This window comes from Streptacidiphilus alkalitolerans, from assembly GCF_042511045.1.
GTDB lineage: Bacteria > Actinomycetota > Actinomycetes > Streptomycetales > Streptomycetaceae > Streptacidiphilus > Streptacidiphilus alkalitolerans.
The window spans coordinates 168,622-283,622 of sequence record NZ_JBHEZX010000006.1 but is presented as its reverse complement, the minus strand read 5'-3'; the positions used below and the strand labels follow the sequence as shown (position 1 = coordinate 283,622).

Annotated in this window: 93 protein-coding genes, 3 tRNA genes, 1 other RNA gene and 2 pseudogenes (2 of these 99 only partly in view); 54 read left to right on the top strand and 45 right to left on the bottom strand. The window is 71.6% G+C overall.

The window, feature by feature from the left end; translation table 11 throughout:
* Window positions 1–480, top strand: the 3' portion of a protein-coding gene (locus ACEZDG_RS16360; protein WP_380509294.1) for a DUF6928 family protein. 276 nt of this gene lie to the left of the window's left edge; 480 of the gene's 756 nt are visible here — the last part of the coding sequence; its start codon lies beyond the left edge, outside the window; its stop codon occupies window positions 478–480.
* Window positions 481–1,324: 844 nt separating this feature from the next.
* Here the strand turns inward: ACEZDG_RS16360 and ACEZDG_RS16355 are convergent.
* Both ACEZDG_RS16355 and ACEZDG_RS16350 read right to left on the bottom strand, forming a co-directional pair.
* Window positions 1,325–3,571: an NACHT domain-containing protein gene (locus ACEZDG_RS16355; protein WP_380509291.1), complete on the bottom strand. Its 2,247-nt coding sequence runs from the start codon at window positions 3,569–3,571 to the stop codon at window positions 1,325–1,327.
* On the bottom strand, window positions 3,562–4,635 hold the full coding sequence (locus ACEZDG_RS16350; protein WP_380509288.1) for a hypothetical protein: 1,074 nt from the start codon (window positions 4,633–4,635) through the stop codon (window positions 3,562–3,564). The genes ACEZDG_RS16355 and ACEZDG_RS16350 overlap by 10 nt, the downstream gene beginning before the upstream one ends.
* Before the next feature lie 213 nt (window positions 4,636–4,848).
* On the opposite strand from ACEZDG_RS16350, the gene ACEZDG_RS16345 reads away from it, so the two are divergent.
* Entirely contained in the window at window positions 4,849–5,214 is a 366-nt protein-coding gene (locus ACEZDG_RS16345; protein WP_380509285.1) for a hypothetical protein, read from the top strand.
* A gap of 140 nt (window positions 5,215–5,354) precedes the next feature.
* Here ACEZDG_RS16345 and ACEZDG_RS16340 read toward each other — a convergent pair whose 3' ends face one another.
* On the bottom strand, window positions 5,355–7,244 hold the full coding sequence (locus tag ACEZDG_RS16340; RefSeq protein WP_380509282.1) for a DNA/RNA helicase domain-containing protein: 1,890 nt from the start codon (window positions 7,242–7,244) through the stop codon (window positions 5,355–5,357).
* Between the two features lie 125 nt (window positions 7,245–7,369).
* Between ACEZDG_RS16340 and ACEZDG_RS16335 the strand changes: the two genes are divergently transcribed.
* Window positions 7,370–9,148, top strand: a complete 1,779-nt coding sequence (locus ACEZDG_RS16335; RefSeq protein ID WP_380509279.1) for an HNH endonuclease — start codon at window positions 7,370–7,372, stop codon at window positions 9,146–9,148.
* A gap of 445 nt (window positions 9,149–9,593) precedes the next feature.
* Here ACEZDG_RS16335 and ACEZDG_RS16330 read toward each other — a convergent pair whose 3' ends face one another.
* The gene (locus ACEZDG_RS16330) at window positions 9,594–10,091 is read right to left on the bottom strand and encodes a hypothetical protein (protein WP_380509276.1); all 498 of its coding nucleotides are present in this window, start codon (window positions 10,089–10,091) and stop codon (window positions 9,594–9,596) included.
* 170 nt (window positions 10,092–10,261) lie between these two features.
* A tRNA-Ser gene (locus ACEZDG_RS16325) sits at window positions 10,262–10,346 on the bottom strand.
* A 131-nt stretch (window positions 10,347–10,477) separates the two neighbouring features.
* Here ACEZDG_RS16325 and ffs point away from each other — a divergent pair.
* The 9 genes from ffs (at window position 10,478) to ACEZDG_RS16280 (ending at window position 20,366) form a co-directional block, all read left to right on the top strand.
* Window positions 10,478–10,576, top strand: an RNA gene (ffs, locus tag ACEZDG_RS16320) — signal recognition particle sRNA small type.
* A gap of 46 nt (window positions 10,577–10,622) precedes the next feature.
* Window positions 10,623–12,905 (top strand): DNA polymerase III subunit gamma and tau, encoded by a 2,283-nt coding sequence (locus tag ACEZDG_RS16315; protein ID WP_380509273.1) that lies wholly within the window; start codon window positions 10,623–10,625, stop codon window positions 12,903–12,905.
* Window positions 12,906–13,559: 654 nt separating this feature from the next.
* A complete protein-coding gene (locus ACEZDG_RS16310; protein ID WP_380509270.1) occupies window positions 13,560–13,901 on the top strand; it encodes a YbaB/EbfC family nucleoid-associated protein in 342 nt (113 codons plus the stop codon).
* A gap of 354 nt (window positions 13,902–14,255) precedes the next feature.
* Window positions 14,256–14,855: a recombination mediator RecR gene (gene recR, locus ACEZDG_RS16305; protein ID WP_380509267.1), complete on the top strand. Its 600-nt coding sequence runs from the start codon at window positions 14,256–14,258 to the stop codon at window positions 14,853–14,855.
* Complete coding sequence (locus ACEZDG_RS16300) at window positions 14,848–15,540, top strand: DUF5063 domain-containing protein (RefSeq protein ID WP_380509264.1); 693 nt, start codon at window positions 14,848–14,850, stop codon at window positions 15,538–15,540. Before recR ends, ACEZDG_RS16300 begins: the two co-directional genes overlap by 8 nt.
* Window positions 15,541–15,810: 270 nt before the next feature.
* Complete coding sequence (locus ACEZDG_RS16295) at window positions 15,811–17,079, top strand: aspartate kinase (protein WP_380509261.1); 1,269 nt, start codon at window positions 15,811–15,813, stop codon at window positions 17,077–17,079.
* A 362-nt stretch (window positions 17,080–17,441) separates the two neighbouring features.
* Window positions 17,442–18,035 carry a SigE family RNA polymerase sigma factor gene (locus ACEZDG_RS16290; protein WP_380509259.1) on the top strand — a complete coding sequence of 198 codons (594 nt, stop codon included), beginning with the start codon at window positions 17,442–17,444 and terminating at the stop codon, window positions 18,033–18,035.
* Entirely contained in the window at window positions 18,032–19,468 is a 1,437-nt protein-coding gene (locus ACEZDG_RS16285; protein ID WP_380509256.1) for a hypothetical protein, read from the top strand. The genes ACEZDG_RS16290 and ACEZDG_RS16285 overlap by 4 nt, the downstream gene beginning before the upstream one ends.
* Window positions 19,469–19,586: 118 nt before the next feature.
* Window positions 19,587–20,366, top strand: a complete 780-nt coding sequence (locus tag ACEZDG_RS16280) for an SURF1 family protein (RefSeq protein WP_380509253.1) — start codon at window positions 19,587–19,589, stop codon at window positions 20,364–20,366.
* A gap of 58 nt (window positions 20,367–20,424) precedes the next feature.
* Here ACEZDG_RS16280 and ACEZDG_RS16275 read toward each other — a convergent pair whose 3' ends face one another.
* The 3 genes from ACEZDG_RS16275 to ACEZDG_RS16265 all read right to left on the bottom strand — a co-directional run bounded on the left by ACEZDG_RS16275 (window position 20,425) and on the right by ACEZDG_RS16265 (window position 24,594).
* A complete protein-coding gene (locus ACEZDG_RS16275; protein WP_380509250.1) occupies window positions 20,425–22,437 on the bottom strand; it encodes a S9 family peptidase in 2,013 nt (670 codons plus the stop codon).
* Window positions 22,438–22,514: 77 nt separating this feature from the next.
* Entirely contained in the window at window positions 22,515–24,008 is a 1,494-nt protein-coding gene (locus ACEZDG_RS16270) for an MFS transporter (RefSeq protein WP_380509247.1), read from the bottom strand.
* A gap of 130 nt (window positions 24,009–24,138) precedes the next feature.
* Window positions 24,139–24,594 carry a tellurite resistance TerB family protein gene (locus ACEZDG_RS16265; RefSeq protein WP_380509244.1) on the bottom strand — a complete coding sequence of 152 codons (456 nt, stop codon included), beginning with the start codon at window positions 24,592–24,594 and terminating at the stop codon, window positions 24,139–24,141.
* A gap of 159 nt (window positions 24,595–24,753) precedes the next feature.
* Here ACEZDG_RS16265 and ACEZDG_RS16260 point away from each other — a divergent pair, with 159 nt between their 5' ends.
* Both ACEZDG_RS16260 and ACEZDG_RS16255 read left to right on the top strand, forming a co-directional pair.
* Window positions 24,754–25,275: a hypothetical protein gene (locus tag ACEZDG_RS16260; RefSeq protein ID WP_380509241.1), complete on the top strand. Its 522-nt coding sequence runs from the start codon at window positions 24,754–24,756 to the stop codon at window positions 25,273–25,275.
* A 132-nt stretch (window positions 25,276–25,407) separates the two neighbouring features.
* A complete protein-coding gene (locus ACEZDG_RS16255; RefSeq protein WP_380509238.1) occupies window positions 25,408–28,452 on the top strand; it encodes an AfsR/SARP family transcriptional regulator in 3,045 nt (1,014 codons plus the stop codon).
* 425 nt (window positions 28,453–28,877) lie between these two features.
* On the opposite strand, the gene aspS is transcribed toward ACEZDG_RS16255, so the two are convergent.
* Together aspS and ACEZDG_RS16245 are read right to left on the bottom strand one after the other, a co-directional pair.
* Window positions 28,878–30,218, bottom strand: a complete 1,341-nt coding sequence (gene aspS / locus ACEZDG_RS16250) for an aspartate--tRNA(Asn) ligase (RefSeq protein ID WP_380509235.1) — start codon at window positions 30,216–30,218, stop codon at window positions 28,878–28,880.
* Window positions 30,219–30,798: 580 nt separating this feature from the next.
* Window positions 30,799–31,692 (bottom strand): ATP-grasp domain-containing protein, encoded by an 894-nt coding sequence (locus ACEZDG_RS16245; protein WP_380509232.1) that lies wholly within the window; start codon window positions 31,690–31,692, stop codon window positions 30,799–30,801.
* A 148-nt stretch (window positions 31,693–31,840) separates the two neighbouring features.
* On the opposite strand from ACEZDG_RS16245, the pseudogene ACEZDG_RS16240 reads away from it, so the two are divergent.
* Window positions 31,841–32,154, top strand: a pseudogene (locus tag ACEZDG_RS16240) (tyrosine-type recombinase/integrase); the annotation flags it as partial.
* A 59-nt stretch (window positions 32,155–32,213) separates the two neighbouring features.
* Here ACEZDG_RS16240 and ACEZDG_RS16235 read toward each other — a convergent pair.
* The 3 genes from ACEZDG_RS16235 to ACEZDG_RS16225 all read right to left on the bottom strand — a co-directional run bounded on the left by ACEZDG_RS16235 (window position 32,214) and on the right by ACEZDG_RS16225 (window position 33,843).
* Window positions 32,214–32,287, bottom strand: a tRNA-Pro gene (locus ACEZDG_RS16235).
* Window positions 32,288–32,365: 78 nt separating this feature from the next.
* Entirely contained in the window at window positions 32,366–33,349 is a 984-nt protein-coding gene (locus tag ACEZDG_RS16230; protein ID WP_380509226.1) for a zinc-binding dehydrogenase, read from the bottom strand.
* Window positions 33,350–33,432: 83 nt separating this feature from the next.
* A complete protein-coding gene (locus tag ACEZDG_RS16225; RefSeq protein WP_380509223.1) occupies window positions 33,433–33,843 on the bottom strand; it encodes a nuclear transport factor 2 family protein in 411 nt (136 codons plus the stop codon).
* A 175-nt stretch (window positions 33,844–34,018) separates the two neighbouring features.
* Between ACEZDG_RS16225 and ACEZDG_RS16220 the strand changes: the two genes are divergently transcribed.
* Window positions 34,019–34,933, top strand: coding sequence for a LysR family transcriptional regulator (locus tag ACEZDG_RS16220; protein WP_380509220.1), 915 nt, complete (start codon window positions 34,019–34,021; stop codon window positions 34,931–34,933).
* Between the two features lie 82 nt (window positions 34,934–35,015).
* On the opposite strand, the gene ACEZDG_RS16215 is transcribed toward ACEZDG_RS16220, so the two are convergent.
* Window positions 35,016–35,957 (bottom strand): metallophosphoesterase, encoded by a 942-nt coding sequence (locus tag ACEZDG_RS16215; RefSeq protein ID WP_380509217.1) that lies wholly within the window; start codon window positions 35,955–35,957, stop codon window positions 35,016–35,018.
* 299 nt (window positions 35,958–36,256) lie between these two features.
* Between ACEZDG_RS16215 and ACEZDG_RS16210 the strand changes: the two genes are divergently transcribed.
* On the top strand, window positions 36,257–36,724 hold the full coding sequence (locus tag ACEZDG_RS16210) for a GatB/YqeY domain-containing protein (RefSeq protein ID WP_380509214.1): 468 nt from the start codon (window positions 36,257–36,259) through the stop codon (window positions 36,722–36,724).
* A gap of 267 nt (window positions 36,725–36,991) precedes the next feature.
* Here ACEZDG_RS16210 and ACEZDG_RS16205 read toward each other — a convergent pair whose 3' ends face one another.
* A complete protein-coding gene (locus ACEZDG_RS16205; RefSeq protein ID WP_380509211.1) occupies window positions 36,992–39,199 on the bottom strand; it encodes a transglycosylase domain-containing protein in 2,208 nt (735 codons plus the stop codon).
* Window positions 39,200–39,647: 448 nt separating this feature from the next.
* Here ACEZDG_RS16205 and ACEZDG_RS16200 point away from each other — a divergent pair, with 448 nt between their 5' ends.
* On the top strand, window positions 39,648–39,983 hold the full coding sequence (locus tag ACEZDG_RS16200; protein WP_380509205.1) for a WhiB family transcriptional regulator: 336 nt from the start codon (window positions 39,648–39,650) through the stop codon (window positions 39,981–39,983).
* 155 nt (window positions 39,984–40,138) lie between these two features.
* Here ACEZDG_RS16200 and ACEZDG_RS16195 read toward each other — a convergent pair whose 3' ends face one another.
* Both ACEZDG_RS16195 and ACEZDG_RS16190 read right to left on the bottom strand, forming a co-directional pair.
* The gene (locus ACEZDG_RS16195; RefSeq protein WP_380509202.1) at window positions 40,139–41,329 is read right to left on the bottom strand and encodes an ArsA family ATPase; all 1,191 of its coding nucleotides are present in this window, start codon (window positions 41,327–41,329) and stop codon (window positions 40,139–40,141) included.
* Window positions 41,326–42,441 (bottom strand): ArsA-related P-loop ATPase, encoded by a 1,116-nt coding sequence (locus ACEZDG_RS16190; protein ID WP_380509199.1) that lies wholly within the window; start codon window positions 42,439–42,441, stop codon window positions 41,326–41,328. Before ACEZDG_RS16190 ends, ACEZDG_RS16195 begins: the two co-directional genes overlap by 4 nt.
* A gap of 187 nt (window positions 42,442–42,628) precedes the next feature.
* On the opposite strand from ACEZDG_RS16190, the gene ACEZDG_RS16185 reads away from it, so the two are divergent.
* The 4 genes from ACEZDG_RS16185 to ACEZDG_RS16170 all read left to right on the top strand — a co-directional run bounded on the left by ACEZDG_RS16185 (window position 42,629) and on the right by ACEZDG_RS16170 (window position 45,158).
* Window positions 42,629–42,787 (top strand): DUF4177 domain-containing protein, encoded by a 159-nt coding sequence (locus ACEZDG_RS16185; RefSeq protein ID WP_380509196.1) that lies wholly within the window; start codon window positions 42,629–42,631, stop codon window positions 42,785–42,787.
* Window positions 42,787–43,272 (top strand): RidA family protein, encoded by a 486-nt coding sequence (locus tag ACEZDG_RS16180; RefSeq protein ID WP_380509193.1) that lies wholly within the window; start codon window positions 42,787–42,789, stop codon window positions 43,270–43,272. The genes ACEZDG_RS16185 and ACEZDG_RS16180 overlap by 1 nt, the downstream gene beginning before the upstream one ends.
* Before the next feature lie 111 nt (window positions 43,273–43,383).
* Window positions 43,384–44,319, top strand: coding sequence for an NUDIX hydrolase (locus ACEZDG_RS16175; protein WP_380509191.1), 936 nt, complete (start codon window positions 43,384–43,386; stop codon window positions 44,317–44,319).
* A complete protein-coding gene (locus ACEZDG_RS16170) occupies window positions 44,316–45,158 on the top strand; it encodes an MBL fold metallo-hydrolase (RefSeq protein WP_380509188.1) in 843 nt (280 codons plus the stop codon). Before ACEZDG_RS16175 ends, ACEZDG_RS16170 begins: the two co-directional genes overlap by 4 nt.
* 87 nt (window positions 45,159–45,245) lie before the next feature.
* Here ACEZDG_RS16170 and ACEZDG_RS16165 read toward each other — a convergent pair whose 3' ends face one another.
* The 5 genes from ACEZDG_RS16165 to ACEZDG_RS16145 form a co-directional block, all read right to left on the bottom strand.
* Window positions 45,246–45,920 carry a Crp/Fnr family transcriptional regulator gene (locus tag ACEZDG_RS16165; RefSeq protein ID WP_380509185.1) on the bottom strand — a complete coding sequence of 225 codons (675 nt, stop codon included), beginning with the start codon at window positions 45,918–45,920 and terminating at the stop codon, window positions 45,246–45,248.
* A gap of 133 nt (window positions 45,921–46,053) precedes the next feature.
* Window positions 46,054–47,439 carry a glycoside hydrolase family 26 protein gene (locus ACEZDG_RS16160; RefSeq protein WP_380509182.1) on the bottom strand — a complete coding sequence of 462 codons (1,386 nt, stop codon included), beginning with the start codon at window positions 47,437–47,439 and terminating at the stop codon, window positions 46,054–46,056.
* Between the two features lie 63 nt (window positions 47,440–47,502).
* Entirely contained in the window at window positions 47,503–48,480 is a 978-nt protein-coding gene (locus ACEZDG_RS16155; protein WP_380509179.1) for a sigma-70 family RNA polymerase sigma factor, read from the bottom strand.
* Window positions 48,481–48,540: 60 nt separating this feature from the next.
* Window positions 48,541–49,653, bottom strand: coding sequence for an AI-2E family transporter (locus ACEZDG_RS16150; protein WP_380509176.1), 1,113 nt, complete (start codon window positions 49,651–49,653; stop codon window positions 48,541–48,543).
* Between the two features lie 26 nt (window positions 49,654–49,679).
* A complete protein-coding gene (locus ACEZDG_RS16145; RefSeq protein ID WP_380509173.1) occupies window positions 49,680–50,201 on the bottom strand; it encodes a DUF7144 family membrane protein in 522 nt (173 codons plus the stop codon).
* Window positions 50,202–50,631: 430 nt separating this feature from the next.
* On the opposite strand from ACEZDG_RS16145, the gene ACEZDG_RS16140 reads away from it, so the two are divergent.
* Window positions 50,632–51,771, top strand: coding sequence for an AI-2E family transporter (locus ACEZDG_RS16140; RefSeq protein ID WP_380509170.1), 1,140 nt, complete (start codon window positions 50,632–50,634; stop codon window positions 51,769–51,771).
* A gap of 149 nt (window positions 51,772–51,920) precedes the next feature.
* On the opposite strand, the gene ACEZDG_RS16135 is transcribed toward ACEZDG_RS16140, so the two are convergent.
* Both ACEZDG_RS16135 and ACEZDG_RS16130 read right to left on the bottom strand, forming a co-directional pair.
* Window positions 51,921–53,555 carry a hypothetical protein gene (locus ACEZDG_RS16135; protein ID WP_380509818.1) on the bottom strand — a complete coding sequence of 545 codons (1,635 nt, stop codon included), beginning with the start codon at window positions 53,553–53,555 and terminating at the stop codon, window positions 51,921–51,923.
* A gap of 231 nt (window positions 53,556–53,786) precedes the next feature.
* The gene (locus tag ACEZDG_RS16130; RefSeq protein ID WP_380509167.1) at window positions 53,787–56,621 is read right to left on the bottom strand and encodes an AAA family ATPase; all 2,835 of its coding nucleotides are present in this window, start codon (window positions 56,619–56,621) and stop codon (window positions 53,787–53,789) included.
* Between the two features lie 211 nt (window positions 56,622–56,832).
* On the opposite strand from ACEZDG_RS16130, the gene ACEZDG_RS16125 reads away from it, so the two are divergent.
* The 6 genes from ACEZDG_RS16125 (at window position 56,833) to ACEZDG_RS16100 (ending at window position 61,253) form a co-directional block, all read left to right on the top strand.
* Complete coding sequence (locus ACEZDG_RS16125) at window positions 56,833–57,015, top strand: hypothetical protein (protein WP_380509164.1); 183 nt, start codon at window positions 56,833–56,835, stop codon at window positions 57,013–57,015.
* Entirely contained in the window at window positions 57,009–57,146 is a 138-nt protein-coding gene (locus ACEZDG_RS16120; RefSeq protein WP_380509161.1) for a hypothetical protein, read from the top strand. Before ACEZDG_RS16125 ends, ACEZDG_RS16120 begins: the two co-directional genes overlap by 7 nt.
* A 285-nt stretch (window positions 57,147–57,431) precedes the next feature.
* Window positions 57,432–58,280, top strand: a complete 849-nt coding sequence (gene nth / locus ACEZDG_RS16115; RefSeq protein ID WP_380509158.1) for an endonuclease III — start codon at window positions 57,432–57,434, stop codon at window positions 58,278–58,280.
* A gap of 2 nt (window positions 58,281–58,282) precedes the next feature.
* Window positions 58,283–59,134 carry an NUDIX hydrolase gene (locus ACEZDG_RS16110; RefSeq protein WP_380509155.1) on the top strand — a complete coding sequence of 284 codons (852 nt, stop codon included), beginning with the start codon at window positions 58,283–58,285 and terminating at the stop codon, window positions 59,132–59,134.
* Between the two features lie 128 nt (window positions 59,135–59,262).
* On the top strand, window positions 59,263–60,441 hold the full coding sequence (locus tag ACEZDG_RS16105) for a MarP family serine protease (protein WP_380509151.1): 1,179 nt from the start codon (window positions 59,263–59,265) through the stop codon (window positions 60,439–60,441).
* A gap of 113 nt (window positions 60,442–60,554) precedes the next feature.
* Window positions 60,555–61,253, top strand: coding sequence for a metal-dependent hydrolase (locus tag ACEZDG_RS16100; RefSeq protein ID WP_380509148.1), 699 nt, complete (start codon window positions 60,555–60,557; stop codon window positions 61,251–61,253).
* Window positions 61,254–61,311: 58 nt separating this feature from the next.
* On the opposite strand, the gene ACEZDG_RS16095 is transcribed toward ACEZDG_RS16100, so the two are convergent.
* The 7 genes from ACEZDG_RS16095 to ACEZDG_RS16065 form a co-directional block, all read right to left on the bottom strand.
* Window positions 61,312–61,512, bottom strand: coding sequence for a hypothetical protein (locus ACEZDG_RS16095; RefSeq protein WP_380509145.1), 201 nt, complete (start codon window positions 61,510–61,512; stop codon window positions 61,312–61,314).
* 143 nt (window positions 61,513–61,655) lie between these two features.
* The gene (locus ACEZDG_RS16090; protein WP_380509142.1) at window positions 61,656–62,609 is read right to left on the bottom strand and encodes an alpha/beta fold hydrolase; all 954 of its coding nucleotides are present in this window, start codon (window positions 62,607–62,609) and stop codon (window positions 61,656–61,658) included.
* A 117-nt stretch (window positions 62,610–62,726) separates the two neighbouring features.
* Window positions 62,727–63,209 (bottom strand): phage holin family protein, encoded by a 483-nt coding sequence (locus tag ACEZDG_RS16085; RefSeq protein ID WP_380509139.1) that lies wholly within the window; start codon window positions 63,207–63,209, stop codon window positions 62,727–62,729.
* An 86-nt stretch (window positions 63,210–63,295) separates the two neighbouring features.
* Entirely contained in the window at window positions 63,296–64,543 is a 1,248-nt protein-coding gene (gene nhaA, locus ACEZDG_RS16080) for a Na+/H+ antiporter NhaA (protein WP_380509136.1), read from the bottom strand.
* 149 nt (window positions 64,544–64,692) lie between these two features.
* Window positions 64,693–66,678 carry an acetate--CoA ligase gene (gene acs / locus ACEZDG_RS16075; protein WP_380509133.1) on the bottom strand — a complete coding sequence of 662 codons (1,986 nt, stop codon included), beginning with the start codon at window positions 66,676–66,678 and terminating at the stop codon, window positions 64,693–64,695.
* A 143-nt stretch (window positions 66,679–66,821) separates the two neighbouring features.
* Complete coding sequence (locus ACEZDG_RS16070) at window positions 66,822–67,529, bottom strand: carbonic anhydrase (protein WP_380509130.1); 708 nt, start codon at window positions 67,527–67,529, stop codon at window positions 66,822–66,824.
* A 115-nt stretch (window positions 67,530–67,644) separates the two neighbouring features.
* On the bottom strand, window positions 67,645–68,655 hold the full coding sequence (locus ACEZDG_RS16065) for an ATP-binding protein (protein WP_380509127.1): 1,011 nt from the start codon (window positions 68,653–68,655) through the stop codon (window positions 67,645–67,647).
* Window positions 68,656–68,916: 261 nt separating this feature from the next.
* Between ACEZDG_RS16065 and ACEZDG_RS16060 the strand changes: the two genes are divergently transcribed.
* On the top strand, window positions 68,917–69,828 hold the full coding sequence (locus tag ACEZDG_RS16060) for an oxidoreductase (RefSeq protein WP_380509815.1): 912 nt from the start codon (window positions 68,917–68,919) through the stop codon (window positions 69,826–69,828).
* 374 nt (window positions 69,829–70,202) lie between these two features.
* Here ACEZDG_RS16060 and ACEZDG_RS16055 read toward each other — a convergent pair whose 3' ends face one another.
* On the bottom strand, window positions 70,203–71,003 hold the full coding sequence (locus tag ACEZDG_RS16055) for an HAD family hydrolase (RefSeq protein WP_380509124.1): 801 nt from the start codon (window positions 71,001–71,003) through the stop codon (window positions 70,203–70,205).
* Between the two features lie 601 nt (window positions 71,004–71,604).
* Here ACEZDG_RS16055 and ssd point away from each other — a divergent pair.
* From ssd to ACEZDG_RS16030, 5 genes are all read left to right on the top strand, one after another.
* A complete protein-coding gene (gene ssd / locus ACEZDG_RS16050) occupies window positions 71,605–72,678 on the top strand; it encodes a septum site-determining protein Ssd (protein WP_380509121.1) in 1,074 nt (357 codons plus the stop codon).
* 68 nt (window positions 72,679–72,746) lie between these two features.
* A complete protein-coding gene (locus ACEZDG_RS16045) occupies window positions 72,747–74,021 on the top strand; it encodes a TadA family conjugal transfer-associated ATPase (RefSeq protein ID WP_380509812.1) in 1,275 nt (424 codons plus the stop codon).
* Window positions 74,021–75,034 (top strand): type II secretion system F family protein, encoded by a 1,014-nt coding sequence (locus tag ACEZDG_RS16040; protein ID WP_380509118.1) that lies wholly within the window; start codon window positions 74,021–74,023, stop codon window positions 75,032–75,034. The genes ACEZDG_RS16045 and ACEZDG_RS16040 overlap by 1 nt, the downstream gene beginning before the upstream one ends.
* Before the next feature lie 70 nt (window positions 75,035–75,104).
* Window positions 75,105–75,947: a type II secretion system F family protein gene (locus tag ACEZDG_RS16035; RefSeq protein WP_380509115.1), complete on the top strand. Its 843-nt coding sequence runs from the start codon at window positions 75,105–75,107 to the stop codon at window positions 75,945–75,947.
* A gap of 960 nt (window positions 75,948–76,907) precedes the next feature.
* Entirely contained in the window at window positions 76,908–77,984 is a 1,077-nt protein-coding gene (locus ACEZDG_RS16030) for a hypothetical protein (RefSeq protein ID WP_380509112.1), read from the top strand.
* Window positions 77,985–78,013: 29 nt separating this feature from the next.
* On the opposite strand, the gene ACEZDG_RS16025 is transcribed toward ACEZDG_RS16030, so the two are convergent.
* From ACEZDG_RS16025 to ACEZDG_RS16000, 6 genes are all read right to left on the bottom strand, one after another.
* Window positions 78,014–78,931: a protein kinase domain-containing protein gene (locus ACEZDG_RS16025; RefSeq protein WP_380509110.1), complete on the bottom strand. Its 918-nt coding sequence runs from the start codon at window positions 78,929–78,931 to the stop codon at window positions 78,014–78,016.
* A gap of 23 nt (window positions 78,932–78,954) precedes the next feature.
* Window positions 78,955–79,701, bottom strand: coding sequence for a class I SAM-dependent DNA methyltransferase (locus tag ACEZDG_RS16020; protein WP_380509107.1), 747 nt, complete (start codon window positions 79,699–79,701; stop codon window positions 78,955–78,957).
* Window positions 79,702–79,793: 92 nt separating this feature from the next.
* Entirely contained in the window at window positions 79,794–80,210 is a 417-nt protein-coding gene (locus ACEZDG_RS16015) for a hypothetical protein (RefSeq protein WP_380509104.1), read from the bottom strand.
* Between the two features lie 134 nt (window positions 80,211–80,344).
* Window positions 80,345–80,533, bottom strand: coding sequence for a hypothetical protein (locus ACEZDG_RS16010; protein ID WP_380509101.1), 189 nt, complete (start codon window positions 80,531–80,533; stop codon window positions 80,345–80,347).
* On the bottom strand, window positions 80,530–80,724 hold the full coding sequence (locus tag ACEZDG_RS16005) for a hypothetical protein (RefSeq protein WP_380509098.1): 195 nt from the start codon (window positions 80,722–80,724) through the stop codon (window positions 80,530–80,532). Before ACEZDG_RS16005 ends, ACEZDG_RS16010 begins: the two co-directional genes overlap by 4 nt.
* Window positions 80,721–80,939 carry a hypothetical protein gene (locus ACEZDG_RS16000; RefSeq protein WP_380509095.1) on the bottom strand — a complete coding sequence of 73 codons (219 nt, stop codon included), beginning with the start codon at window positions 80,937–80,939 and terminating at the stop codon, window positions 80,721–80,723. Before ACEZDG_RS16000 ends, ACEZDG_RS16005 begins: the two co-directional genes overlap by 4 nt.
* Before the next feature lie 278 nt (window positions 80,940–81,217).
* On the opposite strand from ACEZDG_RS16000, the gene ACEZDG_RS15995 reads away from it, so the two are divergent.
* Window positions 81,218–82,096 carry a helix-turn-helix domain-containing protein gene (locus tag ACEZDG_RS15995; RefSeq protein WP_380509091.1) on the top strand — a complete coding sequence of 293 codons (879 nt, stop codon included), beginning with the start codon at window positions 81,218–81,220 and terminating at the stop codon, window positions 82,094–82,096.
* A complete protein-coding gene (locus ACEZDG_RS15990; protein WP_380509088.1) occupies window positions 82,093–82,320 on the top strand; it encodes a DUF397 domain-containing protein in 228 nt (75 codons plus the stop codon). Before ACEZDG_RS15995 ends, ACEZDG_RS15990 begins: the two co-directional genes overlap by 4 nt.
* A 98-nt stretch (window positions 82,321–82,418) precedes the next feature.
* Here ACEZDG_RS15990 and ACEZDG_RS15985 read toward each other — a convergent pair whose 3' ends face one another.
* Genes ACEZDG_RS15985 through ACEZDG_RS15970 form a run of 4 tightly spaced genes read right to left on the bottom strand, consistent with a single transcriptional unit; the run spans window position 82,419 to window position 88,303 of the window.
* Window positions 82,419–82,907, bottom strand: a complete 489-nt coding sequence (locus tag ACEZDG_RS15985; protein ID WP_380509085.1) for a hypothetical protein — start codon at window positions 82,905–82,907, stop codon at window positions 82,419–82,421.
* A gap of 1 nt (window position 82,908) precedes the next feature.
* Entirely contained in the window at window positions 82,909–85,107 is a 2,199-nt protein-coding gene (locus ACEZDG_RS15980) for a hypothetical protein (RefSeq protein ID WP_380509082.1), read from the bottom strand.
* Window positions 85,104–86,861 (bottom strand): hypothetical protein, encoded by a 1,758-nt coding sequence (locus ACEZDG_RS15975; RefSeq protein WP_380509079.1) that lies wholly within the window; start codon window positions 86,859–86,861, stop codon window positions 85,104–85,106. Before ACEZDG_RS15975 ends, ACEZDG_RS15980 begins: the two co-directional genes overlap by 4 nt.
* On the bottom strand, window positions 86,855–88,303 hold the full coding sequence (locus tag ACEZDG_RS15970) for a site-specific integrase (RefSeq protein ID WP_380509076.1): 1,449 nt from the start codon (window positions 88,301–88,303) through the stop codon (window positions 86,855–86,857). Before ACEZDG_RS15970 ends, ACEZDG_RS15975 begins: the two co-directional genes overlap by 7 nt.
* A 115-nt stretch (window positions 88,304–88,418) precedes the next feature.
* Here ACEZDG_RS15970 and ACEZDG_RS15965 point away from each other — a divergent pair, with 115 nt between their 5' ends.
* The 3 genes and pseudogenes from ACEZDG_RS15965 to ACEZDG_RS15955 all read left to right on the top strand — a co-directional run.
* Window positions 88,419–88,532: a DUF4244 domain-containing protein gene (locus ACEZDG_RS15965; RefSeq protein ID WP_380509073.1), complete on the top strand. Its 114-nt coding sequence runs from the start codon at window positions 88,419–88,421 to the stop codon at window positions 88,530–88,532.
* Window positions 88,533–88,596: 64 nt separating this feature from the next.
* Complete coding sequence (locus ACEZDG_RS15960; protein WP_380509071.1) at window positions 88,597–88,941, top strand: TadE family type IV pilus minor pilin; 345 nt, start codon at window positions 88,597–88,599, stop codon at window positions 88,939–88,941.
* Window positions 88,938–89,267: pseudogene (locus tag ACEZDG_RS15955) on the top strand (Rv3654c family TadE-like protein); the annotation flags it as partial. The gene ACEZDG_RS15960 and the pseudogene ACEZDG_RS15955, both read left to right, overlap by 4 nt.
* Window positions 89,268–89,329: 62 nt before the next feature.
* Here the strand turns inward: ACEZDG_RS15955 and ACEZDG_RS15950 are convergent.
* Window positions 89,330–91,759: a DEAD/DEAH box helicase gene (locus tag ACEZDG_RS15950; RefSeq protein WP_380509068.1), complete on the bottom strand. Its 2,430-nt coding sequence runs from the start codon at window positions 91,757–91,759 to the stop codon at window positions 89,330–89,332.
* Window positions 91,760–91,962: 203 nt separating this feature from the next.
* On the opposite strand from ACEZDG_RS15950, the gene bldG reads away from it, so the two are divergent.
* The 3 genes from bldG (at window position 91,963) to ACEZDG_RS15935 (ending at window position 95,707) form a co-directional block, all read left to right on the top strand.
* Window positions 91,963–92,304, top strand: coding sequence for an anti-sigma factor antagonist BldG (gene bldG, locus ACEZDG_RS15945; protein ID WP_030253930.1), 342 nt, complete (start codon window positions 91,963–91,965; stop codon window positions 92,302–92,304).
* A gap of 111 nt (window positions 92,305–92,415) precedes the next feature.
* Complete coding sequence (locus tag ACEZDG_RS15940; RefSeq protein ID WP_380509064.1) at window positions 92,416–92,838, top strand: ATP-binding protein; 423 nt, start codon at window positions 92,416–92,418, stop codon at window positions 92,836–92,838.
* Between the two features lie 310 nt (window positions 92,839–93,148).
* Complete coding sequence (locus ACEZDG_RS15935) at window positions 93,149–95,707, top strand: sodium-translocating pyrophosphatase (protein ID WP_380509061.1); 2,559 nt, start codon at window positions 93,149–93,151, stop codon at window positions 95,705–95,707.
* Between the two features lie 7 nt (window positions 95,708–95,714).
* Here ACEZDG_RS15935 and ACEZDG_RS15930 read toward each other — a convergent pair whose 3' ends face one another.
* A complete protein-coding gene (locus tag ACEZDG_RS15930) occupies window positions 95,715–96,599 on the bottom strand; it encodes an alpha/beta fold hydrolase (RefSeq protein ID WP_380509058.1) in 885 nt (294 codons plus the stop codon).
* 894 nt (window positions 96,600–97,493) lie between these two features.
* Between ACEZDG_RS15930 and ACEZDG_RS15925 the strand changes: the two genes are divergently transcribed.
* From ACEZDG_RS15925 to ACEZDG_RS15880, 10 genes are all read left to right on the top strand, one after another.
* Complete coding sequence (locus ACEZDG_RS15925) at window positions 97,494–98,225, top strand: small secreted protein (protein WP_380509055.1); 732 nt, start codon at window positions 97,494–97,496, stop codon at window positions 98,223–98,225.
* A 22-nt stretch (window positions 98,226–98,247) separates the two neighbouring features.
* Window positions 98,248–99,906, top strand: a complete 1,659-nt coding sequence (locus ACEZDG_RS15920; protein ID WP_449341732.1) for a DUF7059 domain-containing protein — start codon at window positions 98,248–98,250, stop codon at window positions 99,904–99,906.
* A 205-nt stretch (window positions 99,907–100,111) separates the two neighbouring features.
* Window positions 100,112–100,576 carry a DUF3592 domain-containing protein gene (locus ACEZDG_RS15915; protein WP_380509052.1) on the top strand — a complete coding sequence of 155 codons (465 nt, stop codon included), beginning with the start codon at window positions 100,112–100,114 and terminating at the stop codon, window positions 100,574–100,576.
* A gap of 323 nt (window positions 100,577–100,899) precedes the next feature.
* Window positions 100,900–103,749 carry a type I DNA topoisomerase gene (gene topA, locus ACEZDG_RS15910; protein WP_380509049.1) on the top strand — a complete coding sequence of 950 codons (2,850 nt, stop codon included), beginning with the start codon at window positions 100,900–100,902 and terminating at the stop codon, window positions 103,747–103,749.
* Window positions 103,750–103,908: 159 nt separating this feature from the next.
* The gene (tmk, locus tag ACEZDG_RS15905; protein ID WP_380509046.1) at window positions 103,909–107,514 is read left to right on the top strand and encodes a dTMP kinase; all 3,606 of its coding nucleotides are present in this window, start codon (window positions 103,909–103,911) and stop codon (window positions 107,512–107,514) included.
* A gap of 89 nt (window positions 107,515–107,603) precedes the next feature.
* Window positions 107,604–108,836: a DNA polymerase III subunit delta' gene (locus ACEZDG_RS15900; RefSeq protein WP_380509043.1), complete on the top strand. Its 1,233-nt coding sequence runs from the start codon at window positions 107,604–107,606 to the stop codon at window positions 108,834–108,836.
* Window positions 108,837–108,969: 133 nt separating this feature from the next.
* The gene (locus ACEZDG_RS15895; RefSeq protein WP_380509040.1) at window positions 108,970–110,031 is read left to right on the top strand and encodes a hypothetical protein; all 1,062 of its coding nucleotides are present in this window, start codon (window positions 108,970–108,972) and stop codon (window positions 110,029–110,031) included.
* Window positions 110,032–110,089: 58 nt separating this feature from the next.
* Complete coding sequence (locus ACEZDG_RS15890) at window positions 110,090–111,709, top strand: alpha/beta hydrolase (protein WP_380509037.1); 1,620 nt, start codon at window positions 110,090–110,092, stop codon at window positions 111,707–111,709.
* 91 nt (window positions 111,710–111,800) lie between these two features.
* Window positions 111,801–112,610: a leucine efflux protein gene (locus ACEZDG_RS15885; protein WP_380509034.1), complete on the top strand. Its 810-nt coding sequence runs from the start codon at window positions 111,801–111,803 to the stop codon at window positions 112,608–112,610.
* Window positions 112,611–112,679: 69 nt separating this feature from the next.
* Window positions 112,680–112,753 (top strand) — tRNA-Thr (locus ACEZDG_RS15880).
* 429 nt (window positions 112,754–113,182) lie between these two features.
* On the opposite strand, the gene ACEZDG_RS15875 is transcribed toward ACEZDG_RS15880, so the two are convergent.
* Window positions 113,183–113,608 carry a hypothetical protein gene (locus tag ACEZDG_RS15875; protein WP_380509031.1) on the bottom strand — a complete coding sequence of 142 codons (426 nt, stop codon included), beginning with the start codon at window positions 113,606–113,608 and terminating at the stop codon, window positions 113,183–113,185.
* A gap of 881 nt (window positions 113,609–114,489) precedes the next feature.
* Here ACEZDG_RS15875 and ACEZDG_RS15870 point away from each other — a divergent pair.
* Window positions 114,490–115,001, top strand: partial view of a hypothetical protein gene (locus tag ACEZDG_RS15870; protein WP_380509028.1) — the 5' portion only. Its footprint extends 373 nt past the window's final position; only the first 512 of its 885 coding nucleotides appear in the window; its start codon is at window positions 114,490–114,492; its stop codon lies beyond the right edge, outside the window.

The window sequence follows — 115,001 nt, the reverse complement described above, 5'->3', positions numbered from 1 at the left end:
GCAAGTGCCGGGCGCAGAATGGTCGTTCACTGGATGCACAGTGTGGTGGACTTCTTCGCCTTCGCTGTGTGGGAGGACGGCCGACTGGTCCGTTCCCTCAGCCTTTCGCCAGACAACGGGATCGTGGAGGACATCGGCGAGCGATTCCCGTTCGAAGCGCCCTACTGGGCGGGCGAGCACCCGGTGAAACGGATACCCGGCTGGCCGGTGCAGGGCCCGTACCCGTTGCCGTTCCATCCGCTCGAACTCGGTGAGGAGGCTCTGCGTACGTTCTTCGGGTTTGTCCTGGAGGGCCGGCCGGTGCCGGCTGACATCGACGCCTCTGCGGTGGAGCTCCGAGGTTTCCGTCTCAAGGACCCGCAGGGGCCGGATCCTGTGGTGCGGCAGGCGGCGATCGCTGCGGCCGTCGCTCGGATGGGGCCGCCGCGAAGGTTCGGATTCGCCCCGGACGGATCCATGGTTGAAATCGACTCCCGCTGACCCTCCGAAGTCGAAGCCCGCGGCCGGTAAGGGGATTCGACCCCCGCGGCCGGGTGGGCGGGATACCCGGCCGGGGCCTGCTGGGGTACGTTCGAGTGGTCGGCCTGGGAGGTCACGGCGTGAAGGACAGCCGAGCGGTGGACGGCGTGCTGCCGGAAGTGCCCATCCCGCGCTTCCCCATGCGGTGGTCCGAGCGGCTCCGCTACCGCCTGCTGGGTGTCGGCGGGGGCGAGTCGGCGCATGCGCGGACGGTGCACACCGTGGCGGTGACCGCCATCAGCGCGCTGGCCCTGCTGAGCGTTCTGGTCGGGCCGCCCTGGCGGCGGCCCCTGGCCGATGCGGTCGGCCTGCTGGCGGCGCTGCTGATGGTGCGGCTCGCCGGGAGGGCCTCCTATGCGCGGCGGCAGCAGCGGTTCGAGCCCGAGTGGTTGCGCGAACGCAGTTCCGCGCTCCGGCGGCAGGAGTTCGAGGTGCTGCGGTTCTCCGTCCAGGAGCCGGACGTCGTGGTGGGCGGTTGGCGCAGCTACGACCTGGGCCGGGCGCAGGACGTCCGAAGCCTGGTGACCCGGCAGCGCCGTGACCGGGACACCGGGGAGTTCTCCGGGACGAGGATCGAGTTCGCCTACTGGACCGACCAGGGCCGGGCCCCGGGGGTCGCCGAACTGCGGCGCGCCCTGGCCGAGTTGACCCTGATGCCGCGGTTGGACCCGGCGCCGGCGCGGATCCGCTTCCCGGACGCCCACTACCTGCGGCGTCCGCTCGACGGCGGACGTACGGCCAGGTCCGCGTACTGGCGGCTGGTCGGACCGGTGATGCTGACGGTGGTCGACGTACACGCCCCGGCCTACGGCGGCGGCGGTCCGGCGGAGGCCCCCGCCGCGCTCCCCGGTGTGCCGGGGGCGCCGGCTGCGCCAGGTGTACCGGTTGTGCCGGTGGTACCGGTGCTGCCGGCTGTGCCGGGAACGCCAGGTGCACCGGACAGGCCAGGGGCGCCGGACAGGCCGGGTGTGCCGGCCGGCCCCGGTACGCCGGGTGTGCCGCCGGTCAGGTGAAGCCGGAACAGCTCGTGCTTGAACTCGTAGTAGCCGTTCACCTGCCGCAGCACCCCGTGCTGATGCGCGTCCCTGAGGAAGGCCATCAGCCGCAGCGGTGTTGACCCGCGCAGGGCGAGCCAGATGCGGGCGGTGCAGAACCGCCCCCACGCGCTGGAGCCGACGGCCAGCAGGCCCAGGCCGACCGCGCTCAGCACCGCCCCGCCGGCCCCGCAGATCAGCGCCAGCTGACCGGCGGACAACTCCCTGAGGATCACCAGGTGGTCCAGCCGGGGCCGGTGGCCGGCCGGGAAGGACGCGCCGAGGTACGCGCCGGTGAGCCCGCCGGGGATCGCACCGGCCAGCAGCGAGTAGACGACGACGGCGCGGTCGGTGGCCAGCAGGCCCTCCGGGGTGATCGCCTGCATGGGGTCGCTCGGCTCGCTGGCGTACCGTGCGGCGGCGAAGGTGCAGCCGCTGAGCGCGGTGCCGATGACGGCGTAGTGGATCGGCCCGTACAGGAACCAGACCATCGCCCCGCAGGCCGCGCCGCCGAGCAGGCCGCTGCCGATGACCCGGCGCAGCGCGTAGGTCGAGCGGGCCCGTTGGCTGCGTAACCGGGGGCGGTCCCGGCGTGGTTCGTCCGGTGGCACCGAGGAGACGATCAGGGTGCCGATGATCCCTCCGGCCACGCCGATCCAGAAGCCGGTCCACGGGTGTTCGAACAGCAGGAAGTACCCGGCGCACACGGCCGAGCAGGCCACCACGGCGTTGAACATGGCGACGGACAGGTTCACCGATTGCGGCACCTGGGAGTGCAGCCGCCACCAGGCGAGGACGCCGGTCCCCGGGGTGACCTGCCTGGCGAGGAAGGTGAGGTAGCGCCGTGCGTCCGCGGCGGAGACCCGGCCGTCCTTGGCGGTGCGGGGATAGACGGTGCTGATCAGGTTGCCCAGCAGGTAGTGCTCGATCCGGCTGGCCGCACCCGGGTCGGTGGCGGTCAGCAGACTGCTCGGCAGCGGGTCGCTCTGGGCGACCGCCAGCGAGAGCACGAAGGGTGTCCGCAGCGCCGTGGCCGCCGCCCCGTCGGGCCGGGTCCGGAGCTCGTCGAGCAACGGGGCAAGGGCAGGGTCGCCCCCGATCGGCGCGGCGGCGGTGAGCACGCTCCGGATCTCGCCCGCCTCCAACGGCAGCAGCTGGACGATGGAGGTCTGACGCAGCGTCCGGCCGCTGTTGGCCTGCGCGAACGCCTGGATGCGCGAGCTGAGCACAAACGACCGGCCGCGCAGCTCCTCCTGGATCCGCTCGATCGCACCGGCGGGATCCTGCATCTCGTCCAGCCCGTCCAGGACCGGCAGCAGATGGTGCTCGACGAAGCGGTCGACGACCTTCGGGCCGAGCGCCTCGTCCCTCAAGGCCGGTACGGAGATCAGGAGTTGTTCGGCCAGCCAGTCGTTCAGCGGCTTGTGGGTGTCCCAGGCGGAAAGCGGGAACAGCATCGGGAGCACGGTGTCCTGCTCGGCCAGCGCCCGGTTCAGCAGGATGCACGCGGCGGTCTTGCCCGCTCCCCGCTCCCCGGTCACCACCAGTCGGCTGAGCCGCCCGCTGCGGGAGTTGTCCCGGAAGGTCTCGGTCAGGCGCTCAAGAGTCCCGCCGGCGATCAGGGCGGTGCTCAGCTGCGTGGTCCGGTCCGACTCCGGTGCCAGGGACCAGCGGATATTGATCAGCCGGCCCTCGTAGAGGTCACGGCTCTGGATCTCCCTCGCCCAGGTGTCGGCGTTCTTCAGCGCCAGCCCCCGCGCGTGGTCGAGCGCCGTCTGCTCGACCGTCGCCCGGTGGCCGCTGCTCTCGCGGAGCGGAGCGAGCACCAGGCCGACGATGCACAGGAACACAGGAATGGTGGCGACCCACAGGTCGAGCGGTTTGAGGCTGTGGGTCCGCAGACCCCACCAGGCGGCGATCGGGGTGGCCACGAGCAGGAGGCCCAGGATGCCGTAGATGGCGAGGAGCAGCAGCCGCCGCGGCCCCAGTCGTCGAACCGCCCCAAGCCCTACTCGCACGGCGTCTCCTCGTCCGTCTGCTCCGTCTGCTCTGTTTGCCTCGTTTGCTCCGCCTGCCCCGTCGCCGTCCGCTCCGGCGGGCGGGTGATGCGGTCACGGTCGGCGTGGGGCAGGGAGTTGTCTCCGCGGGTCAGGAAGGCCAGTGTGCTGGACCGCCCGGCGGCCCGGCCGAACTGGCGGCCGAGGGACGGCAGCCGACGGTGGGCCAGTGCCTGGAGCAGGAGGAAGAACAGCATCCCGCAGTAGAGCCGGGTTCCCCTGCGGCCGTACTGCGCCAGCATCCGCCGGCGCAGTACCCGGAACCGCAGCCCGATGTCGGCGAGGGTGACCAGGCTCAGTGAGGCCAGCGTGGTCACGCCGTTGCGGCGGTCCTCGTCGACGTCCACGTAGTCGTCGAGCATCTGGAAGGTCACGCCGAGGTCCATCACCAGTTCTCGCTCGACCAGCCCCAGGCGGGGGTTGACCAGGCGGCACAGCACGAGGTTGGCGTGCGCGCCCTTGCCCTGGGTGATCTGCTCCAGGACGGCGGGACTGATGTCCGCCTCCCGCTGCCGGCACGAGAGCCGCTGGAACTCGTGCAGCGACCGCAGGTCCGCGAACACGGCCGCGTCGTCCGACGCGGTGATCCGCCGGGCGATCTCCTGGACGATCCACACCAGCAGCCGCTCCCCGTCCAACTCGGGAGTCTCGGCCCGCCCGCCGAAGAGGCTGCCCAGCCGGTCGCCGATGCGGGGGTCCACGTCGCCGTCGATCAGGTCGTCGTAGAGGCGGGTCGCGGCGCCGGCCAGCACCACGATCTCCAGGGACGGTTCGCAGCGCGCGGTGTACGCGTAACTGAGCATCGCCAGACCGAACTTCGAGCTCATCGTGCGCAACGAGACGCCGATGCGCGCCCGTTCACCGGTATCGCTGATCACCCGGTTCAGACTGGGCGCCACCACCCGGTCGAAGGCCGCGTTGAGCCCCTCGATCCGCTGGTACGCGTGCCCGATCGCCGCAGGCAGCCCAAGGGCCAGTCGACCGCAGCGGAACAGTGCGGCGATCTCAGCGGACCCCTGACGCATGTCATGCTCCCCCCAGTGCGTCTGAGATTGACATACCATCATGGCCCAGTAAAGACGTGCCGCCTTCCCCCGGCCTCCCGCCTTCCGGGGCCCGCGCCCGCAACCGCCCCCTTCCCGGCGGCGGGTGAGTTCGGCGACGGTGTCGGCGACCTCGTCCACCTCGTCCTCGGTGTTGTGATCGCCCGCGGGCCAGTCATGCGGCGACTGCAGGAGATGCGAAGGGTCGAGGACTTCTTCATCACCAGACTCCTGCAGGAGGCCGCCATCGAGTTGGTCAGCACCCCGGCCTGGGACCGGCGCCTGCGCAGGCTGTCCGCGGCGCTGCGGGAACGCTGCGCGGTGCTGGTCGAGGCCCTGGCCCGCGAGGTCCCCGACTGGACGGTCACCTGGATGCCGGTCGGCGCCAGGGCACACGGCGTGGCCCTCAACTCCGGCAGCCGCTACTCCCCGACCGAACCGCCGACCACCCTCCTCCGGCTGGGCTTCGCAGCCGCCGCATCCCCGGTCGAACTCGCCGAAGGCGCCCTCCACCGCAGGTCAGCCACAACCGCTCCCAGCCGAGGCAACAGGCCCACGTGACCCCGGGGGCGGCTGGCCACACAACTCGCCGGGCGGGGTGACCCGGATCATCGAGAATGAATCCATCAACCATCAACTGACCCTTCTGCCTCCGTGCGTGACTGGCGGCCGCTGTTGCGAGTCCGGTCCTGACGAACTGTTCAGGAGGTGCTGCGGTCGGAGGGCGGTAGGAGACTTCGCAGGTACGCCTGAGTGGGGCCGTCCATCGAGTACAGACGGGTGGCGCGGCTGCCCCGCGTGGCCAGGACGCGATACACGTTCAGGGCGTAATGAAGGTAGTGGTCAGGGGATAGCCTATTCAGCTTGTCGTCATGGCTCAGATGGGGCTGACCGACCCACCGGTCCCCCCGTCTGACGACATCACGGCCCAGGATGACGGCGCTGTGCGTGTACTCCATTCCCTGGGCGGTGTAGATGCAGCCCACCTGTCCGTTTCCACCTGCGTCCGTCGCCCAGAAGGGACGGCCCGGCACGTCAGAGACACCCAAGGGTCCTTTGGTCCCCTTGAAGTTCCATGGGCGACACCACAACCTGGGCTGCCCGGAACTGTCGGCCCACGGGATCTCGACTTCGGGTAGCAGCGGCACGCGTTCGCCCGACTTCCAAGGCCAGCAGAAGCCCGCAGTGATGCGGGCAGTCTGCTCGGGTCGCGCGTCCTGGAGGTCGCACCACTGAGCGAGTTCCTCCGGGTTCTCCATGAGTCCGAGGTCGTATCCCGCACCCGACCAGGTCGGCACTGCGGGGTCGTCGGAGAAGAGCCGGTCGATCCAGCGCACGTATCCTGGTGACCCGTTGCAGCGGAACTGCGTGTCCAGGTTGACGGGGACGAGTTCGACGCTTTGCTCATCGGCGTAGGCACGCAACTGATCGAGAGTCACTCCTTCATCGGGGCGGACGACTTGGCGTTCGTCCAGGAAGAGGACTACGACTGCGACCTTTCGCAGCAAGTGATCAAGTGTCCTGGGGAACTGGGTCGTTGTCGCACCTCTGGAGCCGCCCCGGATGCGGTGCGCCTCGTCGACGAGGACCACACTGTCGGATGTGAGCCCGCCGGGCACCGCGTCGGTGAACGTCCGGACGAAGGAGCGGTACTTGTCACTGAGCCGGCGTTGGAGTTGGTGGCTGATCGTCCCCGAAGGAATGAACAACTTGGGATTGCCGACCCGGCGCTTGCACAGATCGCCCAGGACTCGGCAGGCAATGGCTGTTTTGCCCGTACCGGGGCCACCGGTCACGACGACGATGGTCTTCCGCCCGGACTGTGCCCGCCTTTCGGCGGCCTTGGCCGCGTACCAGATCTGTTGGCGGGCGGTGTCCTGCGCACCGATCAGGTTGAATGCGGGGTGGTCCTCGATGACGGCGCTTGCACGCGCCATGAGTTCCCTCGAGGGGCGGTGCGGCGCATCGAGCAACGCCTGAACCTGGCCTTCCAGGGGAGCCCGCAGATCCGCACAGCACAGTATCGCGGCCAACTCGTTTGCTTGGCGGGCGCGTGCGACATCCTCGTGGCCGACCATCGGATACTCGCCGCCGGACACTCGGGCGGCGGCCTGCCTGAGCATGTCCACCGTTGCCGGTGGCGCTTCGTGCAGATAGGCAACGCCACCCGTACGGAGTGGGGGCTCCAGCAGGTCGATCTCCTCGCGCAGGTAGCGAACGTAGCCGCCCACCTGTCGGGCCGGATTCGAAACTTCCCGTCCGCCCACTGTCACCAGGCCGGGCTTGTCCGGGTCGATTGCCACATGGCTCCACTGCTTGAGTTCGATCGCCAACGCGCCGAGGCCACCGGTGAGATGGTTCCCCAGGAGCAGGGCATCGACCCGCTCGCCCGTTGCCGGGAGCGAGTACTCCAGAAGGATGTACAGATCGTTCAGACCTGCGGCTTCAAGTGTGTTCAGCAGTATCGGCCAGCTATGGCGCCAGCTCTGTACCTCTTCGGGGCTGGGCTGGCAGCCGTATATGTGTTCGAATCTACTCGCGCATCGGGAGAAGAAGCCGCTCTTCCCGAGCGCCAGGGCCACCTCGGCCACGGGTCCTGCGTAGAGCTGCACGGTAAGGATCTAAGCAGTTCCTGCCGTTTCCTGGCTCAAAGGGGTACGCCTTGGACGGAAGATGTGAGCAAGTTCTGTCACAGGGGGCTATTAGGCTCCTCGCCATGGGGCTGAGTGATGTGACTCGAGCAGGCATTCAAGCGGCGATCGACCAGTACCGCGAGGCCGGGCGTGAGCTGGTCGGCATTCGGTACGGCTGGGAGGACCACGCCGCATACGACGTCGTCGTCGACGGACAGCGCTACAACGCGGCGACTGTGGCTGCTGCCGCACACCTGCTCAGCACGAACGCTCCGTTGCCTGAGACAGGGCTTGCCGCAGGCGATCCTTCGCTGGCGGAACACCTGCGTGGGTTGGGTCTCGATGTCCGAGCCGCAGAACCGGCCCCAGCAGTCCAGTTGGTTCTCCAACCGAGGGGCGGGTCTCGAGAACGCGGTCCGCAACACTTCGACAAGTCGGTCCGACGCGGGATTCCGCCGGCCCAGATCGAAGCTGTCCTCGGAAGCGAGGTCGCCGCCGGCATCCGTGCCTTGTGTCCGGACGGGGTTGTCCGCCTGTGGGGTTCCACGCCGACGGAGATGTCCAGCAACGAGAAGGCGAAGGCGCTGGCGGGCCGGCGTGCGGGCGATCATGTCCTCTTCTACGCGAAGGAGAGCTTCCTCGCTCGCGCCGTCATCCTGCGGCTCATCGAGAGTTCGATGCTCGCCAAGGCTGTGTGGGGTAGTGACGAGAAGGGCGCTACCTGGGAGCACATCATGGTGCTCGGGGAGGTGGAGGAGTTCGCCGTCCCCGTTCCCGCACTCGGCATACTGCGGATGTTGGACGTCCCGACTCCGTTGCGAAGCCTCACCCTTCGCTCGCCGGACGACTACGGGCGCGTCGCCCGGCTCCTGCCGACCAGGCGCTACGGGTCGGCCGCGGCGAGGGGCACTCAGGAGGCTCCCAGACCGCTGGGCAAGCGTGACTTGCTGAAGCGCCTCGAGACGAGCGACATCAGGAGCAGCACTCCCGAGGGACGGGCGTCCGCACAGTCTCACGATCTGGGCTTGCTCTGGGGGCTTGCCCGGCTCGTGAACGGCAGACCGGGCCAGGCCGCCTGGCCGACCTTCCGGGATGAAGTCGGGCCGCTGCTGGCGGAATTCACCCCCGCAGGCTCGCAGATCGCGCCCGATCACGTCTTCCGGGAACTGCAGGACAGCGGGCTGTGGACAGTCTATGAAATCGGCGAGCACAACAGTCCGCCCACGCTCGAAGCACCCGTCGAGGAGCAGCCGATCGCCGGTCTGGCTCCTGCTGTGGCAGAGCTGCTCCAAGACCCTCCCACCCGCCTCAAGGGGCTGGAGTTGCTGCTGGACCGTCTTCTCGGCGGCGCGGACCGCAACCCTCTGCTGTCCCGGCTCGGACTGTCCGGCTATCAGTCTGCTGACGGTCAGATCGACGATGATTGGACGGGGCTGATCGAGACGGAAGGGGGCAACGCGCCGACGGCGGGTCCCGTACCTCGCCGACAGCGCACGTCCTTGACCCTCCAGCGCGACACCAAGCTTTCGGCAAAGGTCAAGGGCTTCTACGCCAACAGCTGTCAGATCTGCGCAATTCGTCTCACCTTCAGGGGCAAGGCCTACAGCGAGGCAGCCCACATTCGGGGACTCGGCTCGCCGCACGATGGGCCGGACGAACTGCGCAACCTCCTGTGTCTGTGCCCGAACCACCATGTGCTCTTCGACGGCCTCGCGATCTTCATCGACGTGGACTACAAGGTCAGACATGTCGCTGACGGCGAGCAGATCGGCGTGCTCACGCGCCACCCCAAGCACTCGATCAATAAGGAGCACCTCGACTATCACCGGTCTCTCTGCCGTATCAGCAGACCATCCGCGTAGCACCCACCGTGACCGGGCACCGGGGGAAGGAGGCCAGGTCGTACGGCTCTCCCGGTCTGGACGGATCAATGGTGGAGATTGAATCCCTCTGAATCATCCACTCCCCGCGGACAGGCCTGCCGAGAGACCAGGCCTACCAGGTCCCGGGCCGGGCGCAGAAAGCCAGATGCTCGTCATGGTGATTCCGCGATGGCAGCGCCGGCCTGCGGGTCGTAGCCGACCAGCCCGTGTGCCAAGGCGAGACTGATGAAGTCCGCGATGCTGCCGCCTCGGCTTGTATGGAGGGTGACCAGCACAAATAGCGACAGATCCGCTTGTACATCCAGATCGGAACGACTGGACGCTCCCGCTGGACTCGAAACGCTCTGTGATGCCCTCGCCAGCATCGTCGTAGAGGTCTCCAATCACGGGCAGTCGTCGAGGCCGGCTCTACCGTCGCCGCTATTCAGAGCTGCTGGCTGATCCGGTGAGCCAACTCTTCGAAATACAGTTGGAGGCTGCCGGCGGCAAGGTCGAACTGATCGAACCACGAGGCGGTGGTGGACCTCCAGACCTGCCCTGAGCCCGCCAGCGCCAACAGATGGCCGCCACCGTCACTGGCGAACACCAGGGCAGGTTCTTCGCCTTCGATCTGGATGGCCCCGTACTCGCGGAAGTGGCTTGCGACCGTTGCGGCTGGGTGGACGAAGTAACCGCTGCCGATGTCGGGCAGGGAAACCTCGTCGATCACCCAGTACATCGTGGTCAGGTCGGAGGGTATCGGCGTCAGTTCCACGAGCGCGTCCGTGGCCTCGTGGCTCTCTTCTGTCGCGCGGGAGACCACGTTCTCGCCGGGCGGGAATCCGTGCCGTGCCTGAAACGACTGCACCAGTTCCGCGAGTGCCGCGTCCGCCTGGTCGCACCAGCCGCGAACCCACTCAGCATCAAGCCGTTCGCCAACCATGGTCGACCTCCCCAGCCCCAAGGGACTCGGCCTCCGCGAGTCCGGAAGAAACTACAGGAGCGCTCATGGGATTCCGCTACGTCCGAGGGAGGAGAGCGCTCCGATGCCGCGAGTTGAGAGGGGACACGCAGAAGCCCCGCACCGGTGAACCGGGCGGGGCTTCTGACCTGCGGAGGATACGAGATTCGAACTCGTGAGGGGTTGCCCCCAACACGCTTTCCAAGCGTGCGCCCTAGGCCACTAGGCGAATCCTCCGTGGGAGAGCTTACTAGACGTTTGGGGGTGCTCGTGAACACGTTTTGGTCGGGCTGACCTGGGGGGCGGTGGGGCGGGGTGATCGGGGTGGGGGTGGTCGTGGGGGGTGTCGGGGATCCGCTACGCTGTTTCCCAGCCCCTCGTGTGGCGCTATCTCGCTGAACTCCCCCAGGGCCGGAAGGCAGCAAGGGTAAGTGGGCTCTGGCGGGTGCACGGGGGGTCCTGTCGTTTTCCAGGGGCCCCCGCTTGTCAGTGGGGACCGTTAGGGTCAGTGACGTGTCGCTCGCTCTCTATCGCCGCTATCGCCCCGAGACCTACGCCGAGGTCATCGGTCAGGAGCACGTCACCGGACCGCTCCAGCAGGCGCTGCGGAACAACCGGGTCAATCACGCATACCTGTTCAGCGGCCCGCGCGGCTGCGGCAAGACGACCAGCGCCCGCATCCTCGCCCGCTGCCTCAACTGCGAGCAGGGGCCGACGCCGACGCCCTGCGGCGAGTGCCAGTCCTGCCGGGACCTGGCGCGTGGCGGCCCCGGCTCCATCGACGTCATCGAGATCGACGCCGCCTCGCACGGTGGTGTCGACGACACCCGTGACCTGCGGGAGAAGGCGTTCTTCGCGCCTGCCTCCAGCCGCTTCAAGATCTACATCATCGACGAGGCGCACATGGTCTCGACGGCGGGCTTCAACGCCCTGCTGAAGGTGGTGGAGGAACCGCCCGAGCACCTCAAGTTCATCTTCGCGACGACGGAGCCCGAGAAGGTCATCGGGACCATCCGCTCGCGCACCCACCACTACCCCTTCCGGCTGGTGCCGCCGGGAACGCTGCGGGACTACCTCGCGGACGTCTGCGGGCGGGAGGACATCAGGGTCGAGGACTCCGTCTATCCGCTGGTGGTCCGGGCCGGGGCCGGGTCCGTGCGTGACTCGATGTCGGTCATGGACCAACTGCTGGCCGGGGCCGACGAGGGCGGTGTGACGTATGCCATGGCGACGTCCCTGCTCGGGTACACCGACGCCGGGCTGCTGGACGAGGTCGTGGACGCGTTCGCGGCCCAGGACGGCGCGGTCGTCTTCGGCATCGTGGACCGGGTCATCGAAGGCGGCCACGACCCGCGCCGCTTTGTCGCGGACCTGCTGGAGCGGCTCCGTGACCTGGTCATTCTCTCGGCAGTACCGGACGCGGGGGAGAAGGGCATCATCGACGCCCCCGCCGACCGGATCGCGATCATGGAGCAGCAGGCGCGGGGCTTCGGACCGGCTGAGCTGAGCCGGGCCGCCGACATCGTCAACACCGGGCTGACCGAGATGCGGGGGGCGACCTCGCCCCGACTGCAGCTGGAACTGATCTGCGCGCGGGTGATGCTGCCCGGTGCGTACGACGACGAGCGATCGACACAGGCGCGGCTGGACCGGCTGGAGCGGCGGACCTCTTTCGAGGGAATCGGGGGAGGGGTGCCGGGGGTCGGCGTAGGCGCGGGTTCGGCGCAGGCCGCGGCTGTGTCGGGGCCTGTTCCTGCGGCGGTGGCAGGGCCGGGGAGCGGGATCATGCCGGTGATTGAGGCGGCGCCGGCGCAGTATCACCAGCCGGTGCAGTCGATGCAGCCGGTGCAGCCTGTGCAGTCGGTGCAGCAGCAGGCGCCCGTTGCCGTTCCCGCACCCGTGTCGGCGGCGGTTCAGCCGCCTGCGGCGCAGGCCGGGCCGCCGCGGGGGGCCTGGCCGGTGCCGCGCAGTTTCGCTCCGGGGGGTGGGCCGGGGAGCCCGGCTGGCCCGGGGGGTGGCGTTGCTGAGCAGCCTCGGCAGGCGGCAGCACCCGCCGAGGCCGCGCCGGCGCCAGCGCCGGCGCAGGGTGGTGGCGGGGTCGGGCAGGTGCGGCAGATGTGGCCGCAGGTGCTGGAGGCGGTGAAGGGCCGACGTCGGGTCACCTGGATGCTGGTGCAGCAGGCCCAGGTCGCCGGCTTCGACGGGAGCACGCTCCAACTGTCGTTCGAGCATGCGGGCAGCAGGGACGGCTTCGTCAACGGCGGCCATGAGGACGTTCTGAAGCAGGCGCTTCAGGACGCTTTCGGCGTGTCCTGGAGGATCGACTGCGTCATCGATCCCTCTGGGGGCGGAGGCGCGGGCGGGGGAGCAGGCGGAGGCGGCGGGGGACGAGCGGGCTTCCAGGGGCAGCCGCAACCACAAGGGCAGGCTCCGGGGCCGGGACAGATGCAGGGGCAGGGGCAGGGGCAGGTACAAGGGCCACCGCAGGGGCAGGGCGCGACTCAATTCGCGCCGCCGCCTGTGGTGCAGGCTTCTCCGCAGCCTCCGGCACAGCAGCAGGCGAGACCGCCGCAGCAGCAGTCCGCGCCTGGGCCGATGCCGAGCACGCCGCCTGTTCCACCGCAGGCGCAAGCGGCTCCGCCGACCGTTGCCGACCTGCCGCCGATGTCGCCCGACGACGAGACGATTCCGGAGGAGGAGGCCGGCGGATACGGCCAGGGAATGGTCTCCGGGCCTGAGTTGATCATGCGCGAGCTGGGCGCGACGGTGATCGAGGAGATCAACCACGAGCGTTGATGGCTGCGCGGGGGGGAGTGCGGCGGGTGACGCGCGGATGCGCGGAGGACTGGTAGCTGAGGGCTGGGTTGGGGCGCGCTGGAGTCCACGCGGGTACGTGCGCGGGCGCACGGATGCGCGGGGGTTGGGAGTCGGGGTCGGGGTCGAGCCGGGGCTCATGCGGACCGGGAACGGGGCGGGCCCAGGCGCGCGGAGATTGGTGATTGGGGCCGGGGCGAGTTGGGGTTCACGCGGGCGCGGGGTGGGCGCAGGCGGGGCGGCCGGGCGCGGTCGTGATGGTGGGCTCGGGCATCGGGCCTGGGGTGTCGCACGTTGTGGCGTCGCTGCTGGCCCCGTGGCCCCACCCCATCTCCAAGCAAATGCATCTCCAGGCAAATGCGCCCCTGACCGACCCGGGCGGCCCGGCGCCGAGCCGAGGCTGACCCCGTCCCCGTCCCCGTCCCCGTCCCGGCGCGTCGCAGTCACCTGTCTCCGCCCCGTCCCCTCGCCGACCCCGGCAACGATCGCCACACCGACACCGAACCCGACCCCGGCGCTGCTGTGGCGCATCGGCGGCGGGGTGTCGCTTTGACCACGTAGGCTCAGCGCGAAGCGTCCGTGCGTCGGCGAACGCGATCGCAGAACCGACGGCAGAACCTCAGACAGGAGCGAACCATGTTCCCCGGTGGTGGACAGCCCGACATGCAGGCCCTGCTGCAGCAGGCCCAGCAGATGCAGCAGCAGCTCGCCCGTACCCAGGCCGAGCTGGCTGAGACGACGGTGCAGGGCACGGCCGGCGGCGGCCTGGTGCAGGCGACGGTGAGCGGTACGGGCGAGCTCAAGGGCCTGGTCATCGACCCCAAGGCGGTCGACCCGGACGATACCGAGACCCTGGCCGACCTGGTCCTCGCCGCGGTACGGGACGCCAACGCCGCCGCGCAGAGGCTCGCGGCCGAGCGTCTCGGCCCGCTGGCGCAGGGCTTGGGCGGCGGCGGGATCCCCGGCCTGCCGTTCTGACGAGCGGATGGTCGGCTGGCCGGAAGGCACTGGCTGGAAGGCGCTGGAAGGCGATCGCCACCGGCTGACCGGCCTGACCGGCTCGACCGGCCGGGGTCGACGCCACCGGACGACCGGAGACCGGACGACCGGACGGACCGGATGGCCAGCCAGCCGGGATGACTGTAGGAAGACTCCTGCGCGCCCCCGGCGCATGGGAGCCGGGTGTGCCGCGAGACTGTGGCAGGGGCCGCGGCCAGAGGATGATGGCAACCGCGGTCTGATAACTGAGTAACCGCAGGGTTTTGAAGCAGTAGACATCCAGCGGTATCCAGCAGCAAGCAGTTCGAGCGACGGAAAGGCAGGGGCGGAAACGTGTACGAGGGCGTGGTTCAGGACCTCATCGACGAGTTGGGCAGGCTGCCCGGCGTCGGTCCCAAGAGCGCGCAGCGGATCGCCTTCCACATCCTGCAGTCGGACCCCGTGGACGTCCGCCGCCTGGCGAGCGCGCTGAACGAGGTCAAGGAGAAGGTCCGTTTCTGCGCGGTCTGCGGGAATGTCTCCGAGTCGGAGCGCTGCCGGGTCTGCCTGGACGCGCGCCGCGATCCGACGGTGATCTGCGTCGTCGAGGAGCCCAAGGACGTGGTGGCGGTCGAGCGGACCCGTGAGTTCCGCGGCCGGTACCACGTGCTCGGCGGGGCGATCAGCCCGATCGACGGTGTCGGTCCGGACGACCTGCGGATCAGGGAGCTGATGACCCGTCTCGCCGACGGTGTCGTCACCGAGCTGATCCTGGCCACCGACCCCAACCTGGAGGGAGAGGCGACCGCCACCTACCTGGCCCGGCTGCTGAAGCCGATGGGCCTGCGAGTGACCCGTCTGGCGAGTGGCCTGCCGGTCGGGGGAGATCTGGAGTACGCCGACGAGGTCACCCTCGGACGTGCCTTCGAAGGGAGACGACTTCTCGATGTCTGACACCACCACGAACACCACCATCACCACTGGCACCAAAGCCACCGGCACGGCGGGGCACCGTCCGGAGGAGCCGGACGACTTCGCGGTGCAGATCGCGGACTCGGTGAACAGCTTCGTGCTGTCCGTCCACGAGATCGCCAAGGGCGACGAGCCCGGCAGTGCGATCTCGCTTCTGCTGCTGGAGGTCTCGCAGCTGCTGCTGGCCGGCGGTCGGCTCGGTGCGATCGACGACGTGCTGCCGGAGGACCGCTACGAGCCGGACACCGGCCCGGACGCGGACGAGGACGACCTGCGCCAACGCCTCGCCGACCTGCTCGCGCCGATCGACGTCTACCACGAGGTCTTCGACCCGTACGGTCCGGCGGACAAGCCGGTGCCGTGCCGGATCTCGGACGACCTGTCGGGTGTGGTGACCGACCTGGAGCACGGCCTGGTGCACTACCGGGCGGGACGGGTCTCCGAGGCGCTGTGGTGGTGGCAGTTCTCCTACCTGGCCAACTGGGGCTCCACCACGACCGCGGTGCTGCGCGCACTGCACTCGCTGGTGGCGCATGTCCGCCTGGACAGCCCGATCGGCGCCCCGGCCGACGGCGCCGACACCGACGACGACGGGCTGACCGACGAGCAGCTGGGCCAGCAGGCGGGCGAGTTGATGGCCGCTGAGCTGGGCGTTCAGGGCCTCTAGCGAGCCAGGTCTCTAGCGGGCCATGGGGGTCTGCGGGCCGTAGGGCCCCTGGTGGTCTTCAGGGGTCGGGGTCGGGGTCGCCGGGGATCTCCAGGAGCCTCCGGTGGAGACTTTGGCAGCCGCCGGCGGCCGGGCGCCGCAAAATCGACGGTGATCTCGACTGGTGAGCATCAAATCCCACCATTCGGAAGAGCCGGGGGTCTTCCGGCCTGCTCGTTAGACTGGGCCGACCGCACCACCAGAACAGTCAGGACTGAACGAGGAGCGCACGTGGGCCTTGTCGTGCAGAAGTACGGCGGCTCCTCCGTCGCTGATGCCGAGGGCATCAAGCGCGTCGCCAGGCGAATCGTCGACACCAAGAAGGCCGGCCATGAGGTCGTCGTCGTGGTGTCCGCGATGGGTGACACGACGGACGAGCTCATCGATCTCGCGGAGCAGGTCTCGCCCTTCCCGGCGGGGCGCGAGCTCGACATGCTGCTGACCTCCGGAGAGCGGATCTCCATGGCCCTGTTGGCGATGGCGATCAAATCCCTGGGCCACGAGGCCCAGTCGTTCACCGGGAGCCAGGCCGGGGTGATCACCGACTCGGTCCACAACAAGGCCCGCATCATCGATGTGACGCCCGGCCGGATCCGTACTGCCCTGGACCAGGGCAATATCGCGATCGTGGCCGGCTTCCAGGGGGTGTCCCTGGACAGCAAGGACATCACCACCCTGGGCCGCGGCGGCTCCGACACCACGGCGGTCGCCCTGGCCGCCGCGCTGCACGCCGAGGTCTGCGAGATCTACACCGACGTGGACGGCGTGTTCACCGCCGACCCGCGGGTGGTGAAGAAGGCGCAGAAGATCGACGAGATCGGCTACGAGGACATGCTCGAACTGGCCTCGTCCGGTTCGAAGGTGCTGCTCGCCCGCTGCGTCGAGTACGCGCGGCGCTACAACATGCCCATCCATGTGCGGTCGTCCTTCTCCGGACACGTCGGGACCTGGGTCCGCAACAAGCCCGAAGGGGGCGAAATGGAGCACGCCATCATCTCCGGGGTCGCCCACGACACGTCGGAGGCCAAGGTCACCGTCGTCGGCGTCCCCGACAAGCCGGGCGAGGCGGCGCGGATCTTCCGGGCCATCGCCGACGCCGAGGTCAACATCGACATGGTGGTCCAGAACGTGTCCGCCGCGGCGACCGGTCTGACCGACATCTCCTTCACCGCCCCGAAGGCCGACGGCCGCAAGGCCATCGAGGCGCTGGAGCGGGCGCAGGGCGGGATCGGCTTCGAGTCGCTCCGCTACGACGACCAGATCGGCAAGATCTCGCTGGTCGGCGCCGGTATGCGGTCCAACCCCGGGGTCACCGCGACCTTCTTCGAGGCGTTGTCGGAGGCGGGTGTCAACATCGAGCTGATCTCCACCTCGGAGATCCGCATCTCGGTGGTGACCCGTGCCGACGACGTCAACGAGGCGGTCCGCGCGGTGCACACGGCCTTCGGCCTGGACAGCGCGACCGACGAAGCCGTGGTCTACGGCGGCACCGGCCGCTGACCCCGGCAGGAGCGACCGGGCCCCACAAGGCACAGGGCCGACAGAGGCCGACAGGGCCGACATGAGGTCGACAGCGGCCGACGGAGCCCACCCGCGCTGCCCGCGCGGGTGGGCTTTGTGGAAGTCCTAGGGATTCCGGTGACGCAGGTAGCGTCGCCCCTTACCTTGGGAGCGTCAACGGCTGCGCAGGGGAGGACAACACGGATGAGTAGGGGGCATGACAACTGCTCCGTCATTCCGTACAACCTTCGCCCTGGGTCGCTCGTCAAACCTCCGTGGCGACAGTTGTGGCAGAGCGGGCGGGACGTACGGCGGGGCTGCGGACAGCGGCACTTCGTGCGGCAGTGCTGGGGGGTGGTCCGATGACCGCGCCCTTCCCGAACGTGCGCCATGGCGTCGACCATGTGACCGACCGGGTCGCCGACCGTGTGGAGGCCGCCGCGTCGGCGAGCGCCGCGGCCGAGGGCACCAGCGTCGACCAGCTCACCGAGACCTACCAGGCCCACTACCGCTCGCTGCTCGGGCTGGCCGCGCTGCTCCTGGACGACACCGCCTCCTGCGAGGACGTGGTGCAGGAGGCGTTCATCCGGGTGCACGCGGCGCGGCGCCGGGTCCGCGACCCGGAGAAGACCCTCGCCTACCTGCGGCAGACCGTCGTGAATCTGTCCCGGTCCACCCTGCGCCGCCGGATCATGGGGCTGCGGCTGCTGCCCAAGCCGATGCCGGACATGGCCAGCGCCGAGGAAGGGGCGTACGACGCCCTGGAGCGGGACCATCTGCGGCGCTCGCTGCGCGGGCTGCAGCGGCGGCAGCGTGAGGTGCTGGTGCTGCGCTACCTGGCCGATATGACGGAGGCCCAGGTGGCGGACAGCCTCGGCATCTCGATCGGATCAGTGAAGGCATACGGTTCGCGGGGCCTCGCGGCGCTGCGGATCGCCATGGAGAGCACGTCATGAGCGGCGAGGACCTGTCCCGCGAACCACGCGAACCACGCGCCGCCGTCAGGGTCGTCCGTCCGGGCGGCAACGCCGGCAGGCACGGGTCCGTGCCGCAGGCTCCGCCGATGCCGATGGCCCCGCCGACCTCGTTGCCGCCCTGGCTCGACCGCGCGACGAGGGAACCCGAGGCCGAGGGCGGAGCTGGAACTGGGTCTGGGTCTGGAACTAGGTCTGATGCCGCGTCAGGGTCCGGGTCCGGGGCCGGGTCCGGACATGGGTCCGGCAGCGGAGCGGGAGGCTGGCCGGGTTCCGGCGGCGCCGGCTTCGGCGCGGGATCCGGCCCCGGCTCAGGCGCGGAGTCCGGGGCCGCGCTCGGGCCCGAGGCCGAGCTCACGCCCGAGCAGCGTGAGCTGCGCGACCTGCTGCACCGTGCGGTCGGCGAGCTCACCCCGATGCCGGGCGCCCTGGAGCAGCTCCGTCGCGCCGTCCCGCGCCGCCGTCGGCAGCGGCGGCGGATCGTCGGTACGGTCGCGGCCACCGTGGCCCTCTGCTCCCTCGGCACCCTGGCCCTGCACTCGGCCGGGGTCTCCATCAGCACCACCGACGGCCCGCAGAGCAGCCAGCACTACGGCGACACGGCGAACAACACCACCCACGGTCCGCACGCCACCGGCAGCCCCACTCTGGTCCCGGTCGGCCCGGGCCGGATGCTGCCCGGAGTCGGCAGTTCCTTCGCCGGTGGCACCAGCGCCGCGGGCCACAACTCAGCCTCGGTGCTGCCCGGTGCGTCCGGTGTGCTGCAGCCCGCTCCCTCCCTGACCAGACCCGCCGTCCCCGGGTCGGGCAGTTCGGCCGCCTCCGGTGGCTCGGCCGGATCGGTCGGCGGATCGTCGGCACCGGTGGCCGAGTGCACCCGGGCCCAGTTGGGCAACGGCGCCGACACGGTCGGCTCGCCGGACGCCGCCGGGGTGGTCTACGGCACCTTCCAGGTCAGCAATGTCTCCGCGGCCGCCTGCAAGGTCTCGACGCCGGGAGATGTCTCGGTACTCGCGGTGTCCGGTACGGACAGGTCCTGGATCTCGGTCGCCCCGCACACTGCGGGGGACCCGGCCGGAGGGCTTCCGCAGCCCGAGGCCACGCCCTCCCCGGTGCAGCTCGCGCCGGGCGCGTCGTACCTGGTCGAGTTCGCCTGGGTCCCGGCCACCGGGACGGGCGCGCCCAGCTGCACCGACTCCTCCGCGCCGGGCAGCACCGACTCGCCGGCCCCCGGTACGGACGGCTCCACCCAGACGTCGGGGGGCGACACCACCGCCCCGACCCAGGGCAGCGCGACGCCCACGATCACCCTCGCGCACACCCCCGGCGCGGGCGGGGCGGCGGCGGCCAGTGCCGTGATCACCAACGCCTGCGCCGGCACCGTCTACCGCACCGCCCAGCTCTCGGCCGGCTGAGCCGTCCGCGCCCGGCTGCGCCGTCCGTCCCCTGCGCCCCGTCCGCACCACGCGCCCCGTGCGCGGTGATCTCGGACCCCGGTGCCGAGGCGCAGGGGAGTCTGGCTACCGTGGTGGTGTGTACCGGTTCCTCCTCACCCCCCGTTGGCTCGGCATCAACCTGCTCGCCGTCCTGGCCGTGCCGGCGTGCCTCTGGTTGGGCGTCTGGCAGCTGAGCCGCTTCGAGCTGCACAGTCACGCGGGCAGCCACGCCGCCACCCAGGCCGCGGAGCTGAACCGGGCGGTGCCGCTGGCCCCGCTGCTGCGCGGGCCGGACGCGCAGACGGTGACGGCGGCCGACGTCGGCCGGGAGGTCACCTTCGCGGGCAGCTACGACACCGCGCACCAGCTGCTGGTCCCGCAGCGGACGGTGAACGGGAAGTCCGGCTACTACGTGCTCACTCCGCTGCGTCCGACCGGCGGCGGCCTCCCGATCTCCGTCGTCCGCGGCTGGACGGCCAAGCCGAGCAGCGTCCCGCCCGCGCCCGCCGGAACCGTCGAGCTGCGCGGACGGCTGCAGACCTCCGAGGACGCCAGCTCGCCCGAGGTCATCAGCAGCGGCGGGCTGCCCGCCGGGCAGGTCGGCATGATCAGCCCCGGCACCCTGGTGAACCTGCTGCCGTACTCCGTCTACAACGGCTGGGTGGCCCTGGACGGCCACGCCGGCACCGGGCTGACGCCGGTGCCCACCTACCAGCCGTCCGGCGGCGCGGGGCTGACCCTGCGGGCGTTCCAGAACCTCGGCTACACCCTGCAGTGGTTCGTCTTCGCGGGCTTCGTGGTCTTCATGTGGGCGCGTTTCGTCCGCCGCGAGGTGGAGCTGGTGCGGGACCGCGACCTCGGACTCACCACGTCCTGACCACGTCCTGGTCTCGCCCGACCGCGGTCCCGCACCCCCGGGCGTCAGTGCCCCGGATTCAGTTTTCCTGCTCCGAGCCCGAGCCCAGGCCCAGGTGCCGGGACACGAAGTCCAGCTCCAGCCGCAGTTGCTTGATCCGCTCCTGCACCACCAGTGAGCCGTGCCCGGCCTCGTAGCGGTACACCTCGTGCACCCGGCCGAGCTTCTCCAGCCGCGCCACATAGTTCTCGATCTGCGCGATCGGGCAGCGCGGGTCGTTCAGTCCGGCGCTGATGTAGACCGGCGCCCGCACCTGCTCCACATAGGTCAGCGGCGAGGACGCCGCGAACCGCTCGGGGACCTCCTCGGGGGTGCCGCCGAGGAGGGTGCGGTCCATCGCCTTCAGGCCCTCCATCTCGTCGTGATAGGCCGTCACATAGTCCGCGACCGGGACGATGGCCAGGCCCAGCGCCCAGTCGTCGGGCTGGGTGCCGAGGCCGAGCAGGGTCAGATAGCCGCCCCAGGAGCCGCCGGACAGCACCAGCCGGGACGGGTCGGCGAGCCCGGACTCGATCGCCCAGGTCCGCACCGCCGCGATGTCCTCCAGCTCGATCAGGCCGACCCGGTTCCGCAGCGCGTCCGTCCAGGCCTGTCCGTAGCCGGTCGAGCCGCGGTAGTTGACCCGGACCACGGCGAATCCGTGGTCGATCCAGACGGCCGCCCCCGGGGCGAAGGCGTCGCTGTCGTGCCAGGTCGGGCCGCCGTGGACCTGGAACAGCACCGGGAAGGGGCCCTCGCCGGACGGGCGCTGCACCAGCGCGTGGATCGGCCCGCCGGGCCCGTCCACCCACACGTCCTCGACCGGTACCGACGGCGGGGCCTGCGGCCCGGGCGCGGCCAGTACCACCGAGCCGTCCGTGGAGCGGACCACCGACGGCTCGGCCGCCGAGGACCAGAGGAACTCCACGCTGCCGTCCGGACGGGCGCTCGCGCCGGAGACTGTCCCCGGCGGGGTGTCCAGGCGGAGCAGCGCACCGGTCGCCAGCTCGTAGCGGTAGAGCTCGCTGCGGCCGTGCCGGGTGTGCTCGACCAGCAGTGCCGAGGCGTCCGGGTACCACTCGGCGGAGAGGTCGCCGGGCTCCTGGTACGGCAGTTCGATCGTGATCTCCTGGACCGAGCCGCTGACCGGGTCCCAGATCAGCGGCTCCCAGCGGCCCCGGCGCTGATGGGCCACCAGCATCCGGGTTTCGCCGGGCAGCGGGGCGAAGCCCTGGCAGGACAGGCCGAGCGGCTGCTCCCGCCCGGTCGCGTCGTCCAACTCGCCCACGGTGCTGTGGTCGGAGGTGCGGAGCACCCGCAGCGCCGAGTGCATGGCGTCGCCGTGCTCGGTGTGGTCGACGGCGAGCAGCGTCCCGTCGTGGGAGAGGTCGGCGACCGCCGCCGACTCGCGGTGCCGGTACACCTCGACCGGCTCCGCGCCGGGGCGGACCAGGTGCAGCGTGCTGCCGTCCTCGTCGGTGGAGCGGCCGACGACGACCAGGCCGTCCCGTCCCAGCGCGAGCCCGGCCGGGTAGGAGGCGGGGAGACCGGGGACGGCCTCCTCGTCCGTGGCGCCGCCCGGGGTTCCGGAGTCTTCGGCGAAGGGCTGGCGCCGCCAGATGCCGAACTCGTCGCCGTCGGTGTCGTCGAACCACCACAGCCACTCGCCGTCGGGGGTGAGTGCGGCGTCGGTGGTGCCGTTGGCGCGGTCGGTGGCCTGACGGGTCGTGCCGGTGGCCCGGTCCCACGCGTACACCTCGAAGGTGCCGGTGGCGTTGGAGACGAAGAGCGAGCGCGCGGGGGCGTCCTCGGCCCATTCGGGCAGGCTGACCCGCGCGGCGTGGAAGCGCTGCTCCCAGGCGGGGAGGCTGCTGAAGTCGACTGCGGAGGCTGCCGGATCTGCGGAGGCTGCCGGATCTGCGGTGGCTGCGGTGGCTGCGGGATCCGCGGCACTCGCGGAGGGTGCGGTGTCCACAGGCTGTGCGGTGTCCGCGGCGTTCGCGGTGTCCGCGGTGCGGTCGGATGTGGGCGGCTGCGGCGACTCGGAACTCATGCCCCCATCCTGCCGCGTCGCCCGGGACGGGGCGAGGCCCAGCGGCCGGTGTGCTCAACCGGGCCTCGGACCCGGCGTCAGCCGCCCGCGCCCGCCGGCTTCGGCAGCGTCGGCTTCCGGGGCGTCGGCTTCCACAGCGTCGTCAGCGTCGTCGCCAGGGCCAGCAGCGCGAAGGCCGCCAGCACGGCGACCGCGGTACGGGTCCCGGCCGCGCCGGGGACCAGGTGCAGGGTGAGGGTCACCGCCGCGACGCCCAGGGCCGTACCCATGCCCCGGCCCATGTTGACCATCCCGCCCCCGGTGCCCGCCGACGACGCCGGGACCGCCCGCATCACCAGGGTGTTGTTGGCCGGGGTGAACACCCCGAGGGCCAGCCCCAGCAGGCCCAGCGGCAGCGGCAGCACCGCGGAGGTGAACGGCAGCAGGGCCATCAGCAGCAGCGCCGCCACGCATCCGGCGGCTCCGATCCGGGCCCGGGCTCGGTCGTCCCACCGGGGCGGCAGCAGCCGGTCGCCGAGGGTCGCGGCCAGGGCGAAGCCGAGCGGCAGCGCGGTCAGCACCAGGCCCGCGAACAGCACCGACTCGCCGTCCCGGCCCAGGACGACCGGTACCAGCACCAGCGGGCCGAACAGCACCAGGTAGCCGCAGAGCCCGCCGAGCAGGCCGGATGCCGTCCCGCCGGAGCGCAGCAGGCCCAGGTCGACCAGCGGGTGCGCGCAGGTCGACTGCCGCCGGACGAAGGACCGGCCGATGCCGAGGGCGGCCACGAACAGCACCGCGGCGGTCCAGACCGGCAGGCCGAGACCCGAGCTGACGGACAGTCCGAGCAGTCCCGCGGTGCTCGCCCCGGCCAGCAGCAGCACCCCGTAGCCGTCCACCTTCCCGGCCCCGTCGCGCTGCCGGGTCCGGGTACGGGGCAGCAGGAAGTGCCCGGCGATCAGCGACACGATCCCGATCGGGACGTTGACCAGGAAGACCCAGTGCCAGCCGACGGTCGCCACCAGCGCGCCGCCGACGGTGGGACCGAGCGCCAGGCCGACGGCCTGCCCGGCCGCCTGCATCCCCAGCGCGCTGCGCATCCGGTCGGCCGGCGCGCTGGTGGTGACCAGGGCGACGCTGTTGGCCTGCATCAGCGCCGCGCCCAGCGCCTGCACCACCCGGAACGCGACCAGCGCCGCGAGCCCGGGTGCCAGCCCGCAGGCGGCGGAGGCGGCGGTGAACACCGCGAAGCCGTACAGGTACATCAGCTTGCGCCCGCGGGCGTCGGAGAAGCGCCCGGCCGGGACCAGCATCGCGACCAGTGTGAGCAGGTAGGAGAGCGACACCCATTCGACGGCTGCCGGACCCGCGTGGAACTCGTTCCCGAGGGACCGGTAGGTCAGGGTGACGATGCTGGCGTCCAACTGCCCCATGAACGCGCCGAAGCAGACGGTGGCGACGGCGAGGCGCCAGGCCCAGGGGCGGGTCCGTATCCGGTCCGGGCGCGGACGCTCCCGGGTGAGCCGGGCCCAGCCCCGGGGCGCCGTCCCGGGAGGGAAGGCGGGGAGCTGCGGGGGGCCGGCGGGGAGCATGGGCCCATCATATGTCGGTAGCAGACATAATCGGGGTGAGAGCTATTGCACATCGCAAAGAGAGGGCGGCCCCTGCCTGGGGGCCGCCCTCTGCCGTGCTGCCGGTTCCCGGGAATCCCGGTCCCCCGGTTCAGAGATCGAACTCCGAAGGAGCGATCCCCACCGCGTAGCAGGCCTCGCGGACGATGCCCTGCTCGGTCTTGTCGAAGTTGCCGTCGGCGCCGCCGATGACAATGCCGATCTGGATCACGGCGCGGGCCTCGACCGGCTTCTTGCCGGTCTTGCCGATCGTCTGCAGCACGCTGACCTTGCCGAAGTCGAAATCGGCGGTCAGCTTGCTGCAGTAGTCGTTGAAGCGGGTCTGCAGGTCGTCGGCGGCGAAGTTCTTCAGCACCTCGTTGGTCGCGATCAGCGAGGCGACGCGCTGCCGCTCGGATGGGTCGATGGAACCGTCGGCCGCGGCGACCAGTGCGCACATCGCCATGCTGGCGTCACGGAACGCACCGCTCTTGAGATCGTTCTTCTTGGCGTTGAGCTGCGTCTGCATCGTGTTAGCGGAGTCTTTGATGCGGTCCCACAGAGCCATCTGTTCTTCTCCTCGGTCGCGGATACTTCTGCCGCAGCGACAACGCACGGCCGCCCCGTGACGTGCCCGGCGAAGTGGCGTTCCGGAGGGGCGCTAGTCAAATTGCTTTGTTTTCAAGCTAGTTGCTGCTTCGGACTGGCCCGGCAGTAGCCTTGGGGCATGGCTGAGACGTCCGGGCAGTACGGCCCCGACTGGCAGATGCCGCCGCCCATGCTGGGTGCGCACGGCGCCGGTCCCGCTGTGATCATCAGATCGGAACGCGCCGTGGTCGCCACCCGCCAGGTGCTCGCGTTCCCGACCGGCATCGTCATCGAGGTGGAGGCACACGGCCGGGACACCTGGCAGGACCAGTACGGAATCGAGTACACCGACGGACTGCGGTTCGCGGTCCGGTTCGCCGACGGCCGGACGGTCCGGCAGAACGACAGCGCCGGCCTCCGGGACGGGCGCGGGCCGATGCTGCATGCCTTCTCGACCCAGAGCAGCGGGGGCGGCCGGAACAACAGCGAGGACATCCAGCTGAGCCTGTGGCTGTGGCCGCTGCCGCCGTCCGGTCCGGTCACGCTCAGCTGCTCCTGGCCCCGGGCCGGGATCACCGACGCCGGACTCGTTCTGGACGGGGACCGGCTCCGCGCCGCCGCCGCGCTGGCGGAACCGTTCTGGTCCTCGGACCAGGGGTGAGTCCGGTCCGGGGGTGAGTCCGGACCAGGGTGAGTCCGGACCCGGGGTGAGTCCGGGGCGGCAGCTGTGCGCGGGCTAGAATCCCCCGCGCAGGGTGGTCGAGCAAGAGCGAGTGAACCTGGAGAGCTGTCGATGCGGTTCGGAATCCTGGGTTCCCTCGAAGTCACGGTGGACGGCCGCCCCGTCGACCTGCCGAGCCCGCGGCTGCGCGCCGCGCTGGCGCTGCTCCTGCTGAACCGGGACCGCCCGGTCGGCATCCCCAGGTTCGTCGACGCGTTGTGGGGCGAAGAGCCACCCCGGACGGCCCGGGCCCAGGTGCACACCGCGATCTCCAAGCTGCGCCAGCTGCTGCCGGACGACGCGCTGCACGAGGCCGGCGAGGCCGCCGCTGACGGGATCGTCGCCGATGGGATCGTCGCTGACGGGGCGGCCGATGGCGCGCCGGCCGCGGGCGGCCCGGGGGAGCGGATCACCCTTGAACCGGGTGGCTACCGACTGCGGGCGGCGGCAGAGGACGTGGACGCCGACTGCTTCGCCGACCTGGTCGCCGCGGCCAGGGACCTGCAGCGGTCGGGCGACCGGCAGGCCGCGCTCGGCCCGCTGCGCAGCGGGCTCGCGCTCTGGCGCGGCGAGGCCCTGAGCGCGATCGAGGCGCCGTTCGCCGCCGCCTCCAGGACCAGGCTGCAGGAGGAGCGCCGCGCCGCGTACGAGCTCCTCGCCGATCTTGAACTGGCCGGCGGCAACTACCTCGCCGTCGTCCCCGAACTCACCGCACTGCTGGAGGAGCACCCGTACTGGGAGTCGATCGCCGAGCGGCTGGCGCTCGCGCTCTCCCACGGCGGTCGCCAGACCGACGCGCTGGCCGTGCTCCGGACGACCCGGGACCGGCTGGCCCAGGACTTCGGCCTGGACCCCGGGCCAGGACTGGCCGACCTGGAACGGCTCATCCTGCGCGGCGAACTGCCCCGCACCGGTGGCGGCCCCACGGGTGCGGTCGCCCAGGCGGCGGTAGCGACAGCGACAGCGACGACGGCAGCTGCGGCGACCGTACTGCCGAAGGCCCCGATACCGCCCACCGCCCAGGACCCGACGGCCGGGGCCGGGCCCATCCCTCCGTCCGCTGCCACCTCAACTTCCCCTGCTGCTAAAGATTCTGCCCCCGCTGCCGCGCAGCCGCCGCCGGCCTCCGGCCCCCGTCCCGCCCAGCTCCCGGCCCCCTCCTACGGCTTCGTCGGCCGGGAGAACGAGCTCGCGGCGCTCTCCGGGGTACGGGACGGCGCCGGCGGCGAGGCCAGGGTCGCGCTGGTCTCCGGACCGCCCGGCGTCGGCAAGACCTCGCTCGCCCTGCGCTGGGCGCAACAGCACGCCGCGGCGTTCCAGGACGGGCAGCTCTTCGTCGACCTGCACGGCTACGACCAGTACGAACGCGAGTCGGCCCAACGTGTGCTGGAACGTTTTCTGCTGGCCCTAGGGGTGCCGGGCTATCAGATCCCCGCCGACCAGCCGGCCCGGGAGGACCTGTACCGCTCCACCGTCGCCGGCCGCCGCCTGCTGATCGTCCTGGACAACGCGTCCGACGACGAGCAGGTGCGTCCGCTGCTTCCGGGCACCGCGGACGGGATGGTGCTGGTCACCAGCCGCGGCAGGCTGGGCGGCCTGGCCGCGGACACCGGTGCCCGGGTGATCGACCTGGGCATGCTGACCCGGCGGGAGGCCGTCGAGGCACTGGGCCGGATCGTCGGCGCGGAGCGGGTCGAGGCCGCCCCGGAGGCGGCCGACGCGCTCGCGCAACTGTGCGGCGGACTGCCGCTGGCCCTGCGGATCTCCGCTGTGCGGCTGAACCAGGAGCCGGGGGTGGCCCTCGCGGAACTCGCGGCCGAACTCTCCCCGGAGGAGGACCGCCTCGCCGGACTCAGTATTCCGGGCAGCAGCACCCACGCCGTCTCCCGCACCCTGGACCACAGCTACCGTCTGCTCGGGGAGGTGGACGCCCGCTGCTTCCGCCTGCTCTGCGGCTTCCCCGGCCCCGCGCTGAACGTCCCGGCCGCCGCCGCCCTGCTCGGCGTCGAGCGCGGCGCCCAGGCGCAGCCGCCGCTGCGCGCGCTGCTCGCGGCCCACCTGGTGGAGCGCCCGGCTTCGGACCGCTACGTGCTGCACGACCTGGTCCGGCTGTACGGCAGGGAGCTGGCCGCCGAGTTCCCGCAGGAACAGGACCAGGCCCTGGCCCGGCTCTGCGACTGGTACATCACAGCCGTGGACGCGGCCCAACAGCTGCTGTACCCGGTGGCGTTCGCGATCCCCACCGACCTGCGCCACCCGTGGACCGGCCCGCTGCCCTTCACCGACCGCGACGCCGCCGTCGAGTGGTTCGGGTCGGAGGACGACAACCTGCTCGCGCTGATCAGGCACGGCGCCGCGCAGGGCGAACACCGGGTGGTCTGGCAGCTCGCCCTCGGCCACGCCGCCTACCTGTTGCACCGTCACCAACTGGGCCTGCTGGTCGAGATCTCGGAACTGGGGGAGCGATCGGCACTCGCGGCCGGGCTCGACATGCCGGCCGGCAAACTGGCCAACTACGCCGGTATCGCCTACTCGATGCTGCGCGACCTGCGGGCCCGCGACGCCTACGGGCGAGCCATGTCGGCTGCCCTGCGCGAGGGGGACGAGCTGCGGGCGACCCGGATCCGGTCCAACCTCGGCAACCTCCACTACGAACTGGAGCAGTTCGCGGAGGCCGCCGTACAGCAGGCCGAGGCACTCGCCGCCGCGCGCAGGCTCGACGACCAGCAACTGGTGTCGGCGCTGCTGGCCAACCTGGCGCTGACCCAGCTCGAACTGGGCAGGCTGGAGGAGGCCCAGGAACTGGTGTCGGAGGCGATCCTGGCGTCGGAGAAACTGGAGAACCACGAGGCGGCGGCGGTCTACCGCGGGCAGCTCGGCTTCGTCCAACTGCGCCGGGGGCGGCTCGACGAGGCACTGACCCTGAGCGAGGCAGCCTTGGCGGCGGCGGAGCGGTTCGACAACCCGCTGCTCCGAGGCCGGATGTTCGACCAGGTCGGACAGGTCCTGGCGGCCCTGGACCAGCACGAGCGGGCCCGCGAGTCCTGGCAGCGGGCCCTGGTCCTGCTGGAGGAGATCGACAGCCCCGAGGCGGACATCGTCCGCGCGAGGCTCTGAGCGATCGCGTGCCACGCTGACCAGATTCTTCCGGTACCTCCGCCGAGGCACCGGAAGAATCAGTCAGTGGTGTGCCCGGTCCACTCCGCTCCGCGTGGACCGCGGCCGCGTGCGGCGACGGCTCTCCCCGAGCCCGGCTCCCCCACAGGAGTCGGGCCGCCGTCACCACACCATGGCGCGCAGTCTCCACGGGCTGGAGACCAGGCGCCGAGGCCGCCTTGGGCCCCGGCGGGCCCGGTTTCCCGTGCCCAGAACCAAGATTCCAAACCCGGCTCTTCGTTCCCTCTTCACCGGCTCTTCCCAGCCCGCAACCGCTCGGTGAGCACCGGTTCGGAGCACTGGTCACAAACAAGAGCAGTGCTCACGCACACCGTGACCGTGATCACCCGTTGCGGTCACGGTCACGGTCACGGTCACGGTCATGGTCACGGCGTGAGGCGGTTGGGCCCGCGGAACAGGAACGTGGCTTCGCGGATCGAGTCCAGTCCGAGCATCACCATCAGCACCCGGCCCAGCCCCATCCCCAGACCACCGTGCGGCGGGCAGCCGTAGCGGAAGCAGTTGAGGTAGTCCTGCAACGCCTGCAGTGACTCGACACCCATGCCCTTCTCCCCGGCCTGCTTGACCAGCACGTCGTACCGGTGCTCGCGCTGGGCCCCGGTGGTGATCTCCAGGCCCTTCCACAGCAGGTCGAAGCTCAGCGTCAGGTCCGGCTGCTCGGTCGAACGCATGTGGTAGAAGGGCCGGATGCCGGCTGGGTAGTGGGTCACGAACACGAACTCGTGCCCGGTCTGCTCCTTGATGTGCGCGGCCAGCGCCCGCTCGCCCTCGGGGTCCAGGTCCGTCTTGGCCTGCTCGGGGTCCCAGCCTTCCGCCCGCAGGACGCATTGGGCCTCGGCCATGGTGATCCGCGGGAACGGCAGCGCCGGGACCACGACCTCCACGCCGAAGTGGCGCAGGATCGCCGCCCCGTGCACCTCGGCCACCCGGGCCAGCGCGTGGGCGAGCAGACGCTCCTCGAAGGACATCACGTCCTCGACACCGTCGATCCAGGCCAGTTCCAGGTCCACGCCGGTGAATTCGGTGGCGTGGCGCGAGGTGAACGAGGGCTCGGCCCGGAAGACCGGCCCGACCTCGAAGACCCGGTCGATGCCGGCGGCGATCGCCATCTGCTTGTAGAACTGCGGCGACTGGGCGAGGTACGCGCTGCGGTCGAAATAGCCCAGCTTGAACACCTCGGCCCCCGACTCCGAGGCGGTGCCCATCAGCTTGGGCGTGTGCATCTCGGTGCAGCCCTCGCGGTAGGCGAACTCCCGCATCGCCTGTTCGGCGGTGGTCTGCACCGCGAACAGCAACTGGGCGGCAGGACGCTTGCGCACGTCCAGGAAACGCCAGTCCAGCCGGTGCTCCAACCCGGTGTGCTCGTCGATGGGCAGCGGCGCCTCGGCCCGGTTGAGGACCTCGACGGACTCCGGGACGATCTCCAGTCCGTCCAGGTTGACCACGGGGTTGTCGACGACGCGGCCGGTGACCCGCACGGCGGACTCGGCGGTGAGTTCCTCGAACTGCTGCTCCAACTCGTCGCCGGAGCCACCGCGCCTGTGGGTGACCTGCGTCAGGCCGGTGTGGTCGCGGACCAGGACGAACTGCATGGTGCGCTGCAGACGGAGGGTGTTGACCCAGCCGCAGACGGAAACGGTTTCTCCCACGTGCTCGCGCAGGTCGGCGACCAGTACGCGCGGTGCGGGGTGGATCTTCTGGATCATCGCAGTCCTCCAACGGACGTCGGCTGATCCCTTGGAAGTGCGGGCGAGAAGGGCAACTCGCGGTGCCACCGCACTTTCGCTGCCGCCCCCGGCGAACCCTTGGCGAGCCAACGGCCAGCCAGCGGCCGGCCAACGGCGGCAGCCTCATTCGGGCCCGATGACGGGGGCAGGCCGGCGGGGCATTTCCTCCCCGCGCTCAGGAGTGTCTTCGCCGCAGGATGCGAGGCCGCCTTTCCAGCTACCGGCAGCTCTCTCCACTCGCACGACCCGCAGCTACTCGTCTCCTTCGTCGCGTTGCCCCGAGGATAGAGCGGCCCGCCGAACACCCGCAACGAGGTATGCGGCGGGTCGCCCAAAGAGCCCCCGACCGGCGGCTGGCCCGCCCGCGGTGGACCACCCGCAGGCCGCCGGGCGCTCTCGACCCCGCGACCCGTCCCCACCCGAACACCCAGCCAGGTTCACCGACACCGGCACCAGCGCGAAGACGCTGCAGCAGTACGCCACAACCCGTGAACTCCCCGCATCGCAGCCAGCCATGCAGCGCGAACAATGCCCCACATCCTGCCTGGTGTCACTTCCCTCAGGTCTGGTTGACCAGGAGCAGCGGTCCAAGCAGCGCGGCCGGGTCGGCGCTACTCGGGAGGTCGCTGACCTGCCCATCACCGACTTCGATGACCCGCCAGGTGCCATCGGTGCGTTGCGCCAGGTCGGTGGTGACGAACCGACACCCCAGCTTCCCCACCAGCGGCCGAATGCGGTCAAGGACGGACCAGGGCTCGCCCCCGACCGCCATCTGCACGTCAGGGGTGTCCGGGTGAGCAGTAGTCAGCACCGCCTCGCCGTCGAGCCACCAAACCCGGGCCTCGCCCACATCCCGCTGCAGTTCCTCGAATGCACGCAGAACGATTCCGCCCGCCAACGCATCGTCCTGGAGCTCAACGAACCGTGACACCACCCGATGGACGGCCGAGATATCGGCGAGGTCGGGCAGGTAGCAGGCCTGGTCCCACTCATGCTTGCGGGATTTGACGAAGTCCTTGACGATCCCCGCCCCAACTGGGAGCTCCGACACAGCCCGTGCCAGCACGTCCGCCCCCGGCGCCTGCAGCGGACGGCAGGTCATCCACACGCTCGCCGGCGTTTCCCCGGCGAAGACGCCGTACCAGCCGGGGAGTTCATGTGCTGCCCGATACTGATCCGGCGCGGTGAGCAGCCGAACGCCACGTTCGGCCAGGGCGGCGTCCAACTCCGCGTAGGCGGTGGCGGGGATCATCCAGCCGCGGTACCAGACCGCCCCAAGACCCCGTGGAACACGTCGCACCGCCTCGTCGCCACGTCCCGCCAGCAGGGCGTCATGGTCCAGCAACACCACCCGCGCCCCGGCCTGACGCGCAGCGTCCGCCTGCGCGGCGAAGTACGGATCGCAGCGAGCCGGCCGCAGAGGATCGCCGCACAGCAGCAGGGAACTGTTCACCGTCCCACCGTAGGCGCTGACCAACTGTCGGAGCCGAGATTATCCGCGCCGCAGGAGAACAGCCTCCCAGCCGCCGAGCCAGTCCAGGTACCAGGTCAGGAAACCAGGAGCCGCGTGGCTGATGCCGCCGTCCGAGCCACGCTCGTCGAACCAGACCTGGCCACGGCAGGCCCACAATCTCGTCTTCCACTCCGACGTCGGCACCGAGTTGGACCCCTCCCACGTACGGCGGGCGTTTCGCGCGGCCCTTGCGAGGGCGGAGGGCGTGACGGCTGCCGAATGGATTCCGCGGGAGCTCCGCCACAGCTTCGTGTCGCTGCTGTCGGATCAGGGGGTGCCGCTGGAGGAGATCTCGCGGTTGGTCGGGCCACGGAGGAGGTCTACCGGAAGCAGATCCGGCCGGTGATCCAGACCGGGGCGGTCGTGATGGACGAGCTCTTCAAGAGCGATCCAAAACCGTAGTCACGCAGATAAACACTCAGGGCCCCTGTCGATGATCTCGACAGGGGCCCTGACCTGGGTCGGGGTGGCGGGATTTGAACCCACGGCCTCTTCGTCCCGAACGAAGCGCGCTACCAAGCTGCGCCACACCCCGGTGCAACGAGGATTACTCTAGCGGACGCTGGCCGTGGGACGAAATCCGGTTTTGCGACGGGGTCGGCGGCGGTGCAGGTCAGGAGGTGATCAGGACGGCGTTGCCGCGGATGCGGCGGGCGCGGAGGTCGGTGATGGCTTCGGCGGTGCGGGACCAGTCGTGGCGGATGCCGATCTCCGGGTGGAGCCGGCCGGTGGCGACGAGGCGGACCAGGACGGCGAGGTCGTCGCCGTAGCCGCAGCCGATGCGGTTGCCGCGGTTGCCGAGGTCGGCGCTGCTGCCGCGGTCGCTGCCGTGGCTGGGGGCACTGCGGGTGTAGTCGAAGTGGCGGATGGAGCCGCCGACGCCGGCCTTGAAGAAGTCGAAGAAGTTGAGGGTGACCGGGGCCCGGCTGGCCTGGCCGAACCAGATCAGCAGGCCCTCGGGGGCGAGGCGGGCCAGGGCCGCGGGCAGTGAGGTCCCGCCGACGGATTCCAGGACGAGGTCGAAGGGGCCTTCTGCCTTCTCCACGTCCGGGACGACCTCGGTCGCGCCCAGGTCGAGGAGGCGGCGTCCGCGTTCCTCGCCGGCGCTCACGGCTGTGATCCGGGCACCGATGCCGGAGGCCAGTTCGGTGAAGTAGTGCCCGACGCCGCCGCTGGCCCCGGTCAGCAGGATCCTGCGGCCGGCGATGGGCCCGGCCGCGCGGAGCAGGCGCAGGGCGGTGAGGCCGGCCAGCGGGAGGGCGGCGGCGGTGGTGGTGTCGACGCGGTCGGGCAGGACCGCCAGGTCCCGGGTGGGGACGGCGGCCCGCTGGGCCCAGCCGCGGGCCGGCGGGTGGCCGACCACGCGGGTGCCCCGGGCGGGGCCGCTGCCGTCGGCGGCGGGTCGCAGGACCGTACCGGCCACGTCCTTGCCCGGCAGCCAGCGGCGCAGCGGGTCTTCGAGGCGGAAGGTTTCGCCGCGGTTCACCGAGTACGCCTCGACTGTGATCACCGCCTCGTCCTCGCGCGGTTCCGGTTCCTCGGCTTCGCCGAATTCGACGGCGCGGGAAATGTCGCCGGTGGGAAGCATGGCCTTCATGGTGAATTCCTCCGGGAGGTGCCGTATCGGAGTGCTGAGTGCACGGGGAACAGGGAATGGGGAACGGAGAATGGGGAATCCGGTCAGGCGGCGGTGAAGAGCGTCCGGCGGGCGTGCTCGGTGTCGAAGTACTCGCGGACCGCGGTGATCAGGCCGTCGCGGACGGTGAAGACGGCTAGGCAGTGCTGGTCGTACACGCCGCCGCCGTGCACCTCGGCCTTGGAGGTCCACTCCAGGGTGATCTTCTCCCCCTCGCCGAACAGGTCGAGTACGGCCAGGTCCAGGGTGTCCGTGCGGAGTCGGCTGAACGCCAGCCCGAGGAAGTCCTCGAAGATCCCCTTGTGTCCGTGCCAGGTCCCCGACATGGGGAGGTCGCCGATGAGGGTCCAGGTCGCGTCCTCGGCGAAGAAGCTGCCGAGCGGTGCCCCGTCCTTCGCGGTGAGGGCGGCCACATAGTTCCTGACAACGTCCTTGCTGGTTTCCGTGGAATTCATTTTCAGCCTCCTGGGTGATGCCGCGATTTGTCCCGGGTTTCGCCCGGGTTTCGCCTGGCGTTTCGTTCTGCGGTTCATCTGGATAAAACGTACCGAGCGCACCGGGGCGAAGGGAAAGACTTGTTTTCCATCGGTCCATGCCGACACGGCATGACCGCGCGCCTAGGATGGGGCCATGTCCGAACTGCGTCGCTTGCGTTACTTCCTCGCCGTGGCCGAGGAGCGGAACTTCACCCGCGCCGCCGAGCGCCTGCATATCGCGCAGCCTGCGCTCAGCCGCCAAGTGCGGGAGCTGGAGCGTGAGTTGGGGGTGGAGCTGCTCAGCCGCACCACCCACAAGGTGGAGCCCACCGAGGCGGGCCGAATGCTGCTCGAACGCGGTCCCGGCCTGCTGGACGCGGCGGAGAGCCTGTGGCGCGGGGTGCGGGCCTTCGCGGACGGGCGGCTCGGCAGCGTCAACCTCGGCTACGGCATGAGCGCCGGCTACGACACCGCCCCGCAGCTGCTGCTGGCGATGAGCGAGGAGGCGCCCGGCATCGAGGTGTCCGCACGGGTGATGGTCTTCGCCGACATCGTGGACGGGGTCGCCGCGGGCACGCTGGACGTCGGCCTGGTGCGCTGCGCGCCGCCGCAGCCGGACCTGGTGCTGACCCTGCTGCGGCTCGAACGGCAGGGCGTCGTCGTCGGCCGGGACCACCCACTGGCGGCGGACGGCGCGGAGTCGGTCGACCCCGCCGACCTGCACGGCGTGAAGCTGCTGCTGCATGCCCGCACCCACAACCCGGGGCACTACGACCAGGTGATGGAGATCTGCGACCAGGCCGGGGCGAAGCCCGAGGTGCTGGTCCGCGGCCTGGACTTCGACGCCTCGTACACCCCGGTCGCCTCCGGTGCGGCGGTGACCATAGTCGGTGAGTCGGGCCGGGTCGGCCTTCCGGCCGGTCTGGTCTGGCTGCCGCTCGACCCCGCCTCCGCGGTGGAGATCCAGCTGGTCACCCGCGGCCAGAACCGGTCACCGGTGGTCGAGCGGCTGCTGAAGGTCGCCGGCGAGACCTCGCGGCAGCAGGGGTGGCTCAGGCCGCCGGGGTAGCCGGAGGCCCGCCCGGGCACCGGGCATCAGGTGACACACCGGGCATCAGGTGACAGGTGACAGGGGCGTCGGGAGGCGGGGCTCAGACCGCCGGGGTGAGGGTGAGCAGGGTGGCCTCGGGGGGGCAGGCGAAGCGGACCGGGGTGTAGCGGTTGGTGCCGCAGCCTGCCGAGACGTGCAGGTACGAGTGGTTGCCGCCCGCGGCGTGGCGTGACAGCCCCCGGCAGCGCTTGCGGTCCAGGTCGCAGTTGGTCACCAGTGCGCCGTAGAGCGGCACCCGCAGCTGGCCGCCGTGGGTGTGCCCGGCGAGGGTCAGCGGGTAGCCGTCGGCGGTGAACTCGTCCAGCGCCCGCAGGTACGGGGCGTGCACGACGCCGATGGAGAGGTCGGCCTCGGCGGACGGCCCCCCGGCGACCTGGGCGTAGCGGTCGCGCCGGATGTGCGGGTCGTCCAGGCCGGTGAACTCCAGGTCCAGACCCTCGACCTTGAGCCGCCCCCTGGTATTGGTGAGGTTCAGCCAGCCCGCCCGGTCGAAGCCGTCCCGCAGGTCCTCCCACGGATTGTGTATGGCGCCGACCACCCCGCGCCGGGGGGTGCCGTCCGCGCTGTTCAGTCCGTGGTTGCCGGAGAACATCGCGCCCAGGTAGCGGGTCGGGCTCTTCGGCACCGGGCCGTAGTAGTCGTTGGAGCCGAAGACGTACACGCCCGGGAACTCCATCAGCGGGCCCAGGGCGTCCAGAACGGCGGGGATGGCCTCCGGGTCGGAGAGGTTGTCGCCGGTGTTGACGACGAAGTCGGGCTTGAGCCCGGCCAGGTCGCGCAGCCAGCGCTGCTTCTTGCCCTGGCCGTTGACCATATGAATGTCCGACAGCTGCAGCACTCGCAGCGGGCTCGCTCCGGCGGGCAGCACCGGCACGGTCACTCGGCGCAGTCGAAAGGACCGCACCTCGTATCCGGCCGAGTAGGCCACGCAGGCGGCTCCGGTGGCGGCGATTCCCAGGGGTACGGCGTAGAGCGGTCGCATCCCCCCATGGTGGCAGAACGGGTGTCCGGTGGTTGAACCGGGAGTTGATCGGGAGCGAAGTCGAAGCCGGGGGAGGAGCCGATGTCGGCCCTGTGGCGGCCCTGCGCCGGCCCTGCGCCGGCCCTGCGCCGGCCCTGCGCCGGCCCTGCGGCGGCCCTGCGGCGGTCCCAGGGCGGTCCGGTGGCGCCCAGGTGTCGCTGCGGTGCTGGCTCGACTGCCGGCTCGACGGCGCTCCGGCTGGAAGCTGACCGGTGGTTAATGGGCGGCGACCGTCTGTCCGGGGTGCGAGACTTGGACCCATGACCACGACGCTCAAGAAGCAGCTGCAGGAGGACCTGACGGCCTCGATCAGGGCCAGGGACGAGCTGCGGTCCGGCACGATCCGGCTCACCCTCTCCGCCATCACCAACGAGGAGGTGGCCGGCAAGGTGGCCCGTGAGCTCTCCGACGAGGAGGTGCTCAAGGTGATCACCCGGGAGGCGAAGAAGCGCCGCGAGGCCGCCGAGGCGTTCGAGGCCGGCGGTCGGGCGGAGTCGGCGGCGCGGGAGCGGGCCGAGGGTGAACTGCTGGCTGCGTACCTGCCGAAGCAGCTGACGGACGACGAGCTGACGGCGATCGTCGCCGATGCCGTCGCCGAGGCGAAGGCATCCGGGGCCGAGGGGCCGCGGGCGATGGGCGCGGTGATGAAGCTGGTGAACCCGAAGGTGAATGGGCTCGCCGAGGGCGGCCGGGTCGCGGCGGCGGTGAAGCAGGCCCTGGCCGGCTGATCGGCGGGCGGCGGCAGCCGCTGAGCGCCCTGCCGCGCGGTACGGCGGCGGTCCGGACCTCCTGGTCCAGCCCACAGCCCAGCCCGGCCCAGCTCAGCGCTGTGCGGCTGTGCACAGCGGCCCGGCAATCACGTAGCACCACGCGGTACCGCGCAACACCAAGCTGCGGTATGGCGAGAATGCCCGAGGGGCGCCCGGAGTGGATCCGGGCGCCCCTCGGGCGTTGCCCTTGCTTGTGTGCCGCTGTTCTGTTGTCGCGGACGGGCGCTAGTGGCCGCCGGGCTGGACGCCCCCGGCCCCGCCCCCGATCAGGCCGCCTATGACACCGCCGTTCCCACCCGTGTTTCCGCCGGTCGTGGCGCCTGCGACGGTGCCGCCGTTGTTGCCGGCCGTCGTCCCCGCCGTGGTGCCGCCGTTCTTGCCCTTGTCCTTGCCCTTGTCCGCGCTGGTCTGGACCGGTGCGGGCAGCGGGACGAGGTTGAAGTTGGCGAAGGGCACGCCCTTGAGCGCGGCGTTCATCGCGTCGTGCCAGATCGGACCGGCCGTTCCACCGCCGGAGGCGTAGCCGGTGTAGACACCGCCGATGGTCCGGTTGGAGAGGTTGATGTCGCCCGCGGTACCGGAGACCACCGTGGCACCGGCCATCTGCGGGGTGAACCCGACGAACCAGACCTGGTAGTGGTTGTCGGTGGTACCGGTCTTGCCGGCGCTGGGACGGCCGTTGGCGAACGCGGCCGGTGCGCCGGTGCCGTCCTGGACCACGCCGTTCAGCATGGTGGTGATGGAGTCGGCGGTGGTCTGCGACATCACCGAGTGGCAGTTCGCGGAGGGGACCGGCAGGCTCTTGTTGTCCGCCGTGGTGACCGAGGTGACCGCGGTGGGCGAGCAGTAGGTGCCGCGGGCCGCGAAGGTGGCGTAGACGTTCGCCATCTGCAGCGGGGTGAGGTTGTTGACCCCGAGGGTGAGCGACTGCACCTGGTGGAGCGGCTCGAGCTTGGTGGTGCTGCCCGCAACGAGGCGGGCCGTGGAGCCGAGGCCGAGCTTGCCCGCCATCTTGACCACGTTGCAGAGGCCGACCTTCGCCTCCAGCGGGACGAAGTAGGTGTTCACCGACTGGGCCATGGCCTTCGGCATGCTGAACGGGCCGACCAGTGAGTGCGAGTCGTTGGTGTCCGGCGGATCGCTCGACTCTGCGTGGTACTTGTCCTGGCAGTCCGTCATCGCGGGGTAGGGCTCGGAGTACTTCGACGGGAACACCGTGTCCATGCCGTAGCCGTTCTCCAGCGCGGCTGCCGCTGTGACCGGCTTGAACGTCGAGCCGGTCGGGAATCCGCCGCCGCCGCCCATGGACTGGTCCACGTTGTAGTTCAGCGTGGTCACACTCGCCGAGGCGCCGGTGCCGTAGTTGCGGCTCTGGCCCATGGCGAGGATCTTGCCGGTGCCGGGCTGGATGATGGTCATCGCCGTGGCGGCCTTGTCCGAGCTGTACACGTGCTTGTGGACCGACTTCTCCACGGCGGTCTGCGCCTTGGGGTCGATCGTGGTGTGGATCTGCAGGCCGCCCTTGTCCCACAGGGCCTTCCGCGCCTGCGCGGTCGCCCCGAAGGCCGGGTTGTTGAGGAAGATGTGCTGCACGTAGTCGCAGAAGAACTGCTGCCCGTTGCCCGCGGTGATGCAGCCCTCATTGGGCTTGCTCACCTTCAGGCCGAGCGGGGTGGCCTTGGCCGCGGTGGCCTGGGCCTGGGTGATCGCGCCGTAGGTGGCCATCGCCGTCAGCACCTCGTCGCGGCGGGTCTTGGCCGCGACCGGGTGCTCGGTGGGGTCGTAGCGGGTCGGCGACTGGACCAGGCCGGCCAGCAGCGCCGCCTGGGTGACGCTCAGCTGGCTCGCGTGGACGCTGAAGTAGCGCTCGGCGGCGGCCTCGACCCCGTAGGCCTGCTGGCCGAAGAAGGTGATGTTGAGGTAGTCCGCGAGTATCTGCTGCTTGCTGAGGGTTTCCTCGAGCTTGATCGCGACCTTCAGCTCCTGGATCTTGCGACCCACGGTCTGCGCCTGGGCCTGCCGCACCGCGCTGATGTTGTCGCCGGCCAGTTCGACGTTCTCGTTCTTGACCAGCTGCTGGGTCAGCGTGGATCCGCCCTGGGAGGAGCCGTCGCTGGCATTGCTGGTCAGCGCACGCAAGGTGCCCTTGAGGTCGATCGCACCGTGCTGGTAGAAGCGGTTGTCCTCGATGTCGATCAGCGCGCTCTGCATGATCGGGGCGATCTTGCTCAGCGGGACGACGGTGCGGTTGCGCGAGTAGACCTTCGCGATGATGCCGCCGTTGGCGTCGTAGATGGTCGACGCCTGCGAGAGCACGGGCGCGGTGAAGTCGTCCGTGACGCCGTTGAAGGAGTCGGTCGCCGACTTCGCGCTGAATCCCAGCGCGCCGACGGCCGGGAGCGCGAGTCCGGCGACGAGGGTGCCGGCCAGCACACTCGCACCGATCAGGCGGGCACCAAGGCCGACTTTGTGAAGGGGGGATCCAGAGCGGTTCACTGCCATGGGCAGAACCTTACGTGGCGGTTAGCCGGACAGGCGGGCATCTGTTCGCCTACTCTTGTCACAAGCTTGCGACAAGTTGCTGTGCACGCTCCGACGTCACTCTTGTGGGTGATGAGATCTGTCCGGATCGTGGTCATATGCCAGGAACTAAAGCCAGTGGGAAGGATTGCACAGGTTCCCGAAGCCTGTCAGGCCTTCTTACCTGCGATCACTCCAGTGGGTGATCTACCCCGCACGCATAGTCCAAATGGGTCATACAGGATTGGGCCGCAAGGGGCTGTTGCAACCTTCTCTTCTTCCGTAACGTCCTCAACTGGCAACAGCGAATATGCCGTTGCCGCCGTGGGGGAGCCTCGATTCGGGAGAGGACGGCACCAGCATGGGCTGGGTTGACGACTGGAGCGCGCAGGCAGCCTGCCGCACCAGTGATCCGGACGAACTGTTCGTTCAGGGGGCGGCGCAGAACCGCGCCAAGGCGGTGTGCACCGGTTGCCCGGTGCGGACGGAATGCCTGGCGGACGCCCTCGACAATCGCGTCGAGTTCGGCGTGTGGGGGGGAATGACGGAGCGCGAGCGCAGGGCGCTGCTGCGCCGACGACCGACGGTGATCTCCTGGCGGAAGCTGCTGGAGACCGCTCGTACCGAGTACGAGCAGACCTTCTCGATCGGTGACATCGGTGACATCGGCGATGCGGACTATGCCGAGGCCGGCTGACGGTCGGTCCTGCGTGCGTGCGCCAAGCCGCGCACGCACTCGTGCACATGTTTGTCTCGCGAGATCCGGCCGCCGGTGGGTCAGCCACGGCCGGACCCGCGGGTCGCCTTCAGCCTGCCCTCTCCCACACCCCAACCCCTACGCGTGCCCGCGTGTCAGCCTGCGGCGAGCCGCTCGCCGATCTCCCGTAGCCCCTCCAGGTCGTGCACGTCCCCGGCCAGGGCGGCGACCTCCACCACCGGTACGTCCGGATAGACCGAGACGAACCGGTCCCGCATCCGGCGCTCATGCGTGATCGTCCGCACCCGGTCCGCGTGCAGCCGCAGCAGTCCGGCGGCCAGGACCTCGGTCTCGGGCGGCAGTACGACCTCGCTGCCCTCGGGGGCGTCGCTGTCGAGGCCCTCCAGGGTCTCCGCCGCTGCCAGCGCCCGCTCCGCGGTCAGCTGTGGCGCGCCGGTACGGTGCACCCGGTTCAGTACCAGGCCGGCCAGCGGCATCCGGTCGGTCTCCAGCCGGTCGACGAAGTACGCCGCCTCCCGCAGCGCGTCCCGTTCCGGCGCGGCCACCACCAGGAACGCCGTCCCCTCCGCCTGCAGCAACTGGTACGTACGGTCCGCGCGCTCGCGGAAGCCGCCGAACATGGAGTCCATCGCGGCCACGAAGGTCGACACGTCCTGCAGCACATTGGCGCCCAGCACCTTGCCGAGCACCCCGGTGAACATGTTCATCCCCACATTGAGGAACTTCATCGCGCTGCGTCCGCCGACCTTGGCGGGGGCCATCAGTATCCGGATCAGCTTGCCGTCCAGGAAGGAGCCGAGCCGGTTCGGGGCGTCCAGGAAGTCCAGCGCGGAGCGGCTCGGCGGGGTGTCCACGATGATCAGGTCCCAGGTCCCGGCGGCCTGGAGCTGGCCCAGCTTCTCCATCGCCATGTACTCCTGGGTGCCGGCGAAACCGGAGGAGAGTGACTGGTAGAAGGGGTTCTCCATGATCTGCCGGGCCCGCTCGGGGTCCGCGTGGGCGAGCACGACCTCGTCGAAGGTCCGCTTCATGTCCAGCATCATCGCCTGGAGTTCTCCGGGGCCGCCGACGCCCTTGACCACCCGGGGGGTGTTGTCCAGCTCGGTCAGGCCCATCGACTGGGCCAGCCGCCGGGCCGGGTCGATGGTCAGCACGACGACCTTGCGGCCCCGCTCCGCAGCCCGCAGGCCCAGCGCCGCGGCGGTGGTGGTCTTGCCCACGCCGCCGGAGCCGCAGCAGACCACGATCGCGGTCGCCGGGTCGTCGATCAGCGCGTCCACATCCAGACGCAGGCCCGCCAGCGGGTCCTTCGACGCGGTGTTCATGCCGCCCCCTCCTCCTTCAGCGCTGCCGCGAGGCGGTAGAGGCCGCCCAGGTCAACCCCACCGCTCAGCAGCGGCAGCTCGTACGTCGGAAGCTTCAGGGCCTGGACGTCCGCGCGCTGGGCGCGCTCCAGTTGGACCCGGGCCGCGTGCTCCCGCCCCTGCGCCAGCAGCGGTTCGACCAGCTTCCTGGTCGCGGCCGGCACCGCGGCCCTGCCCGAGCCGGAGCCGGAGCCCGAGCCGGAGCCGGAGCCCGAGCCGGAACCCGACCCCGTCCTGGCGGCGCCGCCGCGGGCCCGGGCGCCGACACCGGCGTCGGCCAGGGCCGCCGCCAGCTCGTCCCGGTGGTCACCGTCGGCGGCGAGTATCGCGGCCTCGTCCAGCAGCGGCGGCCGGACCATGTTGACGATCACTCCGCCGACCGGCAGCCCGGCCTTGCGCAGTTCGGCCACGCCGTCCACGGTCTCCTGGACCGGCATCTCCTCCAGCAGGGTCACCAGGTGCACGGCGGTCTCCGGGGACCGGATCACCCGCATCACCGCCTGCGACTGGGTGAAGACCGGGCCGAACCTGGCCAGCCCGGCGACCTCGGTGTTGATGTTGAGGAAGCGGCTCACCCGGCCGGTCGGCGGCGCGTCCATCACCACCGCGTCGTACACCCGCCGCCCGTCCGGGCCCTTGCGGCGGACGGCCTCGCAGGCCTTGCCGGTGAGCAGCACATCGCGCAGACCGGGGGCGATGGTGGTGGCGAAGTCGATGAAGCCGACCTTGCGCAGGGCCTTTCCGGCGCGCCCGAGCTTGTAGAACATCTCCAGGTACTCCAGCAGGGCCTGCTCGATGTCGATGGCCAGGGCGAAGACCTCACCCTCGGCTGCCCCCTTGCCGCCCCGGCGGCCCAGGGCACCCGGGCCCACGCTGGCGACCTTGCGCTCCTCGTAGGGCAGCGCGGAGATGCCGAAGAGCTCGGCGATGCCCTGCCGCTCCTCGACCTCGATCAGCAGCGTCCTCCGGCCCTCGGCGGCCAGGGCCATCGCCAGCGCGGCGGCCACGGTGGTCTTCCCGGTACCGCCCTTGCCGCTGACGACATGCAGTCGCACGCCCTCCCAGTCCGGCATTGCGTCGTCTCCGTCCCATGGCTTGGAGTACTCCTACCCGGCCACTACCGACTGTGCCCTTGCGGCGAGCGTAACCAGGACCCGTGCCCGCCGTCGGGAGTCGCCTTGCCGGGGTGAGCGGTTTGCACCTCTTTGTGTCACAGATCACAGGTGGGTCGGCATCCCGACGAACCGTTAGAGTCCCCTCATGACCAAGTGGGAATACGTGACGGTGCCGCTGCTGGTGCACGCGACGAAGCAGATTCTGGACAACTGGGGCGAGGACGGCTGGGAGCTTGTCCAGGTTGTTCCCGGACCGAACAATCCGGAGCAGCTTGTCGCCTACATGAAGCGGGCGAAGTCCTGATGGGTGATTCGAACGGCCTCGGCGCGGTGGAGTCCAAGCTCGCGGAAATGGGTCTGACCCTGCCCGAGGTGGTGCCGCCGCTGGCGAGCTATGTCCCGGCCGTGCGCACCGGGGAGTACGTCTTCACCTCCGGCCAGCTGCCGATGGTCGGCGGGAAGCTGGCGCTGACCGGCAAGGTCGGCGCCGAGGTCACCGCCGAGGAGGCCAAGGAGCAGGCGCGGATCTGCGCGCTGAACGCCCTGGCCGCGGTGAAGTCCGTGATCGGCGACCTGGACCGGATCGAGCAGGTCGTCAAGGTGGTCGGCTTTGTCGCTTCCGCCTCCGACTTCACCGGTCAGCCCGGTGTGGTCAACGGCGCCAGCGAGCTGCTGGGCGAGGTCCTCGGCGCGGCCGGGGTGCACGCCCGCAGCGCGGTCGGCGTCGCGGTGCTGCCGCTGGACGCGCCGGTCGAGGTGGAGATCCAGGTCCGGGTCGCCGCCGAGTAGTGCCGACAGCGCCTATCGGCCGAGCGATCGGCCGGGCGAAGGGACGGGTCGGCCGCTGTTCCGCGGCAGTGACCCGTCCCATTGTCGTTTCCGTCCCCGTACGATCCGCTCATGACTCTCCCTCCGTCCTGGGCCGAGCGCATTGCCGCGCTGGGTCGCGGCGAGCTGACACCGCCCCCGCCCCGGCTGGCCGCGACGGTGGTCCTGCTGCGGGAAGCCCCGCCGTCCGAGGTGCCGGTCGCGCCGACCGAGGCGTATCTGCTGCGGCGCCGGGCCTCGATGGCCTTCGCCGGCGGGATGTACGCGTTCCCCGGCGGCGGGGTGGACCCGCGCGACGGCACGGCCGCCATCGGCTGGGCCGGCCCCAGCGCGGAGGAGTGGGCGGAACGGCTCGGCTGTCCGCCGGAGACGGCACGGGCCGTGGTCTGCGCGGCGGTCCGGGAGACCTTCGAGGAGTCCGGGGTGCTGCTGGCCGGCGCCGACGCGGACTCGGTGGTCGCCGACGTCAGCGGTGAGCAGTGGCGCGCGGACCGGGCGGCCCTGGAGGCGCACGAGCTGTCCTTCGCCGAGTTCCTGACCCGGCGCGGTCTGCTGCTGCGCAGCGACCTGCTGGGAGGCTGGGCCCGCTGGATCACCCCGGAGTTCGAGGACCGCCGCTACGACACCTGGTTCTTCGTCGCGGCCGTGCCGCAGGGCCAGCGGACGGCTGAGGTGCCGGGGGAGGCCGACCGGGTGGAGTGGCTGGCCCCGGCCGAGGCGGTGGCCCGGGCCGAGGCGGGCGAGTACCTGATGCTGCCGCCGACCGTGACGACCCTGCGCGAACTGGCCCGCTGCATCGGCGCGGACGGCGCGGACGAGGCTGTCAGCGCCGACGACGGCAGGGGTGACAGCAAGGGCGACGGCGCGGGGCCGGCGCGGGTGCTGGCGGCGGCCGGCGGGCGTTCGCTCGGACCGATCATGGCCCGGGCCGAGACCCGGGCCGACGGCAGGGTCTCGGTCAGCTGGGACGGTTATCCGGAACTGACCATGGGGAGCACCGAACGATGAGTGACATCGCAGGCCAGGCCACCGAGCGGGCGTTCTGCGTGCTCGCCCCCAACGCCTCGCCGATGACCCTGGACGGAACCAACACCTGGATCCTGGCCGAGCCGGGCTCCGACCTCGCCGTCGTGGTCGACCCGGGTCCGTTGGACGAGGGCCATCTCCGGGCCGTGCTCGACCAGGTCGAGCGCACCGGCCGCCGGGTCGCCGCGACCCTGCTGACCCACGGCCACCCGGACCACGCCGAGGGCGCGGCCCGTTTCGCCGAGCTGACCGGCACCGGGGTACGCGCGCTCGACCCGGCGCTGCGGCTGGGCGACGAGGGGCTGCGGGACGGGCAGGTGCTGGAGATCGGCGGCCTGGAGCTGCGGGTCATCGGCACCCCGGGCCACACCAGCGACTCGCTGTGCTTCCAGCTGACCGCCGACGCCGCGCTGCTGACCGGCGACACGGTGCTGGGTCGCGGCACCACCGTGGTCGCCCACCCGGACGGACGGCTCGGCGACTACCTGGACTCGCTGCGCCGGCTGCGCACCCTCGCCGCACTGGAGGCCCAGCAGGCACAGCAGACCCAGCAGGCGCAGCACCTGGCCGAGCACGGAGTCAGGACCGTGCTGCCGGGGCACGGCCCGGTGCTGGACGACGCGCTGGGGACGATCGAGTTCTACCTGGCGCACCGGGCCAACCGGCTGGCCCAGGTGGAGACGGCGGTGGAGAACGGGTTCCGCACCTCGGCCGAGGTGGTGGCCCGGGTCTACGCGGACGTGGACCCGGCGCTGTGGCCTGCGGCGGAGTGGTCGGTACGGGCCCAGCTCGAATACCTGCGCGAGCACGGACTCATCTGATCATCCCCATCAACACCAAAGGGTGAGGGGTACGGCCGTCCGGCCGTACCCCTCACCCTCTTGTTCCGGTCACCACCGCGGCGCGGGTCAGCGCGAGCGCCGGGCCAGCCGTTCGACGTCCAGCAGGATCACCGCGCGGGCTTCGAGACGGAGCCAGCCGCGTCCGGCGAAGTCCGCGAGCGCCTTGTTGACGGTCTCCCGGGAGGCGCCGACCAGTTGCGCCAGTTCCTCCTGGGTGAGGTCGTGGACCACGTGGATGCCCTCGTCCGAGGGCACGCCGAAGCGCCGGGACAGGTCGAGCAGGGCCTTGGCGACCCGCCCGGGGACGTCCGAGAAGACCAGGTCCGACATCACGTCATTGGTCCGGCGCAGGCGCCGGGCGATGGCCCGGAGCAGCGCGATGGCCACCTCGGGGCGGGTCTGCAGCCAGGGCTGCAGGTCGCCGTGGCCCAGGCCCAGCAGCTTGACCTCGGTCAGCGCCGAGGCCGTGGCCGTGCGCGGTCCGGGGTCGAACAGCGACAGCTCGCCGATCATCTCGCTGGGGCCGACCACCGCCAGCATGTTCTCCCGGCCGTCGGCAGAGGTGCGATGCAGCTTCACCTTGCCCTCGACGATGACGTACAGCCGGTCGCCCGGGTCGCCCTCGTGGAACAGGGACTCCCCGCGTGCGAGCGTGGTCTCCGTCATCGAGGCGCGCAGTTCGGCGGCCTGCTCGTCGTCCAGGGCAGTGAAGAGCGGGGCGCGCCGCAGAACGTCGTCCACTCGGTCCTCCTTGTCGGCCGTGCAGGCTTGAGGTGCGATCCCCATCATGCCCGACCGGGAAACAGTGCGATCAATCACAAACTAGTGTGGCTCATGGAACGTGATGATTTGCACCGGGGTGCTGCCCAACCTTTCAGGACTTCCCCGTGACCTTGCTGTGCAGCGGGTACGGGAGCGGCGGACCGGGCGCCGGAGCCGGTACCGGCTGCGGCGGAGCGCCGGGGGTGCAGACCAGGATGCCGCGCCGGGGCCGGTGGCAGCTGGGGGTGGGGCTGGGCTCGGGCGCCGGGGCGGGCGCCGTGCTCACGCCGGCCGTGGGGGTGGCCGCCGGCGTGGTCGGTGCGGCTGTCGGCACCGGCGGGAGCGTCGGGGACGGGCTCGGCGTCGGCGTGTCCGTCGGCGTCGGGCCGGTCGTCGGACTCGGGGTCGGGGTCGGGGTCGGCGTGGGGGTCGGCGTCTGGGTGGCCAGTTCCGCCATCGCCTGCTGGTACAGCGCGCTGGACCGGGGGTTCTGCTTGCAGCCCCAGACGCCGTGCGGGCAGTAGTCGGTGATGGTCTGGTACAGCGTGTCGTGGGTGCTGATCCAGTTCAGCATCTGCCGGACGTAGTCGGGGTCGTCCCCGTACTGGTACAGCCCCCACTCCGGGTAGGACACCGGCTTGTGGTGCGCCGCGGCGAACTCCACCTGCTGCTGCAGTCCGTACGGCTGGTTCACGAAGTCGTCGAAGCTGCGGCCGGGGCCCAGGTCGTAGCTGTCCATGCCGATCACGTCGGTGACGTCGTCACCGGGGTAGCACTCGGTCCAGGGGTTGTCGTCGGTGCCCCTGGTCGGGTCGAAGTCGAAGCGGAACGCCTGGCCGGGGACCTTGCGCATGGTGGTGACGATCTGCCGCCAGTACGCCTTCCAGTCGGTCGGGTCGGGGTGGCAGCGGCTGCTGTAGGTGGTGCCGTTCATCTCCCAGCCGAGGGTGATCACGGTGTCGGTCGCGCCGAGGGCGACCAGCCGGCGGGCCAGCTCCCGGAAGTGGTTGTTGTAGGCGCCGCTCGCTCCCTGCACCAGCAGCGAGCGCACCTGGCCGTCGCTCAGGTTGTTCTCGTTGGCCTGCTGCATCGGGACGGCGAGGACGAGCATCCGGTCGGGCGCGGCCAGCCGCCAGGCGGCCCAGGGCGCCAGCAGGTCGATGCTGCCCTCGATGTCGTTCCAGTTGTAGCCGGGGAGGTAGGTGTGGCCGACCTGGAGCGGGGCGGTGCCCAGCCAGGTGGAGAACTGCTTCATCCGGGTGTCGGACTGGTCCGAGCCCAGGAACGCCCCGAACGGCACGGCGTGGGCGGGCAGCACGGTCGGGTCCGGCGGCGCGGCGGGGACGGTCTCGTCCCGCTGCACCGCGTCGTTGTGCGGCGGGCGTGCCGGGGCACCGGGCGTGCTGGGGGCGTGCGCCATCCAGGTGGCCATCGAGGCAGCCAGGACCAGCATCGCGATCCCGAGGCAGGCCCGGGGTGCAGGTCGGCGCTGGAGCATAAGCAGAGCCTATGGTGTGACGATTTGTCAGCATATGCGCCGCGCCGTTGTCGCTCGCACTAGCTACGCGGGCAGCCCTGCGGGCAGGCCGAACAGCGGGAACAGCGCGTCGGTGTCCAGGAAGAAGTTCAGCCCGGTGATCCGGCCCCCGGTCAGCTCCAGCACATGCAGCGCCCACGGCGTGTACCCGCCGTCCGGGCCGGGCTTGTACTGGCCGTAGGCGGGGCAGCCGTTGGCCGTGGTCGCTATCAGCTGCGAATCGCGGCACTCGGCCCCGGGGCCGAGCATCCAGTCCCGGACGTCCTGGTGGCCCCGCAGCCACAGCTCGTACGGCGGCATCGACATCACCACCTCCTCGTGCAGCAGCGCGGTCAGGCCGTCCATGTCATAGCGCTCAAACGCCCGCACGTAGCGGGTCAGCAGGGCGGCCTGCTCCTGGTCCAGCGGACGGAGCGGCTCGGTCGCGGCGACCTCCTGGACGGCGAGGGTCGCCCGGGCCCGCTGCAGCGCGCTGTTGACCGAGGCGACCGTGCTGTCCAGCAGGTCGGCCACCTCGCTCGCCCGCCAGCCGAGCACTTCCCGCAGGATCAGCACGGCCCGCTGCCGCGGTGCGAGCCGCTGCAGGGCGGAGATCAGCGCCAGCCGCACGGACTCCCGCTGGGCCGCCAGTTCGGCCGGATCCCCCGCCTCGGACACCACCCGCGCGTCCGGCACCGGGCCGATCCAGGTCACCTCGGGCAGCACCGTGAGCGAGGCCGTGGCCACCGTGGAAGGACCGCCGAGGTCCATCGGCCGGGCCCGGGTCTTCCGGCTGCGCAGCGCGTCCAGGCAGACATTGGTGGCGATCCGGTACAGCCAGGACCGCAGCGCCGCCCGCCCCTCGAAGCCGTGCCGGCCGCGCCAGGCCTTGATCATGGCGTCCTGCACCGCGTCCTCGGCCTCCGCCGCGGACCCGAGCATCCGGTAGCAGTACCCGGTCAGCTCGCGCCGGTACTGCTCCAGCTGGAGCTCCAACGGCTCCTCGACCTCAGCGTCAGCCATCGCCAACCTCCTTTCCCCGAAACTAGCGGAGACCACCGACAACCCACCGTGCCCGCTCGGTCAGTCGCCGCGCAGTTCGGTGACGATCGCGACGGCGGCGGCGGTGAACGGGACGGCGAGCAGCGCGCCCAGGATGCCGGCGACGCTGCCGCCCGCGGTGACCGCGACCATCACCACGGCCGGGTGCATGGAGACGGTGCGGCTCTGGATGATCGGCTGCAGAAAGGCGCCCTCGACGAACTGGACCGCCAGGATCACCGCGAGGGTGCCCAGGGCGACCACGAACCCCCGGTCGCCCAGCGCGACCAGCACCGCGACCAGGCCGGACAGGAAGGCGCCGACGAAGGGCACATAGGCGCCGACGAACACCAGGGCCGCCAGCCCCAGGGCGTCCGGCACCCGCAGCAGGAGCAGACCGACCAGGATCAGCCCGGCGTCGATCAGCGCGATCAGGGTGGTGCCGCGCATGTAGCCGGACATCGCCCGGTAGGCGAGGCGGGTCAGCCGGACCGCCTGCTCGGCGTGCGCGGCGGGGACCCAGCCGCGGATCAGGCCGGGGATCCGGTCGGCGTCGCGGAGCAGGAAGAAGGTGAGTGCCAGGCACAGCACCGCGGCCGTGACCAGCTGCGCGGCCAGTCCCACGCCCTTGACCACCCCGGACAGCAGGGTCGACGCCAGCTGCGAGCCCAGCTCGGAGACGCCGGAGGCGGCGTTCTGGCCCAGCGAGCCGAGGTCGCCGGCCCCGAGCCGGTCGCCGACCTGGGCCAGGGCCGCGCCGATCGAGGGGGCGGCGTCGATCAGGGCCTTGGCCACCATCCAGATGGTCCCGTCGATCACCACGATCAGCACCAGGCAGGCCAGGGCGGCTCCGAACGCACGGGACCGCCCGCCGCGTACCGCGCGGCGGGCGACGGGTTCGAGCAGCGCCGTGGCCAGGACCGCGATCAGCGCGGGGACCGCGGCGGCCCGGAAGGACCAGCACAGCAGCAGCACCACGGCCAGTGCCCCGGCCGAGGTCAGCGCGGCGGCGCTCCAGGCGGTGGCCGCGCGCACCGGCTCGGGGAGCCGGCCGAGCAGGCCCGGCGAAGCGGCCTCCGCCGGGCGCGCCGGCTCCGGCGGCCCGGCCGACCGCGGTTCCGCCGCCTCCGGCGGAGGCGCTGCGTCCGGAGGCACTGCGTCCGGCACCTTCCCGCTGCCTGTCAGTAGGCCCGGTCGGAGGACCGGTAGACGCACAGGGCCCAGACGACGGCGATGTCGAGGGCGACGGCGATCAGCGACCACAGCGGGTAGTAGGGCATGGAGAGCAGATTGGAGATCGCGCTGAGCGAGGCGATGAAGATACCGGCGAACCGGCCCCAGGCCGCTCCCTTGAGGACGCCGTAGGCCACGATCAGCAGCACCACGCCGATGATCAGCTGGATCCAGCCCCAGCTGGTCAGGCTGAAGTGGAACGCGTAGTTCGGGGTGGTCACGAAGATGTTGTTCTTGGCGATGCCCATGATCCCGCGCAGGACCGCGAACACCCCGTCCACCAGCATCACCACCCCGCCGAAGAGCACCAGGCCGCTGACCCAGCCGTCCTGCCCGGACGGGGACGGCGCCCGTCCGCGGCCGTGGGCGGCGGTGGCCGTCGCGGCCGTGGCGGCGGACGCGGTCGGGGTGGAGGCCGCCGGATCGGGGTTCCACAGCGGCTGCTCGGCTGGTGTGTTCGGATCGGCCATGAGTTCCTCCAGGGGCTCCGGACCTGCACGTTCGTGCTGGCTTCTGAGCCTGCGTCACCCCGCACCGCCGGGCCACGCGGCTGCGCCGAACGGGTGAGGGGGCGGGTTGCACGTCCACGACACAGATCCGCAGCATGCGCTTAACACGGGTGAGGCAGGGTGGCATTCAGCCCGCAAGGCTGCTGTCGTCCCGCCCTGACCTCCCTTAGTCGGGTTGGCCGGGGGCGGCAGTCACTGCGGCACCGCTCCGCGTTCCCGGGTGGGGGACACTGCGGAGGCGGCAGGGCCGGTCCTTCGCGGACCGGCCCTGCTCGTTGTCCCCTGCTCGTTGCCCCCCTGCCACCTGCTCGTGGCCCGGCTTGCTTATTGGCCGGAGCGGCCCGGGGTCGAACAACTATGCTCGGGCCCACCGACCGTCAGGAGTGCCCCGGTGACCGTGCACGAGACCAGCAGCCCGGACGCCGTCCCGGTGCAGGCCCCCAGAACTGACAACAAACCCGCGACCGTCGACAAGCCCGGGCCCATGGTGAAGCCGCGGAGCGGGCCGGACCCGAACCGCTCCTGGTTCTCGATCGGCTTCCGGGTCAGCCTGGGCGCGCTGCTGGCGTACTGGCTGGTGCAGGCGATCCAGCACATCCAGAGCATTCTGATGCTGACCCTGCTCTCGCTGGTGATAGCGGTCAGCGCGGACCCGATCGTTCGGGTGCTGACCCGGCGCGGGCTGCGCCGACCGGTGGCGGCGACCGTGGTCATCATCGGCCTGTTCCTGGTCCTGGGCGGGCTGTCCACGCTGTTCATTGCACCGATCACAAACGAGATCACTGCTCTCGTCCGCAATATCCCGATCTGGCTCCAGCAACTGCACGACCACCACTCCGTCCTCGGCCAGCTGGAGGACCGCTACCACCTCACCGCCAAGGCCAAGGCACAGCTGGGCACGGACGGCGGCAGCCTGGTCGGCGGGCTGATGGGGGCCGGACAACTGCTGGCCACCACCCTGACCGGGCTGTTCACCGTGATCATCCTGACCATGTACTTCCTGGCCGGCCTGCCCACCCTGAAGAGCTTCGGGCTGCGCTTCGTCGCCGGGAGCCGGCGCGAGCGCGCCGAGAAGCTGACGGACGAGATCCTGCTGCGCACCGGCCGCTACATGCTCGCCAATGTCGCCACCTCGGTCATCGCGGGTGTTGCCACCTTCGTCTGGCTGGAGATCTGGAGCGTGCCCTACCCCGCCGCGCTGGGGGTGTTCGTCGCGGTGATGGACCTGATCCCGCTGGTGGGCTCCACCATCGGCGGCATCGTGGTCTCGCTGGTGGCGCTGGTGGTCTCCTGGCCGGTGGCGATCGCCACCGCGGTCTTCTACATCGTCTTCCGGATCGCCGAGGACTACCTGATCATGCCCAGGGCGATGAAGTTCGCGGTCGAGGTGCACCCGCTGGTGACCATCCTGGCGGTGCTGGTCGGCGGCAGCCTGCTGGGCATCATCGGCGCGCTGCTGGCGATCCCGATCGCGGTGGCCATCGGCCTGATCCTGGACGACGCAGTCTTCCCCGGCATCGCCCGCCGCTGACGCCGCGCCGGTGCCCCGCGCAGGGACGGGTGCGGGGACGAGTGCGGGGCCGCGACACCCTCACGTCGCGGCCCCGGGTCCGACGGGCCACCGGTCCGTTTACGGCGGCCCGCCGGGGTCGGTGCGCCCTTGACGGGCCGTCATCGGGCTCAGCAGGCGCCCTGGTCGGTCCAGACCGCCCAGGAGGCGGGCGCGCCCGGGGTGGCGCCGGTGGAGTACCAGGCGGAGAGCCACTGGTGGCTGTTGTAGGAGACGCGGTCGCCCGGGACGTAGGAACTGGTGGCGCTCCAGGCGCTCAGCCCGGCGCAGCCGGTGCCACCGCCCCCGCCGCCACTGCTGCTGATGGTCCAGCTGAAGGCGGTGCTCCCGCTGGCGGTGCCGGAACTGGCGCTGACGGTGACCGTGGAGGTCCCGGCGGCGCTGGGGGTGCCGGTGATCAGGCCGCTGCTGCTGATGGCCAGTCCGGCCGGCAGCCCGGTGGCGCTGTACGTCAGCGGCTTGGACGCCGAGTCGGTGCCGGAGATCTGCAGCGAGACCGCTGTGCCCACGGTTCCGGTGCGGCTGCCCGGGTTGGTGACCGTCACGGTCTCCGAGCCGCCGGTGGAACCGGAGCCGAAGCCGCTGGTGCCGTTCGGGCTGCCCCAGCCGGTCGGTCCGTCATATCCCGGGCCGGCGTTGCAGAAGTAGGACACCGAGCAGGATCCGTTGCTGCCCGAGGTGACGTCGTTGAAGCTGCCGGTGTGGTTGTACGGGTACTGGGCCGCCCGGTCGCCCGCGTTCGGGGCGCCCGCGAGCGCCCACACCGAGGCGACGATCGGGGAGGCCGCGCTGGTCCCGCCGTAGACGGCCCAGCCGCTGCCGCCGTAGGTCTGGTAGACCGAGACCCCGGTGGCGGGGTCGGCCACCGCGGCGACGTCCGCCTCCATCCGGCGTGAGCAGCCGGTGTCGTGCTGCCAGGACGGCTTGGTGATGTACGCCGAGCAGCCGGAGCCGCCGCCCTCGGTCGAGTTGGTCCGCCACACGGTCTCGTTCCAGCCCCGGGCACTGGACGAGCGGGTGAGCGAGGTGCCGCCGACGGCGGTGACGTACTGCGAGGTCGCCGGGTACTCCGCGCCGGTGTTCGAGTCGCCGGTGCTCACGGTGATCGCCACGCCGGGGTGGTTGAAGTACGCGGCGTCGGACGAGGCGACCGAGGAGTCCTCACTGCCGCCGTAGCTGTTGGAGACGAACTTGGCGCCCTGGGCGACGGCCTGGTTCACCGCGGTGCCGAGGTTGGCGTCGCTGGCCGAGGTGGCCTCCACCAGCAGGATGTGGCAGTTCGGGCAGACCGCGCTGACCATGTCGACGTCCAGTGAGATCTCCCCGGCCCAGCCGGAGTCCGGCGAGGGGTAGCTCGTCCCGCCGTTCTGGTTGATCTTGCGGAAGCAGCCGTTGGCGGTGGTGCAGGCGGGCAGGCCGTAGGTGGAGCGGTAGGTGGCGAGATCGGACTCGGCGTTGGGGTCGTCCTGGGCGTCGACGATCGCCACGGTCTGCCCGGAGCCGCCGGACGGCAGGTTGTAGGCACTGGCCAGGTCGCTCGGCCCGTAGCCCGAGGGGAGCGCGGGGGATATCAGCGCGCCCTCGTGCACATCGGTGCGCTTGAGCGCCAGACAGGCCAGCTCGCCCGGACGGGTCGGTGCGGCGCAGGCCCGGGCCACGGTGATCCCGCCGGATCCGGTGCCGGTGCCGGTGGCCGCCTGGGCGGGGAGGGCCGCCGCCCCGGCCGCGAAGGCGCCCGAGATCATCGCGACGACCAGTGCCAGCAGGGGGAGGCGGGTGAGTAGTGCGGACAGTCCACGGCGTTCCGAACGGTGCTTGTCCACGCGGACTCCATTTCTGATGTCGCCCCGGGTCAGGGGCAGGCTCGAAGGGTCGAGCGGAAACGTAGCCCGATGGCAGGTATCGGTCAATGAATCAAAGGCGAACTGCCACCCTTGACCTTCTCTTGCAAAGTCGAGGGGGTACCCTTGCGCCGCTCAGCCGGCCGTCCGGAGCAGGGTGAGCTGGGTCCGGTCGTGCACCCCGAACCGGCGGAACAGCCGGGTCAGGCTGCCCTCCACCGACTTCACCGAGATGTGCAGCGCGGCGGCGATCTGCCGGTTGGTGGACCCGTTCTGCACCAGCTCCACGATCTGCCGCTCCAGGTCGCTCAGCGGTGCCGCGGGTCCGTCCAGCCGGGCCAGCTGCTCCCTGGCGTAGTCGAGCCAGGGGAGGCAGTGGGCGGCGGCGAAGGCCCGGGTGGCGGCGTGCAGGTCGGCCCGGGCCGCCGCCCGGCGCCGGGCCCGGCGTTCGAGGTCGCCGAGGGTGAGCCTGGCCCTGGCGGCCTCCAGCGGATAGGGGTGCACCGGCGGTAGCGCCGCGCGCAGCCGGTCGGCCGCGCCGTGCGGATCGCCGTCGAGGCCGACCAGCACCGCGCGGGCCCGGGCCAGCCCGAGCCGCAGCACCTGCCGGTCCAGCCGGGCCGCCTCGCGGGTCGCCTCGTCCAGGACCCGCCGGGCCTCCTCGGTGGCCCCCGACCTGGCCAGCGCCTCGACCAGGTCGGCGTCCACCAGGAACAGCGCCGGGTCGGTGAAGCCCAGGCCGCGCAGCAGCGTCCGGCAGCGGCGCAGGTGCTCGGCCGCCTGCGCGACCCGATGGCCGAGCAGGTCGGCCCGGCCGTACAGGCCCAGCGCATAGGCGGACCACTCGGTGTCCCCGGCCAGCTCCCCGGCGCGGAGCGCGGCGGCGGCCAGTTCTCCGGCGCGCTGGACCGTGCCGCCGTTGAGCTCGGCGGCGGCGCTCAGCACCAGCCCGGGACCGGGGGTGGGGCCCAGCTCCGCCCGCATCCGGCCGCCGAGCACGGCCGCCCGGTACGCCTCGGCGCAGAGGCCGGCGCGTTCGTGCACCGAGGCCACCATGTGCAGCACATCGCCCAGGTCCTTCACCCGGCCGGCGTTCTCCACGTCGGCGCGGAGCAGGTTCACCGCGTCGACGGCCTCGGCGACGTCCCCGCTGCGCAGCAGCCAGACCACCAGGCAGCAGCGGACCTGGATCGAGGCCGCCGTCATCGCCGCGGCCGGACGGCCCGCTGTCAGCGCGGCGGCGTGCCGCAGCGAGGGCAGTACCCGGTCGCGGTGGAACTGCATCTCGATCGGCGCCCGTAACGCGACCACCTCGATCTGCTGGTCGAGGTCGCCGCTGCGTTCGGCCTGGCGTTCGGCCTCGGCCAGTTCGGCCAGGCCGAAGCCGGTCTGCCCGATGCTGATCGCGTGCTCGGCCCGGTGCAGCTGCACCGCGGCGCGCAGCCGCGGGTCGTCGCCCGCGTCGGCCCGCGCGGCGTCGAGCAGCGCAGGGACCCCGGAGCGGTCGCCCCCGGCCAGCTCGACCAGCAGCAGCCGCGCACCGACCCTGGCCGCGTTGCCCGCAGTGCTTTGGCCTGTGCTGCGGAGCACGGTGTCGCAGGCCTGCCTGGCCTGGTCCAGCAGCCCGGCGTCGTAGGCGTGCCGGGCGCAGTCGAGCATCCGCTCGGCGGCGAGGCCCGGATCGTCGGGAGTGCGCTCGGCGGCCAGCCGGGAGAGTTCGGCGGCGAGGGCGGGGGCGCCCCTGGTGACCGCGATCCCAGCCGCGTCCGCCAGTTCCCGGGCGAGTTCGGGGTTGGGTCGGCCACCGGCCAGCGCCCTGTGCCGGGCCCGTTCGAGCGGGTCGTCCAGCAGTCGGGCCAGGGCGGCGTGGCACTCCTGTCGCTGGGCGGTGGTCGCGTCGGCGTAGATGATCTCGCGCAGCAGCGGGTGGGTGAACCGCAGTTCCCGCCCCGGCCCGGGACCGCAGGCGACGACCCCGGCCGCCAGGGCCGCCGCCATGGCCCGGTCGTCCTCGGCCGGAGCCCACCGCTGCGGCCTGGCCGCCGCCGCGATCAGCAGCAGCGCGTCGACCGCCTCGCGCGGCAGCGCGGCGAGCCGGTCGGCGAGCAGCGCGCGCAGCCGCTCCGGGACCGGCAGCGGATCGTCGGTACGGACCGGGCGGTCCGAGCGCAGTGCGGCCCGGGCCAGTTCCAGGGCATAGAACGGATTGCCGCCGCCCGCCGCCTGGATCCGCGCGGAGAGCCGGTCCGTCGGCGCCAGCCCGAGCCGGGTCCGCAGCAGTTCGCCGATCAGCGGGTCGGCCAGCGTGCTGACGGCCAGTTCGGTACGGGGCTCGGGCAGCAGGTCCAGGCAGCCGGGCTCGCGCCCCTCGCCGACCCGCTCCGCGGCGGCCACCCTGACCCGCCGTCCGTCGAGTCTGCGGGCCGCGAAGCGGAGCACCTCGGCGCTGGCCGGGTCCAGGCAGTGCGCGTCGTCCAGCACCAGTAGCACCGGGCGGTCCGCGGCCAGCGACCGCAGCAGTTCCAGCACCGCGATCCGGATGGCCAGCTGTCCGGCGGACACTCCGTCAAAAAACCTTCCACCAAAGGGAGTTCTGTCAGAAGGTTTTCCGTCGGGCGGCCTTCCCTCGACGGGCGGCCCGTCGGTCGGGGCCCCGGGGCCCGGCGCTCGCAGCAGGGCGACATCGAGCACCGAGCCGAGGTGCGGGGCGATCAGCCCGTCGTGCTCGGCGATCTGACGCGCGAACAGGTCGTAGAGCGCGAGGTGCGGCAGCGAGGCCTCGGTCGCCGTGGAGTTGCTGCGCAGCACCAGCAGGCCCGCTTCGGTCGCCTCGGTCTCCAGGGCGTCCAGGACCGCGGACTTGCCGATGCCGGCCGGACCGGTCAGCAGTACTCCGCCGCCGTCCGCGAGGGCCGCCTGGCAGCGGTCCAGCAGTTCGTCGCGACCCAGCAGGACCGTCGCGTCGCTCATGGCGAAGAGTCTCCACCGGTTGCCCCAAGTGGTCTAGTCCTTAGACCGGTTGGACGGTCCTGCCCGGCCCCGCCCCGGGCGCACGGCAGACCGCGCGGGGCCGGGCGGGCCTGGTCGCGGAGCCAGCCGTGGGCGCGGTCGCTGCCGCGGCGCTGACGCCAGGTCAGATACAGCGGGACGGCGGCCATCTCGCTCGAAGGGGAACGGCGGCGTGCGCAGGCCGAGGTCGCCGAGCATGGCGCGGCTGACCGGCCCGGGCACCGCCACCAGCAGGTCGCTGTCGCGGACCAGGCGCAGGGCCGCGGCGGGCGATGGGGACGGCGACGATGACCCGGCGCTGCTGCCCGCGGGCGGCGAGGGCCTCGTCGAGACGATGAGGTGCGAGGCGTGCTGACCATCGTCCACCTGCTGCTGACCGGCGACACCTACCCCGCGCCGGCCAGACGCGGCGCCCGGCGGAACGGGACGCCGCTACGCCCCTCGGCGAAGACGGACCTGGCGGCGGCGCCGGTCGGCACCGGGTAGGCCAGGCCAGGCGAGGACGCGGCGACCCACCGGCGGATCGGCGAGTCGGCGAGTCGGTCACCGCGATGCTGGCCGGCGCCCTGGTCGTCCGGGTCTCGGTTCCGGCCACCCGGCCGCCGTTACCGTCTCCGTGTTCGACCGACGCCGGTAGTTCCGAACCGAGGCCGACCCTCCGTGCCCGCAGTTCCCTGCCCGCGCCGCGTCCGCGCCCGGCCCGCAGGGCACCCCCGCCGCGCCCGCGCGATTCGCCGCCCGGTGTCGGTGGCGGCCCGTAGGCTGATCCGCATGGTGACGAGTGGCACGTCCGAGGCCGCAGGCCGACCGGCGTTCAAGAAGGCAAAGGTCCCGACCACGCATACCGGCCTGGTCCGGCAGGCACGGAAGATCAATCGGGCGCTGGCCGACGTGTATCCGTACGCGCATCCCGAGTTGGACTTCACCAATCCGTTCGAGCTGCTGGTGGCGACGGTGCTGTCGGCGCAGACGACCGACCTGCGGGTGAACCAGACCACGCCCGCGCTGTTCGCCAAGTACCCCACACCGGGGGCGCTGGCCGAGGCGAACCCGGAGGAGCTGGAGGAGATCATCCGGCCGACCGGGTTCTTCCGGGCCAAGGCCAAGTCGCTGCTGGGCCTGTCGGCGGCGCTGCGGGACCGGTTCGACGGCGAGGTGCCGCCGCGTCTTGAGGATCTGGTGACGCTTCCCGGCGTGGGCCGGAAGACCGCCAATGTGGTGCTCGGGAATGTTTTCGGCGTGCCCGGGATTACCGTCGACACGCACTTCGGGCGGCTCGCCCGGCGGTTCGGGTGGACCGACTCGGACGATCCGGTGAAGGTCGAGCATGAGGTCGGCGAGCTGATCCCGAAGAGCGAGTGGACCATGCTGTCCCACCGGGTGGTGTTCCACGGGCGGCGGATCTGCCACGCGCGGCGCCCGGCCTGCGGGGCCTGCCCGATCGCCGAACTGTGTCCCTCGTACGGCGAGGGGGAGACCGATCCGGTGGCGGCGGAGAAGCTGTTGAAGTACGAGAAGGGCGGCCAGCCGGGGCAGCGGCTGAGCCCGCCGCCGGACTACCCCGGCAAGCCGGCGCCCCCGGCGTCGGCGGCGGCGGTACCGACGGCGGGAGAGGGCTGAGGATGACGGCAGCGGCGGAGCAGGGCACGGGCAGCAGCGGCACCATCGGTGGCTCGGGCTCGGGCGGCTTCGGCAGGGGCAGCGCGGAGATCGTCCGCGAGGGCCTGCCGGACTGGCTGCTGCCCGTCAGGGACGCCGCCGAGCGGCTCGAGCCGCGGCAGCTCAGCCGGTTCCTGCCGCCCGCCGAGGGCGGGCGCCGCTCCGCCGTGCTGGTGCTGTTCGGCGAGAGCCCGGCCGCCAAGGGCGGGGATCCGGTCCCCGACCTGCTGCTGATCGAGCGGGCCCGCTCGCTCCGCTCGCACGCCGGCCAGCCCTCCTTCCCCGGCGGCGCGCTGGACGAGGAGGACGGCGACCCGGCCGGTCCCGGCCCGGTGAACGCGGCCCTGCGCGAGGCATGGGAGGAGACCGGCCTCGACCCGACCGGGGTGCAGGTCTTCGGGGTGCTGCCCGACCTCTACATCCCGGTCAGCAACTTCGTGGTCACCCCGGTGCTGGGCTGGTGGCGGGACCAGACACCGGTCGCGCCGGTGGACCCGGCCGAGGTCGCCGCGGTGTTCCGGGTGCCGATCGACGAGCTGGCCGCGCCGGAGCGGCGGGCCCGGCTGAAGCATCCCAGCGGGTTCCGCGGCCCGGCCTTCCTGGTCGAGGGCCGGCTGGTCTGGGGCTTCACCGCCGGGGTGATCGACCGGATCCTGCACCACGCGGGTCTGGAGCAGCCCTGGGACACCAGCCGGGAGATCGAGCTGTCCGAGGACGCGGTGGTGGTGGCGACGGCCGAGCGCGACCGGGCCAGGGAGCGGAACGGAACGGCCGCGGGGGCGGCGGGGGAACCGTCGGGCCCGGCCCGCACGTGACATGACCTGAGAGCCGCGCCGACCAGCCGGACAGACCCCGATCCCGCGATCTTTCGGGGGCGCCGTCCACAGGATCCACCGCCGTGGGAAGGTTGACCGTTGCTGCCCGACCCGCCCAGGAAGCCACTGTGAACGTCCTCGACATCCTGCTCATCGCCGCCGCCGTCGGATTCGCCGTCTCCGGCTACCGCCAGGGCTTCGTCGTGGGCGTCCTCTCCCTGGTCGGCTTCCTCGGCGGCGGCCTGATCGCCGTGCAGCTGCTGCCGTTCCTGCTGGAGCACCTCTCCGCCGGGACGGTCTCCTCGGTCGTCGCCGTGATCGTCGTGATCGTCTTCGCCTCGGTCGGTCAGGCGTTCACCACCCACTGGGGCTGGAAGCTGCGCGGCCCGATCGACCGCAGCCGGGCCCGGATCTGGGACGCGGCGGGCGGCTCGGTGGTCAATGTGGTGGCGATGCTGCTGGTCGCCTGGCTGATCGGTTCGGCGCTGGCCGGGACCTCGCTGCCGACCATCGCCCACCAGGTTCGCACCTCCAAGGTGCTCGGCGGGGTGCAGAAGGCGCTGCCCGCCGACGCTCCGGAGTGGTTCTCGGACTTCACCTCGGTGATGGCCCGCAACGGCTTCCCGCAGGTGTTCAACCCGTTCCAGGACGAGCCGATCACCGACGTCCCGCCGCCGGACCCGGCGCTGGCCAACAGCGCCGCGGTGGTGCAGGCGCACCGCAGCATCGTCAAGGTGATGGGCACCGCGCCCAGCTGCGGCAAGGTGATCGAGGGCACCGGCTTCGTCTACGCGCCGCAGCGGGTGATGACCAACGCCCATGTGGTCGGCGGGGTGTCCGCGCCCACGGTGAACCTCGGCGGCCGGATCTACGAGGCGAAGGTCGTGCTCTACGACTGGAAGCGCGACATCGCGGTGCTGGACGTCCCCTCGCTCAAGGCCACCCCGCTGGTCTTCGCCGGCGACGCCAAGACCAGCGCGGACGCCATCGTGGCCGGCTTCCCGGAGAACGGCCCCTTCAACGTCCAGGGCGCCAGGATCCGCGGCCGGCTCCAGGCCAGCGGTCCTGACATCTACCACCGGGGCACGGTCAGCCGGGACATCTACTCGCTGCGGTCGACGGTCCGTCAGGGCAACTCCGGCGGCCCGCTGCTGACCCCGGACGGACAGGTGTACGGGGTGGTCTTCGCCAAGTCGCTTGATGACGCGCAGACCGGTTACGCGCTGACGGCGGACGAGGTCCGCTCCGACGCCCAGCAGGGGCAGTCGGCGACCCAGAAGGTCGACAGCGAATCCTGCGCGCTCTGACCGCACAGCACTTCCCGCTGCGGGGCCTGTCGGTGGCAACTGATACCGTCTGGGACGCTTCAGTCGGACGGATCTTGACGGTGCCGTCGCAACGAGGGGGAGGACGCCACGTCATGATGGGTCATTCGCACGCGGTCAGCGGAGCACTGCTCTTCGCCGCCACCGCGCCCTACCTGCCGCCGCTGGTGATGCACCATCACCTCAGCCCGCAGGAGATCCTGATGGGCACGGTGCTCTGCGCCGGTGCGGCCCTGCTCCCCGACCTGGACCACCACGACGGGACGATCGCCAACTTCCTCGGCCCGGTGTCCAAGCTGCTGTGCCGCTTCGTCGCCTGGATCTCCGGCGGCCACCGGCACGCCACCCACTCGATCTTCTTCATCGCCTTCATGACCCTGGGCACCTGGGCCGGGGTCTCCTACGGCGGTCGCTGGTTCACCCTGTGCATGACCTTCTTCCTGCTGGCGATGGCCGTGCGGGCGCTCAACCTCTGCCCGCCGGGGCACGGCTTCTCGGCCTGGGGCACCATCGTGGCGATGGCGCTGATCGGCACCGGCGTGATCGCCAAGTTCATCCCCTCGGCGCCGGGCTGGCTGCCGTACGCGGTGGGCCTGGGCTGCCTGGCGCACCTGCTCGGCGACTCGATCACCAAGCAGGGCGCGCCGTGGCTCTGGCCGCTGCGGACCCGCTACGAGATCGTGGTGATCAAGAGCAGCGGCAACCGGCTGGAGACGGAGATACTGGTCCCGATCATGGGAATAGCGACCGTCGCCCTGCTCTGGTTCACCGCGCTCTCGCCCAACACGTTCTAGCTGCTCAGCTGCTCAGCTGCTCAGCTGCCCGGCCGACCGCCCCGCGGTCGGCCGCGGGTCAGCGCTGGCGCAGCCGGGAGGTCATCCAGCGGGCCCGGCGGGTGAGGATGTGCGGTATTCCGACATGGTCGGAGTCACTGCCGGCGTGGCCTTCGGGGGCGGCCCCGGAGGTGCTGCCGAACGGGCTGAGGGCCGCGGTCTGCTGAAGCGAGCGGCGGCGGGAACGTGGCGCGAAAGCGCGGTCGTGCATCCAGCTCATAGCTAGAGGACTGCCCGCACGGGACCGGGGGTAATCCCGTGCGGGACGGCCAATTGGCCTATGGTTGGCATATTTTCAGATAGCAGAGTTCCGCTTTCGAACCCCAGTTCTGACCACCCGTCAGAGCGCTCCCGGCTGTCCGCTCAGCGGTCCGGCTCGGGGTCGCGGAGCCAGTTGACCAGCTCGCGGGAGAACCCCTCAGGGTCCTCCTCATGGGGGTAGTGGCCGATCCCGTCCAGCAGCCGCCAGCGGTACGGCGCCTCCACGTACTCGCCGGATCCGGCCGCGGTACGGGCCAGCAGCACCGGGTCCGCCGCGCCGTGCAGATGCAGCGTGGGCACCCGCACCGGACGCCGCATCCGGCGCGAGTACTGCAGACCGTCGGGACGGCCCATGGAGCGCATCAGCCAGCGGTAGGGCTCGATCGAGCAGTGCGGGGTGTTCGGCAGCAGCATCGCCTGGCGGTACGTCAGCAGCGTCTTCTCGTCCGGCCGGTGGCCGGTCCCGGTCCAGTCGGCCAGGTACTCGCCGACGGCCTGCGCCCCGTCGGCGGCCAGCTTCCGTTCGGGCACCCAGGGCCGCTGGAAGCCGAGCAGGTGCTCGGCCGCGGCGATCTGCCTGCGGTCGGTCATCAGCGACCGGCGGTAGCGGCGCGGGTGCGCGCTGGAGACCACCACCAGCCGGCGGACCAGGGCGGGGCGCATCACCGCCGCCGTCCAGGCCAGGAAGCCGCCGAGGTCGTGGCCGACCAGCGCCGCGTCGGAGGCCCCGAGCGAGCGGATGATCCCGGTCAGGTCCAGCGCCATGTTGGACGGGTCGTAGCCGCGCGGGGTGCGGTCGCTGCCGCCGACGCCGCGCAGGTCCACGGCGACGGCGCGGAAGCCGGCGTCGGCGAGGGCGGTGAGCTGGTGCCGCCAGGTCCACCAGAACTGCGGCCAGCCGTGCACCAGCAGGACCAGCGGCCCCTCGCCGAGCTCGGCGATGTGGAAGCGTCCGCCGTTGGCGGACACCTCGCGGTGGCTCCAGGGGCCGTCGATCCGCGGATCGAAGGAGTCGGCGAAGATGTGGGATCCGCCGGGGGTGTTGTCAGACGACATGTGCAGAGCGTGTCATATCCGGAGCAAGGTCGGGTTTCCAGGGCCGCACCGGTTGGGGCTGTGCCGTGCCGTGCCGGTCCGGTCCGGTCCGTGCCGGTCCGGTTCAGTCCGGACCGGTCAGGGCAGCAGGATCTTGTGCCCGTCGGCGGTGAGCGGCGGGGCGGGGTGCGGCTTGGCGTTCTTCAGCACGTCGACCGTGGCCTTGGTGGTGGCGATGGTCCGGTCCGGCGGCGAGAGCTTCTTGAAGTAGCGGAAGGCCAGCAGCCCGGCCGCCGCGGCGAGCAGCAGGTACAGCACGCCGACGATGGTCAGCGACCAGCCGAAGGTGATGCCCGAGGACCCGCCCAGGTCGTGGATCCCGTAGGCCAGGGCGAAGCTCAGCACCGGGACGGAGGCCAGCGCGATCACCGCGGCGAGCGCCCCGGCCACACCGCCGAAGAGGCCGCGCTTGACGTCCTTGGTGATCTCGGCCTTGGCGAGGGCGATCTCGTCGTGGACCAGGGTGGAGAGGTCGGCGGTGGCGGCGGCGAACAGCTGGCCCACCGTGCGGTCGGCCCCGTTGAGCTGGGAACTGGCCTCGGACCTGTCAGCTGCTGACATCTGGCGTCTCCTCCGGTCGTCCTGGTACGGCGTGCTGGCACTGCTTCCTGTCACTGTCTCAGATCATGCCTCGTCACGTCGGCGGCTCACCACTCGGCCTGCTCCTCCTCGTGGATCCGCCGGTAGCTGCGGTTGCGCAGCCGCAGCAGCACCGCGGCCACGACGGCGCAGATCAGCGAGCCGACCAGGACCGCGGCCTTGTCCCGTTCGGCCAGCGCGTGGTCGTCGGGGAAGGCCAGTTCGGAGATCAGCAGCGACACCGTGAAGCCGATGCCGGCCAGCACCGCGACCGCGAACAGGTCGCTCCACTCCAGCTCCGGGTTGAGCTCGGCCCTGGTGAAGCGGGCGGCCAGCCAGGTGCCGCCGAAGATGCCGACGGTCTTGCCGACCAGCAGCCCGAGCACTACGCCCAGCGGCGACGCCTGGGTGAAGACCTGGCCGATCGCGCTGGGGCCGATCGACACCCCGGCCGCGAACAGGGCGAACACCGGCACGCAGAACCCGGCCGAGAACGGCCGGACCAGGTGCTCGATGTGCTCGGCGGGGGAGTGCTGCTCGCCCGGGTCCTTGGTGCAGCGCAGCATCAGGCCCATGGCGACCCCGGCCACCGTGGCGTGGATCCCGCTCTCGTGCATCAGCGCCCAGATCACGAAGGCCAGCGGGAGGTAGAGGTACCAGCCGTGCACCCGCTTCCGGTGCAGCAGGTAGAACAGGCCGAGGCCGAGCACGGCCAGGCCGAGCGCCCAGAGCTTGATGCCGTGGCTGTAGAAGATCGCGATGATCAGGATCGCGATCAGGTCGTCGACCACGGCCAGGGTGAGCAGGAAGGCCCGCAGTGAGGACGGCAGGTGCGAGCCGACCACGGCCAGCACCCCGAGCGCGAAGGCGATGTCGGTCGCGGTGGGGATGGCCCAGCCGGCGGGCTCTCCGCCGGGGCCGAGGTTGACCAGGGCGTAGACGGCGGCGGGCAGCGCGACCCCGCAGACCGCGGCGACCACCGGTAGGGCCGCCGCCCTCGGGTCGCGCAGCTCGCCGGAGACGAGTTCGCGCTTGAGCTCGACGCCCGCCACGAAGAAGAAGACGGCCAGCAGCCCGTCCTTGGCCCAGGTGTCCAGCGAGAGGTCCAGGTGCAGCGGCGCGCTGGGCCCGATGGTCCGGTCCAGCACGCTCTGGTAGCCGGCCGGCCAGGCGTTCGCCCAGACGAGTGCCACCACGGCCGCGCAGAGCAGCAGGATGCCCCCGACGGTCTCGGCCCGGAGGGCGTCGGCGAGGAAGGCGCGCTCGGGGAGCGGGAGCCGGCCCAGGAACTGGCGGCGGGGCGTGGGGTCGCTCACGCGGCGGTCCTCCGGACGCTGATCTGACGGGTCGTATGTACCTTTTGTCAGATGTTATCCGGGAAGCGCGGAGAGGGCCGCCCCGCGACGCGGGACGGCCCTCTCGGTGGGTTCCGTGCTGGTCGGACCCGTGCTGGTCGGACCCGCTGTCAGTCCTCGTCCCCGGCCGAGCGCTGGCTCTGGATGAGGTCCATCACGGTGGAGTCGGCCAGGGTGGTGGTGTCGCCGACCGCGCGGCCCTCGGCGATGTCGCGCAGCAGCCGGCGCATGATCTTGCCGGAGCGGGTCTTCGGCAGCTCGCTGACCAGCTGGATCAGCTTGGGCTTGGCGATCGGGCCGAGGACCTTGGCGACGTGGTTGCGCAGCTCGGCGACCAGGTCCTCGTTGTCCTTGGCGCTGCCGCGCAGGATCACGAAGGCGGCGATGGCCTGGCCGGTGGTGGCGTCGGTGGCGCCGACCACGGCCGCCTCGGCGACCTTGGGGTGGGAGACCAGGGCGGACTCGACCTCGGTGGTGGAGATGTTGTGGCCGGAGACCAGCATCACGTCGTCGACCCGGCCGAGCAGCCAGAGGTCGCCGTCCTCGTCCTTCTTGGCGCCGTCGCCGGCGAAGTAGGTCCACTTGTCGCTGCCGGACCCCTCGTGGCCGGCGCCGAACCGGGACCAGTAGGTCTCGAGGTAGCGCTGGTCGTCGCCCCAGATGGTCCGCAGCATGGACGGCCACGGCTCGGTCAGCACCAGGTAGCCGCCGCCGCCGTCGGGGACCTCGTTGGCCTCGTCGTCGACCACAGTGGCGGAGATGCCGGGCAGCGGGGTCTGCGCGGAGCCGGGCTTGGTGTGGGTGACCCCGGGCAGCGGGCTGATCATCATGGCGCCGGTCTCGGTCTGCCACCAGGTGTCCACGATCGGGGTCTTGCCCGCGCCGATGTGCTCGCGGTACCAGATCCAGGCCTCGGGGTTGATCGGCTCGCCGACGCTGCCCAGGATCCGCAGCGAGGACAGGTCGAACTTGGCGGGGATGTCGTCGCCCCACTTCATGAAGGTGCGGATCGCGGTGGGCGCGGTGTAGAGCAGGGTGACCTTGTACTTCTGGATGATCTCCCAGAACCGGCCCTGGTGCGGGGTGTCCGGGGTGCCCTCGTACATGACCTGGGTGGCGCCGTTGGCCAGCGGCCCGTAGACGATGTAGGAGTGCCCGGTGACCCAGCCGATGTCGGCGGTGCACCAGTAGACGTCGGTCTCGGGCTTGAGGTCGAAGACCGCGTGGTGGGTGTAGGAGGCCTGGGTGAGGTAGCCGCCGGTGGTGTGCAGGATGCCCTTGGGCTTACCGGTGGTCCCCGAGGTGTAGAGGATGAACAGCGGGTGCTCGGCGTTGTGCGGCACCGGGGTGTGCTCGGTGGACTGACGGGAGGTGATCTCGTCCCACCACACGTCCCGGCCCTCGGTCCAGGCGGTCTCCTGGCCGGTGCGGCGCACCACCAGCACGTGCTGCACGGTCGGGCAGCTGAGCACGGCCTCGTCGATGGCGGGCTTGAGCGCGGTGGGCTTGCCGCGGCGGTAGCCGCCGTCCGCGGTGATGACCAGCTTGGCGTCCGCGTCCTGGACCCGGGAGGCGACCGCTTCGGCGGAGAAGCCGCCGAAGACCACGGAGTGCGCCGCGCCGATCCGGGCGCAGGCGAGCATCGCCACGGCGGCCTCGGGGATCATCGGCAGGTAGACGGCGACCCGGTCGCCCTTCTCGATGCCCAGTTCGGTGAGTGCGTGGGCGGCCTTGGAGACCTCGTCCTTGAGCTGCGCGTAGGTGATCGCGCGGCTGTCGCCGGGCTCGCCCTCGAAGTGGATGGCGACCCGGTCGCCGTGTCCGGCCTCGACGTGGCGGTCCACGCAGTTGTACGCCACGTTCAGCTCGCCGTCGGCGAACCACTTGGCGAAGGGCGGGTTGGACCAGTCGAGGGTCTCGGTGGGCTCGGTGCTCCAGCTCAGCCGGCGGGCCTGCTCGGCCCAGAAGGCGAGCCGGTCCTCCTTCGCTTCCTGGTAGGCGGCGGCGGTCACATTCGCGGCGGCGGCGAGCTCAGCAGGCGGGGCGAATCGACGCTCTTCCTTGAGCAGGTTTTCCAGGCTCTCATTGCTGCTCAACGCGCACTCCTCATCGAGTTCTGGGTGCGGGCGTCCCGTTCTGCTCCGCGACCCGGATATGTCGTGACTAGCTCACCAGGATGCGGGCGCGCTGACAAGGGTCCTCGGAGAATTGGTGTAGACCTTTGTTGAACTTCCGCCGGTCAGGCCGCCGACTCCAGCCGGGGCCGGACCGGACTGAAGGTGCGCCCGTTACCTGCGAGAAGGTACGCCTGCGCCGTGGCGAAGTCGAAGTACAGCCCGGCCACCCGGAGTGTCCCGGCCTCGACCCCGCGCCGCACCGACGGATGGGCGCTCAGATTGTCGACCTGCTGGGCCACATTGGTCAGGCAGAGCCGCTCCAGCGGGTCCGCCGAGGGCGCGGCGCCGCGGAGCCGGGCGGGGGCGTGCCGGACCCGCTGCAGCGAGTCCTGGCCGTGCCGCAGCCAGCGGGTCAGCGGTGTCCCGGCCAGGCCCTGCCGCCGGTGCGCGCCGCGCAGCAGCGACTGCATCGCACCGCAGCCCGAGTGCCCGCACACGGTGATCGTCCGGACCTGCAGGATCTCCACGGCGTACTCGATCGCGGCGGCCACCGACTCGTCCGTGCCGCGCACGTCCGGGACGGCGACCAGGTTGCCGATGTTGCGGACGGTGAACAGCTCGCCAGGACCGCTGCTGGTGATCACGTTCGGCACCAGCCGCGAGTCGGCGCAGGTGATGAACAACTGGGACGGCGACTGCCCCTCCCGGGCCAGCCGGGCCAGTTCGGGCTGCAGCCCGGGGGCGGTGTGCTGCTGGAACTCGCGCACGCCGCCGAGGAAGTGCTCGTCGGTCAGGTCATCGTGCCGGGGGTCCGTGCCGGTGCTCTGCATGGGTCGCGTCTCCCAAGGTTAGGTAAATGAAGAGTAATGAACCCTTTACCTAAATGAGAGCCGTGGCCGCCGAAGTTCACCCGACCGGGCGTCGGAGGGGGTGTCGGACGGGGCGTCAGGCGGTGACGGCCTGCCGCTGGTTCTCGCGCGTGTTCGCGGAGGCGTCCTCGGTGAGCGCGAAGTCGGGATCGACCTGCGCCGCCAGGTCCGTCCCGGTCTTGGCGTTGCCCCAGCTCTCCGCGTTGCGCAGGTGGAAGTTGACCATCTGCCGGTTGTAGCGGCCCCAGTCGCGCAGCTGGTACGTCGCGTCCGCGGCCTCGCGCAGGGTGCGCAGCGAGGCGTGGTTGGCCGGCTCCAGCTCGGCCAGGCCCGGCGCGCGGCCCTGCTCGGTCCGCCGCACCCATTCGGACTGGCCGAACACGGCGAGCAGGTCGTCGCCGACCTGCTCGCGGAGGTAGGCCACGTCGTCCTCGTGCTGCACCTTGTTGCCGACGACCCGCAGGTTCACGTCGAAGTCGGCCGCGTAGTCCTTGTACTGGCGGTAGACCGAGACGCCCTTCCTGGTCGGCTCGGCGACCAGGAAGGTCATGTCGAACCGGGTGAACAGGCCGGAGGCGAAGGAGTCCGAGCCCGCCGTCATGTCCACCACCAGGTACTCGCCGGCCCCGTCGGCCAGATGGTTCAGGCACAGCTCCACCGCGCCGACCTTGGAGTGGTAGCAGGCCACGCCGAGGTCCTCCTCGTCGAAGGCGCCGGTGGCCATCAGCCGCAGCCGGGCGCCGTCCACGGTGAACTCGCGGGCGCACATGTCGTACACCGGGTTGTCCTCGGCGATCCGCAGCAGCCGGGAGCCGCTGCCGGGCGGGGTGGTCTTGATCATCGAAGCCGCGTCGGCGATCCGCGGGTTCCCGCCGCGCAGGTACTCCTTGATCTGCGGCATCAGCGCCCCCATCGACGGCACCGAGGCCGCCTGCTCCTCGGTCAGCCCGATGGCCGCGCCCAGGTGCTGGTTGATGTCGGCGTCCACGGCGATCACCGGCGCCCCGGCGGTGGCGAGGTGGCGGACGAACAGCGAGGACAGGGTGGTCTTGCCACTGCCGCCCTTGCCGACGAAGGCGATCTTCATGCAGGACTCCGGGTCGTTCGGGGCTGGCTGGGATCAGAAGCATGTTTATTGGTAACCGTTATCGTCACCGATAGTGGTCATGGTAGCGATCCGTCACCGCCGTGTGATCGGCTTGGCAGAGTGTTGACCCTTTCGGGTGAGAGTGCCCCCGGGCGCGCGCCCGCCCCCCGGTTACGTAGGCTCGATGCCGTGAGCACACCATCAGCGGCCCCGCAGTCGAACGCCTCCGCAGACCCCGGCCGCGACCCCGGCGGCGACCCGCTGGCCGGCCTCGCCGAGCTGCCCGGAGTGGCCGAGGCCGTCGCCGACGCCCGCCGCGCCGTCGACCGCCTGTACGGGCACCGGGTCATGCGCCGCCGGGCCGCCGAGGTCACCTCCGAGTCCGCGCTGCGCGGCGCCCGCGCCTCCGCGGCGCTGGACGGCGCCGACTGGCCGCTGGAGGAGGTCCGCCGCCGCAGCGACTTCGGCACCGACCCGGAGGCCCGCACCGTCGGCGGAGCGCTGCGCCTCAACGCCGAGGCCGGACAACTGCTCGGCACCTGGCGGCACTCGCCGCTGCAGGTGCTGGCCCGGCTGCACCTGCTGGCCTCCGGCGACGAGGGCGCGGGGTCCGGCGCGGGGTCCGGCGCGGGACGTCCGCGCCGGGACGGCGAACCGGTCGCCGAGCGCTTCGGCGCCCCGCTGCCGGTCGCCGAGGAGGTCCACGGCTCCGAATCGGCCCCCGCGGTCGGGCGCGACTACCGGCTGCCGGCCCCGCCGAACGCCGACGAGGTCGCCGCCCGCCTGGACGGGCTGGCCCGGCTGCTGATCGGCCGGAGCGCCGGCGGGAAGAAGCGGCCGAACGAGCGCAGCGCCCCCGCCCTGGTCGTGGCCGCCGTGGTGCACGGGGAACTGCTGACCCTGCAGCCCTTCGCCGCCCACAGCGGGCTGGTCGCCCGCGCGGCCCAGCGGATCGTGCTGATCGCGGAGGGGATGGACCCGCAGGCGATCTGCCCGTTCGAGGTCGGCCTGGCCGAACTCGGCACCGACGCCTACCGCAACGCCCTCGGCGGCTACGCCTCCGGGACGGCCGAGGGGATGGCCGCCTGGATCGGCCACTGCGGCGCGGCCCTGCGGCTCGGCGTCAGGGAGAGCACCGCGGTGTGCGAGGCAATGCAGCGCGGAATGGTCTGACCGGATTCCGACCGGCGATGGACGGCTGCGGAAAGACAAAAAGATGCGGCGGCATCAAGGAGAGATGCCGCCGCTGACACAACGCGCGAGTGACCAGAGCGTGCGCCATTTCTTTGCGCATCCGGCTGGAATCACTTCCATCGGCCGAAAGCGGCGGCCCTATCGCGGGTCGGCTGCACGTGGGTGCTCGTTTGTCGTGCTCGGTCCGTGGGGCCTGAAACTTCGATGATTCCTGACTGCGGATCCATCCGGGTCTCGCGGGCCGTCTTCTTCCTTTGTAGCGCGGATTCGGTGGAAGCGGAACTCGGGGGCGCATTTCTTTACCTTCCGTCCGACCGGTCAGCCGGCGGATCGACGGCCGGATCGCCGCCGGATCACGCCGTTGTGCTGCGCCGTTTCGCCGCGTACCAGACCAGCCCGGCCGCGGTCGCCGCCGCGCCCACGGCGGCTGCGGCCAGCACCGGCCGGCTGCTCACCGTCAGCGCCGAACTGCGCTGCTTCAGCTGCACCGGGCGGTTGAAGACCAGCACCGGCCACTCGCGGGCGACCGCCTCCTTGCGCAGCGCCCGGTCCGGGTTCACCGCGTAGGGGTGGCCCACCGCCTCCAGCAGCGGCAGGTCGGTGATCGAGTCGCTGTAGGCGAAGCTCTGCTCCAGGTCGTAGTCCTCGACCCCGGCCAGGGCGCGGATCGCGCTGGCCTTGTTGCCGGCGTAGGCGTAGAAGTCGATCTCACCGGTGTAGAGGCCGTCGGCCTCGGCCATCCGGGTGGCGATGACATGGTCGGCGCCCAGCATCTCCCCGATGGGCTCCACGAGTTCGGAGCCGGAACTGCTCACGATCACCACATCGCGGCCGGCCGCGTGGTGCTCCTCGATCAGCGAGGCGGCCTCGTCGTAGATCAGCGGGTCGATCAGGTCGTGCAGGGTCTCCGCGACGATCTCGCGGACCAGTTGGACGTTCCAGCCGCGGCAGAGCGAGGAGAGGTACTCGCGCATCTTCTCCATCTGGTCGTGGTCGGCCCCGCCGGCCAGGAACACGAACTGGGCGTAGGCGCTCTTGAGTACGGCCCGACGGTTGATCAGGCCGCCGCGGTAGAGCGGGCGGCTGAAGGCGAGCGCGCTGGACTTGGCGATGACGGTCTTGTCGAGGTCGAAGAACGCTGCTTGACGCACCAAGACTCCCTCTCTGTTGCTGGGGCTCCCACAGTCACGAGTCCGAGGGGTCCCGCGCCACTGCGGTAGTCGATCCTCGCAGACGCGGACCCCGTCGGGTGGCAGGAGGGCGGCAGTGGGCCGCCGGGGCAACCCGCTCGGAAGCCGCTCCGCGACCGGCCCGTCGATCGGCCTGTCAGTCGGCCCACCATTCGGCCCAAGAGGCCGCCGCCCGGGTTTGCCTGAGAGGGGCCTCGGGTACACCATGGAAGTCACGGATCGTTCGCGACCGTGCTGCCCCGGTCTGGCTCCTCCCCCCCGAGTCAGGCTGTGGAGGACGACCCCCGCTCTCCCCCCCGGCGGGGGTCGTCGCATGCCCGGGGGATTCGGGATTTCCGTGGGTGTTCCGGAGATCCTTTCACAGGACCGTGCCGCGTCAATCCGAAGTCAAGTCAATCTGAAGTCAATCTGACGCCGCAAAAGTAATCCCTTCGAGTGGGCGATTTATCCACAGCCCCCGACTTGTCCACAGCCCTCCCCGGCTCGCTCCGACGATCTCCGCCTACGCGGCACGGTTGGACCACGCCACACCGGCGTACCGCACGGGAGCACGGGGGAGGCAGTCATGGCAGGCACGTCGTCCACGGAACCACTGCTGGTCAGCGAGGACGAGCGGCTGATCGAGAGCCTGCTGAGGATCTGCGCGGCTGCGGGCGCCTCGCCGCAGGTGGTCTGCGGGGCGCCGCCGTCCCGTCAGGCCTGGGAACGCGCGCCGCTGGTGGTGGTCGGCGACGACGTGGCCGACCGGATGACCGGGCTGAGCCACCGCCCCGGCGTGCTGCTGGTCGGCACCGACCTGGACGACGTCGAGGTCTGGCGCCGGGCGGTGGTGCTCGGGGCCCGGCACGTGATCTTCCTGCCGGACGCGGAGTCCTGGCTGCTCGACCGGATCGCGGACGCCGCCGAGGGGGTCGGGGTCCAGGCGCTGACCGTCTCCGTGCTCGGCGGCCGGGGCGGCGCCGGGGCGTCCACGCTGGCCTGCGCGCTCGCGGTCACCGCGGCGAGGGAGGGCCACCGGGCGATGCTCATCGACGGCGATCCGCTGGGCGGCGGTCTCGACCTGCTGCTCGGCGGCGAGGACACGGCGGGGCTGCGCTGGCCCGACCTGGCCGGTTCGCGCGGCCGGGTCAACGCGCTGGAGTTGGAGAACTCACTGCCCCGGATGCATGCCCTGACTGCCCTGAGCTGGGATCGGGGCGACGCGCTGACCATCCCGCCGGCGGCCATGCGGACGGTGCTGGGGGCCGCCCGAAGGCGCGGCGGGGTGGTCGTCCTCGACCTGCCCCGGAGGATCGACGACGCGACCGGGGAGGCACTGGAGCAGACCGACCTCGGGCTGCTGGTGATCCCGGCCGAACTGCGGGCGATGACCGCCTCCGGGCGGGTGGCCTCGGCGGTGCGGATGCGTCTCGCCGACCTCAGGGCGGTGGTGCGCGGGCCCGCCCCCAGCGGGATGGCGGGCGAGGAGATCGCCGAGGGCCTGCGCATGCCGCTCGCGGGGGAGTTGGCCGCCGAGCCCGGCCTGGCCGCCGATCTGGAGCGGGGCAGGCCGCCGGGGCTCAGCCCGCGCGGACCGCTGGCCCGCTTCTGCACCGCCTTCCTCGCCGAGGCGCTGGCCGGGACGGGGAGCGCCGCGTGAGCCCGGGCTGGGTATGGGCCGAGGCCGGGTCCGGAACCGGAGCGGTGCCCGGGGGCGGAGCGGGAGCGGTGCCGGTGGACGGCACCGGCGGCCTGGGCGGGGCGCAGCGGGCGGCGCTGCTGGACTCGGTACGGCTGCGGCTCGCCGAGGCCGGTGCGGAGGCGACCGTCAGCCGGGTGGCCGAGGCGCTGCGGGCGCAGGGGCGTCCCTACGGCGATGCCGAAGTGCTGGAGCTGGTCCGGCAGTTGCGCTCGGACATGGTCGGCGCCGGGCCGCTGGACGCACTGCTCGCCGATCCGGCGGTCACCGACGTCCTGGTCAACGGCCCGAACGAGATCTGGGTGGACCGCGGCGCCGGCCTGGAGCGGGTGACCGGTGTTCGCTTCGCCGACCGCTCGGCGGTCCGGCGGCTGGCCCAGCGGCTGGCGACCGCCGCCGGGCGGCGGCTGGACGACGCCCGGCCGTGGACCGACGCCCGGCTGCCGAGCGGGACCCGGCTGCACGCGGTGCTGCCCCCGATCGCGGTCGGCTGCACCCACATCTCGCTGCGGACCAGCCGGAGCCGGGCGTTCACCCTGTCCGAGCTGGTCCGGGCCGGATCGGTGACGGCGCAGGGCGCGGAACTGCTGGGCGCGATGGTCGAGGCCCGGATGTCCTATCTGATCAGCGGCGGGACCGGGAGCGGCAAGACCACGCTGCTGGCCGCCCTGCTGGGGCTGGCCGGGCCGGCCGAACGGCTGGTGGTGGTCGAGGACTCGGCTGAACTCCGCCCGGACCACCCGCATGTGGTGCGGCTCGAGGCCCGTCCGCCGAACCAGGAGGGGGCCGGCCGCGTCGACCTCCGCGACCTGGTGCGGCAGGCGCTGCGGATGCGTCCGGACCGGCTGGTGGTCGGCGAGGTCCGCGGGGCCGAGGTGCTGGATCTGCTGGCCGCGCTGAACACCGGCCACGAGGGCGGCTGCGGCACCGTGCACGCCAACGCCGGGGCCGACGTCCCGGCCCGGCTCGAGGCGCTGGCGGCGGTGGCCGGGCTCGACCGGACCGCGCTGCACAGCCAGTTGGGCGCGGCGCTGGACGCGGTGGTGCACCTGGTCCGCGAGCCGGACGGACAGCGCCGGGTGGCCGAGGTCCGGGTGCTGACCCGGCAGCCGGACGGGCTGGTCGGCACCGAGCCCGCGGTGCGGTTCGACCGGGACGGGCGGATGCTGCGCGGTGCCGGCTGGGCCCGGCTGGAACGGCTCTGCGGCGGGCGGGGTGACGGGTTGGGCGGCGGGTTCAGCGGTGTGCCGGGTGAGTGGCGCGGGCCCGGTGAACGGAACGACCGGAACGAGGCGGAGCGGTGATGGCGGTCAGCGGTGGGGCGGCAAGCGGTGGCGCGGGCGGCGGAGTGGTGCGGGAGTGGGGAGGGGCGGTGCTGGCGCTGGCGGGAGTGGCGGATCCGGTGGCCAGGGCCACCGCGGCCGGGGCGCTGCTCTGCCTGCTGAGCTGGGCGGCCTGGTGGCTGTCCGGCTGGGAGGCCGCCCAGCGGCGCCGCGACCGGCTGTTTCCGCGGCGGGCACCCCAGCGGGAGAAGCGGGACGGCGGCTGGGCCCGGCTGCGCCACGGGGGGCCCTGGCGGCTCGGCCCCTGGAGCGGGACGAGGCCGCCGCCGGAACTGCTGCTGCTCCCGCTGGGGCTGCTGGCGGCCTGGCCCACCCATTCACCGCTGGTGGCCGCGCTGGCCGCGGGGGCCGTCGTCCCTGCGATACGGCTGCGCCGACGCCGCCGGGCCACCCGGGTGCGGGAGCGGCGTCGGACGGCCGTGGTGGCCCTGTGCGCGGCCCTGGCGGGGGAACTGAGGACCGGGGCGACACCGCACCAGGCGGTGGAGATGGCCGCGGTGGAGTTCACCGGCCCTGCGGCGGGCCCTGCGGCGTCCGGGCCGCCGGTGCTGGACTGCACCGTCCTGCTCGCTGCCGTGCGTTACGGCGGGGGCGTGCCGGAGGCGTTCAGGGCGCTGGCGGAACTGCCCGGGGCGGAGGGCGCGGCGGGGATCGCGGCCTGCTGGCAGGTGGCGTCGTCCAGCGGGGCCGGCCTCGCGGCGGGGCTCGACCGCGTCGCCGAGGGGCTGCGTGCCCAACGCGCGCTGCAGGAGAGCGTCCGGGCGGAGTTGGCCGGACCGAGGTCCACGGCGGGGCTGCTGGCGCTGCTGCCGGTGTTCGGCCTGCTGCTGGGAGCGGCGCTCGGCGCCGATCCGCTGCGGATGCTGCTGCACACCCCGAGCGGGCTGCTCTGCCTGCTCTTCGGGACGGCGCTGGAGTGGGCCGGGCTGGCCTGGACAGGACGGATCGCCCGGGGCGCGGAAGCCGCGGCGTAGGGCGTCCGGCACGCGACGGACATCGCTATGGACGCTATGGACAAGGCTGGGGAGAGGCGGGGAGTGCGGGATGGATCGAATTGTGGTCGGGGCGGCCCTGCTGGGCGGGGTGGTGGCGCTGCTGCTCGGAGCGGTCGGAGTGGCCGCGGACAAGAGGCTGCGGGCACGGGCGAGAGCGGCAGGGCTGCCGCTGGAGCGGCCCCCGGGGTGGTGGCAGGGGCGCGGGCAGGAACGGTGGCGAGGGCGGTGGCGGGCGGTCGTCCGGAGCGGTCCGGAGGCGGGGTCGGCGCGGCAGTTGTCGCCGCGGCTGGTCAGGGTCGGTGCCTCGTTGCTGCTGGGGGCCGGTCTGGCGCTGTCCGTGGGCGGGGTCGCGGGCCTGGTGCTGGGGGTGTCGGCGGGCGCGGCCGGATACCGCTGGCTGCCGGATCCGCCGACGGCGGAACAGCGCCGAAGACGGCGGGAGAGCAGCGAGCTGCGCGATCAACTACCGCTCACCGCCGACCTGTTGGCCGGGTGCCTGTCCTCCTGGTGCGCCCCGGCCGATGCCGCCGAGGCAGTCGCCGGGGCCCTGGGCGGGCCGATGGCCAGCCGGTTGGCCAGGGTCGCGGCGGAGATCAGGACCGGCGCGGACGCCGAGGAGAGCTGGGGCCGCTTCGGCACGGATCCGGTGCTGGGCCCGCTCGCACGCTGCCTGGTCCGGGCCAGTGCCAGCGGCGCGCCGCCCGCGGCGGGGCTGGCCCGGCTCGCCGAAGGAGCCAGGACGGCCGCGGCCACCACCGCGCAGGGACGCGTCCGCCGGGCCGGCGTGCTCGCGGCGGCCCCGCTGGGGCTGTGCTTCCTGCCCGCGTTTGTGCTGATCGGCGTAGTGCCGGTGGTCACCGGCCTGGCCGGAGGCTTTCTCGTACGGATCTGATCAGGCGTCATAACCGTTACCACAAGAGGAGAAACCCATGAGCGGGACCGCAGTGCTGAACACGCAGCTCGACCGGTTCGACGCGCTGATCGACGCCCCGGAGTCCCACCTGCCGCTGGGCAGCCTCTGCCTGCAGCGCGTCAAGGGCATGCTGATGCTCGCCCTCTCGGTGGCCCAGGTCTGGACCCTGCACGGGATCTCCGCGATCCGCCGCAGGCTGGCACGCTTCCGTCCCGACGCCGGGATGACCAGATTGTTTATCGCGGCACTCACCGTGTCCCACGCAGGTGGTGTCGCTTTAGCTTGCGGCTGCGATGGGCGGAGTTGTCGCTCTCATCGTTTGACTGGTGTCCCTTTCAGTGGGGTCGTAAGACCGTATCAGGTGACGAAGGTCACTTGGCAGTGCCCTCGCATGGCCGACGACTGGCAGTCCGGGACGGCCCGCAGTTGGGTGGTGGCGAGCGGAGTGCGGGCGGGGACGTCCGTACGGACGTCCCCGGGTCCGGCTACGCCACCAGCTGGTGGAGGCCCAGTGCGGCGGCACCTGCAGCACCGAGGCCGGCCAGCGGTCCAGCGAGGGCGAAGAAGATGACCCCGAACATGATCGACGCGATGAGGATGAGTGCCCATCGCTGGGGAAGCCGTTCGGGATCTTGCTGCTGAGGTGGAGTCGGGGGCGGGGTTGGGGTTGTACCGTTGGCCATATAGGGCTCCTTGTGTAGTTGAGTTCTTCGAGTTGAAGCGGCCCCGGGTACCAGCCGGGGCCGTTCGCGCATCTGCGCGAACGGCGGTGCCGCCGAACCCCTGTCGGGGCTCACACCTAAAGAATCCCCCCTCGCAAGGGCACTTCTGCGGGAGCCTGACAACGCCTTGATCCGCACTGAGACACATAGTTATATAGTTATCATCTCTATTGCGGATCAAGGCGTTGAGAGCAAGGCGTCGAAGAAACAGGTGGGCATGACTGACACTCGTGAAGTGCATGCGCGTCGGCTCCGGCGCCTGGTGGAGATGAACAGGAGCCGCGCCATCGCCGAGGCGGGCGCGGCGTTGCGGACCGTGTGGACCACTGGCAAGAGTCCCGCCGACGTGATCCTGCGCCTCGGCTTCATCCAGTCGCCCGGGGGCTCGGCTCCTCTGGTCCGACTGGTTCTGCCGCAGGGCGTCGCGCAGCGCTTCTACCTCCTGGCGCTCTTCGAGGCCCAGTGCCGCCTTTCCACGGGGGAGCCATGGGTGAACGACCGCCCGCTCACTGGCGTTGGTTCCTGGTCGGACTTCATCGCCATTGACGGCGCGTACGACACGGCGTCGGAGATGTACATGCCCGACACCAAGCAGCGCCGGAACGGAGGTGACCTGCGGCTGCGGCAGGTCAAGTCGGCCTTGCTGACCCTGGAGAAACTCGGTGACGAGCATCCGGAGCGGGCGCTGGTCACCGTGCCCAAGGCGAAGAGCGGCAACCGGCGGAAGTACGCGGAGTTCTCGCTCATGCAGGAGACCGGCCGGGGCGAGACACAGACGCCCGCGATCTACACCGTGCCACAGCGCCACTGGAGCGTTAGGACCGTCTCAGTCCCGGTCGACTTCTTCCTCAAGGGCTGGGTCCAGGTGCTCCGCCCGTCGGAGATCGCCACGTGGCTCATCCTGCGGGCGCTCAGCCAGTGGGCTGCTGACCAGCACGCCAAGTCCGGGGTCTACCTGTACGGGAAGGCTCGGGAAGAGGATTTCGGGCTGCGCCGAGACGCCTGGGAGGACGGTTGCCAGCGGTTGCGCGACTTCGGGCTTATCCGCCACGCCCGCGATGAGCCTCTCGACAGCGAACCGACGGGGCCCTTCGCCGGCATGGTGGACCTCTTCGCCCGCGAGGGCCGCGAACGGTACGAGGTCTACCGCTGGCAGGTCACCGATAAGGGACTCGCCGAGGACGCAGTCGAGGTCTGCCTGAGAGAGCTGACCCTGCGGCAGAAGACCCTCGACGGGCTGGCCAAACTCCGGGCGGCCCAGAAGAAGCACACGCCGCCCTCGGAGTTGGGGTGACGTCGCTATCGGTGTCGTCTACAGGACGGCTACTGCGGCTCGGTCGTCGCGGCAGCGTGCTCGAACGCGTGCTGTAGGTCGCGGGCGGTGGGCCGCTGAGCCGGGTCGAGCCGCAGGCCGCTGGTAATGATCTCCTCGAACGCCGGGTACTGCCAGGGTCGCGTCGTCTCCCACGGCTTCCAGTGCCCGGAGGCGAGCTCCGTGCGGAGTTCCGGGGTGCTCTGCGTGGTGGTCTTCGTGCTGATCGGGTAGGTGCCGGTCCAGCAGGCGTAGATCACCGCGCACAGCGACCAGACCTCGGAGGCGGTGGTCAGCGGCAGGTCCTCGGCGGGCGTGGTGGTCAGGCGGGCCTGGGCGAGTTCGGGGGACATGAACCAGTCGTAGGCGCCGCGGTAGGTGACCGGGCCGCTGCCGGGGGTGCGGTCGGGGGCGTGGGCCATCGCGAAGTCCAGGAGCTGGGCGCGGGTGCCGTCCAGGATGAAGTGGGCGTCCTGGAGGTCGCCGTGCCGCCAGCCGCCGGCGTGCAGGTCGGCCACCGCCTCGCACATGGTCGCGGCCAGAGTGGCGGCGGTGCGCGGGTCGGGCTGGTGGCGGAGCTTGGCGAACGCGGCCTCGGCATCGTCGCCGCCGACCCACCGCAGGGCCAGCCAGCTGCCCTCTTGGTCGGCGAGAGTGCCGTGGGCCTCGTAGAGGCCGGTCAGCGTGTTGTCGGCGGCCAGCGCCAGCAGCAGTTCGGCCTCCACCAGGGCCAGGCGCTCGGAGTCGACGTGGCCCTGCGGGTCCGGGCACGGGGTGGTGATCTTCAGGGCGAAGGGGCCGGTTCGGGTCTCGACTCGCCACAGGCATGTGCCGCGCCGGTCGACGACCAGGACGGGGTCCGGGCCCGCTTCCTCCCCCCACACGGAGGCGATCAACTGCGCTGCGGTGGTGTGGAGGGAGTGGGGCACTGGTGTTCCGTTCGGCTAGTGCGTCAGCTGTCACCCGGAGTGCTTCGAGTGTAGAGCGTGACGTGCCGCCTACTGTCCGCGTTGAAGGAACCTCCCTCCCAGTCGCCGAAGCGGGCGCTCCTGCGCAGGCCGGCGACCCGGGCCATCAGGTCCAGTTCGGCGGGCCAGGCATAGCGGGTGACCAGCGGCAGCAGCCGCATGCCGTCGGCGTCGGCGCGGATCTCCTGGGACCGGACGGTCTGGGTGACCGGGTCGTGCAGCATCGCCGACCAGGACGCGTGCCCCTGGCCGATCTCGCGCACGCTCATCGCCTGCCGGGTGCCCGGGGCCCAGTCCGAGACTCCGGCCTCGACCACGAAGACACCGCCGGGCTCCAGGTGGTCGGCGGCGGCCCGGAAGCAGGCCACCTGGTCGTCCTGGGAGGTGAGGGCGAACAGGGTGGAGGCCACGGTGAAGACGAGGGTGAAGCGCTGGTCCAGGCCGATGGTGGTCATGTCGCCGACCTGGGCGCGGGCGGGTAGGTTGGCGGCCTTGGCGTTGAACGCGGCGACCATCTTCGGCGAGGCGTCCAGGCCGGTGACCTGGGTGCCGAGGCGGGCCAGCTCGATGGCGACCTGGCCGGTGCCGCAGCCCAGTTCCAGCGCCGGGCCGGCCGGGGCCAGGTCCCGCAGGCGGGCCGCGACGCGTTCGTGGTGCCGTCCGGTGCCGAGCGTGTCGTAGTGCGGTGCCCACTGGTCCCAGCGGTCGGCCTGCTGTTCGAACTCGTCCATGCGTCTCCATCCGTTGTGTGTGGGAACGGGCAGGTCAAAGGGGGCAGGGCACCCGGACTGGCCGGGTGCCCTGCCCCCTTGCGGTGGGTGGATCAGGCGGCGATGGCTGTCTGCCGCCAGTGCGTGACCTCGACGGCGCCGGGCTCCACGCCCAGGGCCTTGAACATGTGGGTGTGCATGTCGTTGCCGAACGCCTGGGACTTCTCGGCGAAGTACGCCTCGTCGTACCAGGCGACGCCGAACAGAATCCGTCCGCCGGTCGCCCGCTGGGGGTCGACCTCGACGTAGGTGCTCTGCCAGTCGTAGAACTTCTCGTCGGCCGGGCGGGCCTTGAGCTGGATGTCGGAGGACTCCAGGGCGGCGATGACGCGGTCGATGCCGTCCTGGTCCGAGCAGGTCAGCGCGCACTCCGAGCGGGCGACGAGGTTCTTGGTGCCGCGGCGGGCCGGGTCGTCGTTCTCCCCGGTCAGCACGCGGTACCGGACGAGCCTGTCGGTCAGGTCCATCATGGTCTCCACCTTTCCCATCCGTGCGGTGGTCCGCCCGCGCGAGTGCGGGCGGAGAGTCCGTCCCCGGGCCGGGGGCGGGGCTTGAGGGGCTGCGGGTCCGGCGACCTCGGGGTCCAGCCGGGCCCGCAGCCGGTCTAGGAGAGCGCCGGCGGTTCCGCGGGGTCCGCGTCCGCCATGGCGTTGGAGTGGTCGCTGAAGTCGGCGTGCACGACTGCGGTCACGGCGCCCAGGCCGAGGAAGTTGCCCAGGACCAGGAGGATCGCGGCGGCGATGTCGGTCCTGGCTCGGTGCGTCACCGGTGGCGGGGCGGAGGTCCGGGTCACCTCCAGCACCCGCGCCGGGCGATCACGCTGATGACGGCGGGCTCGTCCACGTGCAGTTCCCGGTAGGGGCCGGTGGCCGGCCGCAGGATCACCCGTTCGCCCTGCAGGATGTCGGTGACCACCCGGCGGTGGCCCTCGCCGTCCTCGACCAGGTCGCCGATCTCCGGGCCGTCCCCGGGGTCGGCGCTCATGACCCGCCGCCGGTGGCGGTGCGCTGGGCGATGGCCCGGTCAGCCTGGAGGTGGAACAGCTCGACCTGGTCGGGCGTGAGGATCAGAAGGCTCTCGGCCTTAGTGCCGTCGGCGTAGTGGATCTGGATCGGCAGGGCGGACTGCCCGGCGCGGGGGTCGTAGACCAGGTCCCGGCCCTGCTGGGGGCTGGCGTGGCTGATGTGGTGTCCGGTCATGGAGGGCTCCGGTCGCTGGAAGCCGCCGCCGGGCCCGGGGAGGGGAGGCCGGCGGCGGTGGACTGATGAACAGTGACCACGCGTCAGGAAAGATCAGAAAGTGACGATTGGTCACATTGCTGCCGCCTTCAGCTTCCCGCGCCTATCCTCAACTCACAACCTTGTAACCGGAATTAGCAAAAGGTTGATTACCTAATCCGGTGTCTTGTGCACCCCTGGAGTGTCAGACTCCACCCAGAGCACCGGGTACCGCACCCAGCAGGAGAGGGATCGCACCTATGCCGAACGTACGCGCACTGCCCACGCTCCGCCGCCGTCGACTCGGCGAGGCACTGCGGACCTACCGAGCGCAGGCGGGGCTGAGCCTGGACCAGGCGGCCGAGCAGATGGGCGGCAGCTGGGACGGCCCGAAGCTCTCGCGGATCGAGAACGCCAAGGCCCGCATCAACGCCAAGGAGGTCGAGGCCCTCCTGGGGCACTACGGCGTCGCCGAGCCCGAGACCGTCGCCGCCCTGGAGGGACTGGCCCGCGACGCCGGCAAGACCGGCTGGTGGAGCAACTACAGCGAGGTCGCCCCGCAGCGCCTGCAGGACCTGATCAGCTCGCAGTCCGACGCCGAGAGCATCCGCCAGTACCAGCCCACGGTGATCCCGGGCCTGCTGCAGATCGGCTCCTACGCCCGCGAGATCACCGCCGCCTCCGCGTTCGACCTGCCCCCCGACCAGCACGCCGCCATCGCCGAGCTGCGGATCGCCCGCCAGGCCATCCTGACCCGGCCCGGCAACCCGGTGAAGTACTGGGTCGTCCTCCACGAGAGCCTGCTGCTGCAGCGGTTCGCCTCCCACCCCTCCCTGATGCGCGAACAGCTCCGCCACCTGCTGGACATGGCCGACCTGCCGAACATCACCCTGCAGGTCATGCCCCTGACCGCGGGAGCCCACCCCGGCGCCTCCGGCAACTTCACCATCACCCGCTTCCAGCACCCCTGGCCCACCCTGATCTCCATCGAGAGCCGGGCCGACATGCGCCACCAAGAGGGCGACCCGGCAGAAGAGAAAGCCTTCATGGAGGCATTCGACCGGATCGTCGCCGCCGCACTGCCCGCGGACCAGTCGCGGGAGGCCATCAGGAAACACATGGAAGGGCACAGTTCATGAGCACCACCGACCCCAAGGCCGACCTCTACAGCCACGATCTGACCGGTGCTGTCTGGCGCAAGTCGCCTATAAGCGCCTCCAACCAGGACTGCGTGGAGATCACCGACCTGCCCGGCGGCGGCGTCGCGGTCCGCGACTCCAAGAACCCCGACCGACCCGACCTTCGGTTCACCGCCACCGAATGGGCCGCCTTCACCGGCGCCCTCACCCAGCGCCTGATCTGACCCTCGCCGAGCCGACCCGGCTGCTTCCTCGCTGACACCGGGGGAAGCGGCCGGGGACGACTGCCTCGGGGCCCGGGGCGGGACAGCAGCGCGGCTCCCTAGGACCGGTTCGGGTCCACGCGGGCCCGGACCGGCAGCGTGCGGATGTTCGCGGCGCCTTCCAGGGCGTTGCGCAGGCGCTCGATCTCCGCGTGCTGGGCGGCCAGCCGGGACACCGCAGTGGTTCTGAACGCGGTCAGCGTCTCGATCGTCGCGTCCCTGGCGGCCACGCGTGTCCGTAGGGCCTCGTTCTCGGCCTTGAGGCGTGCGATCTGCGCGTCCCTGGGATCGAGGACCTCTCCGGCCGCCTGGAGGGCCTTGAGCCGCCGCTCGAACTCCTCGGCCAGATGCTGGTAGGGCCCTGGCCGGGTGCTGCCGTCCCGGTTCGCCTTGGGGTAGAAGCCGGTCCGGGTCACCCCGGCCTCAGCTGCCAGCGTCTTCAGGTCCAGCTTCCCGCCGGGCGGTAGTTCGCCCCGCAGCAGGCGGTCCATCGCGGCTCGGACGGCGTCCTCGTTGCGGCTGCGGGCATCGTCGCTGATCCGGGCCATCTCACCCTCCCGAGGTGCTTGCGACGATGATCTCATTGGTCACGCGCTGGGCCCGCTCGACCTCAACGGACAGCCGCGTCTTCTCTCCCTTGGGGAAGCGCGGGTTGTCCAGGAAGACTTTCCCGGATGTCACCTGCGACTGCCAGACGGGCAGGTGGCAGGGGTGGTGGGTGGCTTGCGGGCAGCGCGCGGAGTCGCACATCCCCGCGAGTGGTTTGTCCGCTGTCGGGGTGCCGGCCAGCTTCAGACACAGGGCCCGGCTGGGGTCGCGGAACCAGCAGTAGTTCGCTGCCTGCAGGTGCAGGTGCTTGGACTGCTGCCGCAGCAGGTTCTCCAGCCTGCGGTCGCTGTCCAGCACCGTCGCGGTGCCCGCGTCGTGATCCTTCAGCTGGGTGTCGATGTGCTCGAACGCAGCGATCAGCTCCCGCGCGCCGGGACCGGCGGGCATGCGCCCGGCACGGAAGTCCTCGAACGCCTGCCGGGTCAGCTCCAGCTGGTGGCCGGCCGCCTCCCGCTCCATCTCCGCCAGCAGCGAGCCCTGCGATCCGCCGGGGCGCATCGCGTAGCCCTCGGTGGTGACCACGGTGATGTGCTTGAGATGGATCTTCGATGCCAGCAGGCCACCGGGTCGATGGGCCAGCTCCAGGGCCAGCGTCTTGCGGAGCATGCGCCCGTTGACCGGCCCCGGCGGGATCGCGGCCAAGCCCAGGCCCTGCCCGGCCTCGCCGTTGACCCACTCACGGAGCCGCTCGTGGAGGTAGGAGAGCTGCTGGGCGCTGAAGACGGGGTCCTCGCCCTCGGCGTTCCTCAATTGGGCGGCGAGCTTGACCGCCCGCCAGGCGGGCTCCAGCACCACCCACTGCTCGTCGATACCGCCCAGCGGCTTGCCCTTGACCAGCTTGCTGGCCAGACGGAACCGTGACGTGCCGCCGGAGACCTGGACCGGTTCCTGCGCTGAGTCCCCCGTCAGCTCGTCCAGTTCGCTGGCGCGCATGCCGCTCAGGGCAGCCACCAGGATCCGGCAGGTCCCGACCAGGACCTGGACCAGGTCCCGCAGACCGTCAGCGGTCAGCGGCGCCGTCCACGGCACCAGCGTCTTCGGGTCGTCCGCCCGTGGGATCAAGGCCGCGTCGCGTCCGAAAGCACCGGCCAGACCCACCCGGCCAAGGGCCTGCACCAGCAGGGGCCGGATCAGGGGGATGTGGGCGTCGAAGACGGACCCGTAACCGGTGGCCTGGCGCCACAGCGCATTGAAGTCCAGCCGCAGCATCGGGTCCTGCGGTGCCCAGCCCCGGGTGATCCGCCGCGGCACCTGGCGCTCGTTGCACTCGGGCAGGGGTGACCCCTCACGGACATAGCGGTCCAGGACCCCTTGCAGCGCGGCGAGCTCCTCGTCGCCGATCCTCTCCTTGCACTGCGAGTCCCGACGGCTCTCCAGCGTCCCGTACTCCGCCGCGACCAGCGGGCCCACGGTCTCCACCAGGAACAGCGCGGCAGCGACCGTGGGCGCGAAGACCTCCTCCGCGACTGGGAGCGTGTCCCCTGCCGGGTTGACCTTGCGGCCCACCAGCTGCACCATCGTCTGCTTCGGCCAGGGCTTGAACCCGGGCCGGTAGCCGTCGACGCTGAACACCGCGCCGTAGTCGGCCATCTCCTTCACCGGCTGCAGAGCACTGGCCAGGGTCGCGGCGGACACCGGCCGGCTGTTCTTGCGCAGGCCCTGCGAGCGCATCAGCCGGTAGGCGTCGCAGTGCTCCTGCAGGACCTCCGCCAGGCAGCTGAGCCCCTGGCCGGTGACGTAGTTCATCCAGGCCGTCGTGGCCTTCGCCAGGTGCGAGGCGGTGGGAGGCTTGACGTGGTCCCGGTTCGCGTGCGGCAGAGCCAGGACGCTCTCGTGCTCGGGCGCCAGCAGCGCGAAGACGTACTCCTTGGCCGTCAACCGGAGCGCCGGGTCCACGATCTTGGCGAAGTTCACGCAGCGGGCGCTGTAGGCCAGCCCCTTGGGAAGCCCCACCACGCCTGAGCAGTCCCAGAAGTCCTCGTCGAACCGCGGGACCGGGGAGCCTGCCGTGACCTGCCACCCCGCTGTCGCGCACACCTCCAGGCCCGCGAATGGCGAGGCAGCCGCCCACTCGTGCGGAATGGGACCGGTCGCAACCGTGATGATCATCTTGCTGCGGCGGGGACGGCGGGCGTTCATACGGTGACCTCCTCGGGGCGGAGCGGCAGCTCGGCGTCGACGTCCTGGACGTCGGCGGCTGCCTGCGTGAGCACGGCGGCATCGAAGCGGGGCAGGACGTCGTGGGTGAGCCTGTCGGCGAAGGGGCCGAACACCGCGATGAACTGGCTGACGGTCATCTGCCGGGACTGCCGGGCGAAGTACGCCTTCAGCCGCAGAAGGTTCGGCGCGTGCCGGGGCAGGAAGACAGCCAGCGGACACAGCAGGCAGACCCAGGGCCGTGCCGGGCACGGCTTTCCGGCCGGGCCGTGCTCGCCCGCGTACTGATTCGCGCAGGCGGCCGTGAAGACGTCCATCTCGCTGCCCAGCAGCGCGGCCAAGGACTCGTCGTCCAGTCCGAGGCGGGCGACCTCGCCTGGGTACTGGGCGGCGAAGTCCGCGGCCTGGGCGTCGGTGAGCACGAGCGGCGGACGCGACCGACGCACGATCTCAGCCTGGGCGTCCTCGATGACTGAGTCCACCGCATCGGCCTGCGCGGGTGTCGTCGTCGAGACGTAGTGGCTGCCCTCGACCTCACGGGTGTGGTTGGGGTCGATGCGGGTCCGGCCCGTCCAGCCCCGGCGGGCCAACCGGTTGTGATAGGTCGTCCTGATCCGGGCGGAGTGCAGCGGGACTGGCTGTCCCTCATGGTCCGTCAGCCCGATCTCCACCGCCAGGCTCCGACGGGCCTTTCGCCCGCCGGCCTTGTTGCCGGCGGCGAACGAGGAGATGGCGATCACTTCCGGCCCGTCCCTGTGGGGCGGCATCCCGCGGTGCGAGGTGGAGAACAGCCACAGATCCTCGGCGACCTGCGCCGGGGCCATCCGCCGCAGCGGTGTCGACAGCTCCAGCCACGCCTCCAGCAGTCGCACCGCGCGGGCAGGCAGGTTCACCGACTCCGGGCCGCGCCGGCGCTTGACGTAGTCCAACAGCACAGACTTGTCCCCGGCCCAGGTGACGTCGCCCAGACCCAGGTCGCTGATCCCGTCCGGGACCACCCCGCTGTAGACGCCGAACAGCGCCTTGGCGGCGGCCGCGAGCCGAACCGGAGGGAACAGGCCCTCGCGCACCTCGAACAGCAACCGGCTGCCGCCGTAGGTGAACGGCGCCGTCGACACGCCCAGCGCCGCAGCGGTGTCCGCCACCTTCAGCGGCCCGCGCTGGGAGAACAGCCATGCATAGTTCTGTCGGTTCAGTCCCCGGTCCGAGGGATCGGGCCCCAGTTCCGCCAGGGCCAGGAGCTCACGCTGAACGGACAGGTGCTGCCTCACCACCGTGCGCAGGCCCGACTCGATCACCTGCCACTGGTCCTCGGTGTAGGGCTCCAGCGGCTCGGACCTCGGGCGCTTCTTGACGGCGTTGCCCGCCAGGTGGGCGCGCAGGGAGGAGTGGACGTGCTCGCCGCAGCCCTCCAGCAAGCGCCGAGTGGATGCCACTCGCTCTCCGGAGGCGGCCAGCCAGAAGGGAAGCATGTGGGCCGGGCGAAGATCCCCCACACCGCCGTGGAAGCCGGCTTCGGCCAACAAGGCCACCATCCTGCGCAGTTGGGACAGGTAGACCACTGCTGTGCCCTTGGTCGTCCACGGCCCGAGCGGATGGATGAGCTGGACCACCCCCAGTGCCAGGTCCTCCGTCAGTCGCGGGTTCACAGAGCCCGCCAGGCGACCTGTCCAGGAACTCCCGTCGGGGAACGTGAACTCGATGCGCAGCGGATCATGCTCGACTCGGGTCACCATGAGCCGTCCTCCTCATTCTCGAACTCCGCCAGCGCTTCCGCCTGGGCCAGGCCCGACTCTCGGCCGGCGGACTCGTACAGTTCCCGGTAGATCCGGTGCACATCCAGGCGCTGGATGTAGATCTCCGTCGTGACGACGCTGGAATGGCCCAACAGGTCGCGCAGCACCAGCATCGGGTCCTGCTTGGTCAGGTACAGCGCGAGCGCGGCGTCCTCGTTCGTGTCCGCCACCAGTGCCGCTGCCCGCTGGTAGTGGCCCTTGACCAGGCGTTCCAAGGTCAGCATCGCCATCGTGTGCCGCAGCATGTGCGGACCCACGATCGGAAAGCGAGGCTCGAAGTCCTGCCTGATGCGCTCCGAGGTCCGCCGGAACGCCGTCGCCCAGTCCACGAACGGCGTCCCGTCCGACTTCACCCCGATGATCGCCGGTTCTCCCTCGGGGGTGACCAGCCGCAGCCTCTCGTTCAAGGTCAGCTTGCGCCACGACACCCGTCGCCCGTTGACCTTGCCGCCCTCCCAGTCCGGGTCGCTCACCAGCAGCGGTTCACCCAGCCGTGGGGCAGGACGGTACTGGCGACCGGCAAGGATGCCCGCACGGTCCAGCTCGATGTACTGGCCCATCTTGGCCAGACTGTCCCAACTGGCCCATGTCTCCCGGGCCTTCTTGCCCTTGGTGATCGCGGCGGCCAGCCGGAATCGGATCGGCACCTCGGTCCGCCTAGCCGGCGCCCGCGGCAGTTCGTAGATCAGCAGGTGCGTGAACTCCTGCGCGCGCGGACCAGCGGAGGCCACCAGCGACCCCATCGCCTCATTCCGCCCCAGGTGCCGGCCCCGGAAGGCGTCCGGCTCGCCATCTGGCCGCAGCCCCGCGAGCCCTCGCAGGAACAGCTGGAGGAAGTCGGCCTCCAGGTACTTCACCGTCACGTGCGGCTTGGCCCGCCGCACCGTGGCCGTGTTCTTCCGCACCAACTGCAGCCCGGCCTCCGTGTACCGGCGCACCACGGCGTACGTGAACGGCACCGCCGCGCAATGCCCCTCGTCAACGGCCCAGGCGTAGAACCTGGCCACCGTACTGATGTTCTGATCCCAGGTCCCCTCGTCCCACCGCTCCTCCAGCGGGCCAGCGAATCGGTACTCCGAGAACGCCGCAAGCGCAGCCCTCAGGACTGTCCGCTCGTCGAACGGATGCACGTCGATCGTGGCCAGGAACTCGAACCAGTTCCTCAGAGCCTGGGCGTACGACTTCCAGGTCCTCCGCGCCGGGGCTCCGCTGATCGGCAGCTCACGCAACCAAAGGTTCGCCACCGCGGCCGGTCTCGGCACGCCGTTGTCCTCGAAGATCAGGTCCTCGTCGGCCAGAACTGGCATGCCCTCGGGGATCAAGGGGGGTCGCTCCAGGTCCCAGCTCTTCCAGTCCTTGGAACTGAAGTAGGTCAGATGCATGCCTGGAGACTACGATTGAGACACGCATAAGTGCAACGGATATGTTCAACAGCTGAGACGGCTGCGGGCTGTAAAGAGACACAAGAACTAAGCAAGGATTACGGCGGAATACGCAGTGGGGACGGTGGCAGCCTGCGGATTCGCGGCGCTGCTGTACAAGGTGGTCACCAGTGGCGCGGTGTCCTCCGCGCTGAACGCGCTGGTCACCCGGGCTCTCCATGCGGTGTGAGCGGAGGCGGTGTGAGCGGAGGTCGCGTTCACGTCCGGCGTCGGGGGCCGCGGACCGCGGCTATGTGACGGCGGAGACGGCGGTGGTGCTGCCGGTGCTGGTGATGCTGATCGGCATGCTGGTCTGGGGGGTGCTGGTCGGGGCGGCCCAGGTCCGCTGCGTGGACGCGGCCCGGGAGGGGGCCCGGGCGGCGGCGCGGGGCGACCCCGAGGGCCAGGTCCTGGACCTCGCCCGGCGCAGCGCGCCACCGGGCGCGGCGGTGGAGCTGAGCGAGTCGGACGGCACGGTCATGGTGCGGGTCTCGGCGGTGTCGCGGGCGCCCGGCGGCCTCGGCGGCCTGCTGTCCCTACCGGTCGCCGCCACCGCGGTGGCGGCCAGGGAACCGGGCGGACCAGGGGTGTCGGGATGAGGGGCGGCGCGGGAACGCGCGGCGGTGACCGCGACGCCGGGTCGGCGACGGTCTGGCTGGTGGCGTTGTTGATGCTGGGCTGCTGTGCCTTCACCGGGGCGCTCGGCCTCGCGGCAGCCGCCGCGGCCCGGCACCGGGCAGCCGCGGCGGCGGACCTGGCCGCGCTCGCGGCGGCGGGTCGGCTGCTCTGGGAGCCCGGGACGGCCTGCGCCGAGGCAGGCAGGATCGCCGGAGCGCAGCGGGCGGTGCTGGTCTCCTGCGTGCTGGAGCGGGACGCGGCGGAGGACGCGGTCGAGGTGACCGTGCGGGTCCCGCTCTCCGGCGGGCTGCCCGGCGGGCTGTTCGCCGGTCTCCCACCCGCACAGGGACGAGCCAGAGCCGCCCCCCTCTACGCCGAGGGCCCGGCACCCGTGCTGCCCGCCTCCCGGCCCTGGCCGCCCGGCTCCGCCTCGATGTCCGTCCCGGGCACCCCCGGCTCCCCGCCGTCGGTGAGCAGTTGGCGCAGCAGCCGGACTGCGCCCGGCTTGTCCAGCGGGTCGTTGCCGTTGCCGCACTTGGGGGACTGGATACAGGACGGGCAGCCGCGTTCGCACTCGCAGGCGCGGATCGCGGCCAGCGTCGCGCCGAGCCACTCCCTCGCCCGCTGGAAGCCGCGTTCGGCGAAGCCCGCCCCGCCGGGGTGGCCGTCGTAGACGAAGACGGTGGGCAGCCCGGTGTCCGGGTGCAGCGGGACGGACACCCCGCCGATGTCCCAGCGGTCGCAGGTGGCGAACAGCGGGAGCAGGCCGATGGAGGCGTGCTCCGCGGCGTGCGCGGCGCCGGGGAGCTCCTCGGGCAGGACGGCCGCGTCGTCGAGCTGCTCGTCCGTCACGCACCACCACACGGCTCTGGTGCGCAGCGTCCGCGGCGGGAGGTCGAGCTTGGTCTCGCCCAGCACCTCGCCGGTGATCAGCCTGCGGCGGAGGAAGGAGACGACCTGGTTGGTGACCTCGACCGAGCCGAAGCAGAGCCGTCCCCGGCCCCAGGCCACCTCGTGGTCCGTGCTCAGCACGCTGATCGCGGTGGTGTCCCTGGCGACGGTGCTGTACGAGGGGTCGGCCTCCACGACCAGGGCCACGGCCTCCTCCAGGTCGAGTTCCTGGACCAGGTAGGTCCGCCCCTGGTGCAGGTGGACGGCCCCGGTGTGGACCGAGGTGTGGGCGGAGCCCGCGTCCACGGTGCCGAGCAGCCGTCCGGTGTCGGCCTCCACCACCCGTACCGGGGTGCCGCTGCCGCCCCGGATGTCGATGGCGTCGGCGGCGCGCTCGCGCCGGGTCCAGAAGTAGCTGCTGCCCCGCTTGCGCAGCATCCCGCGCCGTTCCAACTGCGGCAGCAGCAGCGGGGTGGACGGGCCGAACAGCTCCAGGTCGGTCTCGCCGAGCGGGAGTTCGGTGGCGGCTGCGCACAGGTGCGGGGCCAGCACATGGGGGTTGTCGGGGTCGAGCACGGTGGATTCGACCGGCTGCCGGAACAGGGATTCGGGGTGGTGCACCAGATAGGTGTCCAGCGGGTCGTCCCGGGCGATCAGGACGGCCAGCGCGCCCTGCCCGGAGCGGCCGGCCCGACCGGCCTGCTGCCACAGCGAGGCGCGGGTGCCGGGGTAGCCGACGATCAGCACGGCGTCCAGTCCGGCCACGTCCACGCCCAGCTCCAGGGCGCTGGTGGCGGCCAGTCCGAGCAACTGCCCGGAGTGCAGCGCGCGTTCCAGCGCCCGCCGCTCCTCGGGCAGGTAGCCGCCGCGGTAGGCGGCGACCCGGCGGGCGACGGCGTGCCCGGCGGCCTCGGCCAGGTGCTCCTGGGCGATCACCGAGATCAGTTCCGCGCCGCGCCGGGAGCGGACGAAGGCGACCGTCCGGGTGCGGTCGAGCACCAGGTCGGCGAGCAGGTCGGCGGCCTCCGCGGTGGCGGAGCGGCGGACCGGGGCGCCCAGCTCGCCGTGCAGCTCGGTGAGCGGCGGCTCCCAGAGCGCGAAGACGGTCTCGCCGCGCGGCGAGCCGTCGTCGGTGACCTCGGTGACCGGCAGCCCGGTCAGCCGCCTCGCCGACAGCCCCGGTTCGGCGGAGGTGGCCGAGGCGAGCAGGAACACCGGCTCACTGCCGTAGCGGGCGCACAGCCGGCGCAGCCTGCGGAGCACCTGGGCCACATGGGAGCCGAAGACACCGCGGTAGGTGTGGCACTCGTCGATCACCACATAGCGCAGCGCCCGGAGGAAGGAGGCCCAGCGGGCGTGGGCGGGCAGGATGCCCCGGTGCAGCATGTCCGGGTTGGTCAGCACCAGGGAGGCGTACTGGCGGACCCACTCGCGCTCCTGGAAGGGCGTGTCCCCGTCGTAGGCGGCGGGGCGGATCCGGTCCAGCGAGCCGTCCCCGGCGGCGCGCAGTTCACCCATTCGGCGTAGTTGGTCGGCGGCGAGGGCCTTGGTCGGTGAGAGGTACAGGCAGGTCGCGCCGCGCCCGTTCGGCGCCTCGGTGCCGTCCAGCAGCGCGCTGAGCACGGGGGCGAGGTAGGCGAGCGACTTGCCCGAGGCAGTACCTGTGGCAATCACCACATTTTGGCCATGAATCGCCAGAGAAGAGGCTTCTGCCTGATGTGTCCAGGGCTGGGCGATTCCGCTCTTCTCCACGGCAGCGACGATTTCCGGCCGAACTCCCGGTGGCCAGATTGCATACCTGGCGGCACGGGCGGGCAGGTGCTCCGTATGAGTGAGCCGATCTTGCCGTCCTCGGGCTCCCGTGAGCCTGTCGAGAACGGTCGCGGGCGGGTCCGGGCGCGGCTTCATCGGCAGTCAGTCTGTCACCAGACCGGTGGAGATTCGCCGCAAGGCGTCGTGCTGCCCTGGTCGTAAGTGGTTGAATGCCATCGCGGCCTGCATCGGGGCACCTGCCCCGCCAACGGCCAAGAATCGCAACGATGCCGTCACGGCAGTGCGTCCCCCCGTCCGGGTGGGCCGTGAGGCTGTGAGAGCAAGGTGCTGGAGGTTCCGTGGACCTGTCCCTGTCGACCCGTACCGTTGGCGACCGCACGGTCGTCGAGGTGGGGGGCGAGATCGATGTGTACACCGCGCCGAAGCTGCGTGAGCAGCTCGTCGAGCTCGTCAACGAGGGTCACTACCACCTGATCGTGGACATGGAAGGCGTGGACTTCCTGGACTCGACCGGACTGGGAGTGCTCGTCGGCGGGCTCAAGCGGGTACGCGCCCATGAGGGTTCGCTCCGTCTGGTCTGCAACCAGGAGCGCATCCTCAAGATTTTCCGCATTACCGGGCTCACCAAGGTGTTCCCCATCCACAGTTCTGTGGACGAGGCCGTGGCCGCGACCGACTGATTTCCAGGGCGCTGCCCTGCCAATCAGGCTGACGCGACTTCCCGAGGTCCCTGTCAGGGACCTCGGGCCGGCCCGGAACGGGTCGGAGAGACGAACCTTCGAGGGGGAGCCATGGCCACCGTCGAACTCCGATTCAGCGCGCTCCCGGAGCACGTACGGACCGCGCGGCTCGTCGCCGCGGCCGTCGCCCGCCGGGCTGGAGTAGACGAATCCGTCCTCGACGAGGTGCGCCTCGCCGTGGGTGAAGCATGTTCGCGCGCGGTCGGGTTGCACCGCCGCAGCGGTATCGACGACGCGGTGCGGGTCACCCTCGTCGAGCAGGAGAAGCGCTTTTTCATCGAGGTCGGCGACGGCGTCGGCGGCACCGGGACGAGCAGCCACAGCACCGAGGGCGAGGGCGACGACGCGGCCGAGGCCGCGATGGGCCTCGCCGTGATCAGCGGGCTGGTCGACGACCTGGACATCAGCACGGACGAGGACGGCGGGGTCGTCCGGATGAGCTGGCCCGTCGCGGTCCACCCGGTACTGCCCTGACGGCGGCTCGCTGACCGCAGCCCCCTGAAGGCAGCCCCCTGGAGGCGGCTTTCTGACGGTACGGCAGAACAGCGACAGTCTGACGGTTGGACAGGTATGCCCGGATCCGGTCATACCTGTCCATTGTCGTGCTCCCGCAAACACCTTGACGACAACTGCGCCAATCCCTGCGCAGACCCTGTTTTGATCAGGCCGTGATTCCTAGAATCGCGGCCTGCCGTGTCAGTTGACGGCCCCCCTCGCCCGCGCAGCCGAGTGGACCGAACCAATTGCACCGCCCGGCGCACGAGCCAGACGTCAAGGAGGACGAATGGCCGGGCTCATCTTCTCCGGAGCTCCAACGAGCGTACGTGTGAGCGCACCACCCCCCGCAGTGTCCGCCGTGCTGACCGGTGACGGTCGCACCATCGTGATCATCGTCGCCGTGATCGGCCTCGCCGCCCTCGGGGTGGCCTGGCTGCTGGTGCGACAGGTCCTCGCCGCCGACGAGGGCACCGACTCCATGAAGCGCATCGCCGCCGCGATCCAGGAGGGCGCCAACGCCTACCTGGCCCGGCAGTTCCGCACCCTCGGGGTGTTCGCCACAGCGGTGGTCTTCCTGCTGCTGCTCCTGCCCGCCGACAACTGGAACCAGCGGATCGGCCGCTCGGTCTTCTTCGTGGTCGGCGCGGGCTTCTCGGCCCTCACCGGCTACATCGGCATGCGGCTGGCGGTGCGCAGCAACGTCCGGGTGGCCGCAGCCGCCCGCGCGGCCACCCCCGACCCCGACGCCTCCACCGGCGCCGAGGGCCCGGCGGCCGAGCCGGACATCCGCGGGGTCTCCCACCGGGCGATGCGGATCGCCTTCCGTACCGGCGGCGTGGTCGGGATGATCACGGTCGGCCTCGGCCTGTTCGGCGCCTCCCTGGTGGTCCTGATCTACAAGGAGAACGCCGCGAAGGTGCTGGAGGGCTTCGGCTTCGGCGCCGCGCTGCTGGCCATGTTCATGAGGGTCGGCGGCGGCATCTTCACCAAGGCCGCGGACGTCGGCGCCGACCTGGTCGGCAAGGTCGAGCAGGGCATCCCCGAGGACGACCCGCGCAACGCCGCGACCATCGCCGACAACGTCGGCGACAACGTCGGCGACTGCGCCGGCATGGCCGCGGACCTGTTCGAGTCCTATGCGGTGACGCTGGTCGCCGCCCTGATCCTGGGCAAGGCGGCCTTCGGCGACGACGGCCTCACCTTCCCGCTGGTGGTCCCGGCCATCGGCGTGATCACCGCCGTGCTCGGCATCTTCGCGGTGTCGCCGCGGACCAGGGACCGCAGCGGCATGAGCGCCATCAACCGCGGCTTCTTCATCTCGGCCGCGTTCTCGCTGGTCCTGGTGGTGGCGTCGGTCTTCGCCTTCCTCCCGGCGCACTTCTCCGACCTGCACGGCGTACCGGACGAGATCGCCCGGCACAGCGGCAGTCCACGGGTGTTCGCGCTGGCCGCCGTGGCCATCGGCATCGTCCTGGCCGCTGTGATCCAGCAGCTCACCGGCTACTTCACCGAGACCAGCCGGCGCCCGGTGCGGGATGTCGGCAAGAGCTCGCTGACCGGTCCGGCCACGGTCGTGCTGTCCGGCATCTCGCTGGGCCTGGAGTCCGCCGTCTACTCGGCGGTGGTGATCGGCGCGGCCGTGTACGGGGCGTACCTGCTCGGCGGCGGCTCGCTGATGCTGGCGCTGTTCGCGGTCGCACTGGCCGGAACCGGTCTGCTGACCACGGTCGGCGTGATCGTCGCCATGGACACCTTCGGCCCGGTCTCCGACAACGCCCAGGGCATCGCCGAGATGTCGGGCGACGTGACCGGCGCGGGCGCCCAGGTGCTGACCGAGCTGGACGCGGTCGGCAACACCACCAAGGCGATCACCAAGGGCATCGCCATCGCCACGGCGGTGCTGGCGGCGACGGCGCTGTTCGGCTCCTACACGGATGCCATCGCGACCGCGGAGGGCCAGGTCGGTTCCGCGGCCCACGGCCTGAGCCTCAGTCTGGACATCTCCCAGCCCAACAACCTGGTCGGGCTGCTGCTGGGCGCGGCGGTGGTGTTCCTGTTCTCCGGGCTCGCCATCAACGCGGTCTCGCGCTCGGCCGGTTCGGTGGTGTTCGAGGTCAGGGAGCAGTTCCGGACCAAACCCGGGATCATGGAGGGCTCGGAACTCCCGGACTACGGGCGGGTCGTGGACATCTGCACCAGGGATGCCCTGCGCGAACTCGCCACGCCGGGGCTGCTGGCCGTGCTTGCCCCGATCGCGGTCGGCTTCCTGCTCGGCGTCGGCTCGCTCGGCTCCTACCTGGCCGGGGCGATCGGCACCGGCACGCTGATGGCCATCTTCCTCGCCAACTCGGGCGGGGCCTGGGACAACGCCAAGAAGCTGGTGGAGGAGGGCAACCACGGCGGCAAGGGCAGTGCGGCCCACGAGGCCACGATCATCGGCGACACGGTCGGCGACCCGTTCAAGGACACGGCGGGACCGGCCATCAACCCGCTGCTGAAGGTGATGAACCTGGTGTCGCTGCTGATCGCCCCCGCCATCGTGAAGTTCAGCTTCGGCGCGGACGAGAACACCGGCCTGCGGGTGGGTGTGGCGGTGCTCTGCATCCTGGTGATCATCGGTGCGGTGTGGAGCTCCAAGCAGCGCGGCATCGCGGTGGGGGCGGAGCCGGTCGCGGTCGCGGCCGGGGCCGGGGCCGGGGCGGTTGGTCCGGCGGTCGGCGCCGAAGCCGAAGCTGGCGCCGAAGCCGGTGCGGAGACCGCCGCTGCCCGGGACGAAGGCGGAGACGAAAGCGGGGACGAAAGCGGGGACGAGAGCGAGACGCCCAGTCCGACCAGCGTTTCCTGAGGTCGGATCAGTCAGCCGACGCCCTGGCCGCGTTCGCGGTCACGGCGTCGGCGATCAGGGGCCACAGCGCCGCCGGCAGGTTGTGCCCCATGCCGGGGACAATCATCAGCTCGGCCCCCGGCACGGCCTTCGCGGTGGCCTCGCCGCCGCTGCGGTCGATCAGCGGGTCGGCCGCGCCGTGCAGTACCAGCGTCGGCGCGGTCACCCCGTGCAGCGCGGCGGTCCGGTCCGGCGAGGCGAGTATCGCGGCGAACTGCCGCAGGAAGCCGTCCGGACGGTTGCTCCGGTCGTACCCGGCGGCGACACGTATGCGCAGCTCGGCGGGGTCCTCCGGGTAGCCGGGTGAGCCGAGCGCGATCAGGGTGGCCACCCCGGCCTCGATCGCGGCCTCCCGCTCCTCCGGGCGCGGACGCAGCAGCAGGGCTCCGGCCTCCGGCGTCGCGTTCCCGCTGACCCGGTCCCCGGGGCGGGACATGATCGAACTCAGGCTGAGCACCCGTTCCGGGTGGTCGATGGCCAGTTGCTGCCCGATCATCCCGCCCATCGACACCCCGACCACGTGCGCGCGTTCGACGCCGAGGGCGTCCAGCACGGAGAGGGCGTCCAGCGCCATGTCGCCGAGCAGGTACGGAGCGCTGGACGGGTCGCCCTCCATGATGGCCCGGAGGTCCGGGCGCGGGCCCGCGTCCAGGAAGGTCGACAGCCCGGTGTCCCGGTTGTCGTACCGGACCACGTGGAAGCCGCGGCCGGCGAGCGCCTCGCACGACTCCTCGCGCCAGGAGGTCAACTGCTGCCCCAGGCCCATGATCAGCAGCACGGTGGGACGGGCGGGGTCGCCGAAGGTGTCGTACTCGATCTCGACCTGCTGCGCGTTCGCGGGCGTACGGGGCATGGCGGGCTCCGGAGGGGGTGGTGGGAGACGGGCTGGCTGTGTCGTACCGACTAGTCGGTACGTTAGTAGCCAAAGCCCGCCAACAACAGTGCGCGACGAGCAACTACCTGGCCCACGTCGCACCGCGTGCACTCCACGCCCAGCCTGTGGCGCGCGCCGGTGGCTCCGCCCCAGCCCGCGCCCGGCCGCGCCCGGCCGCGCCCCCCGGGGGCGCTCCGCGCCGAGCATGTGGCGCCCTGCGGTAACCCCGCGTCGCCCCGTGCCCGGTCGCGCCAACCCACCCGGTTGCCCCGTTACCTGCCCGTGCCGTTTCGCGTGAACTCCTCGCCGAGCCCGTGCCGCTCCGCGTGCACTGCGCGCCGGGCCTGTGGCGCTCCGCGTGAGTTCCGCGTCCGGCCGTGCCACTTGCCGGGTCGCTCCGCGCCAGCCCGCGTCGCCTCGCGCTCAGCTGCGCCCACCTCCTCGGCTGCTCCTCGTCCAGCCGTGCCGCTCCGCGTGCACTTCGCGCCGAGCCCGCGCCGCCTCACATGAACTCCGCGCCCAGCCGCGCCACCCCCCGGGTCGCGCCACCCCCGTGCCGCTCCGCGCCAGCCCGTGCCGCTCCGCGCGAAACCCCGCGCGCCGCTCTGCGCGAACTTCGCGCTCGGCCGCGCCACCCCCCCGGGGGGGCCGCTCCGCGCCGAGCCTGGGCCGCGCTGCGCCCAGCCGCGCCGACCCCCGGCCACTCCGCGCCCAGCCCGCGCGGCTCCGCGGCGACCCTGGCGCGGCGACTGCCTAAGCCTCGCAAACCGTGCTCAAATACCCGGCTTCCCGACGCTCGTCCGGTCCTGGCGTGTAGGTTCCCAGGCCGGGGCCGGCGGATGCCGGGGCCGTGCGAGGAGAGGATCCGGACCCGTGGTGACGAAGATCTGGCTGAGGCTTGCGGCTCCGGCCGCACTGGTGGCGCTGGGGGTCACCGGCTGCGGCAGTGGCAACGGCCCTGCTGTCGAGGCCTGGGCGAAGTCGGTGTGCCAGGGGATGCAGAGCCCGGTCCAGCAGGCGAACGCCGCCCTCGCCGACACCGGGGCGGTGAAGCCGGGGGAGACGCCCAAGGCCCTGCAGACCCGCCTCGCCGCGGACTTCGGGGCGCTCGCCACCGCGAACACCCAGATCGCCCAGGCCGTGCAGAAGGCCGGGGCGCCCAAGGTGGCGAACGGGGCGGAGACCCAGGCGGACGCGCTCTCCGAGCTGGACCAGGCAGCCGGGGGCTACACCAAGGTGCAGCAGTCGGTGCAGGCCCTCTCGGTCACCGACCAGGCCAAGTTCGCGGCCAGCCTGAAGGGGGTCGGCGACCAGGTGCAGCAGCTCGCCGAACTGTCCACCAGCGCACTGCAGAAGCTGCAGACGGGTGATCTGGGCGCGGCGCTGGCCAAGCAGCCGGGCTGCAAGAGCGTGTCGGCGACCACGTCCGCCACGGCGCCTGCCGAGACCGAGACGGGCACCGCGACCACGGCCGCCACCGCCGGATCGACCGGTGCCACCACGACCGCCGGCGCCACGGCTACCGCCACCGGCGGTGCTGCCGCGACCGCCACCGCGACCAAGAAGCCGAGCGCGACGCCCTCCGCCACAGCGTCCGCGCACTGACCCTTCGGGGGACAATGGCTGGGTGACCACCAGCACCGCACCCGATCCCGCGCCCGTGCCCTTCCGTCCCGTTCTGGACGGCGATCTCGCCGCCCGGCTCCGAGCGGCGTTCCTCGCCGCCGACTTCACCGCCGACGGCTGCCTGGAACTGCTCGGGGCGACCGCGTACGCCGCGCTCGCGCGCAGCGAGACCGTGCCCGCGCTGCGGGTGACCGGGGGCGGCAGCGTACGGGAGACGCTGCTGCGGCTGTTCCTGCTGCAGCAGCCGGTGCCGTACCCGGCGGCCGAGGCCGCGCTGCCGGTGGCGGACTGCCTGGCGGCCGGCTGGCTGGTCCCGGACGGTGGGGCGAGCGGGGACGGTACAGAGAGCGGGGACGGGGGCCGGGCGGGCCACGTCCGGGCGACGGTGGACGTACGGCCGTACGCCAATGACATCGCCGGAGACTCCGACGCCGCCGACGCCTGGATCGTGTCGGACCTGGGCTGCGCGGTCGGCGGAGCGGGCGGCATCGGTGCCAGCGGCGCGGCCGGCGCGGCCGACGCCACCGGGGACACCGGCGACGCCGGGGCGGTGCCGCGCTCGGGGCTGGTGCTCGGGGTCGGGGGCGCATCCACCACGCTTGCGAACATCACCGTGCGCCGTTCCGTGCGCCGGGTGCTCGACCTCGGTACGGGCTCCGGCGTGCAGGCCCTGCACGCCGCGAGGCACGGCGCGGAGGTGGTCGCCACCGATGTGAACCCGCGCGCCCTGCACTTCACCGCACTGACGGTGGCACTGTCGGGTTTCAGCCATGTGGAGACCCGGGCCGGCAGCCTCTTCGAGCCGGTGGGTGCGGAGTCCTTCGACCTGATCGTCTCCAACCCGCCCTTTGTGATCTCCCCCTCCGGCCGCTTCACCTACCGCGACGGCGGGATGGCCGGGGACGACCTCTGCCGGGCCCTGGTCACCGGGGCCGGGGCGCACCTGGAGCCCGGCGGCTACTGCCAGTTGCTGGCCAACTGGCAGCATGTGCGCGGCGAGGACTGGCGCGAACGGGTCTCCGGCTGGATCGCCGGCACCGGCTGCGACGCCTGGGTGGTGCAGCGCGAGGTGCAGGACGTGACCCAGTACGCCGAGCTCTGGCTGCGGGACGGCGGGGACCACCGCGAGCCGCGGGCGGACTACGACGCCCGCTACAACGCCTGGTTGGACACGTTCGAGGCGGCGAAGGTGGAGGGCATCGGCTTCGGCTGGATCACGCTGCGCAGGCCCGCGCCGGGCGTACGCCCCTCGGTGCACATCGAGGAGTGGCCGCACACCGTCGAGCAGCCGCTCGGCCCGGAGATCGAGCACTGGTTCGCCCGGCAGGACTTCCTGCGCGGCCATGACGACGCCGCGCTGCTCGCCGCCCGCTACCGGCTCGCCGACGAGGTGGTCCAGGAGCAGGTCGGCGCGCCGGGCCAGGAGCACCCGGAGCATGTGATCCTGCGTCAGAACCGGGGCATGCGGCGGGCCACCAAAGTGGACACGGTCGGCGCCGGCTTCGTCGGCGTCTGCGACGGCGAGCTCAGCGCCGGGGAGATCCTGGACGCCATCGCGGCCCTGATCGAGGAGGACCCGGTGCTGCTGCGGGACCGTACCCCGGAGCAGATCAGGATGCTGGTGGAGCAGGGCTTCCTGGAACCGGTGGTTCCGGCCTGAGCGGCCTGAGCCGCCGCAGTGACTGAGCCGCCGCAGCGGCCTGAGCGGCCGTGACCCGCGCGGCCTGAGCCGCCCGGGCTGCCCCCGGGCTCTGTTCATCCCCGCTTTCCCGGAGTGACGCCGGGCGTACGCCCGGCGTGTGCCCGGCGTTGTGCGTGCGCTGTCAGTGTGACAGTCGTACTGCTCATTCCCGGGGGTAGGAATCGTGGATGCACCACTGAGCGTGTTCACCGGCGCGTGGTTCACGCTGTTCGGCGCCGGAGTGCTCGGCTGGTGCGCCCTGGAGATCCGGACCCGGCGTGAGCTGCGTCGCACTGGGGTCTCCTGTCTGGCCCGGGTCCTCCCCGACCCCGCCGCCCGGCCCGCCGCCGACGGCGCCCAGGACGCGGCCCGCGGTGACGCTCCGGAGGTGTCGGACACCTCACCGGTCCTCGGATACCTGGTCGAGGGCCATGGCGAGGTGGTGACCCGGCCGCGCGGCTGGACCTCGGTCCGCCGGACGCCGCCGTTCGCCGTGGACACCCTGGTGCCGGTCAGGTACGACCCGGCCCGGCCGACCGTGGTCGCCGTGGACGGGGCCGGGCAGTTGCGCGGCGACGCCTTCTGGACCCTGCTCGGACTGGCCTTCGCGGCCTGTGGTGTGCTGCTCCTGCTGGGGTTCTTCCGGTAGCGCGGGGCTCGGTCGTATGCGGCCGGATGGCCGCAGAACACGCCGGAGCGGCCGACCTGTGCACGGGTCGAACGGATCGTAGTCCTATCATCCGGCATATCCGGTTCGGCATTAGGTGTCGATCTGTACGGCGGGAACACCCGCCTTCGGGTTACCGTTCGAGAGTCGTCGCCGACGTCCTGAAGTTCACAAATCGGGATTCGTCCGTTTGACAAGGGGGACCTTGGTGCGGTCACACTCCGCTCTCAGGGCTTCATTGACTCGGACCAGCAGCGGCGCCGAGCGGCCCCAGTACCCCAATCGACCGGGAGAGAAGAGCGAAGGTGTCCCCGACCAGCGAGACCGCACGCCAAGTCCAGCGACTCGTCATCGTTGAGTCGCCGGCCAAGGCGAAGACGATCAAGGGCTACCTCGGCCCCGGATATGTGGTCGAGGCGAGTGTCGGGCATATCCGCGACCTCCCCGGGACCGCCGCCGAGGTGCCGGACGGCTACACCGGCGAGGTGCGCCGGCTCGGCATCGACGTCGAGAACAACTTCGAGCCGATCTACGTCGTCAACGCCGACAAGAAGGCCCAGGTCGCGAAGCTCAAGTCGCTGCTGAAGGACGCCGACGAACTCTTCCTCGCCACCGATGAGGACCGCGAGGGGGAGGCCATCGCCTGGCACCTCCAGGAGGTGCTGCGGCCCAAGGTCCCGGTCCACCGCATGGTCTTCCACGAGATCACCAAGGACGCCATCCAGGCCGCGGTCAACAACCCGCGCGAGCTGAACAAGCGCCTGGTCGACGCCCAGGAGACCCGCCGCATCCTCGACCGCCTGTACGGCTACGAGGTCTCGCCGGTGCTGTGGAAGAAGGTCATGCCGAAGCTCTCGGCGGGCCGGGTGCAGTCGGTGGCGACCCGTCTTGTGGTCGAGCGCGAACGGGAGCGGATGGCCTTCCGCTCGGCCTCGTACTGGGACCTCACCGCCGTCTTCGCCAGCGGGAAGAGCACCGGCCGGGCCGACCCGGCCGACCCCGGCACCTTCGGCGCGCGGCTCTCCTCGGTGGACGGCCGCCGGGTCGCCTCGGGCCGCGACTTCGACTCGGTCGGCCAGCTCAAGGCCGGATCCGCGCAGGTCCTGCACCTGGACGAGGAGGCCGCCCGCACCCTGGCCGCCGCCCTCGCCGACACCGACTTCCGGGTCCGCAGCGTCGAGGCCAAGCCGTACCGGCGCTCCCCGTACGCCCCGTTCCGGACCACGACCATGCAGCAGGAGGCCGGGCGCAAGCTGGGCTTCGGCGCCAAGCGGGCCATGGACGTGGCGCAGAAGCTGTACGAGAACGGCTTCATCACCTATATGCGTACCGACTCGACCACGCTCTCGGACACGGCGATCACCGCCGCCCGGGCCCAGGTCGAGCAGCTGTACGGGCGTGAGTACCTGCCGGACGTGCCCCGGGTGTACACCGGCAAGGTCAAGAACGCCCAGGAGGCGCACGAGGCGATCCGCCCCTCCGGCGACCGCTTCCGCACCCCGGCCGAGACCGGGCTGCGTGGCGACGAGTTCCGGCTCTACGAGCTGATCTGGATGCGGACCGTCGCCTCCCAGATGAAGGACGCCGTCGGCCAGTCCGTCACCGTCAAGGTCGCCGGGACCTCCGCCGACGGCCGGGACGCCGAGTTCAGCGCCAGCGGCAAGATCATCACCTTCCACGGCTTCCTCAAGGCCTATGTCGAGGGCCGCGACGACCCCGACGCCGAGCTGGACGACCGCGAGAGCCGGCTGCCCCCGGTCGCCGAGGGCGACGCCCTGGGCGCCGAGCAGATCTCCCCGGACGGCCACGCGACCAAGCCCCCGTCCCGCTTCACCGAGGCGTCGCTGATCAAGGAGCTGGAGGACCGGGAGATCGGCCGCCCGTCCACCTACGCCGCGATCATCGACACCATCGTGGCCCGCCGCTACGTCTTCAAGAAGGGGACGGCGCTGGTCCCCTCGTTCCTGGCGCTGGCCGTGGTCCGGCTGCTCGAGGAGCACTTCGGTCGACTTGTCGACTACGACTTCACCGCCAAGATGGAGAACGACCTGGACGGGATCGCCCGCGGCGAGGGCGCCTCCGTGCCCTGGCTGCGCCGGTTCTACTACGGCCAGACCACCGAGGGCGAGCCGGCCACCTCCGCCGCCTCGGCCGCGGACGCCGGCAACGGCGACGGCGACCACCTCGGCGGACTCAAGGAACTGGTCACCGACCTCGGCGCGATCGACGCCCGGGAGATCAGCTCCTTCCCGCTCGGCGACAGCGGCATCGTGCTCCGGGTCGGCCGCTACGGCCCGTACGTGGAGCGCGGCGAGCAGCGCGCCGACGTCCCGGACGAGATGGCCCCGGACGAGCTGACCCCCGAGCTCGCCGAGGAACTGCTGGCCAAGCCCAGCGGTGTGCGCGAGCTGGGCAAGGACCCGGTCAGCGGTCATGAGATCGTCGCCAAGGACGGCCGCTACGGCCCGTACTTCACCGAGGTGCTGCCCGAGGGCACGCCGAAGACCGGGAAGAACGCGGTGAAGCCGCGGACCCAGTCGCTGCTCTCCACCATGTCCCTGGACGAGGTCACCCTGGACGACGCGCTCAAGGTCTTCGGCCTGCCGCGGGTGGTCGGGGTGGACGCCGAGGGCGTGGAGATCACCGCGCAGAACGGCCGCTACGGCCCGTACCTCAAGAAGGGCACCGACTCGCGCTCCCTGGAGAACGAGGAGCAGATGTTCACGGTGACCCTGGAGGAGGCGCTGGCCATCTACGCGGTGCCCAAGCAGCGCGGACGCGCCGCGGCCAAGCCGCCGCTGCGCGAGCTGGGCACCGACCCGGTCAGCGAGCGCCCGGTGGTGGTCAAGGACGGCCGCTTCGGCGCCTACGTCACCGACGGTGAGACAAACGCCACACTGCGCCGGGACGACGTGGTCGAGGAGATCACGCCGGAGCGCGGCTACGAGCTGCTGGCGGAGAAGCGGGCCAAGGGACCGGCCAAGAAGGTCGCCAAGAAGGCGCCCGCGAAGAAGGCCCCGGCGAAGAAGGCCACCAAGGCGGCGGCGACCAAGACCACCGCCGCCAAGAAGACGGCGGCCAAGAAGACCACGACCGCGGCCAAGAAGGCCCCGGCCAAGAAGGTCACCGCGAAGAAGCCCGCTGCCGCCGAGTAACCGCTCGGCGACGCAGCGAGGCGCTCTGGGCCCCGTAGGGCGGCGCGGACGGGCGTAACCGCCTCTCCGCGTCGCTACGGGGTCACAGATGTGTCAGGGCCTTGTGGACTTCTGGAGGACTGCGGTTTGGTGTCGGAGCCTCCGGTTAGGCTGGCCGTTATGACCAGTGCGGCTCAACCCGGCCCCGACCCCGCCCCCGACCGCCCGACCACCACGCCCGCCGTCCCCACGGTGGTGCCCGGCGGCAGCCCCGCCGAGCGGGCCGGGGCGCTGCTGCGCGTCCGCTCCTTCGGGCGGTTGTGGCGGGCCCAGCTGCTCGGGTCCGTGGGCGACCGGCTCGGCCTGCTGGTGCTGCTGATCCTGGTGGTCGAGGCGGCGGCGACCGGGGAGTTCGGCACCGGCTACCGGGCCGTGCTGCTGGCCGTGGCCGCGGTCTTCGGCCTGCGGGTGCTGACCACGCTGCTGCTCGGCGTGCTGCTACTGCAGCCGCTGGCCCGGCTGCTCGACCGGGTGGACCGGCGCTGGACCCTGTTCGGCGCGGACGTGCTGCGGGCGGTGCTGTTCGGGGTCGCCCCGTTCTGGATCGTCTGGAGCCACTCCACGGCCGCCGTCTGGCTGCTGATAACCCTCTTTGTCGCCGCCGCCGCCGAGCGGGTCGCCGCGATCGCCCGCCAGGCCGTCGGCGAGCGCCTGCTGCCCGCGACCGCGCCCGGCGTCCCCGCCGTGGACCAGCGGCCGGTGCTGCGCCACATCGACCAGTGGACCGGTTACGCGGCCGTGCCGCTGGCCGCCGCCGTGCTGGCCGCGCTGACCCTGATCGAGAACGGCCTGTCCTCGGGCATCGGCTGGCTGGACGACCACACCGGCACGGTGGCCGCGTTCGGCGCGGCCGGGCTGCTGGTGGCCTCGGCGGTGCTGCTGTACCTGCAGGAGCTGCCGTCCGCGCCGGGCTCGGTCGCCCCGTACTCACCGCTGACCGGGCTGCGCGCCCCCACCGACGCCGCCCCCGGCGCGGGGACGCCGCGCGGCCGTACCGGCACGTCCGTGCTGTTCAGCTTCTCGGCCGCCGGGGCCGCCGCCGCGATCGCCGCCGCGGTGGCCGTGGCGCTGCCGCACGCCGTCGACCTCTACGCCGGTCCGGTCGGCTTCGGCCTGCTGGTCCTCGCCGCCACCGGCGCTCCGCTGCTGGGGCTGCGGATCGCCGGCTCGGTGCTGCCGGTGCTCGGCCGCCGCAGGCTGCTGCCGCTCGCCCTCGGCAGCGCCGGCCTCGCCCTGCTGCTGACCGGCCTGGTCCGGGACTTCGTGCTGGCGCTGGTGCTGGTCACCCTGGCCGGACTGGCCGCCGGGGTGGCCGTCCGCACCGCCGCTGTGCTGCTCGACCTGGAGACCGAGGAGTCGCGCCGGCCGCTGGTCCGCGAGCACCTGCGGTCGATGCTGCGGGTCGCCGCAGGGACGGCCCTGGTGGTCGCCCCGCTGCTGGGCGCGGCCATCGGCCCGCAGACGGTCGACTCCCAGTCACTGCAGTTCGACCACGGCGGGGCCGGCCTCGCGCTCTCCGTCCTCGGCCTGCTGCTGCTGGCCTTCGCCGTCGTGGTGTTCTTCCGCGCCGACGACCGGCGCGGCACCGCCCCGTTCGGCCGGGACGTCTGGGACGCGCTGCGCGGCGGCTCCCGTCCGGTCCCGCACCGGGCCGGCACCGGCTTCTTCATCGCGGTCGAGGGCGGTGACGGTGCCGGGAAGTCCACCCAGGCGCAGGCCCTGGCCGAGTGGATCCGCAGCAAGGGCCACGAGGTCGTGATCACCCGCGAGCCCGGCGGCAGCGCCATCGGCCAGCGGCTGCGCGCCATGCTGCTGGACGTCGGCAACACCGGCATCTCGCACCGCGCCGAGGCTCTGCTGTACGCGGCCGACCGGGCCGAGCACGTGGAGAACGTGATCCGTCCGGCCCTGGACCGGGGCGCCGTGGTCATCACCGACCGCTACATGGACTCCTCGGTCGCCTACCAGGGCGCGGGCCGCGACCTGGCCGCCAGCGAGGTGGCCAGGATCAACCGCTGGGCCGTCGACGGCCTGGTCCCCGACCTGACCGTGCTGCTGGACGTCGACCCGGCGACGGCGCGCGAGCGCTTCACCGAGGCGCTGGACCGGCTCGAGTCCGAGCCCGAGGACTTCCACGCCCGGGTCAGGGCCGGGTTCCTGGCCCTCGCCGCCGCCGACCCGGTCCGCTACCTGGTCGTCAACGCCGCCCAGGCCCCTGGCGCCGTCACCACCGCGATCAGGCACCGGCTGGACCGCGAACTGCCGCTCTCCGAGCAGGAACGGGCCGCCAGGATCGAGCAGGAGCGGCTGGCCCGCGAGGCCGAGGCCCACCGGATCGCCGAGGAGGCCCGGCTCAAGGCCGAGGCCGAGCAGGCTGAACGGGAGAAGCAGGCGCAGTTGGAGCGGCTGCGGCTGGCCGAGGAGGAGAAGGCCAAGGCCCTGCAGGCCGAGGAGGACCGCAAGGCCGCCGAGCAGCTGCGCCTCGCCGCCGAGCAGGCCCGGCTGGCCGCCGAGGCCGAGGCGGCCCGCCGCAGGGCGGCCGAGGAGGAGCGGCGCGAGGCGGAGGCCGCGGAGCGCCGCCGGATCGAGTCGGAGGCGGCCCGGCTGGCGGAGCTGGAGCGGCAGCGCGACGAGCGCCGGGCCGAGGAGCGGCGCCGGGCCGAGGACGCGCTGCGGCGCACGGAGGCAGCCCGGGTGGCGGCGGAGGCCGCGGCGGCCACTGCGGCAGCGACTGCGGCGAGTGCCGCGAGCGCGACTGCGGCGAGCGCCGCGGAGGGCCGGCCGGAGACCCCGCCCGGCGCCGAGGCGCCGACGCAGGAGGTACCGGCGGTCGCACCGACGGCCGCCGACGGCGAGCCGGAGCCGCAGGACCGGCCTGCGACGCCGCCCGCGCCCGTGACCCCGCCCGCAGCCCCGCCGAAGAGCGCACCCAAGGCCGCGGCGAAGGCCGCACCCGAGGCCACGCCCGAGGACGCTCCGAAGGTCGCGCCGGACCAGCCGACCGAGGTGATAAGCGAGGAGGACCGGGCCGAGGCGGTCCGCCGCGCGGACGCGGCCCGGGCAGCCGAGGAGCGTGCCGCCGAGGACCGTGCGGCGCAGGCTCGTGCTGCGCAGGCCCGGCCCGAGAGCGCGGCCGAGAAGACGACGGTCATGCCCAAGGTGCCCGCCGAGCCCGTGCGGCCGCCCGCCCCGAAGCGCGGACGGGCCGTCACTTCGCCGACCCCGGGCTCGACTCCGACCCCGGCCCCCACCCCGGCCGAGGAGCGGACGGCGGTCCTGCCCCAGGTCCCGTCCGTTCCGCCGGCGACGCCGCCGTCCAGCACCGCGCCGTCCGCCGCGCAGCAGACGGCTCCGTCCGACCAGGGCCGTCGACTGCCGAGGTCCTGGCGGGTGGCCAAGCCCAAGAGCGGCGAGAGCGTCCAGGAAGGGTCCCCCGACTGGCTGTTCCGCCCGGAGGAGGGCACGACGGCGGCCCGGCCGCCGCAGGCCCCGCAGCAGGTGCCGCAGCACCCCCCGGTGGAGCGCACCACCGAGATGCCGATCGTCGAGCAGAACCCCCCGGCGCCCCCGCGCGCCGCCGGTGGTCGCTACGACTGGGCCGAGGAGACCCCGCTGGACGACCTCCCCAGCCTCACCGACGAACTGCTCGGCTCCCGGGACGAGTGGTCCCAGTGGGACGCCGGCGACGACGAGACGGGCGGCAAGGGCCGCAAGGGCAAGCGCTGAGACCCTAGGCTCGTCCCCCAGGAGCGACTGCTCCCGGGGAGCCTCGTCCAGGAACGACCGACCCCGTACCGAGAGACCGGAGAGCAACCGTGAGTGTCTGGGACGACCTGGTCGGCCAGGAGCAGGTGGTGGAGCAACTCGTCGCCGCCGCCCGCTCGGCGCGGATCGTCCTGGCCGGCGGCCGTACCAGCGGCGAGGAGGAGCAGGCGGCCCCGGCCGAGGCCGGGACCACCGGGATGACCCACGCCTGGCTGTTCACCGGCCCGCCGGGCTCGGGCATGTCGACCGCCGCCCGGGCCTTCGCCGCCGCGCTCCAGTGCACCTCGCCGGACCTGGATCTCGGCGGGATCCCCGGCTGCGGCTTCTGCGAGGGCTGCCACGCCGCGCTGATCGGCAGCCACGCAGACGTGGAGTCGGTGCGCACCGATGTGCTGAGCATCGGTGTGAAGGAGACCCGCGAGCTGGTCAGGAGCGCGTCGATGTCCCCGGCCGGCGGTCGCTGGCAGGTGATCATCCTGGAGGACTCCGACCGGCTGACCGAGGGCGCGGCCAACGTCCTGCTCAAGGCGATCGAGGAGCCCGCGCAGCGCACCGTGTGGCTGCTCTGCGCACCCTCGGTCGAGGACGCGCTGCCGACCATCCGCTCCCGCTGCCGACTGCTGGTGCTGCGGACGCCGCCGGTCTCGGCGGTCGCCGACGTCCTGGTGCGCAGGGACGGCGTCGAGCCGGAGATGGCGCTCTTCGCGGCCCGTGCCGCGCAGGGCCACATCGACCGGGCCCGCCGGCTGGCGCTGGACCCGGCCGCCCGCGAGCGCCGGGCCGAGGTGCTGAAACTGCCGCTGCGGGTCGCCGACCTGGGCGCCTGCCTGGCCGGCGCACAGGCCCTGGTGGACGCGGCCACGGCGGACGCCAAGCAGGTCGCCGAGGAGGTCGACACCCGGGAGACCGACGAGCTGCGGGCCGCGCTCGGCGCCGCGGCCGGGGTCGGCGGCCGGATGCCGCGCGGTACGGCTGGAGCCATGAAGGACCTGGAGGACCGGCAGAAGCGCCGGGCCACCCGGACCCAGCGGGACACCCTGGACCGGGCGTTGATCGACCTGTCCTCCTTCTACCGGGACGTCCTGGCGGTGCAGTTCCGTGCGCCCGGTGACCTCTCCAACGAGGAGATGCGGGCCGCGGTGGAGCGGGTCGCCGGGGAGTCCGGCCCGGAGCGGACGCTGCGCCGGATCGAGGCGGTGCTCGACTGCCGCCGCGCCCTGGAGCGCAATGTCGCGCCGCTGCTCGCGGTGGAGGCGATGACGGTGGCCCTGCGCGCCGGGTGAGCGGCTGCCGGTGAGCGGTTGCCGGTGATCGATGGCCGGTGATCGATGGTCCCGGGGTTTGCTCGTTCGCTCTTTCGGGTGACAGTCGGGGCTGCCGGGGGAGCGGGTCCGATTGCCGGGGGATGCCACCCCAGTGATCTTGTGGTGGGCGGTTCTCGCGGTACTGGGCCTGGTGGCGGCAGCGTGGTTGGGCGGGGGTGCGCTGGCCTCCTGGCGGGAGCAGCGAGCCGGTCTGGTGTATGAACTGACGCCCCGTTATCTGGGTGCGGCGCTGCGCGGTGCCGCCGCGCTGGTGGCCCTCGGCGCGGTGCTGACCGGCAGCCTGGCGCTGCTCCTCGCGCCCCGTGGCGGGACTCCCGCCACACTCTCCGCCGACGCCCGGGTGGCGGCCGGCCCCCTGGCCCGACACACCGTCACGTCAGCTCCGACGCCCGGCGCGACCCCGTCGTCCGGCCCGAGCCTGTCGCCCAGCACCACCCCGAAGCCTGCCGCTGTCGCTGCCACTCCTGCCGCCGCGCTGACGGTGGTCTCCCACCCGCACGGCGGCCAACTGCTGCAGGGCACCCTCCCCGGCCTGCCCGGCCGGTTCCGGGTGTGGCTGCCCGGCCAGTACCAGGGACGGTCGATCCCGCTGCAGGCCGTCCTGGTGCTGGCGGACGACGCCGAACTCGACGGTGTGTTCGAGGGGCTGGCCGGCGCGGTCGATTCCGGCCGGGCCAACCCCATGGTCGCCGTCATCCCGGCAGCCTCCTGCTCCCCGACCGGGACGGTCGACCCCGCGCTCACCGGGGCCGGGCTGCGCAAGGCGGTCGCGTCCCGGTTCCATGTGGCTCCGGACCCCGGCGGTTGGGCCGTCCTCGGCCTGGACGCCGGAGCGCCCTGCGCGGTGGCGACGGAGTTGGCCGCCCCGGGGTCGTTCGGGGCCGCGGCCGGCCTCGGTGGCCGCTACGACGCGCTGCGCGTACCCGGCGCACCCGCCTCGGGCTCGGTGCGGCTGCTGCTCGCCGACGCCGGCCGGGACACCGCGGGCCTGGCCTCGGCGTCCAAGCTGGGCGCCGCGCTGTCCGCACGGCCGCACACCGCCGTCCGGCTGTCCTCGGCCGTCCGGGATTTCTCCGCCGACCGTGAGCGGTTCCGCCTGGTCCGGGTCGCGGCCGGCTATCTCACCGAACAGTTGGCGACCTCGCGGCGGTGACTGTCAGCGCCGACGGATACGCTCTGCGTGCTGCAGAGAAAGTTGAGGACAGAAGAAGATGAAGCTTGTTCCGCGCATCGCGACGGCGTCGCTGCTGCTCGCCGGGCTCGCCCTGAGCGGGTGCTCCTCGTCGCCGTCCCCCTCCGGAGCGGGGTCGTCCTCGAGCGCGTCCTCGTCCACGGACTCCGCCGCCACGGCTTCCCCCGGTGGCGGCACCGGCGCCGGTGCGTCGTCGGCCGCCGCGCCAGTGCTGGAGCCGCTGCCTGCGGCGATCCCGGACGCGCTGCAGCACTACTACACGCAGAAGCTGAGCTGGCACTCCTGCAACAGCGGGTTCCAGTGCTCGACGCTGAAGGTCCCGCTGGACTACGCGCAGCCCGCGGCCGGGGACATCTCGCTGGCCGTGGTCCGGCACCAGGCGTCCGGGAAGGGCTCCACCCGGCTCGGCTCGCTGCTGATCAACCCGGGCGGCCCCGGCGGTTCCGCGGTGGAGTACGCCGAGTACGCGGCGATGACCTACCCGGCCATCGTCCGCTCCTCCTACGACATCGTCGGGGTGGACCCGCGCGGCGTCGCCGGGAGCACCCCGGTCAGCTGCCTGAGCGACAAGCAGATGGACGCCTACACCGCGACCGACAGCACCCCCGACACCCCGGCCGAGATCAACACCCTGGTCGCGGCCGACAAGGCGCTGGCGCAGGGCTGCGAGAAGCTCTCCGGCAAGCTGCTGTCGCACGTCAGCACGGTCGACTCGGCGCGGGACATGGACGTGGTCCGGGCGCTGCTCGGCGACGCCAAGCTCAACTACCTCGGCAAGTCGTACGGCACCTTCCTCGGCGCGACCTACGCGGGCCTGTTCCCCAGCCGGGTGGGCCGGATGGTGCTCGACGGCGCGATGAACCCCTCGCTGGACGCCCTGGACCTGAACCAGCAGCAGGCCGGCGGCTTTGAGACGGCCTTCAACGCCTTCGCGGCCGACTGCGTCAAGAGCAGCAGCTGCCCGCTCGGCAGCAGCACCGAGCAGGCCGACCGGAAGCTCGACCAGCTGCTGGCCTCCTGGGACGCCCACCCGCTGAGCACCGGCACCTCCCGGAAGCTGGACGAGGCGCTGGGCACCACCGGGGTGATCGCGGCGATGTACGACCAGCAGCAGTGGCCGCAGCTGCGCGGGGCGCTGACCCAGGCGGAGCGCGGCGACGGCTCCGGGCTGCTGTCGCTCTCGGACCAGTACTACGAGCGCGACAGCTCGGGCCACTACAGCAATCTGATGTACGCCAACGCGGCGGTGAACTGCCTCGACCTGCCGACCGCGGCCACCGGCCCCGAGCAGGTGGAGCAGCAGCTCGCGGCGTACCGCAAGGCGTCGCCGCACTTCGGTACGACGCTCGCCTGGGGCGGCCTGACCTGCGCGTACTGGCCGGTGAAGCCGAGCGGCGAGGCCCGCACCATCCCGGCGAAGGGTTCGGCCCCGATCGTGGTGGTCGGCACTACCCGCGACCCGGCCACCCCCTACGCCTGGGCCCAGGCGCTGGCCGCGCAGCTGGACTCGGGGACGCTGCTGACCTACAACGGCGACGGCCACACCGCCTACGCCCGGGGCAGCCAGTGCATCGACGGCGCGATCAACGTCTATCTGCTGACCGGCCGGACGCCGGCCAAGGGAACGGTGTGCAAGTAGTAGCGGGTGTGTATGTAAGGAGCTTGAAAGTGTCACAATCCTTTCATCGCACTCACGGGTGGTGCGATGAGAGGGCGAGGTGGCAGCAGGCATGTTCGGAGTCATCAACTACGGCACCTATGTGCTGGGCGCACTGCTGATCATCCTGCTCCCCGGCCCCAACTCCATGTACGTGCTCTCGGTCGCTGCCCGCCGGGGCATGCGCACCGGCTTCCGCGCCGCGTGCGGGGTCTTCCTCGGCGACACCACGCTGATCGTGCTGACCTCGCTCGGCGCGGCCTCGCTGCTGAAGGCCACCCCGGTGGTGTTCGACGTGGTGAAGCTGGTGGGGGCCGGCTACCTGCTCTTCATCGGCTACGGAATGCTGAAGTCGGCCCGCCGCACCTGGCTCGACCGCCGCGCCGCCACGGGCCCGGCCACGGGCCCGGCCGAGGCCACTGAGGCACCCGAGGCGTCCGCGAACCCGGAGGCCACCGCCGGGAGCGCCGCTGCCGTTGCCGGGACGGGCGCTGCTGCCGCCGGGACCACCGCCGCCGTCGGGACCGCCGCTGCTGCTGCCGGGACCGCCGAGGGCGCGCCCGCGGACCCGTACGCCCAGGAGCGCCCGTTCCGCCGAGCGCTGGTGATCAGCCTGCTCAACCCCAAGGCGATCCTCTTCCTGCTGTCCTTCTTCGTGCAGTTCGTGGCACCGCACTACGGCCAGCCCGAAGTGTCCTTCGCCATACTCGGCGGAACCATCCAGCTCTTCAGCTTCCTCTACCTGACCACCTTGATCATGGCCGGCACCACCCTCGCCAACGCCTTCCGCCGCCGTCGCCGCCTCTCGGCCACTCTGACCACCGGCGTTGCCGCCCTCTTCATCGGCTTCGCCGCGAAACTGGCCACCGCCTCCGCCGGATAAACCGGTCAGGACCACCCCGGCGGACTGTGTAGACTGTCTCCCGTTGCCGATCACCAGATCGCCAACGGTGCCGCCTTAGCTCAGTTGGCCAGAGCAACGCACTCGTAATGCGTAGGTCTCGGGTTCGAATCCCGAAGGCGGCCCAAAGTAGGACATTTTTTCAGGGCGTATCGGACATCTCGGGTGGGTATGAGATACGCCCACTGTGCGCAGTACTCGTGGGCAGAGTCGACACAAATGCCCAGGTCAGGACGGCTTCTTGGCGTCCAATGGCCCTGAAGGCGAGTACCGCTCCCCTCGGAGCGGAGGTCACCCGTATGGGCCAGGCCAACTCGTATGTCGCGCCTGTGGCTTGACCATGGTGACCCCTTCCGGGGCGACTGCAGTACACATTCGGTACACATGAAGATCGATCAAGGGCCGCGTGCATGGTTGCCGGTCCGTTCGGGGTATCCGGTCCGGTGGGTACCCTCCTTCTCGCTGCGGGGGCTTGGGCGCTCGTGGCGCTCAGTGGCCACGTTGCGATGGCGGATCCTGGCGTTACGCCGGGCCAGCGCGCGAACCGGTTGCTTTCAGTGCTCTTTGGCCCGTTGCAACGCGAGCGCAGCGGCTCGGATCTCAGTGGCCGCCTGTAGCGCGGAGGCTCCGTCCGCCAGGTTTCCCATCTTGCTCGCGGCGTTCATCAGTGTCCCGGCGTGGTCCTCCAAGCCCCGCAGCGCGTGCGCGGCCTGGGACAGCTGCCCGATTGAATCCGGCGATATCCCAAAACCGTGTACCCGCGGATCGGCAAGCTCCTCCGGCACCACCCTCAACAGCGTGGCCAGTTCCGGAGCGGACTTCCCGAACTCGTCCAGCGCGGGACCCACTCGGTCCAGCAATTGCGCCTGCGCTGTCGCAATCATCTCGGCAAGCCGGGCTTCGGTGAGATCACGCAGGCCGGCCAGAGCATCGACCCCGTCTGCTTCCCGTTGCGCTTTCCACCTCTGCAACAGCTTCACCGGATACCGCTCTGCGGCCCCGCGCCCATCTACGAGGGTGTGATGCGGGGTGCACAGCAGAAGGAGATTGGAGAAGCCTTCCCTCTCCCTCGCTGCGAGTATCGGGTCGTAGCGCGGACCGGCTGAAGGCACGGATGTGAGCGATCTGGAAGTTGTTCATGGGAACGCCGTTGACGAACCGGACCGTCGGTTCCCCGCAGTCAGGCCAGTAGCACCCGCCCCGTGCCAAGGTCATCAACGCGGCAACCGTCGCGTTGGAGTAGTACCGACGCTCCTTCGACACGAGACCCCATCTGGCCATAGCTGCGTTGTCCAGCAGCGGACTTGAAGCGTCGCCGACTGTAGCAAGGGCACGGCTGGCCGGTGCGGACATCGCAGAGTCAGGCCATCTGGGCTCGAAGTGACCTGGGCGAAAGAGCTCGCAGTAGCCGAGCAGGACTGGAAGAAATGGGTCATCGCCCGCTCGCGGCTTGGCGAGGTGCTGGCCCCGAGCGACGACTCCGTCGCCGCCCGGCCGCGCCCGCAGGTTCGTGGGCGCGGCCGGCGTACTGCTACCGGTGTTGGACGTAGGCCGTTAGCAGGCTGAACAGCAGCAGCCCTGCTCCTTGGGAGAAACCTGCCACTGTGTTCCTGGTGACCAGTCGCCGGAGTCGGCGAAGTCTGCGTCGGGGCGATCCGGATGAAACTCGTTTAGAGTCGGGAGACATGGGATTGACCCACCTTTCGGGTTGGTGATGTTCCACGCAGGGGAGCCCCGCAGGCCGCGCGTCCAAGCAATGGCCTGCGGGGTTCGTTTACATTTCCGACCTTAGAAACAGCCGCCCGCTTGTGTCTCGTCCTGCCGTCCCCGGGCTCCGGCCAAGTCGATGTAATCTCTGAGCGTGGACGAGCCGTGGAGCCGCGTGACCGAGCCGGGCACCCTTGAGGACCTGGTCTCAGATGCCCTGGACGCCGGATATGAGATCAAGGAAAGAACCGTTCACGACTGGGTCGCCCGAGGTCTGCTCGACAGTCCCAAGCGCCATGGGAAGGGCCGTGGGTCACGGCCGGGCGTCTACGCCATCGAGCAGCGAAAGCTGTTCCTGCTGCTCCTGAGTAAGCGCGAGGAGATGCCCCGGCTGCCGGCGCTCGCCTTGGTTCCCCTGGGGATCTGGCTCGGCTGGGGCGAGGAGTACGTGCCCGTGCGGCAGATCCGCAGAGCGATGCGGACCTGGCTCGGCGACGGCCGACGGCGACTGGAAGTCTGCCAGGAAGCAGGGAAGGGTGTCCTGGGTCAGTTGGATCACCCCATGGCTTCGGATACTGCCCGGAACCGCGTGGTCAGGCTCTTCGCCGAGGTCAGCTACTCGGGCAGGATGACGCCGCTTCAGCGGGTGGAACTTGAAGAGGCTGC

Coding starts and splice junctions, on each gene's coding strand:
- ACEZDG_RS16330 (WP_380509276.1), bottom strand. CDS start 10,091: ATGGTTGGCGAACGGCTTGATGCTGAGTGGGTTCGCGGCTGGTGCGAC.
- ACEZDG_RS16290 (WP_380509259.1), top strand. CDS start 17,442: ATGACCGCGCCCTTCCCGAACGTGCGCCATGGCGTCGACCATGTGACC.
- ssd (WP_380509121.1), top strand. CDS start 71,605: ATGGCAGGCACGTCGTCCACGGAACCACTGCTGGTCAGCGAGGACGAG.
- ACEZDG_RS16255 (WP_380509238.1), top strand. CDS start 25,408: ATGCGGTTCGGAATCCTGGGTTCCCTCGAAGTCACGGTGGACGGCCGC.
- ACEZDG_RS16095 (WP_380509145.1), bottom strand. CDS start 61,512: ATGAGCTGGATGCACGACCGCGCTTTCGCGCCACGTTCCCGCCGCCGC.
- aspS (WP_380509235.1), bottom strand. CDS start 30,218: ATGATCCAGAAGATCCACCCCGCACCGCGCGTACTGGTCGCCGACCTG.
- ACEZDG_RS16000 (WP_380509095.1), bottom strand. CDS start 80,939: ATGACCGGACACCACATCAGCCACGCCAGCCCCCAGCAGGGCCGGGAC.
- ACEZDG_RS16300 (WP_380509264.1), top strand. CDS start 14,848: ATGTCTGACACCACCACGAACACCACCATCACCACTGGCACCAAAGCC.
- ACEZDG_RS16100 (WP_380509148.1), top strand. CDS start 60,555: ATGATGGGTCATTCGCACGCGGTCAGCGGAGCACTGCTCTTCGCCGCC.
- ACEZDG_RS16190 (WP_380509199.1), bottom strand. CDS start 42,441: ATGCCGGACTGGGAGGGCGTGCGACTGCATGTCGTCAGCGGCAAGGGC.
- ACEZDG_RS16065 (WP_380509127.1), bottom strand. CDS start 68,655: ATGAAGATCGCCTTCGTCGGCAAGGGCGGCAGTGGCAAGACCACCCTG.
- ACEZDG_RS16020 (WP_380509107.1), bottom strand. CDS start 79,701: ATGGACGAGTTCGAACAGCAGGCCGACCGCTGGGACCAGTGGGCACCG.
- ACEZDG_RS16130 (WP_380509167.1), bottom strand. CDS start 56,621: ATGAGCGACGCGACGGTCCTGCTGGGTCGCGACGAACTGCTGGACCGC.
- ACEZDG_RS16350 (WP_380509288.1), bottom strand. CDS start 4,635: ATGCGTCAGGGGTCCGCTGAGATCGCCGCACTGTTCCGCTGCGGTCGA.
- ACEZDG_RS16215 (WP_380509217.1), bottom strand. CDS start 35,957: ATGCGACCGCTCTACGCCGTACCCCTGGGAATCGCCGCCACCGGAGCC.
- ACEZDG_RS16035 (WP_380509115.1), top strand. CDS start 75,105: ATGGATCGAATTGTGGTCGGGGCGGCCCTGCTGGGCGGGGTGGTGGCG.
- ACEZDG_RS16230 (WP_380509226.1), bottom strand. CDS start 33,349: ATGAAGGCCATGCTTCCCACCGGCGACATTTCCCGCGCCGTCGAATTC.
- ACEZDG_RS16070 (WP_380509130.1), bottom strand. CDS start 67,529: ATGCAGAGCACCGGCACGGACCCCCGGCACGATGACCTGACCGACGAG.
- ACEZDG_RS16170 (WP_380509188.1), top strand. CDS start 44,316: ATGAGTGACATCGCAGGCCAGGCCACCGAGCGGGCGTTCTGCGTGCTC.
- ACEZDG_RS16160 (WP_380509182.1), bottom strand. CDS start 47,439: ATGCTCCAGCGCCGACCTGCACCCCGGGCCTGCCTCGGGATCGCGATG.
- ACEZDG_RS16110 (WP_380509155.1), top strand. CDS start 58,283: ATGACGGCAGCGGCGGAGCAGGGCACGGGCAGCAGCGGCACCATCGGT.
- ACEZDG_RS16275 (WP_380509250.1), bottom strand. CDS start 22,437: ATGAGTTCCGAGTCGCCGCAGCCGCCCACATCCGACCGCACCGCGGAC.
- ACEZDG_RS16200 (WP_380509205.1), top strand. CDS start 39,648: ATGGGCTGGGTTGACGACTGGAGCGCGCAGGCAGCCTGCCGCACCAGT.
- ACEZDG_RS15950 (WP_380509068.1), bottom strand. CDS start 91,759: ATGAAGCCGCGCCCGGACCCGCCCGCGACCGTTCTCGACAGGCTCACG.
- ACEZDG_RS16335 (WP_380509279.1), top strand. CDS start 7,370: ATGGGGCTGAGTGATGTGACTCGAGCAGGCATTCAAGCGGCGATCGAC.
- ACEZDG_RS16210 (WP_380509214.1), top strand. CDS start 36,257: ATGACCACGACGCTCAAGAAGCAGCTGCAGGAGGACCTGACGGCCTCG.
- ACEZDG_RS16155 (WP_380509179.1), bottom strand. CDS start 48,480: ATGGCTGACGCTGAGGTCGAGGAGCCGTTGGAGCTCCAGCTGGAGCAG.
- ACEZDG_RS16265 (WP_380509244.1), bottom strand. CDS start 24,594: ATGGCTCTGTGGGACCGCATCAAAGACTCCGCTAACACGATGCAGACG.
- ACEZDG_RS16220 (WP_380509220.1), top strand. CDS start 34,019: ATGTCCGAACTGCGTCGCTTGCGTTACTTCCTCGCCGTGGCCGAGGAG.
- ACEZDG_RS16145 (WP_380509173.1), bottom strand. CDS start 50,201: ATGGCCGATCCGAACACACCAGCCGAGCAGCCGCTGTGGAACCCCGAT.
- ACEZDG_RS15995 (WP_380509091.1), top strand. CDS start 81,218: ATGCCGAACGTACGCGCACTGCCCACGCTCCGCCGCCGTCGACTCGGC.
- ACEZDG_RS16040 (WP_380509118.1), top strand. CDS start 74,021: ATGGCGGTCAGCGGTGGGGCGGCAAGCGGTGGCGCGGGCGGCGGAGTG.
- ACEZDG_RS16310 (WP_380509270.1), top strand. CDS start 13,560: ATGTTCCCCGGTGGTGGACAGCCCGACATGCAGGCCCTGCTGCAGCAG.
- ACEZDG_RS15980 (WP_380509082.1), bottom strand. CDS start 85,107: ATGAACGCCCGCCGTCCCCGCCGCAGCAAGATGATCATCACGGTTGCG.
- ACEZDG_RS16195 (WP_380509202.1), bottom strand. CDS start 41,329: ATGAACACCGCGTCGAAGGACCCGCTGGCGGGCCTGCGTCTGGATGTG.
- ACEZDG_RS16015 (WP_380509104.1), bottom strand. CDS start 80,210: ATGATGGACCTGACCGACAGGCTCGTCCGGTACCGCGTGCTGACCGGG.
- ACEZDG_RS16030 (WP_380509112.1), top strand. CDS start 76,908: ATGACTGACACTCGTGAAGTGCATGCGCGTCGGCTCCGGCGCCTGGTG.
- ACEZDG_RS15930 (WP_380509058.1), bottom strand. CDS start 96,599: ATGCCCCGTACGCCCGCGAACGCGCAGCAGGTCGAGATCGAGTACGAC.
- ACEZDG_RS15990 (WP_380509088.1), top strand. CDS start 82,093: ATGAGCACCACCGACCCCAAGGCCGACCTCTACAGCCACGATCTGACC.
- ACEZDG_RS16135 (WP_380509818.1), bottom strand. CDS start 53,555: ATGATCTCGGGCGCCTTCGCGGCCGGGGCGGCGGCCCTCCCCGCCCAG.
- ACEZDG_RS16175 (WP_380509191.1), top strand. CDS start 43,384: ATGACTCTCCCTCCGTCCTGGGCCGAGCGCATTGCCGCGCTGGGTCGC.
- ACEZDG_RS16090 (WP_380509142.1), bottom strand. CDS start 62,609: ATGTCGTCTGACAACACCCCCGGCGGATCCCACATCTTCGCCGACTCC.
- ACEZDG_RS15935 (WP_380509061.1), top strand. CDS start 93,149: ATGGCCGGGCTCATCTTCTCCGGAGCTCCAACGAGCGTACGTGTGAGC.
- ACEZDG_RS16285 (WP_380509256.1), top strand. CDS start 18,032: ATGAGCGGCGAGGACCTGTCCCGCGAACCACGCGAACCACGCGCCGCC.
- nth (WP_380509158.1), top strand. CDS start 57,432: ATGGTGACGAGTGGCACGTCCGAGGCCGCAGGCCGACCGGCGTTCAAG.
- ACEZDG_RS16005 (WP_380509098.1), bottom strand. CDS start 80,724: ATGAGCGCCGACCCCGGGGACGGCCCGGAGATCGGCGACCTGGTCGAG.
- tmk (WP_380509046.1), top strand. CDS start 103,909: ATGACCAGTGCGGCTCAACCCGGCCCCGACCCCGCCCCCGACCGCCCG.
- ACEZDG_RS16085 (WP_380509139.1), bottom strand. CDS start 63,209: ATGTCAGCAGCTGACAGGTCCGAGGCCAGTTCCCAGCTCAACGGGGCC.
- ACEZDG_RS15975 (WP_380509079.1), bottom strand. CDS start 86,861: ATGGTGACCCGAGTCGAGCATGATCCGCTGCGCATCGAGTTCACGTTC.
- ACEZDG_RS15940 (WP_380509064.1), top strand. CDS start 92,416: ATGGCCACCGTCGAACTCCGATTCAGCGCGCTCCCGGAGCACGTACGG.
- ACEZDG_RS16260 (WP_380509241.1), top strand. CDS start 24,754: ATGGCTGAGACGTCCGGGCAGTACGGCCCCGACTGGCAGATGCCGCCG.
- ACEZDG_RS16225 (WP_380509223.1), bottom strand. CDS start 33,843: ATGAATTCCACGGAAACCAGCAAGGACGTTGTCAGGAACTATGTGGCC.
- ACEZDG_RS15885 (WP_380509034.1), top strand. CDS start 111,801: ATGTTCGGAGTCATCAACTACGGCACCTATGTGCTGGGCGCACTGCTG.
- ACEZDG_RS16345 (WP_380509285.1), top strand. CDS start 4,849: ATGCGAAGGGTCGAGGACTTCTTCATCACCAGACTCCTGCAGGAGGCC.
- ACEZDG_RS16180 (WP_380509193.1), top strand. CDS start 42,787: ATGGGTGATTCGAACGGCCTCGGCGCGGTGGAGTCCAAGCTCGCGGAA.
- ACEZDG_RS16270 (WP_380509247.1), bottom strand. CDS start 24,008: ATGCTCCCCGCCGGCCCCCCGCAGCTCCCCGCCTTCCCTCCCGGGACG.
- ACEZDG_RS16185 (WP_380509196.1), top strand. CDS start 42,629: ATGACCAAGTGGGAATACGTGACGGTGCCGCTGCTGGTGCACGCGACG.
- ACEZDG_RS15985 (WP_380509085.1), bottom strand. CDS start 82,907: ATGGCCCGGATCAGCGACGATGCCCGCAGCCGCAACGAGGACGCCGTC.
- ACEZDG_RS15890 (WP_380509037.1), top strand. CDS start 110,090: ATGAAGCTTGTTCCGCGCATCGCGACGGCGTCGCTGCTGCTCGCCGGG.
- ACEZDG_RS15970 (WP_380509076.1), bottom strand. CDS start 88,303: ATGCATCTGACCTACTTCAGTTCCAAGGACTGGAAGAGCTGGGACCTG.